The sequence below is a fragment of the Sphingomonas oligophenolica genome, from assembly GCF_006438955.1.
GTDB lineage: Bacteria > Pseudomonadota > Alphaproteobacteria > Sphingomonadales > Sphingomonadaceae > Sphingomonas > Sphingomonas oligophenolica_A.
In genome coordinates, this window is record NZ_RCZK01000014.1 from 1 (window position 1) to 90,223 (window position 90,223).

Consider the following 90,223-nt stretch of genomic DNA (forward strand, 5'->3'; position numbering starts at 1 on the left):
GTCACGTCGATCGCCGGTTCGCTCGCGGCCGGCTCCGATCCGAATACGTCCGCCGCGCCCTCCAGCAGCCGGGATCGCCACTGGTTGATGAGGTTTGGATGCACGTCATACTGCTGCGCCAACTCGGCCAGCGTCTTCTCACCCTTCACGGCAGCCAGAGCTACCTTGGCCTTAAACGCCGGGCTGTGATTCCGGCGGGGTCGCTTGCTCATCTTGCCTCCTGGGGCGGCCAACATGGCCGCGGTCAGATCGGCAATCCACTTATCCCCGCTGTTCAGATTTCCCGAGCCACCTCTGACAGGCGATCGAGCCAGCGGATCGAAATCCGCAGCCGTTGCGTTCGCCAACGAGAAAGGAGACCGAATGCCCCTCGTTCCCGACTGGCTACACCTGCTCGCGGTCGCGTCGCTCATGGTCGGCGTGACCTGCGCGATCGTCATCGCCTTGGACGAGTGGCGCCATCCGCAAAAGATGTGGATCATGAATCTGGTCTGGCCGCTCACCGCGCTGTTCGGCAGCGTGGTCTGGCTCGGTTTCTACTACAGTTTCGGGCGTAACGCGGGCGAAATGCCCGACGATCCGCCGATGCCCATCGCGGTCGCCAAGGGTGCCTCGCACTGCGGCGCAGGCTGCGCGCTCGGCGACTTGATCGTCGAATGGCTGGTCTTCGCGGTTCCGGGAATCGCGATATGGTTTGGCTGGCAATCGATATTTCACGACAAGATCATCGCGGTCTGGATCCCCGATTACCTGCTCGCCTTTCTGATCGGGATTGTCTTCCAGTATTTCACGATCGTGCCGATGCGCGACCTGTCGGTCGGCGAAGGCATCTGGGCGGCGATCAAGGCCGATACGCTGTCGATCACCAGCTGGCAGGTCGGCATGTACGGGATGATGGCGATCGGGCAGTTCGTCTGGTTCAGCCAGGCTTACGGCGGCACCGCGGCAGTCGACACCCCCGAATTCTGGTTCCTGATGCAACTCGCGATGCTCGCCGGCTTCGCGACCGCCTATCCCGTCAACTGGTGGCTGATCAGCGCAGGTTTCAAGGAAAAGATGTAGCGGGGCGGCCGCCGATGATTAGCGAAGGTTTTACCGATGTCCGGCAGGGTGACGGCTGGAGAGCGATCATGACCGAACGGCCACTCGACGAATTCATCAGGCAACAGACCCGTATTCTCGCGCTGTTTAACGGCGTGCGACCGCTGCTGAGCGGGTCGCTCGACCACGCGCGCGATCGATTGCCCGCGATGCGCCAGGAGATCGTCGGCGCGATGCAGGAATGTCAGATCTACAAACACGCGCGACTCTATGATCCGCACATCGCGAGCGGCTCGCCGCATCGGCGCGCGGTGCAGGAACTGAAGATCGGCTGCATCATGCTCGGCGAGAAATATATCGCGCATTATCGCGCCTGGGATACCGCCGCGGTCGCCGCGAACTGGCACGGCTTTCGCCTGTCGGCGCTGGCAATCATGACCGAAACCCGCAAAAGCCTCGGTGAGGAAGCCGACGCGGTCCGCGCATTGGATCTTCACCCGGTCGAGCCGATCGGGCGCAAGCGCCTGGCGGCGTGATCCGGATCGCCGATCGCCCCGGCGCGCCGCGTTAGACCAACCGACTCTGCTTCACCGCGGCCTCGATGAAGCTCGCGAACAGCGGATGCGGATCGAACGGCTTGCTCTTGAGTTCGGGGTGGAACTGGACACCGACGAACCACGGATGATCGGGGCGCTCGACAATCTCGGGCAGCATCCCGTCGGGGCTCATCCCGCTGAACACCAGTCCGCCGCGCTCGAGCGCGTCCTTGTACCCGGTGTTGACCTCGTAGCGGTGGCGATGACGTTCGGAGATATGCGTGCCGCCATAGATCGACGCGACGACGCTGTTGCCGGCCAGCGTCGCGTCATAGGCACCGAGCCGCATCGTTCCGCCCAGATCGCCCTCGGCCTCGCGCTGTTCGAGCCCGTCCTTGCCCATCCATTCGGTGATCATGCCCACGACGGGTTCGTCGGTCGGGCCGAATTCGGTCGAGCTGGCGGCGGCGATTCCGGCGAGATCGCGCGCGCCCTCGACGCACGCCATCTGCATCCCGAAGCAAATCCCGAAATAGGGAATGTCGCGGGTCCGCGCGAACTTGACCGACTTGATCTTGCCCTCCGCGCCGCGCTCGCCGAACGCGCCGGGGACCAGGATCGCGTCGCACGGTTCGAGGTGCGCGGCGATGTCGCTGTCGTCCTGCTCGAACAGTTCGGCGTCGATCCAGCGGACGTTGACCTTCACCTTGTTGGCGATCCCGCCATGAACCAGCGCCTCGTTAAGCGACTTGTACGCGTCCTGCAGCCCGACATATTTGCCGACGACGCCGACCGTCACCTCGCCTTCGGGGTTCGTCAGCCGATCGACGATCTCGGCCCAGCGCGACAGGTCGGGCGACGACGACGGCGTGATCCCGAACGCGCGCAGCACTTCCGAATCCAGCCCCTCGCCGTGATATTGCAGCGGCACTGCATAGATGCTCTTGGCGTCGAGCGCGGGGATGACAGCGCTTTCGGGGACGTTGCAGAACAGCGCGATCTTCGCGCGCTCGGATGCAGGCAACGGATGTTCGCACCGGCATACCAGCACGTCGGGTTGGACCCCCAGCGCGGCAAGTTCGCGGACCGAATGCTGCGTCGGCTTGGTCTTCAGCTCTCCCGCCGCAGCGATATAGGGGACCAGCGTGACGTGGATGCTGATCGCGTTGCCGCGGCCCTCCTCGTTCCGCAGCTGGCGAATCGCCTCGATGAAGGGGAGCGATTCGATGTCGCCGACCGTCCCGCCGATCTCGCACAGCACGAAATCGAGGTCATCGGTCTCGGCGCGCGCGAACGTCTTGATCGCGTCGGTGACGTGCGGGATCACCTGGACGGTCGCGCCCAGATAGTCACCGCGGCGCTCGCGGGTGATGATCTGCTGATAGATGCGCCCCGACGTGATGTTGTCCGACTGGCGACTCGCTACCCCGGTGAAGCGTTCGTAATGGCCAAGGTCGAGGTCGGTCTCCGCGCCATCGTCGGTGACGTACACCTCGCCGTGCTGATACGGGCTCATCGTGCCCGGATCGACGTTGAGATAGGGATCGAACTTCCTGATCCGGACCCGGTAGCCGCGCGCCTGCAGGAGCGCGGCGAGCGAGGCCGCCATCAGGCCTTTGCCCAGCGACGAGACCACGCCGCCGGTTATGAAAATGAACCGTGCCATGGGAAGAACCGCCTAGCGTGTGAGGGGGGCAAGCGGCAAGGGCGCGCGGGCGATGACCCGCGCGATTTCTCGCCGAATATAAACGATCAGCGTTGCAGCGGAACCGACGAACCGTCTGCGGGCGCGGCGCCATTGCCGGCCGCAGCGGCCGCCGCAGCGCCCTGGAACGGCGCGGCGTCGGCGGGCGCGTTGGGCACCGCGTCCTGCCGCGGCGCGGGCGCGCTGCGCACCAGCGAGGTATCAATGGTCTGCGATTTCCGACTCGCCGCGTAGAAGGCGAGGACGATCGACATGCCGACGAACAGCGCCGCGAGCGTCGCGGTGGCACGGGTCAGGAAATCCGCTGCGCCGCGCGCCGACATCAGCCCCGACGGGCTGCCGCCCATCCCGAGCCCGCCACCTTCCGATCGCTGCATCAGGATCACCGTCACCAGCGCCGCGGCGATGATGGCATGGATGGCAAGGAGGAAGGTGAACATGCGAACAGAAATCCCGATTGCACACGCCGACACCGGCGCGAAGCCGCGCACATAGGCGAGGCCCCGAAAGCGATCAACCGCAGCGCGCATCGGGCGGCTCGTGTCGAAAATGCGAAAATTCGCGCGGCAACCACGGAAACAAGCCGCATTTGCGTGCGTTATGACTGCGTAACGACACCCCCTTCGACGTCATAAATCGGAAAACCCCTATCGTGTCCAACGCCCTGGCATCGCTATCGACCTGGATGACGGCCTTGGTTGACTATGTCCGTTCGGGGGAGCCAGATCTCACCAATCGCCAGATGGCGTTGCTGCTCTTGGTCTACCTTCGCCCCGGCCCGCACACCGTCCGTGGTCTTGCCCGCGCGCTCAACGTCTCAAAGCCCGTCGTGACGCGCGCCTTGAACAGGCTGGGTGGCCTCGGCTATCTGCGCCGCCAGCGCGACGATAGCGACAAGCGCAACATTTTCGTCGCGCGCACCACCGAAGGGGCAGATTTCCTTGAAGAGTTCGGGCATTTCATCGGCGAATCCGGCGCTCCCGGTCGGCAGCAGGCCTTCGCGTAAGGCGTTCGCGTTGACGGGGCCATCGGTCGTCCTCAATCCGACGACGCACGCGGTGCGCGGCGATCTTGCCGACGTCCGCCTCGCTGAATATGTCTTCGCTCCGCATTATGCCGCACCGATGGTGTGTGTCGCCAACCGCGTCGCACCGCTCCGCGCCCAACGGGTCGGCGGCGAGATTCTCGCCGAACTGACGATTGCCGAACAGTTCGAGGTGCTTGAACTCGCCGGCGCCAACGCATGGGGAATCGCACCCGAACGCGGGCTGGTCGGCTATGTCGAACGCACCGCGCTCGATCAGGTCGCGTCGGCGGCGGCGTGACCGTTTCGGTCTTCATCGACGGTGCGGTCGGCACTACCGGCCTCGAAATTCGCGATCGGCTTGTCGGGCGCGCAGATCTGACGCTGATCACGCTCGACGAGGCCCGCCGCAAGGATAGCGCGGCGCGGCGTGACGCGTTGAACGATGCCGATATCGCTATCCTCTGCCTCCCCGACGATGCCGCGGTCGAGGCGGTCGCACTGATCGACAACCCGCACACCCGCGTCATCGACGCGTCCAGCGCGCACCGGGTCGCGGACGGCTGGACCTACGGCTTTCCCGAACTCGGGCATGACGTTGCAGGCGCGCTGCGCGTGTCGAACCCTGGCTGCTACCCCACCGGCTTCCTCGCGCTGGTCGCGCCACTGGTGCGCGCCGGGCTGATTCCTGCGGCATGGCCGCTCACCGTCAATGCGGTGTCGGGCTATTCGGGGGGCGGCAAGGCGCTGATCGAGCGGGTCGAGCGCGATGCCACCCTCGGCTTTCGGGATTACGGCTTTTCGCTCGCGCACAAGCACGTGCCCGAGATGCAGCGCCACGCCGGGCTCGCGCATCCTCCCGTCTTCGCGCCGATGGTCGCGCGCGCGTTTCGCGGCATGATCGTCGAGGTGCCGCTGCCGCTCGGCGCGATGCCCGGCAAGCCGTCGCCGCAGGCTATCCTGGGCGCGATCGAGGTCGCGTTCGCCGGCTGCGCGGTCGTCTCCGTCCACCGTGACCGGCCCGACGAGCTGCTGATCGCGGTCGACGCCGCGCCGACCGACCGGCTCGACCTCTACGTTTTCACGAACGAGGCTGGCGACCAGGCCCGCCTCGTCGCGACGCTCGACAATCTGGGCAAGGGCGCCAGCGGCGCCGCGGTCCAGAACCTCAATATCATGGCCGGGGCCGATCCGCTCACCGGCCTCGTCCTCTAAAGGAGTTCGCGATGGAGCGCACACCGGTCGGCAAGGTTCTTCTCTTCGGCGCGACGGGCGATCTCGCGCAGCGGATGCTGCTGCCCTCGCTGTTCGGGCTCCACACCGACGGGCTGCTCCCCGACGGGCTGACGATCACCGGATCGGCACGGTCCGACTTCGCCGACAAGGAATATCGCGAATTCGCGCGCAAGGCGCTTGATGAATTCCTTCCCAAGGAATTGAAGGACAAGAAGGGGATCGACGCGTTCCTCGAACGCCTGTTCTTCCAGCCGTGCGACCTGTCCGACCAGAAGACTTTCCCCGCGCTCGCGGAAAAAATCGGCGACGTCTCGGGCGGGCTCGCGATCTTTCTGTCCACCGCACCCTCGCTGTTCGAACCCGCGGTCAAGGGCCTCGAAAAGGTCGGGCTCGCCGGTCCCACCGTGCGGATCGGGCTCGAAAAACCGCTGGGCTACGACCTCGCCTCGTCGATCGAGATCAACGACACCGTCGCCGCGGCGTTCAGCGAGGACCGGATCTTCCGGATCGACCATTATCTCGGCAAGGAGACGGTCCAGAACATCCTCGCGCTGCGCTTCGGCAACACCTTCTTCGAACCGATCTGGAACGCGCAGGGGATCGACAACGTCCAGATCACGATCGCCGAGACCGTCGGGCTCGAGGATCGCGCGGGCTATTACGAGACTGCGGGCGCGCTGCGCGACATGGTCGCCAACCACATGCTCCAGTTGCTGGCGTTGATCGCGATGGAACCCCCCGCCAACTACGATCCCACCGAAATCCGCGACGAGAAATCGAAGATTTTCCGCGCGCTGCGCCACATGGCGCCCGAGGAAGTGCCCGCCAACACCGTCACCGGCCAATATGTCGAAGGCGCGGTGAAGGGCGAGGTCGTCAAGGGCTATGACGGCGAACTGGGCTATGATTCGAACGTTGAAACCTTCGTCGCGATCAAGGCGCATGTCGACAATTGGCGCTGGCAGGGCGTCCCCTTCTACCTGCGCACCGGCAAGCGCCTTCCCGTCCGTCGCAGCGAGATCGCGATCCAGTTCAAGCCCGTCCCGCATTCAATGTTTTCGGGGCGTGGCGGGCTGCTCCAGCCCAACACCCTCGTCATCCGCCTCCAGCCCGAGGAATATATCGAGCTGCTCGTGATGTCGAAACAGCCGGGGCTCGACCGCGAGGGCGTCAAGCTGCGCGAACTCCCCTTGAAACTCAGCCTCGACGCCGAATATGCGGGAACGCGGCGGCGGATCGCGTATGAACGGCTGCTGCTCGACCTGATCGAGGGCGACCAGACCTTGTTCGTCCGCCGCGATGAGGTCGAGGCGCAATGGCGGTGGATCGACGCGATCCGCGCGGGCTGGGCCGCCAACGCGACCAAGCCGAAACACTATCCCGCGGGCACCTGGGGCCCGAGCGCCGCGATCGCGCTGACCGAACGCGATGGCGTGACGTGGATGGACGACTGAATTCCATAATCGAAAGAATGACATGACCGAGATCGAATGGTGGGAATATGACGACGCGGACGAATTCGCCGCCGCCGTCGCGGGCGACATCCAGTTCGTCATCGAAAGCGCGCTCGACGCGCGCGGCTCCGCGGTGGTCGCGCTGGCGGGGGGCAAGACCCCCCTGCCCGCCTATCAGAAGCTCAGCCAGGCCAAGCTGGACTGGAAGAAGGTGACGATCGTCCCGACCGACGAACGCATCGTGCCATTGGGCGACGACCTGTCGAACGTCACCGCGCTCGCCAAGATCTTCCTGCCCAAGGGCGCGCGGGTGATGCCGATCGTGCCGGGCGCGAACGACGACTACAAGGCCGCGGGACGGTCGGCAGATGCGCTGATGCAGGATCTCCACTGGCCGCTCGATTTGTGCGTGCTCGGGATGGGCGGCGACGGGCATACCGCCTCGATCTTCCCCGGCCCCGATTTTGACGAGGCGCTCAACGGCCCCAAGGAACGCCGCGCGCTCGGCGTCATGCCCGATCCGCTGCCCCCCGAAGCCCCCGTCGCGCGCGTGTCGCTCAGCCGCCAGGGAATCGTCACCGCGCGCGCACTGATGATCGCGATCACCGGCGATGCGAAGAGGAAGGTGCTCGAACAGGCGATCGCCGAGGGCGCAGGGTCGCCGCTGCCGATCGGCCGGGTGCTGGCGGATGTGGAATTGCCGGTGGATATTCACTGGGCGGGGTGAGTTTTGTGTCCCCGCGAAGGCGGGGACCCAGACTGGGCTCCCGCCTTCGCGGGAGCACAAGACGGAGTAGGCCATGAACCCCGAAATATCCGCGGTCACCGACCGGATCATCACCCGCTCGCGCGCCAGCCGCGCCGGGTACCTCGCGTTGATCGAGCGCGAGCGCGACACCTGGATCGGGCGCCCGTCGCTCGGCTGCGCCAACCTCGCCCACGCCTATGCCGGCACCGCCGAAGACCGCGACGCGATGAAGGCCGACGGTGGCATGAACATCGGTATCGTCACCGCGTACAACGACATGCTGTCCGCCCACGCGGTCTATTACCGCTACCCCGAACTCATGAAAGTCTGGGCGCGCGAGGTCGGCGCCACCGCGCAGGTCGCGGGTGGTGTCCCCGCGATGTGCGACGGCGTGACGCAGGGCTATCCGGGGATGGAGCTGTCGCTGTTCAGCCGCGACACGATCGCGCTCAGCACCGTGATCGCGCTCAGCCACGGCACGTTCGAGGGCGCGGCGCTGCTCGGCATCTGCGACAAGATCGTCCCCGGCCTGTTGATGGGCGCGCTGCGCTTCGGACATCTGCCGATGGTGCTGATCCCCGGCGGACCGATGCCGACCGGCCTCTCCAACAAGGAAAAGGCCGCGGTCCGCGAACGCGCCGCGATCGGCAAGGCGGATCGCGAGGAATTGCTCGAGGCGGAGATCGGCGCGTATCACGGCAAGGGCACCTGCACCTTCTACGGCACCGCCAACACCAACCAGATGATGATGGAGGTGATGGGGCTCCACATGCCCGGCAGCGCCTTCGTCAATCCGGGCACCAAGCTGCGTCAGGAACTGACCCGCGCCGCGGTGCATCGGGTCGCGGGGCTCGGCTGGCGCGGTGACGATTACCGCCCGCTCGGCCACTGCGTCGACGAACGCGCGATCGTCAACGCCGCGGTCGGGCTGCTCGCGACCGGGGGGTCGACCAACCATTTGCTCCACGTCCCCGCGATCGCGCGCGCAGCCGGCATTGTTATTGACTGGGATGATTTCGACCGCCTGAGCCGCGCGGTGCCGCTGATCGCACGGGTCTATCCCAACGGCAGTGCCGACGTGAACGCGTTCGAGGCGGCGGGCGGCATGCCCTATGTCATCCGCGAACTGATCGCGAGCGGGCATCTCCACGGCGATATCCGCACGATCGGTGGTGACGACCTGAATGCCTATGCGCGCAAGCCCGTGATCGAGAACGACGCGCTCGCCTGGCAGTCGGTCGGCGACAGCGGCGACGACACGATTCTGAAGCCAACGACCGCGCCGTTTTCTCCCGACGGCGGGATGAGGATTCTCAGCGGCAATATCGGCCGCGCCTGCATCAAGGTCTCCGCGGTGGAACGCGACCGCTGGGTCATCGAAGCACCCGCGCGCGTCTTCCAGGACCAGCTCGACGTGATCGAGGCGTTCCGGCGCGGCGAACTCGACCGCGATGTCGTCGTCGTCGTCCGCTTCCAGGGGCCGCGCGCCAACGGCATGCCAGAACTTCACAAACTGACCCCGCCGCTCGGCGTGCTCCAGAACCGCGGGTACCGGGTCGCGCTGGTCACCGACGGGCGCATGTCAGGGGCGAGCGGCAAGGTGCCGTGCGCGATCCACTGCTCGCCCGAAGCGCTGCCAACCAGTGAAGGGGTGGGCGGCGCGATCGGGCGGATTCGCGATGGCGATCTGATCCGGGTCGATGCGGTGGCGGGCACGCTCGAAGCGCTGGTGGAGGTGGACGAGTGGGCGAACCGCCAGTTCGCCACCGCGCCGCCGCCCGCAACTGGCATGGGGCGTGAATTGTTCGGTCTGTTCCGCAGCGCGACTGACGAGGCCGAAAAAGGCGCGTCGGCGGTGCTGGCGGGCGCGGGGTTATAGGACGGACTGTCCTCACCCTTCCCACCAGCTGACGCTGGCGGGCCCCTTCCCTCTCCCGTCGGGAGAGGGAGGGAGGCGCGGAACGCGCCGGAAGGGTGAGGACAAGCCAAGAGGAATGACGATGGAAGTAGTAGCAGTCGACATTGGTGGCACCCACGCCCGCTTCGCGATCGCCGAGGTCGAGAACGGTCGCGTCGTCTCGCTCGGCGATCCGGTCACGCAACAGACCGCCGAACACGCCAGCCTGCAGACCGCATGGCAGGCGTTCGAGGCGACCCATGGCCAGCCGCTCCCCAAGGCCGCAGCGATTTCGGTCGCCTCGCCGATCACCGGCGACGTCATTCGCCTTACCAACAACCCGTGGATCATCCGCCCCTCGCTCATTCCCGAGCGGCTTGGCGCCGACACCTACACGATCATCAACGATTTCGGCGCGGTCGGCCATGCGGTGGCGCAATTGCCCGAAACCGATTTCGATCATCTGTGCGGCCCCGACACGCCCTTGCCCGCGCTCGGCATCACCACCGTCTGCGGCCCCGGCACGGGCCTCGGCGTCGCGCAGGTCTTCCGCACGCCCACGCGCTATCACGTCCTTTCGACCGAGGGCGGCCATGTCGATTTCGCGCCGCTCGACGCCATCGAGGACGCGTTGCTCAAGCGCCTCCGCGCCAAATTCACGCGCGTCTCGACCGAGCGCGTCGTCGCGGGGCCTGCGATCGTCGCAATCTACGAGACGCTCGCCGAGTTGGAGGGCCGCGCGGTCCCGAGCCGCGACGACCGGGCGATCTGGACCGAGGCGCTCGAAGGCACCGATTCGATCGCGCTCGCCGCGCTCGATCGCTTCTGCCTGTCGCTCGGCGCGGTCGCGGGCGATCTCGCGCTGGCGCACGGCGCGACGGGGGTCGTGATCGCGGGCGGGCTGGGCTTACGGATCAAGGACCGCCTGATCCGCTCGGGGTTCGACCAGCGGTTCATCGCCAAGGGCCGGTTTCAGTCGATGATGGGGGGAATCCCGGTCAAGCTCATCACCCACCCCCAACCCGGCCTGTTCGGCGCCGCCGCCGCTTTCGCCCAGGAACATTGCTCATGACCGATATCGCCACCATCATGCAGACCAGCGCGGTAATTCCCGTCCTCGTCATCGATGATGCCGCCACCGCCCGCCCGCTCGCCGAGGCGCTGGTCGCAGGTGGCTTGCGCGTGCTCGAGGTGACGATGCGCACCCCCGCCGCGCTCGATGCGATCCGGGCGATGAAACAGGTCGAGGGCGCGATCGTCGGCGCGGGTACGGTGGTGACGCCCGACCAGTTCGACCAGGTGATGGCGGCGGGCGCCGAATTCATCGTCTCTCCCGGGCTGTCGCAGCGGCTCGGCGAGCGGATCGTCGCGAGCGGGGTACCGTTCTTGCCCGGTGTCGCGACCGCGGGCGACATCATGCGCGGGCTCGACCTGGGGCTGACGCATTTCAAGTTCTTTCCCGCCGAAACCAGCGGCGGCCTGCCCGCGCTGAAAGCGCTCGCCGCGCCCTTCTACCAGTGCCGCTTCTGCCCCACCGGCGGGATCACCGCCGCGAGCGCGCCCGGCTGGCTCGCATTCGACCCCGTGTTGTGCGTCGGCGGCAGCTGGGTCACCGGCGGCACGATGGCCGAAATCGAAGCGAAGGCGCGGGCCGCGAGCGCGTTGCGGGATTGAAATTCCTCCCCGGCACGGGGAGGGGGACCGCGCTCGCAGAGCGTGGTGGAGGGGGAGTTCCACAATCGCCGCGCTGTTGGCCCGCCCCCTCCACCAGCCTCCGGCTGGTTCCCCTCCCCGTTAACGGGGAGGATTAAGTCGCCTACATCTCCCCCCGCGCTTTTCTAATCGCATACCATTTCTGCACATTCGCATTATGCTGCGCCAGCGTGTCCGCGAACACGTGCCCGCCCGTCCCATCCGCGACGAAATACAGCGCCTGCGACGATCCCGGGTCGAGCACCGCATCGATGCTCGCGCGCCCCGGATTGGCGATCGGACCGACCGGCAGGCCGGGGCTCGCATAGGTGTTGTAGCCGTTCTTCGCCTGCAATTCCGACCGCAAGATACGGCGCCCGAGCGGCCTCCCCTTGGTGATCGGATAGATTACCGTCGGATCGGCCTGCAATGGCATCCCGCGCTTCAGCCGGTTGCCATAGACCGCGGCGACCGTCCGCCGCTCGGACGGCTTGCCGGTTTCCTTCTCGACGATCGAGGCGAGGATGATTGCCTGTTCGGGGGTCGACACCGCGATCCCCGGCTTGCGCTTTGCCCAGGCGGCGGCGAGATACCCGCGCATCGCCTGCTGCATCCGTGCCACCACCGACGCGCGCGTATCGCCGCGCTGGAAGGCATAGCTGTCGGGCAGGATCGATCCTTCGACGGGCACCGCGACCGATCCGGTCAGTCCGTCGGCCTTCATCAGCGCATCGTGGACCATCACCGACGGATAGCCTTCGGGCACCACGACGAGCCGCTGGAGCGTCTTGCCGCCCTGGAGCAGCTTGAGGATGTCGGACTGGCTGATGTGCGCGGGCAGGCGATATTCGCCGGTCTTGATCGGCTCGCCAGACCCGAACAGCCGCGCATAGATACGGAAGCGCGTCGCGGACGGGACAGCGCCCGCCGCCGCAAGCTGCTTCGCCGCGCCGCCGAGCGTCGTGCCGTCCTTGATCTGCACCGTCAGTGTCCGGGGCGCAGGGCCGCTGCCGCCCCAACTCTGAACGACGCCGAACAGCACCGCGATCGCCGCAAGGCCGATCAGCAGAACCAGACAACCCGCCTTACGCATCCAGCAACCCTTCCGTTCGCCCTGAGCCTGTCGAAGGGCACGATCACAAAGGTCGTCCAACGCGCTTCGACAGGCTCAGCGCGAACGGAAGTTTGGGTCGTCAGACCGCCTTCATCACCAGCGACGCGTTGGTGCCGCCGAACCCGAAGCTGTTGTTGAGCACCGCCTTCACCTCGCGCTTCTTGGCGACGTGCGGCACCAGGTCGACCCCCTCGGTCCCCTCGTCGGGATTGTCGAGATTGAGCGTCGGCGGCACGATCTGGTCGCGGATCGCCAGGATGCAAAAGATGCTCTCGACCGCGCCCGCGCCGCCGAGCAGATGCCCGATCGCCGATTTGGTACTCGACATCGACGCGCCCGACAGGTCGTCGCCGAACACGCGCTTCGCCGCCGCCAGTTCGATCGTGTCGGCCATCGTCGAGGTACCGTGCGCGTTGATGTAATCGATGTCCGACGGCTCCATCCCCGCCTTGCGCAGCGCCATCCGCATCGCGAGTTCGGCACCCTTGCCCTCGGGATGTGGCGCGGTGACGTGATAGGCATCGCCCGACAGGCCGTAGCCGACGACCTCGGCATAGATTTTCGCGCCGCGCGCCTTGGCGTGCTCATATTCCTCGAGCACGACGACGCCGGCGCCCTCGCCCATCACGAAGCCGTCGCGATCCTTGTCATAGGGGCGGCTCGCCTCGGTCGGGCGATCGTTCATGCTCATGTTGAGCGCGCGCGCCTGCGCGAAACCGGCCACGCCGAGCGGGTTGATCGTGCCCTCCGCACCGCCCGCCAGCATCACGTCGGCATCGTCGTCCTTGATCATCCGCGCGGCATCGCCGATCGAATGCGCACCGGTCGAACACGCGGTGACGACCGCATGATTGGGGCCCATCAGGCCGTATTTGATCGATACCTGACCGCTGATCAGGTTGATCAGTCGGCCGTGGACGAAATGCGGGCTGACCCGGCCGGGGCCGCGCTCATGCAGGTTGATCGATTCGATCTCGATCCCCGGCAGGCCGCCGATCCCCGATCCGATCGAGACCCCGGCGCGCAGCTTGAGTTCGTCGCTCATATGCTCGAGGCCCGCGTCCTCGATCGCCTGACCCGCGGCGTCGATGCCATAGATGATGAACGGATCGACCTGGCGCTGCACCTTGTGGTCGACGCGCTTGTCGGGGTCGAAGCCGTATTCGTGGTCCTTGGGCTTCACCTCGCACGCGATCCGGCACTTCTGGTCGCTCGCGTCGAAGCGCGTGATCGGGCCTGCGCCCGATTTGCTCGCCAGGATGTTCGCCCACGCGGTCTCGACGTCCGCGCCGAGCGGCGTCACGAGCCCCAATCCGGTTACGACGACGCGCCGCATGGCCTTCTCCAACTTGTCTTCACACCAAAACGGCTCCCCGCCCGCTTAGCCCGGGGACGGGGAGCCGTTCAAATCCGCACCCGCGATGGGTTACGGGCAAAAGGCTCAGGCCTTATGCTCGTCGATATAGGTGATCGCGTCCTTGACGGTCGTGATCTTCTCGGCGGCATCGTCGGGAATCTCGACGCCGAATTCTTCTTCGAACGCCATGACGAGCTCGACGATGTCGAGGCTGTCGGCACCCAGATCGTCGATGAAGCTCGCGTCCTCGGTGACCTTGTCGGCTTCGACGCCGAGATGCTCGACGACGATCTTCTTCACGCGGTCTGCGGTCTCGCTCATGATGTTTCCCTCTCTAAGGTGGGGGGTTGGTGGTTCCTGAACGCACGTAGAACGGGGTCGCCGCCCGCGCAAGGGCAGCGGGCCAGTTCGTTGCGCGTCAGATCATTGCCATCCCGCCGTTGACGTGGATCGTCTGCCCGGTGACATACCCCGCCTCGCGGCTCGCCAGATACACCACCGCCGCGCCGATATCCTCGCCGCTGCCAAGGTCACCCGCGGGAATCTTCGTCAGCAGCGCCGCCTTCTGCGCCTCGGGCAGCCCGTCGGTCATCGCCGAGCGGATGAACCCCGGCGCGACGCAATTGACGGTCACGTTGCGGCTCGCCAGTTCCTGCGCCAACGCCTTCGACATCCCGACCAGCCCCGCCTTCGACGCGGCATAATTGACCTGCCCCGGATTGCCGGTCTGCCCGACCACCGAGGTGATCGAGATCATCCGCCCATAGCGTGCCTTCATCATCGGCTTGGCGGCCGCGCGCATCAGCCGGAACGCCGCCTCCAGATTGACGCGGATGACGGTGTCCCACTCCTCATCCTTCATCCGCATCGCCAGATTGTCGCGCGTCACCCCGGCATTGTTGACCAGGATATCGAGCCGTCCGCCCAGCGCCGCGACCGCCTGCGGCACCAGCGCGTCGACCGCCGCGGCATCCGACAGATCGCACGGCACCGCGACATGCTCGCCCCCCAGGCTATCCCGAAACGCGCCGAGTTTCTCCGCATTCGACCCCGACACCGCCAGCCGAGCCCCCTGCCCCGCCAACGCCGCCGCAATCGCGGACCCGATCCCCCCCGACGCCCCGGTAACGAGCGCGGTCATGCCTGTGAGGTCGAACATGCTATTCTCCGTTGGAATTGATTTCGCGCAGAGGCGCAGAGGACGCAGAGGGGCGATGGTTATTGACGAGCCGTCGCACGCCTTCCCTAAGCGTTTCGCCGCCGAAATTGATGAGCAGCCCGACAGGCTGTTTTGATAATCGAAGGTACGTCAGCACTTGCTTGGCGTGAACAGGCAAAAGGCGCTCGACCGATTTGATCTCCACGACCAAACGCCGATCGACCAGTAGGTCGATCTTGAAAGCATGGTCGATCGATATGCCTTCGAATTCGATCGCGATCGAACGCTGCCGCTCCACCACATAGCCCATTGCCAAAAGCCGCGCCGCCAACACCGTCTCGTAGACGCTTTCCAGCAACCCCGGCCCCAAATCCCGATGCAACCGCAGCGCCACGTCCAATACGTCGCCACTGATCGCATCGATATCCCGCATCGCAACTCCTCTGCGTTCTCTGCGCCTCTGCGCGAAAATCCCTTCTGTTTCGCGGCTTCGCGCGAAAACTACAATCTCGCGAGCAACGCCTCGATATCGTCCATCGACACTACGCTCGTCACCTCGACCTCGGGCGCGATGCGCTTGACCATCGGGCCGAGCACCTTGCCGCCGAATTCGACGAACTGCGTCACCCCCGCCGCCGCCATCGCCGCGACCGATTCGCGCCACCGCACCATGCCCGTCACCTGGGCGACCAGCGCGACGCGGATCGCGCCGGGGTTGGCGATCGGGGCCGCATCGACATTGCAATAGAGCGGCACCAGCGGCGCGGCGATATCGGCATCGAGCAGCGCGTTCTCCATCGCATCGGCGGCATCCTGCATCAGCGAACAGTGGAACGGCGCCGATACCGGCAGCAGCACCGCGCGCTTCGCGCCCAGATCCTTGGCGAGCGCGATCGCGCGCTCGATCGCGGCGCGATGCCCCGAGATGACGACCTGCGAGGGATCATTGTCGTTCGCGACCGTGCAGACGAGCTCTTCGCCACCCTCCGCCAGGATCGAATCGCGCGCCGCTCCCGCGATGACCTCCGCAGTGGCGAGGTCGGTGCCAAGCAGTGCCGCCATCGCGCCCTCACCCACCGGCACTGCCGCCTGCATCGCGCGCCCGCGCAGTTTCAGCAGCCGCGCGGTGGTGGCGAGGTCGAACGCGCCTGCCGCACACAGCGCGCTATATTCACCCAGGCTGTGCCCCGCGACGTAATCGCAGGCGTCGGCGAGCCGCACCCCGCCTTCCTTCTCGAATACCCTGAGCGTCGCGATCGCGTTCGCCATGATCGCGGGCTGTGCATTCTCGGTCAGCGTCAGCGCCTCGGCGGGGCCGTCCGCCATGATCCGATACAGCGCCTGCCCCAGCGCGTCGTCGACCTCGTCGAACACCTCGCGCGCGAGCGGCGTCGCGGCGGCGAGCGCGGTGCCCATCCCAACCGACTGGCTCCCCTGGCCGGGGAAGATGAAGGCACGCATGTTTCTCTCCTATGTTGCTGGCGGGCGTAGAAACCTCGCTCCCCCGATGCAACCTGAACGAACCGTGCGACGTTGCGACACACCGCGACCAATTACCCGGTTTCGCGACAATCGCGCGCGACAACCAGGCCCTAGATCTGGTCTCGACGCCGCAGCGTGGCGCCGGATTTTGGGAGTTAAGACAGTGAAGAAGTTCATCATGAGCGCGGTCGCCGCGACGATGGTCCTGAGCCCGCTCGCCGTGTCGGCTGCTGACGCCGCGCCGCAGCACCGCCAGACCACGACGGTGAAGTACAAGAACAACGGTCGCAAGGTCGTCACCACCCGCACCGTCCAGCGCCAGTCCCCATATCGTCAGCCCCAGGTGCTGAACAACCAGTATCGCAACTGGCGCAAGGGTGAGCGGTTCGACCGTCGCTACGCGCAGAATTACCATGTGATCGACTATCACCGCTATCGTGGGCTTCGCGCTCCGCCGCGCGGCTACCATTATGTCCGCTCGGGCAACGACGCGGTTCTGGTCGGCATTACCAGCGGCCTCATCGCCGCGGTGATCGGTGGCGCGATCCGGTAAGGATTGCATTTCACCGGAATTCCGGTAGAAGATCCTGCAGCAGGGGCGGAAGGCGCGAGCTTTCCGCCCCTTACGCTATTGATACGAGACGACAGCCGGAGGGGCATGGCATGGGGCCATGTCAGCGATCGGCCAATGAAGGACAAGGCATGGCTCTTTACGAGCACACGTTCCTTGCGCGCCAGGATCTGGCACAGGCGCAGGTGGACGCGCTGGCGGAAGCCGCGACCAAGATCATCGAGGACAACCACGGCAAGGTCGTCAAGACCGAAACCTGGGGACTGCGCAGCCTCGCGTACAAGATCGCCAAGAATCGCAAGGCGCATTACGTCATGCTCGAAATCGACGCACCGGGCACGGTCGTCGCCGAGCTCGAACGCCAGACCCAGATCAACGAGGACGTGATCCGCTACATGACCGTCAAGGTCGATGAGCTGGAAGACGGCCCGACCGTGATGATGCGCAAGCAGGAACGCGACCGCGAACGCCGCAGCGACCGTGAAGGCGGCAGCCGTGACGGTGGCCCGCGCGGCGATCGTGGCGACCGCCCCGATCGCGCGCCGCGCCGCGACCGCGATGATGGAGACAACAACTAATGGCTCGTCCGTTTTTCCGCCGCCGCAAGTCTTGCCCGTTCTCGGCCAAGGATGCCCCCCGGATCGACTATAAGGATGTCCGGTTGCTTCAGGGCTTCGTGTCCGAACGCGGCAAGATCGTCCCCTCGCGCATCACCTCGGTGAGCGCGAAGAAGCAGCGCGAACTCGCCCAGGCGATCAAGCGTGCGCGTCATCTGGGCCTGCTGCCCTACGTCGTTAAGTAAGGAGTCCGAATAATGGACGTCATTCTGCTGGAACGCGTCGAGAAGCTCGGCGCCATCGGCGACGTGGTGAAGGTCAAGGACGGTTACGCCCGCAACTTCCTGCTGCCGAACAAAAAGGCGCTTCGCTCGAACGAAGCCAACCGCAAGGTGTTTGAATCGAACCGCGCGCGGATCGAATCGGACAACGCGACCAAGCGCGCCGAAGCCGAAAAGGAAGCGGGCAGCTTCAAGGATGCCAGCATCACGCTCATCCGCCAGGCATCGAACGCCGGTCAGCTGTACGGCTCGGTCGCGGTGCGTGACCTGATCGAGGCGCTCGTCGCCGATGGTCACAAGGTCGGCAAATCCGCAATCGTGCTCAACAAGCCGATCAAGGCGATCGGGTTGTACGACGTGAAGGTCTCGCTTCACCCCGAGGTCTCGGTCAACGTCAAGGTCAACGTCGCGCGCTCGCCCGAAGAGGCCGAGATGCAGGCCGAGGGCGTCGACGTCATGGCGGCGATGTTCGAGGAAAGCCGTGATGAAAGCGGCTTCGTCGAAAGCTACGACGCCAACGCCGAACCCGGCACGATCCTCGACGCGGAAAACACCCGCGAAGACCGCGCCGAGGCCGCGGTCGATGCAGCCGAGCAGCGCGACGCGTAAGGCGTTGCGGCTAGCCACATAGAAAAAAGGCCGTCCGGAGCGATCCGGGCGGCCTTTTTCTCGTCAGTATATGACGACCGTCTTCACGGGCAGGTGATGCACGCCCCGATCACCGCCGCGAGCGGGATAAGCGCAAAGATGAGGGGGAATATCTGCTTCATGGCCATTCTCTGTTCAGCGGTGAGTTGCCGACTAGAATGCGCACGATCGGCAAAGGTCGCGGGCCGATGAACTAAAAAGTTAACGCCGGGTAAATTGCTGTCCAATCACCATCGCAGCGTTGGTCCCAGCACCGCCGCAAACACGCCGGTCACGATCAGCCCGGCCGCGATCACGCCCCACAGCCGCCCAATCACGAAGCCGCGCGGCGTTCCCGTCTCCGGCACCGCAAAGCCGATCGAGATCATCCCCGCCAGCCCCCCGAACGACGACGCGATTGCCGATGTCAACATGATTACGATACCGACCGGGTTGAACAGCCCGACGAACGCCGCCGCCGCGCCCACCGCCAGATAATAGCCGTGCGCGATCCGCCGCCGCGCACCTTGCGTCGCCGCGCCGCCGCCGATCATCTCGGTCAGTGTCGCGATGCCCTTGCGCACCACCCAGATATAAATCGCCACCCCGACGATGAATTCGCCTGCGCGCCACGCCAGCGGCATCGGCAGCGGCCCGATCCCGCCGTCCCTGCCCGGCCCCAGGTCGCCAATCCCGATCGCCCCCGAAAACACAGATACCCCGCCGCGGTCATCGCGTGGCTCAGCCAGACATACCACCACGCCAGCCGCGCCAGATCGCCACGCATCCGCCGCCACAGCTGGAATGCCACCGCCGCGCCGATCGCATCCATCGTCGCTCCCGCCAACGCGACCGCGATATTGCCGCCGCGCCCAAGTGTCATGCACTCGACATAGAACGCGCCCAGCTCGGTCACCCGCCCGCCGAGCGCGACACACGTCGCCGCATGCCCCCCGATCTCGTGCCACATCGTCGACAACGGCATCAGCAGCAGCCCGAACCCGATCACCGTGGCCAGATCGATCCTCAACCGCGTCTCGTCGCTCTTCGCACTCCCCCACGTCGGGCTCGCGTCCGCGGATCGGATCATCGATCGCTGTCCTACAGCCCGCCCATCCTATATCGTCGCGGCTGACTGTTTGACATCGTCGATGGATCGTCGCGTGGCGAATGTCGCCGCCCGCCCGCTCATTCGAAGTGGACGCCACGGCAAAACGGCGATTCCGTGTAAACTTCGTCAACGTCGCAAGCGGGAGTGACGCCGATAATCCGCCGTGGCGTGACCTTTCGTGACCTTTCCACCCGTCATCGCCGCCCGAAGAGTGCCAATAGATACGTCGCGGCGTGACCTTTCGTAAACTTCCGCGCGGCTCACCGCCGCCCGAACAGCTTCTCGATATCGCCATGCGCCAGCTTGATCCACGTCGGGCGACCATGATTGCACTGCCCCGAATGCGGGGTGACCTCCATCTCGCGGAGCAGCGCGTTCATTTCCGCGACCGACAGCACCCGCCCCGCGCGAACCGATCCGTGGCACGCCATCGTTCCCGCGACCGCATCGAGCCGCTCCTTGAGCGACAGCGCCTCGTTATAGGCGGCGAGTTCGTCGGCGAGATCGGTGACCAGCCCGGTCGGATCGGCCTGGCCGAGCAGTGCCGGGGTCGCGCGGACCAGCACCGCGCGCGCGCCGAAGCGTTCGATCTCCAGCCCGAATTCGGCGAGTTCGGCGCCTCGAGCCTCAAGCCGGTCGCACGCGGGCTCGTCGAGTTCGACCACTTCGGGGATCAACAGCGCCTGCGCCGCAACCCGCCCGCCGACCAGCGCCGCGCGCATCCGTTCGAGGACGAGGCGTTCGTGCGCGGCATGCTGGTCGACCAGGATCAGCCCGTCCTCGGTCTCGGCGACGATATAGGTCTTGGCAACCTGCCCGCGCGCGACGCCGAGCGGGTGGTCCGCCTGCGGCGCGGGCGGCGTCCAGGCAGGTTCCGCGCGCGCTTGCGGTGGAGGGGAAAAGAAGGTCGGGCGCCGATCCATTACCGCGGTGCCCTGGTGCGGAGACGGCTCGTACCGCATCGCGCTGTCGGCGGGGATCGGCTCGCTGGTCCATCGCTGGGCCAGATCGACCGGTGCATGCCGGACCACGCGCAGTCCCGCCTCGTCGAGCGCGCGGCGCAACCCCGACACGATCAGCCCGCGGACCAGTTGCGGATCGCGGAACCGCACCTCGGTCTTGGCGGGATGCACGTTGATATCCACCTCGCCCATCGGCACGTCGAGAAACAGCGCGACCACCGCGTGGCGGTCGCGCGGCAGCATTTCGGCATAGGCCCCGCGGATCGCGCCCATCAGCAGCCGGTCCTTCACCGGCCTGCCGTTGACGACCAGATACTGGTGGTCCGCGATCCCGCGATTATAGGTGGGGACGCTTGCGACCCCGCCGAGGACATATGCCCCCGAATCGATGGCGCGGTCGAAATCGATCGGCACCGCGTTGTCGGCGAACGCGCGATCGGTGAGCGCGGCGACCCGCGTCGGGCGGTCCTGCCCCCCGGCGACTTGGAGCGCCCGGCGTCCGTCATGCTCGACGCTGAACCCGATATCGGGGCGCGCCATCGCGAGGCGGCGGACCGCATCGAGACACGCGCCATATTCTGCGCGCGCCGAGCGGAGGAACTTGCGCCGCGCGGGCACCCGCGCGAACAATTGCTCGACGACGATCCGCGTCCCCGGCGGCAGCGCCGCGGGCGCGTCGCGGACGACCTCGCCGTTATCGACCGTCCGCGCCCAGCCCTCCGCACCCGCGACGCGGCTTTCGATCGTCAGCCGCGCAACGCTCGCGATCGAGGGCAGCGCCTCGCCGCGGAACCCCAACGTCGACACCGATTCGATCGCCTCGTCTGGCAGTTTCGAGGTCGCGTGGCGCTCGAGCGCCAGCGCCATGTCGGCGCGCGTCATCCCGCCACCATCGTCGGCGACCTCGATCCGCGCCAGCCCGCCTTCGCCCAGCCCCACCGCAATTCGCGTGGCGCCCGCATCGATCGAATTTTCGACGAGTTCCTTCAACGCGCTGGCGGGTCTTTCCACCACTTCACCCGCCGCGATACGGTTGACCAGATGTTCGGGGAGACGGCGTATTGACACGGAGCATCCCCTAGACCAATCGGCGTTATCCCGCGACCCGCAAACGCTCAGGAACCGAAGCTGATCTGGCTCTGCGGCGGTCCTCGCGAGATACAAGCGAATCGCTGGCCGGAGGACCGGACGGCATGACACGGAAACGACGCTCTCCCATGGCCTTCTTCAACCGCTTCTTCAAATTCATGTCGCACGACATGGCGATCGACCTCGGCACCGCGAATACCGTGGTGTATGTCCGCGGTCGCGGCATCGTGCTCAACGAACCCTCGGTCGTCGCGGTCGAGACGATCAACGGCGTCAAGCGCGTCAAGGCGGTCGGTGACGACGCCAAGCTGATGATGGGCAAGACCCCCGGCTCGATCGAGGCGATCCGCCCGCTTCGCGACGGCGTCATCGCCGACATCGATGTCGCCGAGCAGATGATCAAACACTTCATCCAGAAGGTCCACGGCCCCCGCCGCTTCGCGCGCTGGCCAGAGATCGTGATCTGCGTGCCATCGGGATCGACCAAGGTCGAACGCCGCGCGATCCGCGACGCCGCGAGCAACGCGGGTGCCTCGACGGTGTGGTTGATCGAGGAACCGATGGCGGCCGCAATCGGTGCGGACATGCCCGTGACCGAACCGATCGGCAGCATGGTCGTCGACATCGGCGGCGGCACCACTGAGGTCGCGGTGCTCTCCTTGCGGGGGCTCGCCTACACCACCAGCGTCCGCGTCGGCGGCGACAAGATGGACGAAGCGATCGTCAGCTACGTCCGCCGCAACCATAACCTGCTGATCGGCGAAGCCACCGCCGAACGCATCAAGCAGGATGTCGGCATCGCGCGGCCCCCCGCCGATGGCATCGGCAAGACGATCTTCATCAAGGGCCGCGACCTCGTCAACGGCGTCCCCAAGGAAATCCAGATCAATCAGGGCCAGATCGCCGAGGCGCTGAGCGAACCCGTTGCGACGATCGTCGAGGGCGTCCGCGTCGCGCTGGAAAATACCGCGCCCGAACTCGCCGCCGACATCGTCGACCAGGGTATCGTGCTTACCGGCGGCGGCGCGCTGCTCGAGGGGCTCGACGAGGTCCTCCGCGACGAGACCGGGCTGCCGGTAACGGTCGCCGAGGATCCGCTGACCTGCGTCGCGCTCGGCACCGGGCGCGCGCTCGAAGATCCGATGTATCGCGGGGTGTTGCAGAGCGGCTGACGCGGCGCGACGGCGGCGTTAATAGGGTTCGGTCTTTCCGTTTTACGCAGGGGTCCTCCGCCATCGGGCCATTCTGCATTTACCGAGGGAGCGGCGCATGGCAGCCCGCGACCGCCGCACCGGGTTCTCGCGGCGACGGCAATATGGAGCTTTTCTGGGCTATGTGGTCGCGGTGGCGGGCGCAGTGGTCGGTGCGGTGCTGCTCGTCATCTCGACGCTCCACCCCGCCACCTTCGCGCCGGTCAGGATGTCCGCCGCCAGCGTGACCGCGCCGGTGTCGTCGGGGCTCGACGCGGTCGCGCGGTGGTTCGGCGCGATCCCGACCGCGATCGGCAGCTATTTTCAGGTTCATGGCGAAAACGCGGCATTGCGCGCCGAACTGAAACGATCGCGCGTCGCGCTGATGCAGGCCCGCACGATCGTCTACGACAACCACCGCCTGCGCCAGTTGCTCGCGGTGCGCGACCGCGACGATACGACGGTCGTCGTGGCGCGGCTGGTGAGTTCGACCCCGTCGAGCGGTCGCCGTTTCGCGCTGCTCAACGCGGGTACGCTCCAACGCGTCGGGTCGGGGATGCCGGTGCGCGGCCCCAACGGTCTGGTCGGGCGCGTCACCGAGGTCGGGCCGATCGCCGCGCGCGTGCTGTTGCTGACCGATCCCGAAAGCGTCGTCCCAGTTCGGCGGATCGGCGATGGCATGCCCGCGATCGCCTCGGGGCGCGGCGACGGCCGCCTCGACATTCGCTCCGCCGAACGCACCAACGTCCGCTTCGGCCCGCATGACATGTTCGTGACCTCGGGTACCGGGGGTCTCTACCCACCGGGGGTCCCGGTCGCGCGGATCGACCATGCCGGAATTGATCAGGCGATCGCGATCCCCTTCGCCGCGCCCGATTCGCTCGACTTCGCGCTGGTTCAGCGGCCCTATATGCCGTTGCCGCCCCCGCCCCCCGCGCTCCGCGCCGCGCCATGAGACAGAGCGACGAAAGCCAGATCGATTTCCGCCCGTTCGCTCCGCCGCTGCCGCCGGGCCGCGCACGGGTGGTGCCATGGGCGACCGTGATGGCGGGATCACTCGTCACCATCGTCCCGGTCGTCGCCAGCTTGCCGCTCCTGCCCCCGATGGGGCTGATCATATTGCTGACGTGGCGCTTGCTCGCGCGCTTCTCGCTGCGCCCGTGGGCGGGGGCGCCGCTCGGGCTGTTCGACGACGTCGTCAGTGGCCAGCCGATCGGTGCATCGATGCTGCTCTGGTCGGTCGTGATGATCGGCATCGACTTGGTCGAACAGCGCCTGATCTTTCGCGATTTCTGGCAGGATTGGCTGATCGCGGCCGCGGCGATCATATTTTGCCTGACGGTGGGTCGACTCGTCGCACTTCCCTTGGGCGCGCACGTCGATAGCGTGCTATTGGCTCAGATCGCGATGTCGATCCTGCTCTTCCCCCTCGCCGCTAGGCTGGTTGCCTGGATCGACCGCAAGCGTGGGTCCGCGACGTGAAGGGCACCCCGCGCCCCGTCACCGAGGCGATGCAATCCTACACCTTCTCGCGCCGGGCGTGGTTGCTCGGCACCGCACAGGCGGGGTTCGGGCTCGTGCTCGCCGGGCGGATGGGCTGGATCGCGGTCGCACAGAACCGCAAATATTCGGATCTGTCGGAAAGCAATCGCGTCAACATGACGCTGATGCCGCCGCGGCGCGGGTGGCTGATCGATCGCCACGGCGTGCCGATCGCGAACAACCGCACCGACTTTCGTGTCGATATCATCCCCGATCGGCTCGTCGACCAGGATCGCGTCCTTGCTTCGCTCCAACGGCTGCTCGCACTGCCCCCCGAAGAGGTGGAACGGATCAGGCTCGATCTCAAGAACGCGGCCGGGTTCCAGCCGGTTCAGGTCGCGGAGAATGTCGACTGGGAGCATTTCGCCGCGGTCAACGTCCACCTGCCCGAATTGCCCGGCGTCGCGCCCACCCGCGGCTTTTCGCGCCACTATCCCGCGGGCGCCGCGGTCGCGCACCTGACCGGCTATGTCGGGGTGCCCAGCGCCGAGCAATATCAAAAGTCGCACAATCCGCTGCTCGTCACCCCCGGGTTCAAGATCGGCAAGGACGGGCTCGAAAAGACGCTCGAGGACAGACTGCGCGGCACCCCCGGCGCCAAACGGGTCGAGGTCACCGCGCGCGGAAAGCTTGTCGCTGAGCTCGCGACCCGCCCCGACGTTCCCGGCAGGACGCAAAAGCTGACGATCGATGCGGGGCTTCAGGAATATGCCGCGCGGCGGCTCGGCACCAATTCGGGCTCGGCGGTGGTACTCGACTGCCGCACCGGCGAGATGCTCGCGATGGTGTCGATGCCCGCCTATGATCCGAATAGCTTTTCGGACGGGATCAGCCATCTCGAATGGAACATGCTGTCGGACGACGATCACGTGCCGCTGATGAACAAGGTGACGCAGGGGCTGTATCCGCCAGGATCGACGGTCAAGCCGATGAATGGCCTCGCGCTGCTGCGCGCCGGAGTCAGCCCGTCCGAACGCGTGTTCTGTTCGGGCGCGCTGCGCGTCGGTACCGGGGTGTTCCACTGCCACAAGCGCGGGGGTCACGGGCCGCTCGATCTCAAGCACGCGATTATGCAGAGCTGCGACATCTTCTTCTACGAAATGGTCCGTCGCCTCGGCTATGATCACGTCGCGCCGGTTGCCCGTGCGGTCGGGCTGGGGCAAAAATTCGACCTGCCGTTCGCCAGCCAGCGCTATGGCACCGTCCCCGACAGCCAATGGAAGCGGCGCAAATACCATGACGACTGGACCGTCGCGGATTCGCTCAATGCTTCGATCGGCCAGGGCTATGTTCTCGCCAACCCGCTTCAGCTCGCGGTGATGGCGAGCCGGATCGGGTCGGGTCGCACGCTGCAGCCGAGCATCCTGGCCGATCAGGTCCGCGATTCTCCCCCGCTGCCGCTCCAGTCCGAACATCTCCAGACGATCCGCGAGGCGATGTGGGGCGTCGTCAACGGTGGCGGCACCGGGGGCGCGGCACGGATGCTGACCCCCGATGTCGCGCTCGCGGGAAAGACGGGCACTGCGCAAGTCCGCCGGATCACGATGACCGAACGCGCGTCCGGCGTGCTCAAGAACGGCTCGCTACCCTTCAAACTGCGCGACCACGCACTCTTCATGGGCTTCGCCCCCGCCGACAACCCGCGCTACGCGATCGGAGTCGTGCTCGAGCACAACGGTCATACCGTCCGAAACCTCGACACCCCGATGATCGCGCGCGACATCATGACCTATCTGGTCGACCGCGACCGCGCGATCGCCAGTCTGGCGGAGGTTGAGCCGACCTGGGGCGGCGACATCGCGACCCGGATGGCGGCCAGCCAGGCCAGCTACAAGGCGGCGCAATCCCCGCGCCCCGCGGCGGTCGCGACCAAGACCGATGGCGTCGTCCCCACCGACTCCGCCGCGGTCGAGGCCGCGACCGATCTTGCCAACCAGACCCAGGCCGCACTCACCGGCACCAGCGCCGCCGGCGACACCGTCGCCGAGACTGGCTCGACCGAACGGAGCGACGAGTGAACCGATCGCTCGTGCCCGAACCGCTTGCCCGTCTGCCCTGGCGGATGATCCTGCTCGTCGTCGCGATCGCCACCTTCGGCCAGGTCGTGCTCTACTCGGCGGCGGGAGGCAGCATGCAGCCCTGGGCCATGTCGCAAGGCGTGCGCTTCTACATGTTTGTCGCCGCGGCGATCATGCTGTCCTACGTCCCCGAACGCGCCTGGCGACAAGGCGCGCTGCCCGTCTACGCGGTCATCGTGGTCCTCCTCATCCTCGTCGAACTGATCGGCGCGGTCAGGGGCGGCAGCCAGCGCTGGCTGGACATGGGCATCCGCCTCCAGCCGAGCGAATTCATGAAGCCCGCAATCGTGCTCGCCTGCGCCCGCTTCTATGACCTGCTTCCCGCTGGCGAGACACGCAAATTCAGCGCGATCTGGCCCGCAGCGTTGCTCATCGGCGTGCCCGCGCTGCTGATCCTCAAACAACCCGACCTCGGGACGGCGCTGATGGTCTGCGCAGGCGGCGCGACGGTGGTGTTCCTGTCGGGCGTCCCCTTGCGCCTGTTCGTCGGCGGCGCGCTCGCGCTGGCGGTCGCGACCCCGCTCGCGGTCAATTTCCTGCTCCACGACTATCAGCGCAACCGCGTCCTTATCTTCCTCGATCCGGAAAGCGATCCGCTCGGCACCGGCTATCACATCAGCCAGTCGAAGATCGCGATCGGATCGGGCGGCATCTTCGGCAAGGGCTTCCTCCAAGGCACCCAGAGCCATCTCGACTATCTGCCCGAAGGCCATACCGACTTCGTCTTCGCGACGATGGCGGAGGAGTGGGGACTGGTCGGCGGGTGCCTGCTGATCCTCGCCTTCATCCTCGTCATCCGCTGGGGGATCAACGTCGGGCAAGCCGCGAACACCCGCTTTGCCCGGCTGACCGCGGCGGGACTCGCGACGACGATCTTCTTCTACGTCGCGATCAACCTGTCGATGGTGATGGGAATCGCCCCCGTGGTCGGCATCCCGCTTCCGCTCGTCAGCTTTGGCAGTTCCGCGCAGATGACGGTGATGCTGTGCCTCGGCATCCTGATGTCGATCGACCGCCAGAATCGCCGCACCGTCCGCTGGTGACCGCGCACCCGCCAAAAAAGGGTTTGCATCCCCCGCCACCAATGCTAACCGCCCGCTTCCCGATCCGACGAGCGCGAGACGCCCGCCGGACGACGGAATGGACGCATAGCTCAGTTGGTAGAGCAGCTGACTCTTAATCAGCGGGTCCTTGGTTCGAGCCCAAGTGCGTCCACCACTCTTTTCAGACACTTAGCCTGACGGTCGGTTGCCGCGATAAGCGGCCGGCAATCACATAGCAATCACCGCGATTGCGGCTCTCCCCTGTCGAGGTTAGGGCTGATCACGGTGGAAGCGTCGCATCGCTATCGCCGTGCGCCACGCATATGCGGGTCAGCGTCGCGTCGATGCCGTCGCGACGATACAGCGACCGAGACGAGCTCAAGCAGATCTTAGCTGGTTTTGACGGCTTTAGCCGCAAACCGGGCCATCGGTGCGTGAGCAGCTCAAGTCGCTACCGTTTGCCGTGTCGCCGATCCCAACGGATTATACCTCATCGGTTTCGTAGCCGCTTCCGATGCAAGATGCTATTCGATAGGCTCTCTTCTTGTTGATCTAGGATTGCAGTCACGACCGATTTTGTCACGGCAACGTGCGAGGGGCCGGTCAAGATAGGGGAATGAATTGACCGCCTTCCACACGACGCCTGTCAGCATTGTCGAGGATCTTCAGAATCTCCTGCGGGACCGTTACAAGTCTGGTTTTCCGGTCTTCAAGGAGCTGCTCCAGAACGCGGATGATGCGGGCGCCGAGCGTCTGATCGTCCGCGCGCACGAAGGCTTCAAGGAGGCTACAAACCCGTTGCTACGCGCACCTTCGTTGATAATCGCCAACGACGGGCTGGTGATGGCCGAGCACTTCGCCGCGATGGAGAAGGCCAGCGGCGGGAGCAAGGGGGGCGATACTGCCACGGTGGGGCGGTTCGGCCTAGGTCAGAAGGCTTTCTTTCATCTCTGTGACGCTTTCGTCGCTTTCGCTTGGATCGACGGCAAGCTGGACTTCAAGGTGATGAATCCTTGGGAGGAAATCCCGGATGCAGCTGATACGGCCAACCTTTGGGGAGAGCTTTCCCAGGACGACAGACACCTCCTCTGGTTCTCCAGTCAGGGCTTAGAGCAGCGCGGCATCGCGCTTGTCCTGCCGTTGCGGACGGACACGCTGATGCCTGGCGCCGGGCTCTGGTTGACCCCGGAGAAATGGACGCCGGAGCGCGCGCTCGCTGACATCGCCGGCGGAGAGGAACTCATGCCTGCGCTGTGCTGCCTACGAACGCTGGGTTCGATCGAATTTTCCGGGCCGGGGGCCAAAGCACGTCGGCTCGAGATTGCGACCGGGGCGTCCCGATTGTCCGGGCCGCAAGGTGGGGTAGCGGGACGATCGTTGGCAGGAAGCTGGCATTAGGCGAACGAAGCCACGGTTCGCTTCTCGGGCTGCGAAACGTGGTGTCCGAGTGGCGAAGCCGTAAACGTCAGACTAGCGGAGGATTGGCCGTCGGCCCGCAATTATCGCCAAGAGCTTGTGCCGGCCAAGGCGGAGCCGCACGGCGCAGTGATCATTTGCCGGTCGCCTTCTATGGGTCCCGAGGGTCGGCTGCGTCTGCGATCGACCGTTTATCTGCCCGTGGCGATTATCGCGGAGACCTCGCTGCCCGCCGCGATAGGCAATATCGACCTGCTGCTGCACGGTTATTTCTTCGTGTCGAGCGCGAGAACCGAGGTTCGCACTGTTGACGAACCCGGTGCGGAGGGTCGCTGGAATGCCGCACTGGAGGCGGAGGCGACGCTGTCGCAGGTCCTACCCGCGCTAGCTGCTGCGATCCCCGCGCTACCAAATGACGACGATCGTGGAGCTCTGCTTGATGCCTTAAAGAAGACCGATTGGTGGGGAAAGCATCGCGCACTCGTCTGCCAAAGTGAGGCCCTTGCCCAAGTCTGGGACGGCGGAGGCTGTGCTAAGTGGAAGCGGGTTCCAGCCGCGGCCGTCCGGCCCATTGCCAGCGCCTCGTCGACATCTCGTGAGCGCCTATCAACTGGCCTGCCGGGGCTAGCGAACTGGTGTGCTCAGACGGGGATCGTGCTGGCGCATGGACCTATCCTGGCCGCTGAGGACTGTCGCTGGAAGGATGCTGAACTTGCCGCGATCGTCCGGCTCGCAGGACCGGCTGCCTTCACCAAGCTGCGGATCGCAGAGACCATTGTGATATTCCCCTGATATTCCCCCGGTTCGGCGGACACGCAGGGTTAGCCGGTCATGCTCCGCTCGGCTTGCTCGGGGGTTAGATATCCGAGGGCCGAGTGCATGCGGTGCCGGTTATAGTAGCCCTCGATGTATCCGAACAGCGCGTGCCGCGCTTCGGCCTGTGTCGCCCATCGGCACTGATGGACGAGTTCGACCTTGAGGGTGTGAAAGAAGCTCTCCATCGGGGCATTATCGTAGCAATTGCCGGTGCGGCTCATTGAGGGCGTCGCGCCGATCGCGGCCAAGTGATCGACATAGGCGCCGGCCGNTGATATTCCCCCGGTTCGGCGGACACGCAGGGTTAGCCGGTCATGCTCCGCTCGGCTTGCTCGGGGGTTAGATATCCGAGGGCCGAGTGCATGCGGTGCCGGTTATAGTAGCCCTCGATGTATCCGAACAGCGCGTGCCGCGCTTCGGCCTGTGTCGCCCATCGGCACTGATGGACGAGTTCGACCTTGAGGGTGTGAAAGAAGCTCTCCATCGGGGCATTATCGTAGCAATTGCCGGTGCGGCTCATTGAGGGCGTCGCGCCGATCGCGGCCAAGTGATCGACATAGGCGCCGGCCGCGTATTGGGATCCGCGATCCGAGTGGCAGATGAGACCGCGGTCGGGCCGCTGCCGCTGGGCAGCCATCATCATGGCCGCGAGCGRCAGCTCGGTTCGCATGTGGTCGCGCATCGCCCATCCGACGATCTTGCGGGTTGCAAGATCAAGAACCGCGGCGAGATACAGCCACCCTTCGCCGGTTGCGATGTAGGTGATGTCGGCGAGCCAGATTGTGTTTGGCGCGGTTGCCGCGAAGTTCTGCGCCAACAGATTCGGCGCGATCGGCAGATAGTGACGACTGTCGGTAGTACACGGCCGGAACCGGCGCCCCGCCAGTGCGCGGATACGATGGCGACGCATCAGCCGTTCAACGCGACCACGGCTGCATCGATGACCTTCCGCCCGCAGGGCGGCATGCATTCTCGGCGATCCGTATCGGCCTTGATGATGCGCCTGAAGTCGGCGCACGTCGGCAAGCAATGCCAGGTTCGCCGTCGTCCGTGCGCTCGGCGCTCGGACACGCCAGTCGTAATAGCCGCTGCGCGACACGCCGAGCATGCGGCACATGACGTTCACCGGCCAGGTGGACGCATGCTGCTCGATAAAGGCGAACTTCATCGCGGCATCTCCGCAAAGATGCCGACGGCTTTATGGGATGGCCCGCCCCTCATCATCTGGCGCAATCTGGCGTTGGATTAAAAGGAGAGGACCGATGACGACGAAGACGCCGATTGCCACGCTCGGGATCGACCTAGGCAAGAACAGCTGTAGCTTGGCAGGAATGGATGCGAGCGGAACCGTGGTGTTGCGCCGACGAATGACGCGGGAGGGACTGATCAAGTTCTCCGCCGCGCTGCCGGCTTGCGTCGTGGCGATGGAGGCGTGCTGCGGTGCTCATTATCTCGGGCGCACGTTCGAAGGGCAAGGCCACACGGTGCGGTTGACTTTGTCGAAGCGCGGACGCACGACGGGCGCAAGTTCCGGATCCTCACGATCATCGACGAGGCCAGCAGGGAATGCCTGGCGCTGATCGTCGCACGTCAGTTGAAACACGAGGACGTGCTGGCGGCGCTTGCCGAGCTGTTCATCGTGCGAGGTCCGCCAGCGCATATAAGGTCGGATAATGGCAGCGAGTTCATCGCTACGGCGGTCCACCAATGGCTCGGCCAAGTCGGCGTGAAGACGCTCTACATCGCGCCGGGCTCGCCCTGGGAGAACGGCTATAACGAGAGCTTCAACGGCTCGCTGCGCGACGAGCTGCTCAACGGCGAGATCTTCTACAGCCTCGCCGAGGCACGGGTGCTGATCGAGGCGTGGCGGCGCCATTACAACACCGTCCGGCCCCATAGCAGCCTGGGCTACCGCCCGCCGGCACCCGAGGCGGCGACACCGCCATTGCCGGCCTCCGGTTCCGCTTCGCTCCACCTCCGCCCGGCAATGGCGGCGGAGACGACAATGCACTAACTATCTACCCGGACCACCCGGTGGGGGCCGCTCAGCCTTTAGGGGGCAACAACAGTAGTTATCATCGGGATCGGATTTCGGCATGGCAGTTCCTAGCGACAAGCATCTTCTGGCGTTCGGACGCCTGATCCACAACTACGCTGCCGTGGAGAGCGGTATAAAGATGGGCACCCACATCAACTCGCTGCTCGGCGCTGATCCAGCGCGAGGAGAGCATCAGGACCGGTGAGAGCGGCTTCGGAGATTTCCGGACGATCCTGCCCGAAAACGCCGTCGGTGGCCGAGCATCGTCTCGCCCAGCCGCCAGTTCGCCTCGCCGATGCGTCGACGGGCGAGCGTCGCCATCGAGCGGCGAATAAGTTTCTAGCCCGCCTCGTCGAAAGCGCCGGCCATGCCCTTGAGTCCCACCTCAGCCATGGCCGCCAGCATCTCATGCCGCTGCAGGGAAACCTCGCAGGCTGCCGTGGCAGCCGCAGTCGACACGGAGCGGATGGCGCAGCGTCAGGTCTTCGGATGTGGCGATGGCCAACGGTCGTGGCGGCTCGCGCCGACGGCGAGACTATTGAGAATGCCGTCGTCGCTGGTAATGCCGACTTGACTGGTCTTCGTCCATTCCGGCGTAGCGCCCTTGTCGTTATGATTGCGGCTCTCGGTACGAATGCCGTTTCCTGCAGTTTCTAGTCCGTACCCTGCCCCGACCCATCCGATCGCCCGAAACTAGTTGTTAACCACTTCGATCTATTTTCAAGATACCAGCCCCGGGGGTATCTTGAATGATCAATCTTGGCAGCCAAGAACTTACCATCATGGCCCGGCAAGCACGTGCAATCGATGTGTCGATCGTCATGCCGTGCCTCAATGAGGCCGAGAGCCTACCGCATTGCATCGCCAACGCGCATGACGCGCTTGCTCGGATCGAATCTGAATATGGACTGTCCGGCGAAATAATCATCGCCGACAATGGATCGATCGATGGCAGCCAAGGAATAGCGGAATCGCTCGACGCTCGCGTGGTGTCGGTCGCGTCACTCGGTTACGGCGCTGCGATCATCGGCGGCTGCTATGGCGCCGACGGCAGATATCTACTCATCGGCGACGCCGATGGCAGCTACGATTTCACCGATGGGGTGGCGATGGTCGGACGCCTGACACGCGGTGCGGACCTGTGCATGGGGTCTCGCTTTGCCGGCGGGATCGAGCCGGGAGCGATGCCTTGGAAGAACCGGTACATCGGCAATCCGCTGCTCACCGGCCTGCTCAACTTGTTGTTTCGATCGGGGGTTAACGATGCGCATTGTGGCTTGCGCGCGATCCGTCGCGAAACCTTTCTAGCACTGAATTTGTCGGGTAGCGGCATGGAATTTGCCAGCGAGATGGTCATCAAGGCCAGCTTGAAACGCGTCCGCATCGAACAGGCCCCAGCGACGCTTTCGGTCGACCTACGCAACCGGCCACCGCATCTGCGCCCGTGGCGCGACGGTTGGCGCCACCTGCGTTATCTCCTGATGCTCAGCCCGACGTGGCTGTTCGGCATTCCGGCGATCGCCGCCATGGCCGTGGCAGGCATGATCATGCTGGTCGCGCTGGCTAATCTGCTGAGCCTGCTCCCCGGTGTCGAATTTTTCGGCACGAGTTGGACGCTTGTCGCCGGCTTTCTGTTCTGCGTTGGGCATTTGTCGGGCGTGATGGCGATCGCCACCCACTTGCACGGGGTCGGTCAGGAGTATCGCGAGATGGCCCCCATATTGCGACGCTATGCTCACGTGTTGACGCTGGAAACGACGCTGATCGTCGGGATTGCGCTGCTGATCCTGTCGGGATGCGGTCTGGGCGCTGTGGCTCTGCATTGGTCCATCGATCATTTCGCGGCACTCGCAACCCCGTTGCCGTTGATAATTGCCTGTGTCGCGGGGGCGACCGGACTGCAGACGATCATGGGGGGATTCCTGCTGTCGATCATCGCCGGGCATCAGGCGCGCTTCGTCACCGCCCCGCATCCAATCGATTTTTTCGCCAATTTGTCGCCTGCGCCTCAGATGGTTCAGGCCGCGTGACGCTCCGCGTCGCTGCGATCGGCCTGGGCTGGGTCGCGCAGCATCGGCACCTGCCCGTGATGGATCGGTCGGGCCGCTTCGACGTCGTGGGCGTGGTCGACCGCCACCCCGGGGTCGCACGCGACGTCGCCAAGACGCGGCGGTATCGCTATCACGGCTGCACCGACACGCTGGCGGACATCGCCTGGCTGGACGAAGTGGATGCGGTCACGATCTCGACCGCGCCGATGGCGCATCACGGGCTCGCCGTGCAAGCGCTGGCATTGGGCAAGCACGTGTTGACCGAAAAGCCGTTTACGATGACCAGCGCGGAAGGCGCGGAGCTGATCGCCCGCGCGCAGGAAGCGGATCGCCGTCTGGCCGTTGTCCACAATTTTCAATTTGCGCGGTCGACCAAGGCGCTGTTCGCCGATCTTGCGGACGGGCGGCTGGGCGACATCACCGGCATTGATGCCGTTCAGTTCGGCAATCCCGATCGTCGGTTACCGGAATGGTGCGAGGAACTGCCGTTTGGCCTGTTCTATGACGAAAGCCCCCATCTACTTTATCTGTTGCGGGCCGTCGTCGGCGATATCGCGCTGGCGCGCGCGTTCAAGGTCGCGAGCACCCGCGGTCTCCGCACGCCGGCACGCGTCGAGGCGTGGTTTCGCGGCGGACCGAATAATTGCCCCGTACGGCTCGCCTGCAATTTTGAAAGCCCGGTCAGCGAATGGTATCTGATGGTCGGCGGCAGCCGCGGCTACGGTATTGTCGACATCTTTCGCGATATCTATGTCCGCTTGCCGAACGATGGTCTTCACGACACCGGCAAGGTTCTGCGCACCAGCGCGATCGCGACCGCTCAACATTGGCTCCAGCACGTCACCAGTGGCATCCCGCACCTGTCGGGGCGGCTCAATTATGGCAATGGCGAGCTCTTCGATCGCTTCGCGCGCGCCGTAGCAGGCGATGTCGAGGCGATGGCGCCAATCTCCGCGCAAGCTGCGCACGCCATCCTGACCCTGCAGCACGCCATCATCGATGGCGCCGAGGATCTTTACGCATGAGCAAAACCCACCTGTTTGCGACCTTCACCGGCGCCTATCCCGCCCAGCCGGCTACAGCCTACTGGCGTGCGATTGAAATTGCGGCGCTTGCTTCGCGCGAAATCCCGAACGGACGCGGTCTCGATCTTGGCTGCGGCGACGGGATCCTCACGGATATTTTGCTCGATGAAATCGGCACACGCGATCTGGTTGGAATCGATCTCGATCCGCTGGAAACCGACGCGGCGCGTCGTTTCCCCTTTTATCGTGCGATCCACACCTGTTCGGCGGATGCCATCCCGGAAGACGCGGCGACTTTCGATTTCGTCATGTCCAATTCGGTACTTGAGCACGTGCCCCCGCTGGAAGGTACAATGGCCGAGGTAGGCCGCCTGCTCAAGCGCAACGGACGGTTTTTCTTCACCGTGCCGGGCCCCGCCTTCCACGATAATCTGGCGGGCGGCCTGATGCCAGGCGTGTCGCGCGCGGCGTATTTGAAAACGTTGGACACACGGTTGGCGCATCTCCATTACCTGTCTGAAGCCGACTGGCGTGAAATGCTGGGTCGCCATGGCCTCGTGCTCGACACCTGCCTGGGTTATCTCGACCCGGCACAAACACGGCGTTGGGAGACGCTCTCTCGCTTCACGGGCGGGCTGCTGTATACGTTGTTCGGCAAAACGGCGCGGCCAATCGAGATCCAGCGCAAATTGGGCGCGCGCACCCTCCAAAACCGCCGCCGGCTGCCTCAGCCGCTTGCGGCGCTGCTTGGTCGGATCGCTCGGCTCGGCGTTCCAAGCGCCGGGACCGGCTGGACGTCGTTGAACACGGCTTCATGCATGCTGATCGAAGGCCACCGCGCCTAAAGGGCCCCTATTGTGCGTCGGGACGACTCTCCGCCCAATCGTGTCTCCACGGTGCGTTACGCCGTGGTTGCGGGCAGTTGTGCGCTCATGCACAACGGTATCGTCATCGGCGCCGCATGGGCGGGGGCGGGTTTGCTGGGCGCCACGGCACTCAGTTTCTGTCTGATGGTCGTCATCGGCTATCTGTTGATCGGTGCAATCGTCTTTCGCGCGGCACCGACACGGACCGGATTCGTACGCTATACGCTTGCCATGGCGGCCAATTTCCCCGTGGCGACATCATTACTCTTCGTTCTTGCGGTCCCGTTGCACCTGCCCGTGGCGATAGCGTCACCGGTCGTGACGTTACTGATGATGATCATCAATTTCGTGGCTGCACGGTGGGCGATCGGTGGGCGGGCAGCGATATGCGCATCCTGACGGTTTCGCATTTCTTCGCCCCCCATGGTGGCGGGATCGAACTCGTGGCCGGGCACCTCAATCGTGAACTCGTCGCGCAGGGGCATGATACGCAGTGGGCAGCCGCGCGGGAAGGCGCGCTGCCCGATCTCGGCGCCACGCGACCGGTCGGCCTTACCTGCGTCAACTGGCTGGAACGACTGACCGGACTGCCGATGCCAATTCCCACGCCAGCAGCGATCCGCCGCTTGTGGCGGGCGGTGGCGGCCAGCGACGCGGTTATCGTCCATGATGCGCTTTACGTTTCGTCGATCGTGGCGCTGATAGCCGCGCGCCGGCTTCGCAAACCGGTACTGCTGATCCAGCATATCGCGGACATTCCCTTTTCTAACCGGTTGCTGCGCAGCTTGATGGCCTTTGCCAATACATGCGTCACGCGCCCGATGCTGCGTGGTGCCGATCACGTCGTATTCATCAGCGCGACGGTGCGTGACTTGTTCGCTGATGTCCGCTTCCGTTCGGCTCCACAGCTGCTGTTCAATGGCGTCGACACCAACCTGTTCCACCCGGTGGCGCTGAAGCGGGACGAGACGATCCTGTTCGTCGGCAGATTTGTCGAAAAGAAGGGGCTTTCCGTAATCGCCGCACTTGCGCGGATGCGGCCTGACCTGCGCTTCCTTCTGGTGGGGCGCGGGCCGATCGATCCCACCAAGTGGCAGCTATCGAACGTTTCGGTGCTGCCACAACAGACCCCGGCAACGCTTGCGAACCTTTATCGTCAGGCCAGATTGCTGCTGCTGCCGAGCATCGGCGAAGGCTTTCCGCTCGTCGTTCAGGAGGCGATGGCATGCGGCCTGCGCATCCTGTGTGGCACCGACACCGCATCGGCGGATCCCGAGGCGCGGTCGTGGCTCGCACACGTCATGATCGACCTTGCCGACCCGCAGCAGACTGCAACGAGGGTGGCCGCGACGATCGATACGCTACCATGCGTCCCCCCACCGCGCGCGATGGCTGATCATGCAGCCAGCCATTACAGCTGGCCCGTCATGGTTTCCGCGATCGTCTCGGCATTGAGCAGATAGCTAAATCGGCGGTTCGCTACGCAAAGCACCGACGTGTTACTCGGTGTAGAGGGCAATGGTTCCTCGATCGACAGCAGCGCTAATTAGTCAATCGTTCGACCAACGTTGCTCTGGAACGATATGACACCCGACGGCTAGCGCCGCAGCGCGCAACGCGCGTTGATGATCGCTCGCCCGCACGGCACCTCGACCGCTGTAATAAACGGCTAGTCCGTCGATCCTCGGTGCATCGACAAAGGCGGTCGTCCGACCCCGGCAGAGCGAGGCAATGTCTGCCGGACGCAAGGCAGGTCCGAGCAGCCGGATCGGCCGGTTGCCGAGGTCAGGCGCGTTGATAACCAGATCGGCATTGCCCGGTCCCGCATCAATCACCGCGATGTCGGCTGCGATGCGTCGGATAGCATAGTCGGGCTCGGCCTGAGCGGCCACCAATTGGTGAGCCATCCAACCATGCACGGGTAGCAGCAGCAGGCTCCCGACCGTGGTCCACAGCATCGACCGACGAAGATCGACGCCCGCCGTCTCTGCCTGCCGCCAGCCGTAGCCGGCGAGCAGACAGGCGTTTCCGAGCACCGGGTGCAGGTAACGATAGCCCCAGCCATGCCCCTGCCAAGGCAGTAGAAAACCCATCACGAGGATCGGCAGGACCAGACCGATGGTCAGCGAACGCACCAGGGATTGATCTTTCCACCCGCCGACGGCACCCAGCAGCACCATCGGCAGCAGCAGCAAATGCTGCCAGGTCGCGAAGCGGATTAAGTTGACCGCCATGGTCCAAAGTGCATCGACCCCGACCAATGCCAGTATATGAGCAAGGCGGGTAGCGTAGTCGATACCCTCGCGATCGTTGCCCGCGGGCACCGGGCCGGCGTGAGCGCTCATCCAAACCGGCCATGCCATCCAGAAACCGCAGATGAGCGCATAGCCGACGCCATAGACGCAAACACGCCGCCAATTTCCTTGCCGAGCCAGACCGAGCACGAACGGCAAGGCGAAAAGTGGGTGGAACAACGGTTGATGCACCCCCGTGGCAAGGAAGCCGACGACCAAGGTGCCCGCCAGGCCAAGTCGGTCATTACGCAGGAACAGCATGAGCCAAACGAGGTTCAGCGCAAGATGCGCCGTCATCGCGTAGGCGGTCATGGCAGTGATGATGATCTGTGAAGAACAAAGATAGCAAAGCAGCGCCGCCATCTGGCTGCCCGGCGAATCCTTCCACAGTCGCCGACCGATCGATGCCAGTGCCAGCAGACCGATAACAACTAAAATGGGGGATGTGAAAACCGGGTCTGCTACCGTTGAAACTAGCGCACGCAAAGCTGCATTTACCGGCAAATAAGCCGATATCCATTCGGCATGATCGCCAATCGGGAGAATGAACAGTAAATTGAGCGCGGGAGCAATTGTCTGCCAACTGGATGGAATGGGGGCGGCCAGATGTCCGCTACCAAATATGGCGGAATCGAAGACTGCCAGCTGTTCGTCTCTGCTGAGGTCTATTCCCTGGAAAACACCGTCATAGCCCCAGGAGCAAATGACGAACAAGCAACAGGCCGCCCCGGCCAGCCACCATCCCGGTCGCCGGATTGTCGCTGGCAGGCGCAACCGCGACGGTCGGCCCCGTCCGAAGGTGACCACGGCGAGGCAGAACAGTGGAAGCAGCGCCAGGTCCTGCATATAAAACAGCGTCGGCGTCGGCTGCGGCGCGCGAATTCGGCTCATCGTCGACGGCATGACCAGCGCTACGATGACGAGGAGCAGGAGCAGCCCGATCGTGATCAGCCGGACCTTGCGCATCCGTCTGATCGCGATGACCTGGTCCGGGTGCGAGGCGATCGCCATGCGGGGCGCCTTCTTACGCGCCATGCGCGAGCGGGAACCAAGACACCGCGCGCCGCACATCCAGGCCGCACAATCCATGCAAGCGATGGCGCATCGCATAGCTGCGCACATGGTCGAGGTAATCTGCTGCCTGGGGGTTCGCGAATGTCCAGTCGGGCGGGTTGAAGGATGAAATGCCGTTGATCGTCGGGCGACCGTAATAACTGGCCAGCACCATAGCATCGACGTTCGGGCGATAGGACCACCCCCCAGTGCCGATGCCGTCCCCACCCCAGGCGCGGTCGATCGCCCGGGATTCGGCAAGGACGGGGAAGTCGGCGGATCGGGCAGACACGACGAAGAACGCGGAGCATTGCGCCGGTGGCGGGCCGACCGCCGCCAGCATGCGGAGCTGCGCGTGCCGATCAAGTGTCAGCGGGGCGTCAAGCTGAACCTCCTCGACCAGGAGCCCGGCTAAAATAAGCGTGAGCACCCAGCCCCGGCGCGGCGTGCGGTCGAGAAAAACGATCACGATGGGGATGATGCCAACCAAAGCGAACAACAGAAATCGCGAAACGACCCGCACGGCCGAAGCGCCGGGCACGTATGAGTATATATACCACCAAGCCGAGTGATCGGGCGGCCAGCGTAACGCAAGGACAGTCACCACACCAAGTGCGATGCCGACGGGCAGCATGATCCCGCTTTTCGCCCTCTCACGCCCCGCCCAGAGCAGCGCGAACAGTGTCGCCACCATCAAGCCGATCGGCAGTCCGAAGCGCGTCTCACCGCCCGGAAACGGAGCGTCGGCGCCGAGCAGCGTCGGTAACCGGCCCCAGACCAGATTGCCAGAGCCCACGTTGAACAGCGTCAGCATGTTCGGCAAATACAGGTGCGGGCCGCTCTCCCAACTGTGTCGGGCCCCGGTGGCCATGATCGGAAGATACAGCAGCAGCATTGGCAGCAGCGCAATTGCACCGACCACCAAGCAAGCTAGCAGCGCTCGCCAATGTCGCATTGCCGCCGCGCCAAACGCTTGGCGCTCGTTCGCCGGCATCAACATCAGCGCGACCGGTGCATAAATGGCGAGGAACAGTGAAAAAAACCAAACGCCATAAAAAGCGTTCAGGGCGGTGACACCGTAAAGCACCGCGAAACCGCAGCCATAGGCGAACACGGCGTAGGACCGGTCGCGATGGAGCATCCGGGCCGTGCGTACCGCGAGGAAAGAGAGCCACGGAAATAGACCGACGCTCAACAACTGGGCATGATACATGTGGAGTAGCGAGACGTTCGCGGTCGTGAATAGCACGGCGCCACTGAGTGCCAGCAACGTGCGGACATTCAGGCCGCGACGGAGCAGCACGTACATCCCGACGAATCCGATCGACTTCATCGCCACGTGCGATGCGCAGGCTGCCAAAAAGGGGTCGGCACCGGCAATTCGTGCAAGAGAGAAGGGAATGCCCGGAACGACGTACGTGTCGTTGTAGCCCAGCGTCGACGCATAGGGATAAAAATATCCGGTCACGTCCCATGCCGCCCCGGTGGTGAACACGCGGTACCAGTGGTTCAGGATCGCGACCTCGATCATGCCGTCATAATTGTCGCCGTACAGCATCTGTAATCGCGTCATCAGGGCGTCACGAAAGAATATTGCCAGGCACGTCAGCATCACCGCCCCGGCCAGGGCGCGCCGCGTCCATGCCGACGTGGGCGACCTTTGCGTGGTCCTGCAGCCTCGCTCGTACTGCTCGTTTTCTGTCGTTACGCCGACCACTTGGTTCCCCTCCGTTCTTTGGGGAACGTTAACCACGTCCACAATGTTTTTTTGGTTAAGATTGCGCAGGAGCGATGATAACGCGCCCACGTTCTCAATTTTTTACTCAAGTAAGGTTGGGACTGCCAGGTGCTTCGGCCCAATCCGGCCAACCTGACGCCGCAATCGAGCGCACAGAATTGCCGTGATTGTTAAGCTTCTACTATCAGCCACTTACTGCAACAGCGTGTTCCCTTCACCCGCTCCAGTTCTGCTTGGGCGAGCCCGCACCACCGGAGTATCATCGTACTGACCTGAACTGGCCAACTTTTGGTGGGACGGGTTGAGCGGACGCCTGCCGCTCCGCTGAAATGGACATCTTCTACCAAAGTCGACCACTACCGTTCGGTCTGTTCCGTTCCTGAAAACGTGCGGCTCCCACGAAAGCTACCACTAACGGACGATCGGCATCGCGCGGCAACGGGCATTCGATTGTATTTGCGCACATTACGAACCGCGACGTTCAATGATTGCGCACGGGCGGCGTCCCTGGTCCCGAAGAATTCGGGTGCCACAACGTCTCACCGCCGGTATGCAAGCCGACATGCAGCGGACTCGCATATAATATGGCGCGACAGGTCGTTGTTATGCCCCCGAGCGATCGGCATTTCCGCTTGGTCGCCGATAGTCCGATTCCATCTGTGATCAGCGATCCACGATTGCCCGACAACCCGATTGTCGCCTGTAACGACGCCTTTTGCGAGCTGACCGGGTATCCGGTCGAGGATGTCGTCGGGCGCAACTGCCGCTTCCTGTCAGGCCCGGCGACCGAGCCTTGGCTGACCGAGGAGATTCGTCGCGGCGTGCGTGAGCATCATCCGGTGCTGGTGGAAATCTTGAACTACAAACGCAGTGGCCAACCCTTTCGGAACGCCGTTCTGGTGGCGCCGATCTACGACGAGCAGGATGCCTTGCTGTATTTCCTCGGCTCGCAAGTCGAGATCGATGCCGGGGCTCCATCACCGTCGAGCATGCGCCGAATCCGTGCGGCCGACATGGTGAAAGCGCTATCGCGTCGGCAAGGGCAGGTTTTGAAGCTTGTCGCCGACGGGCTGCTCAACAAACAGATCGCAGCCGAACTCGGCCTCGCCGAAAAGACGATCAAGATGCATCGTGCGATCCTGATGAAGCGGCTTGAGCTTCAGACGACAGCCGATCTGATCCGCTTGGCGGTCGAGGCAGGGCTCTGACGATCAGCTCGCCGATACAGCACAAAGCCCGTATCGCCCGGAAAAGAACCGCGACCGATAAGGGGCAGGTCGGCACAGCGGCATGGCCGCAAGCCTTAACCCATTCGGTGCGCGGTCAGGCAGTCCCTCCTGCGACCGCCGCTGTGACGACACTTCGGGGGCCCGAAGATCGTCTATGGTCGAATGACCCCCGCACATCTCTCCCGGCGCGTTGGCGCTGCGGATCACTGTGACGGAGACTTAGATGGATATCGTGACACCCTTCCAGTTTTCCCTGGTCTACAACGCGTTTTCCTTCACATTCGCGACGATGGCCGCGGCGACCGCGTTTTTCTGGCTGAGCCGTTCACAAGTCGCGCCCGCCTACCGCACCGCGTTGACCATTTCGGGGCTGGTAACCGGGATCGCCGCCTATCATTATTTCCGTATCTTCGAGAGCTGGAACGCCGCTTACACGTTTAAAGACGGCATCGTGTCGGCGACCGGCTTCGCGTTCAACGATGCCTATCGTTACGTCGACTGGCTACTGACCGTACCGCTGCTACTGGTCGAGTTGATCCTGGTCATGCGCCTGTCGCGCGCAGAGACGAGCTCCAAGACGATCCGGCTCGGTTCCGCCGCGGCACTGATGATCGTCCTCGGTTATCCTGGCGAAATCGCCGGCGACATCCCGACCCGCGCCCTTTGGGGGACGCTGTCGGCGATCCCGTTCGTCTATATCGTGTGGGAGCTATTCCGGGGCCTGGGCGAATCGATCAACCAGCAGCCTGCCAATGTGCAGAATCTGGTGCGCAAGGCGCGGTTGTTGACGTTTGCGTCATGGGGCTTCTATCCGATCGTCTACATGGTACCTTATGCCGGACTGACCGGCGGGACCGTGACCACGACGATTCAGATCGGCTACACGATCGCGGATATCGTCGCGAAGGCCGGTCTTGGCATCCTCATCTTTCTCATTTCGGTTCGCAAGTCTGAAGCCGAAGCCGGAATCGATGGGTTCAAGGTGCACGCCGCCTGATCCGATCTGATGCGAGAGCTTGCCCAACCAAGGGTAATACACCGTCGCCGTGCCCCCGTTGGGCGCGGCGACGCCGTGTATCCGGCGTATTGGGTCGCAGCCGCGCTGCTGCTTGCTGCCACTGCCCTGCGGGTGCCGCTCGGGCAGCCGGCAGCGATTGCCGCGATGACTATTCTGTTCATCGGCGGCGGGCTGCCACACGGCGCGTACGATATTGCGCTCCTGCGGCGCATTGTCTCGGTTGATCGGTCGCGTCTGGCGGTAACGGTCGGCGGCTATGCAGCGATCGCGGTGCTGACCGCGATGTTGTGGATGGCGTTTCCACTGGTCGCGCTCGTCCTGTTTCTGACCGTCGCGGCAGTGCATTTCGGCGAGGACTGGCAAATGCTAGACGAGCCGTTGCTGCGCTCTGCGGCTGGCGCGGCGGTCATCGCCGCGCCCACGATCGGGCATCAGGCGGATGTGTCTATGCTGTTCGTCGAAATGAGCGACGCGCGGGCAAGCGTGATCGCGCAGATCATCACCGCCGCCGCACCGGTGACATTGCTGGTGACCGCCGTCGGCATCGCGGTGTCGTGGCGGGACGGCAGCCGCCATTGGGCGGCAGCGATGGCGCTGTGCCTGTTGCTGCTGATGATCCTGCCGCCGGTTGCCGGGTTCGCGCTGTTCTTCGTATTCCTGCACTCGCCGCGGCATCTCGCGCAGACGCGCGTGATACTCCGCGACATGACGCAGGCGCGGTGGCTCATGACCGGCGCGGCGCTGTCGGGCAGCGCGATCCTGGGTTGGTGGGTGCTGCACCGGCTGGGATCGTCGCGCATCGACCAGAACATGGTGGCGCAGGCCTTTCAGCTACTTGCATCGGTCGCAGTGCCGCACCTTTTGCTGTCGCGCTGGCTGGAAGACCGGTTGCACCGACCCGAGTCACCAAATCCGATGCCATCAAGAGTTGAGACCGCGCCGTGATGATACGCCGCACCGCGATTGTGATCGGCTCGGGCATCGGCGGCATCGCCCGCGCGATTCGTCTGCAGAGCCTCGGTTTCGACATACGCATCGTCGAGCAACTCGACGATGTCGGCGGGCGCGCCAGTGCCGATCAATCGCTCGACGAACAACTGGTAGTTCAACAGTTCCGACCCGCCCGGGCTTCACCTCACCCACCAGCTTTTCCAGCCGCTCGATACTCACATCCGCTGTCCCCAAGCGGGCATGCTAATCGGCGCGCGACAAGGTGGTCAGCCCTTGCGGAGCACCCGGCACCTCCGCAACCCCCGGCTGCCCTTGCCCCGCACGGGATAGCGGCATATCCCGTGGCCGACCGCCGCCGTCCCGGCCCGGCGACGCGAACAACCAAGGATACGACGATCATGATGAAGCAACTGGCCATGCTGGGTAGCGCATTGGTGGCGGTTGGTGGTTGCAGCGACCGTCAGTCCGCTGACGCCAACACCACCGCCGCCGCGGCCACCGCCAGCCCGATGACCGCGACCGGGCGGGTGCGCGGGGTCGTGCAGACGGTCGGCGCCGATGCGCTCGCGATCCAGACCTATGACGGCCAGTCGGTGAACGTGCCGCTCGACGCGAAGACCGGGTTCGCCTGGGTGGTCGATTCCAGCCTCGCGACGCTCAAGGATGGCGATTTCATCGGCACCGCGACCACCGGCCCCAACGACGCGTTGCGCGCGGTCGAACTCGTGATCTTCCCCGAATCGATGCGCGGCACCGGTGAGGGCCATTATGACTGGGACGTGCCCGGCGTCGTCGCCGCCGCGGGTGGCAATGCGGGCGCGTCGAGCGCGATGACCAACGGCACCGTCGAGCAGCAGAGCGCCATGACCAACGGCACTGTCACCGGCGGCGCGGGCAAGCCCGGCGAGACGACGCTGACGATCTCCTACAAGGGTGGCACGTCCAAGGTGCTCGTTCCCGTCGGCACCCCGATCGTCCGGTTCGAACCGACCGATCGCGCGATCCTCGCCAAGGGGCAGAGGGTGTTCGCGGTGACGACCCCCGACGCGCCCGGCGCCAAATTCGTCGCGGTCGGCAAGAACGGCCTGACCCCGCCGATGTGATCGCGCGGCATCGGGAGGTCCGCCCGTCGCGCCCTCCCGATCGCGCATTTCCGTCCGAAAGTCGATGATGTCCCTGCGGCTCCCCCCGTTGCTGGTCGGCGCGCTCGTCGTGCCTTCGTTCGTCCTCGCGCAGGATAAGCCGCCTACCTCTGCCCCCGTCCCGCCGCCCGACATCGTCGTGCTCGGGCGCGGGCTCGATGTGCCGCCGGGGACGACCGCCTATGGCACCGTGAGGATCGACCGCGACCGGCTGACCGGCGACGCGTCGGGGCGGATCGAGGACGTGCTGCAGGACGTCGCGGGGCTCCAGCAATTCCGCCGGTCGGACAGCCGTTCGGCCAATCCCTCGGCGCAGGGCGTCACGCTGCGCGCGCTCGGCGGCAACGCCACCAGCCGCGCGCTCGTCCTGCTCGACGGCGTGCCGCAAGCCGATCCGTTCTTCGGCTACATTCCGTTCAACGCGCTCGTGCCCGATCGGCTCGGCGGGGTGCGGGTGACCCGCGGCGGCGGCGCGGGCGCATTCGGCGCGGGCGCGGTCGCGGGCACGATCGAACTCGCCAGCGCGACCCGCGCCGATCTGCCGCTAGTCGACGGTGCCGCCTTTTACGGCAGCCGCAACAGCGAAGAGATCACCGCCGCGGTGTCCCCCGACGTCGGCACCGGTTATGTCACCGCATCGGGCCGGTTCGAACGCGGCGACGGCTTTTTCACCACCCCCGCCGACCAGCGCGGCCCCGCCGATGTCCGCGCGCGCTATCGCGATTGGTCGGGCAGCCTGCGCGGCGTCGCGGCGATCGATGCCCACACCGAACTCCAGGCGCGCGTCCTCGTCTTTCGCGACCACCGCACGCTGCGCTTCCGCGGCGCCGACAGCAGCTCGGACGGCGAGGACGCCAGCCTCCGCCTCGTCCATCACGGCGCCTGGGCGATCGACGCGCTCGGCTATGTCCAGGAGCGCAACTTCACCAATCAGGTGATCAGTTCGACCAGCTTCAAGCTCGCGCTCGATCAGCGCGACACCCCCTCGACCGGGATCGGCGGCAAGATCGAACTACGCCCGCCGGTCGGCACCGCGCACCTCATCCGCATCGGCGTCGACGCACGCCAGGCGCAGGGTGCACTCCGCGAGGACGCCTACAGCACCGTCACCGGCCGGATCACCGCGACGCGCCACGCGGGCGGCGACACCGCGACCGTCGGCGCGTTCGTCGAGGACGACTGGACGCTGGGGCGGCTGATCCTGACCGGCGGCGCGCGGGTCGATCGCTGGACGATCACCCAGGGTTTCTTCGAGGAACGCAGCCCGACCGGCGCGCTCACCACGAACAACCGCTTCGCGAACCGCGACGGCGTCGCGGGCACTGGCCGCGTCGGCGCGGTGGTCGAGGCGACCAGCGGCGTGAAGCTCCGCGCCGCCGCCTACACCGGGTTTCGCGTGCCGACGCTCAACGAACTCTACCGCCCGTTCACGGTCTTCCCGATCCTGACCCAGGCCAATGCCGCGCTGAAGCTCGAACGGCTCAAGGGCGCGGAGGTCGGGGTCGACCTCACCCCGCTGCCCGGCGTCGCGATCGGCCTGACCGCGTTCGCCAACCGGCTGGGCGATGCGATCGCCAACGTCACGCTGACCCCGGTGCTGCGCCAGCGCCGGAATGTCGACGCGATCCGCGTCCGAGGAATCGAGGCGACCGCACATATCGCGCACGGCGCGGTCGCGCTCGACGCCAGCTACGCGTTCAACGACGCGCACGTCCGCGCCTCCGGCATCGCCGCCGCGCTCGACGGCAAGATTCCCGCACAAAGCCCGCGCCACGTCGCCAGCGCCACCCTCGCCTATCGCCCCGCGACCGGCCCGACGCTGTCGGCGACACTGCGCCGCGTCGGTGCGCAGTTCGAGGACGACCTCGAGACCAACGTCCTGCCGCCTGCCACCACGCTCGAGGCGGTCGCGACGGTGCCGCTCACGCATCGCGTCGCGATCGTCGGGCGTGCGGAAAATATCTTCGACGCCACCGTCGTCACGCGCAATGCGGCGGGATCGATCGACCTCGGCACGCCGCGCACGCTATGGATCGGCGTCCGGCTGCGATAGGCACGGCGCCAAGGAGAGGGTGATGACCGACACCGCGCACGCGCAAGATTGCTATCCCGTCGGCGGCGACTGGACCGACGCGCGCGTCGATGCCGCCGCCTATGAACGGCTCTACGCCGCCGCCGCCCGCGATCCGGACACCTTCTGGCTCGATCAGGCCAAGCGGCTCGACTGGACGAGTCCCCCCACCGTCGCGGGCGACTGGTCGTTCGACGCAGACGATTTCCGCATCACCTGGTTCGCCGACGGCACGCTCAACGTCGCCGCCAATTGTCTCGACCGGCACCTCGCCGAACGTGGCGATACCGTCGCGATCATCTGGGAACCCGACGACCCCGCCGACGCCCCCAGAACCTTCACCTATCGCGAACTCCATGCCGAGGTGTGCCGCTTCGCCAACGTCCTCACAGCGCAGGGCGTCGCCAAGGGCGACCGCGTCACCATCTACCTGCCGATGATCCCCGAGGCGGCGTTCGCGCTGCTCGCCTGCGCCAGGCTCGGCGCGATCCACTCGGTCGTGTTCGGTGGCTTCTCGCCCGACGCGATCGCGGGCCGGATCGAGGATTGCGGCTCGACCCTCGTGATCACCGCCGACGAAGGTCGCCGCGGCGGCAAGCGCATTCCCCTCAAGGCCAATGTCGACGCCGCCGCTGCCAAGGCTCCCGGCCTCGCCAAGGTCATCGTCGTCAAATCGACCGGCGGCGATGTCACGATGACGCCCCGCGACGTCTGGTATCACGACGAGGCCGCCAAGGTGTCCGCCGCCTGCCCCGCCGAACCGATGGCCGCCGAGGATCCGCTGTTCATCCTCTATACCTCGGGGTCGACCGGCAAGCCCAAGGGCGTGCTCCACACCTCGGCGGGCTATCTGCTCTGGGCGAGCTACACCCACGAACTCGCGTTCGACTATCGCCCCGGCAACGTCTTCTGGTGCGCCGCCGATATCGGCTGGGTCACCGGGCACACCTATGTCCTCTACGGCCCGCTCGCGAACGGCGCGACGACGCTGATGTACGAAGGACTCCCCAACTGGCCCGACGCCAGCCGCCTCTGGCAGATCGTCGACCGGCATCGGGTCCACACGCTCTTCACCGCCCCCACCGCGCTGCGCGCGCTAATGAAGGAGGGCGACGCGTTCGTCACCGCCACCGATCGTTCGTCGCTGAAACTGCTCGGCAGCGTCGGCGAACCGATCAACCCGGAGGCGTGGCGCTGGTATTACGAGGTCGCGGGCGACGCGCGCTGCCCGATCATCGACACCTGGTGGCAGACCGAAACCGGCGGCGCCATGATCGCCCCCATCCCCGGCGCGACCGCGTTGAAGCCGGGCAGCGCCACGCGACCCTTCCCAGGCGTCTTCCCCCGTCTCGTCGATGACAAGGGCACGACGCTTGACGGCGCCGCCACCGGCAACCTCGTCATCACCCAGAGCTGGCCGGGGCAGATGCGCACGGTCTGGGGTGATCACGATCGCTTCGTCCAGACCTATTTCACGACCTATCCGGGCACCTATTTCACCGGCGACGGCTGCCGCCGCGACGCGGACGGCTATTACTGGATCACCGGCCGCGTCGACGACGTCATCAATGTCAGCGGCCACCGAATGGGCACCGCCGAGGTCGAAAGCGCGCTGGTCGCGCACGCCGCGGTCGCCGAGGCCGCGGTCGTCGGCATGCCCCACGACATCAAGGGCCAGGGCATCTACGCCTATGTCACGCTCAACAGCGGCGTCGCGACGACCGACGATCTGCGCGCCGAGCTCGTCACCTGGGTCCGCCAGGAAATCGGCCCGATCGCGACCCCCGACAAGCTCCAGTTCGCCCCCGCGCTCCCCAAGACCCGCTCGGGCAAGATCATGCGCCGCATCCTCCGCAAGATCGCCGAAGGCGACACCGCAAGCCTGGGCGACACGAGCACGCTGGCCGACCCGGCGGTAGTGGAGGATCTGGTGGCTAATCGGGTGGGGTGAGGGGTGTGTGGGGGCGGGCGTGGGACCAGTTCTGCTACGCCCTTAGTGGCCGATCGCGAACATTCGGCAATCAACCTCGCCCCGCAGCTCTAGACGTCGATCGACCGGCACCCGCGTGGGGGGGGCGGATGCCGGCTCGACCTTCCTCAACTCGACACGAGTTTTCCATTCGTGCCGTCGGGGAAAAATCCACCGCGCGTCACGCCCGCGGCGGGGTTGGCGAAGACGATGTTGTGCACTTGTTGCGGCGTGCGCCCAAAGGCGATGCTGTTCTCGTCGGCCGGTACCAGGTTCTGGCGCCCGTCCATCATCACCGGCTGGTCGCTGTCCGACCCGCCGTCGAGCGTATCGCGCACGTCCGACATCGCGGTCGAGGCGGTAATCGCGCTGCCGCCGGTGCGCACGATCACCGATCGGATCACGCCGGCGTGATAGGCCTCGGCCGCGAGGATTCCCGCCGCCGAGGTCAGGATTTTCTGGTCGTGAATCAGGTTCGCCGCCGCCTTGTACGCGGTGACGCCGACATCCTCGAACAGGAAGGCACCAAGCCAGAAGCTCGTCTCGTCGGCGAACGGATCGAACCCGGCCAGCCCCGCCGCCTGAGCGACCCCCTGGAACCCCGCGTCGAAATCTATCGTCGGGCGCTGGATCGCGTTTGCCCCCAGTGCCGAGCGCAGGAACAGCACGTGCGCCAGCTCGTTGCGGGTGATGTCTTCGATGAATCCGCGTCGGACGTTGCTGGTGAAGTTGACCTTGCGCCCGCCGCGCACCGTGCCGCCGAACGACCCGCCCGCCGCCTCATCGAGCGTCCGGCCCATCACCCCGCGCAGATAATATTCGGCTTCGAGATATTCGAGGTTCAGCGCGAAGTTGAGGATATCGTTGTCGGTCAAATTGGCCGCCGCAGCCGGGGTCGAGATCATCGCGGTGGCGGTGACGCCGGCAAGAGCGGCGAACATCGCCGCGCGCGCCGGATTGGTCGGCGCGTCTCGATCGATGACGTTGCTCATGCGCCTGCTCCCGGGGTGAGAGGGGGTTTGTCGCGGACGGTCCGTCGGACGACGCCGTTGACGCCGCGCGGGAAGAAGCCGCCGTGGTTTACGCCGCCGCCGGGTGCGCCATAGACTTGGTTGAGCACTTCGCCGACGCGGCGTGGGAACGCGCGGCCTTGCGCATCGGTATTCGAAATATGGATGCGACCGGGCTCAGTGACCGTCTCGGCATTTTCCGGCCCGTCGAGCGTGTCGCGGGCGCGGCTGATCGCATTGGCCTTTTCGATCGTCGCTGGCCCCATTTCGCCGATCTGCGCGCGGATGATCCCGGCGTGATATGCCTCGACCGCCAGGATGCCGGCGGCGTCCGCCAGCTTCATGTCGCTCGCAACACGTTTCGCCGCGCCAGCATAGGCCGACACACCGACATCCTCGAACAGGAACGCGCCGAGCACGAAGCTTTCCTCATCGGCAAACGCATCGAAATTGGCGCCGAGCCCGGCGAGTTGACCGACGGCGCGAACGCTGCGGTGAAGTCGATCGCGGGGCAGCTCATTTCGACCAGCAACTTGCCCTTGATCGCCTTGCGCAGGAAACCGACGTGATGGCGCTCGTCGTCGGCGATTTCGGCCATGAATTCGCGCACGAACGGCGTCTGGAACGTGACCTGACGCCCGCCGGTGATGGCGCCGGGCTTGGGGCCGAGCATTTCGCTGGAGAGGCCAGTGCCGGTGACGCCGCGGGCGTAATATTCCGCCTCGAGATATTCGAGGTTGAGCGCGAAATTGAGCACCGGCGCATCCGTCAGCGGACTCGGGGTCAACGCGAGTCCCAGCCCTTGCGGGACGATCCGCGCGCACCCGGCAACGCCGGCGGCGACTCCAGCGGCCATCGTCGCGCGCAGCATGTGGCGCCGATCCAAGATGGCGAGGTGTTCGAGCATTGCGGCGCCTCCGGTAATTCACGGTGAAGCGTCCGTTATTAACGACAGTTTGGTCGAGGCGATTGATTGTAATCAACACCTTATGAATTCATCGACTACACCAACAGCAGCGCCCACCGCTCCCACTACCCCCGTTGCCCCCACCCCCCAACCCGCTACAACACACCCTCCCCCTCCCGAAAGGCTCCCGATGCCCCTGCTTCGCCCCCTTCTCGCCGTGCTCATGCTCGGCAGCGCCACGCTCGCGGTCGGGCAGCGGGCGGCACCGTCCGCGCTCGTCGACGCGACCAAGGCGACCACCCGCACCCCCGCGAACGTCGCGCGCGATCGCTATCGCCATCCGGTCGAAACGCTCGCGTTCTTCGGGGTGAAGCCGACCGATACCGTCGTCGAGATCTGGCCGAGCGGGGGCTGGTACACCGAAATCCTCGCGCCCTATCTCGCCGCGCACGGCAGCTTCTATGCGGCGGGGCCGACCGCCAAGGCGCTCGCGACCGTCACCGCGAAACAGGCCGCCGCGCCCGCCGCGTATCGCACGATGCACCTCGCCACCTTCCCCGCCCCTGCCGCCAGCACCGACGCCCCCGCCGCGGTGCCCGCGGCCAGCGCCCCCCCCGCGGTGCCAGCGGGCAGCGCCGACGTCGTCCTCACCTTCCGCAACGTCCACAACTGGCGGTTCGGCAAGACCGACCAGACCCAGGCCGCGTTCGACCAGATGTTCGCGATGCTCAAACCCGGCGGCACGCTCGGGCTGGTCGAACACCGGCTCCCCGAAACCGCGGTCGGGATCGAGGAAGCGCGCAGCGGCTATATGAAGCAGTCCTCGGTGATCGGGTTCGCGACCAAGGCGGGGTTCCGGCTGGTCGGCGAGAGCAAGGTCAACGCCAACCCGCGCGACACGCATGATTACGCCAAGGGCGTGTGGACGCTGCCCCCGTCCTATATCGAGGGCGATGCCGACCGCGCGCGCTACACCGCGATCGGCGAAAGCGACCGGATGACGCTGAAATTCGTCAAGCCCGCCTGACCGCCGGGACGGCGCGCCACCCGCGCTAATTAACCACGATCGGTTCGCAGTTTCGCAACCAATTCGCCGCTAGATCGGTCGTGCATGAAACCGCGCCGTTCCTCGACCGATCCGTTCCGGCGCCGCATCGGGCGGCTCCACGCGCTGGGGCTGGTCGAGGATGACGGCGAGCGCGTCGTCGCGGCGCTCGGCACGCGGCTGCGGAGCCTCGCGTCGATCTGGCCGATCGCGATCGCGGCGCAGGCGATCGCGTTCACCGTGCTGATGACGATGACCACGCTCGCCGATCGCGCGCCGCATCCGCTCGTATCGGTGATCGCGGGCGGCACGACGCTCGCGCTGTCGGTCGCGCTGCTGGTCGCGCTCGCCGCGCCGCGCATGGCGGCGATCGCGCCGATCCATCGCAACCGGCTGGTCGTCGGAATCGTGATCCCGATCGCGGCGGGGCTGTTCATGCTGCTGGCCCAGGCCGCGGCGCTGCCGACCGGTGGGATGCGGACCACAGCGCTCGTCGCGTGCATCGGCGGGATCGGGCTCACCGCGGTCAGTATCCACCAGGTGCGCGCGGCGTCGCTGGGGTTCAGCACCGGGTTGCTCGCGGCGTTCGCGGTCGTCACCGGCGCGTGGGGCGCGATCGCGATGGGATTCGTGTTCGTCGCGTGCCTCGCAGCTGCGACGATCCGCTTCGCCCGGCTCGACCTGGTGGCCGCGCTCGACCAGGCCGACCGTGCGCATGAGGGGCAGCTCGCGATCAAGATGATCGCCGAATTCGAAACCCACGGCACCAGCTGGTTCTGGGAGGCCGATCGCCAGGGCCGGATCACCTATCTGTCCGCCAAGGTCGCCGCCGACATCGCGGGGGATGGCCAGTCCCCGGTGGGGTTGCTGCTGACCGAAGTGTTCCGGATGGACAGCGCGACGCCGGGCACCGAACGCACGCTGGCGTTCCACGTGTCGTCGCGCACCTCCTTCTCCGATTATTCGGTCTGCGCCGCGAGCGATGACCAGGCCACGCGCTGGTGGTCGATCTCGGGGCGACCGCTGATCGACGATTACGGCCGGTTCCAGGGCTTCATCGGGTCGGGCACCGATCTCACCTCGATCCGCCAATCCGAAGCCGAGATCACCCGGCTCGCGCTGTTCGACAGCCTGACCGGGCTCGCCAACCGCCAGCGGATCCGGATCAGCCTCGACAAGACGCTCAAGCAATCGGCGGGCGGCTATCGCCCGTCGTCGCTGTTCCTGATGGACCTCGATCGGTTCAAGGCGGTCAATGACACGCTCGGCCACCAGGCGGGTGACATGCTGCTCAAACAGGTCGCGCAGCGGCTCGAACGCGGGGTCGGCGATGCGGGGCTGGTCGGGCGGCTCGGCGGCGACGAATTCCAGGTGCTGCTGCCGGGAATCGACCATCGCGACGCGCTGACCACGCTCGCCAAGGATCTCATCGCCTCGATTGCGCAACCCTTTTTCATCAGCGGCGCGAGCATCACGATCGGCTGTTCGATCGGGGTCGCGATCGCGCCGCACCACGGCGAGGACGCCGAAACGCTGACCCGCAACGCCGACCTCGCGCTCTACGCCGCCAAGGCCGACGGTCGCGGCGTCCACCGCTTCTTCTCGGAAAATATGCTCGAGGGCGCCAAGACCCGCAAGCAGCTCGAAGATGACATCCGCGCCGGCATCGTCGCGGGCGAATTCTACCTCGCCTATCAGCCAGTGGTCTCGACCCGCGACGAACGCATCGTCGGTTATGAGGCGCTGATCCGCTGGAACCACCCGACCCGCGGCGCGATCTCCCCCACCGATTTCATTCCGGTCGCCGAGGAATCGGGGCTGATCGAGGCGCTCGGCGAATGGGTGTTGCGCACCGCCTGCCACGACGCCGCCGGCTGGCCGGGCGACGCGCGGGTCGCGGTCAACGTCTCGCCGATCCAGTTCGCCAACCCCGCGCTGCCCGCGATCGTCACCTCCGCGCTCGCGAATGCGGGCCTGGCTGCGCACCGGCTCGAACTCGAAATCACCGAAGGCGTGTTCCTCGACGAGACCCACTCGTCCGACCGGATGTTCAAATCGCTGAAAGGGCTGGGCGTCCGCCTCGCGCTCGACGATTTCGGCACCGGCTATTCCAGCCTCGGCTATCTGCGCTCCGCGCCGTTCGACAAGATCAAGATCGACCAGAGCTTCGTGCACGGGTCGGCGCAGCCGGGCAACCGCAACGCTGCGATCATCAAGGCGATCGTCACGCTCGCCGACACGCTGGGGATGGAAACCACCGCCGAGGGGGTCGAGATCCAGGACGAGATCGAACTCCTCCGCGGGCTCGGCTGCACCCATATCCAGGGTTATGTCTACGGCCAGGGCATCCGGTCGGCGGAGGTCCACCTTCAGCTCGGCGGCGCGTCGACCGCGCCGGTGACCGGCCACAAGGCCAGTCGCGCGCCGCGCACCCGGATGCTGCGCTCGGCGCGGCTCGCGATCGGCGGGGTTGAGGGTGATGTCCGGATCCGCAACATCTCGACCTCGGGCGCGATGATCGACGGCGTCGCGATCGACCCCAAATCGGTCGGGATCGAGGTGCTGATCGAGCTGGTCGAAGACCAGATGTTCGCCGCGCGCGTCGCCTGGGCGAAAGACGGCAAGGCGGGTCTCGCCTTCGCGCAAGGCTTCGACCTCGAACGACTCAACCAACCCACCCCCGGCCGCAAGATCCGCCGCACCGCCTGATCGCCGACCGCCGCCGGCCGATCACACGACCCGCGACGCGGCGGTCCGGCGAAATATTTGCGTTCCCCCGCCGTTCTCTTGCAATCGCGCGAACCCGCGCAAGTCCACGCGTCGCTGCGCTGCGGCATCGACCAACCGACTCGTGTGTGCGACGAACCGAGTCGCTAAAATGTCATTAACTCCCTTGCGTCCGCCGCGGGTTTGGCACAATCTCTGGTGGTTGAGTTCGGGGGCGGACCCAATCACTGGTATAAACCCGGTCGCAATCTTATATTGCGGCAAGGATCTTGTGCGCATGTTCCACAGGGGATGTGCACATTTTGTTCTCACCGCCCGCCGACTCGAATGATAGGATGCGGGATGCCCCCGATTCCTTTGGGTCCGATTCGAACGGACCCGGCACATGATCGGCGATGACGGGAGCAAGATGATGGATTTCAGGGACAGTCAGGCAAGCGACATGAGCACCGATACGATCGAAGCGACCGCCGACACGGCGCCCGCCACCAGGACCGACAGCAAGTCGATCAAGCCGCAGCCCTATCCGGTCGAGGTCGACCACAGCCGCGATGCGCTGCTCACCGATTTCGGCAAGGAGACGCTGAACGATCGCTACCTGCTCCCGGGCGAGGGCTATCAGGACCTCTTCGTCCGCGTCGCCTCGGCCTATGCCGACGATGCGGGCCATGCGCAGCGAATCTACGATTACATCTCGAAACTGTGGTTCATGCCCGCCACCCCCGTGCTGTCGAACGGCGGCACCGGGCGCGGGCTGCCGATCAGCTGCTATCTGAACTCGGTGCCCGACAGCCTCAACGGCATCGTCGATACCTGGAACGAGAATGTCTGGCTCGCCAGCCGCGGCGGGGGGATCGGCACCTATTGGGGCAACGTCCGCGGGATCGGCGAGCCGGTCGGGCTGAATGGCAAGACCAGCGGGATCATCCCGTTCGTCCGCGTCATGGATTCGCTCACCCTCGCGATCAGCCAGGGTAGCCTGCGCCGCGGCTCGGCGGCGGTCTATCTCGACGTCAGCCACCCGGAGATCGAGGAATTCCTCGAAATCAGAAAGCCTTCTGGCGATTTCAACAGAAAAGCTCTCAACCTCCACCACGGGGTCCTTATCCCCGATGCGTTCATGGAAGCGGTCCGCGCGGGCGACGAATGGATCCTGCGCAGCCCCAAGGACCAGACCGAACGTGGGCGCGTCGATGCGCGCGCGCTGTTCCAGAAGCTGGTCGAAACCCGCCTTGCGACCGGCGAACCGTACATCGTGTTCGCCGATCACGTGAATTCGAACATGCCCAAGCATCACCGCGATCTGGGCCTGAAGGTCTCGACCTCGAACCTGTGCAGCGAGATCACGCTGCCGACGGGCCGCGATCACCTCGGCAACGATCGCACCGCGGTTTGCTGCCTGTCCTCGCTCAACCTCGAGACGTGGGACGAGTGGAAGGACGAAAAGGGTTTCGTCGAGGACGTGATGCGCTTCCTCGACAACGTCCTCCAGGATTACATCGATCGCCACGAGCCCGGCATGGAGCGCGCCGCCTATAGCGCGGGCCGCGAACGCTCGGTGGGCCTCGGCGTCATGGGCTTCCACAGCTTTCTTCAGGCGCGCGGCCTCCCCTTCGAGGGCGCGATGGCGAAGAGCTGGAACATGCGGATGTTCAAGCAGATCAAGGGCCAGGTCGACGAAGCCTCGATGCAGCTCGCGATCGAGCGCGGCCCCTGCCCCGACGCCGCCGAGATGGGGGTGATGGAGCGGTTCAGCTGCAAGATGGCGATCGCGCCGACCGCGAGCATCAGCATCATCTGCGGCGGCACCTCTGCCTGCATCGAGCCGATTCCCGCCAACATCTACACCCACAAGACGCTGTCGGGCAGCTTCTCGGTCAAGAACCCGTATCTCGAAAAGCTGCTCAACGAGAAATCGAAAAACAGCGATGCGGTATGGAATTCGATCCTCGAACACGGCGGGTCCGTCCAGCATCTCGACTTCCTCGATGCCGAGGAAAAGGATTGCTACAAGACGTCGTTCGAAATCGACCAGCGCTGGCTGCTCGAACTCGCGGGCGATCGCACCCCATATATCGACCAGGCGCAATCGCTCAACCTGTTCATCCCCGCCGATGTCGAGAAATGGGATCTCCTCATGCTCCACTTCCGCGCGTGGGAACTCGGCATCAAGTCGCTCTATTACCTGCGTTCGAAGAGCGTCCAGCGCGCGGGCTTCGCGGGCGGGGTCGAGAACGACAACACGATCGACAAGCCGAAATACGAATTCCAGACGACCGACTACGACGAATGCCTCGCGTGCCAGTGAGGTGGGAAGCCTAACGCCACCTTCTGCGCCACAATCCCTCTCACCCTGTGGGAGAGGGAGGGAGCCGCGTAGTGGCGGAAGGGTGAGGGGGAATGCGGACGGCCTAACCAAACGCCAGCTGCTCCCGACCGGCACCACCACCAAAGTCCGCACGCTCCGCCACAACCGCACCGAACCCGAAGCCCGCCTCTGGCGTGCACTCCGCGAAACCTTTCCCGACACGAAGTTCCGTTTCCAGGACCCGTTCGGCCGCTACATCGCCGATTTTTGCGCGCACCGCGCGAAACTGATCATCGAAATCGACGGCGATACGCACGCTACCACCGAGATTTACGACGCAAACCGAACCCACTTCCTCAACCTCGAAGGCTATCACGTGATCCGCTTCACCAACGCCGACGTGATGCACAATCTGGACGGCGTCATCGCAGAAATCACGATCCAAGTTCCTTCTCCCCCTGTGGGAGAAGGAGGGAGCGGCGCGCAGCGCCGCGGAAGGATGAGGGGGAGTCGCGAGACCTAACGTCCCCCTCACCCTGCCGCCGCTTCGCGGCTCCCTCCCTTTCCCACAGGGGGAGAGGGAATAAAGAAAGACCCTATTCATGACGCATCTCGCCCGCCTGCTCGCCGCCACCGCTGCCCTCGCGCTCGCCACCACCCCGCTCGCCGCGCAAACCGCGCCCAGCCAGGCGCGCGAGGCGCAGTTCGATGCGCAGATCAGCACCGCGGACCAGCTCGCGTGGCTCGAACAAATGTCGTCCGCTCCCAACCAGGTCGGCAGCGCGCATGACAAGGCGAACGCCGACATGATGCTCGCGCTGTTCAAGCAATGGGGCTGGGACGCGCATATCGAGCGGTTCGACGTGCTCTATCCGACGCCCATCTCGACCACACTCGAACTCGTCGCGCCGGCCCGCACGACGCTCGGCGGGCAGGAACCCGCGGTCGCGCTCGATCCCACCTCTGGCCTCACCAAGGACGCGATCACCCCCTATGTCGCCTATCAGGGCGATGGCGACGTCACCGCGCCCGTCGTCTACGTCAATTACGGCATGCCCGACGATTACGACGCGCTCGCGCAGCGCGGGATCGACGTGAAGGGCAAGATCGTGCTGGCGCGCTACGGCGGCGGCTGGCGCGGCCTCAAGCCCAAGCTCGCGCAGGAACACGGCGCGGCGGGCGCGCTGATCTATTCGGATCCCGGCGACGACGGCTATGCCGAGGGCGAAAGCTACCCCGCGGGCGGCGCGCGCCCCGAAGGCGGGATCCAGCGCGGCTCGGTACAGGACATGACGACCTATCCCGGCGACCCGCTCACCCCCGGCGTCGGCGCGACCGCGAACGCCAAGCGCCTGACCCGCGCCGAGGCAAAGACGATCCTCAAAATCCCCGCGCTCCCGATTTCCTACGGCGACGCCGCCAAGATCATCGCCGGGCTCGAAGGCCCCGTCGTCACCGGGCGTCAGCGCGGCGGGCTCGGGCTCGCGTATCGCTGGGGCGGCACCGACGCGGTCAAGGTCCACCTCGCGGTGAAGTCCGACTGGTCGCTCAAACCCGTCTACGACGTCATCGCGACGATGCAGGGCAGCACCTACCCCGATCAGTGGGTAATCCGCGGCAACCACCATGATGCGTGGGTGTTCGGCGCGTCCGATCCGCTGACCGGCAACGTCGCGATGATGTCGGAGGCGAAGGCCTTGGGCGCGCTCGCCAAATCCGGGTGGCGCCCGCAGCGCACGATCGTCTACGCCAGCTGGGACGGCGAGGAGCCGGGGCTGATCGGCTCGACCGAATGGGCCGAGGCACACGCCGCCGAGCTCCAGAAAAAGGCGGTCGTCTATATCAACACCGACAATAACGGCCGCGGCTATCTCGGCGCGGAGGCGAGCCACGACCTCCAGCATTTCGTCAGCACCGCGGCGCGCGACGTCACCGATCCGCAGACCGGCGTCCCCGTCCTCGACCGCGCCCGCGCGCGCCTCCTCGCGCGCGAGTTCGAAGTGCCGGGCAGCATCCCCAAACGCACCTATGACGCCGCGAAAGCGGGCGGCGACCTGCCGCTCGGGCCATTGGGCTCGGGCTCCGATTATTCCGCGTTCCTCCAGCATCTCGGCATCGCCTCGATCAACCTCGGCTTCGGCGGCGAGGACGCGGCGGGGGGCAGCTATCATTCGGTCTATGACAGCTTCTACCACGTCACCCATTTCGACGACCCCGGCCTCGTCTATGGCGCCGCGCTGTCGAAGGTCGCGGGGCGGCTCGTCCTGCGCGCCGCCGACGGCCCGCGCGTTCCCGCGCGCTACACCGATTTCGCCGCCACCGTCGGCACCTATGTCGACGAGGTCATGAAGCTCGCCGCCGACCAGCGCGCCGCGGATCGCGCGCTCAAACAGCTTACCGCGGACGGCGATTTCAAATACGCCTCGAGCCCGACCGATCCCACCACCGCGCCGCCGTTCAAGGGCATCACCCCGCTGATCGACATGCTCGCGCTGCAGGACGCATCGGACCGGCTCGCGCGCTCGGCGGGCGCCGCGGACGCGATGCTCGGGCGGCTCGACGTGCTGCCCCCCGCCACCCAGGCGCGGATCACGCAGAGCCTCGCGCAGATCGACCAGCTCCTGCTCGACGACGGCGGCCTCCCCGCGCGCCCGTGGTTCCGCAACATGGTCTACGCCCCCGGCACGCTCACCGGCTACGGCGCCAAGACCCTCCCCGGGGTGCGCGAAGGCATCGAACAACGCCGCTTCGACGACGCGCGCGCCTATGTCGGCAAGACCGCCGCGGTGCTGAATGCGTACTCCGACCGGCTCGACGCCGCGGTCGCACTCGCGAAAAAGGGCGCGTGAGGAATGTCCCCACGCGCCCTTCATTATTCGTCGAATGAGCCGCTGTTATTCGGCCGTCTCGAACATGTCGACCGCGTTCGCCGCGGTCGCGGAGAGCCGCACCGTGTCGCCCTCGATTTCGGCGACCAGTCCCGCGGGCAGGTAATGATGCTTGGCACCCTGTCCGCTTTCGGTCGACGGGCTGTCGGTCTTGGTCAGCTTGATCCGCTCGCCATCGACATGATCGACGGTGCCGACATGGACGCCATCGGCGCCGATGACCTTCATATGTTCCTTGATGTTGCTATGATCGTGCATGACATGCCTCCTGTGGTTGAGTCGGGGGTGAAACGCATCACGACGGAGTTCGCTGCATGACGCTCCAGATCGCCATCATGTATGCGGTCGCCGTGGTCTTCGCCCTGACCGGCGTGGGGCTCCTCCTGTCGCTGATCCGCCCCGCTGGCCCCGCCAAAGTATATGTCTATCGCATGGTCGGCATCATGGCGCTCGCCTTCGGTCTCGTCCTCGCGCTGTCGGCGAGCGCGATGTGGCAGTGGAGCACCGAAGCATGATCCTTTCCCTTATCCCCTTCCAGTCGGAGTAACCCCCATGTCCCTTCTTCACGCCTCCAAGCAGTACAAGCCCTTCGAATACCCCTGGGCGTTCGAATTCTGGAAGCGCCAGCAACAGCTCCACTGGCTCCCCGAGGAAGTCCCCCTAGGCGAGGATTGCCGCGACTGGGCGCAGAAGCTCACCGACCACGAACGCAACCTGCTGACCCAGATCTTCCGCTTCTTCACCCAGGCCGATGTCGAGGTGCAGGATTGCTACCACGAGAAATACGGCCGCGTGTTCAAGCCGACCGAGATCAAGATGATGCTGACCTCGTTCAGCAACATGGAGACGGTCCACATCGCCGCCTACAGCCACCTGCTCGACACGATCGGGATGCCCGAAAGCGAATATGGCGCCTTCCTCGAATATGCCGAGATGAAGGAAAAGCATGATTACATGCAGAAGTTCACCGTCGACAACGACGAGGATATCGCGCGCACGCTCGCGATGTTCGGCGGCTTCACCGAGGGCGTCCAGCTCTTCGCCAGCTTCGCGATGCTGATGAACTTCCCGCGCTTCAACAAGATGAAGGGCATGGGCCAGATCGTCACCTGGTCGATCCGCGACGAGACGCTGCATTGCGAGGGCATCATCAAGATGTTCCACACCTTCTGCGCCGAGCGCCAGTGCCTGACCAAGGCGGTCAAGGACGACATCGCCGACGTCTGCCAGACGACGATCCGGCTCGAGGACAATTTCATCGACCTCGCGTTCGAGATGGGCCCGGTCAACGGCATGACGCCCAAGGAGATCAAGAAGTACATCCGCTACATCGCCGACTGGCGGATGAACCAATTGGGGTTGAAGCCGATCTATATGATCGACGAACACCCCCTCCCCTGGCTCGCCCCGATGCTCAACGGCGTCGAGCACGCCAACTTCTTCGAACAGCGCTCGACGGAGTATTCGAAGGCCGCGACCAAGGGCCAGTGGAACGACGTCTGGGACAGCTTCGACAAGCGCCAGAAGGCGAACGCGGGGAAACCCGCGGCGAACGAGGATGTGGCCGAGAGCGGGGACATGTTCTCGGCGGCTGGGGTGGCGGCGGAATAGAAGTTGGGTATTACGCTGAAAAGAGACTGTCCCTACTGCGGAACTCAACACGTTGCGTTCGAGGCCCGCAGCCAATGGACTAATCTAAAAGGAAATGATCGCGCACTGTTCTCCTGCGGACATTGCAGAGAGGCAGCAATCTTCGCATTTACATTAACTAATAAGTATAATCTTGCACAACTGCAAGGAGATGGTGCGCGTCTTGGTATAGTAGTAGACCAACAATGGCCTGAACCGCGAGCTGCTGTAGCACCGGTGGACACACCACTATCCGCCGCACGCTTTTTTGAGCAGGCCGTAAGTAGCTTAGTGTCAGGTGCTTTCGATGCTGCTGGAATGATGTATAGGAAATCACTTGAGAGTGCAACGAAGGTGCTTGACCCAGGAAGTGACAAGAAAAACCTTGCAACTAGAATAAAGTCACTGGTCAGCGTGCATGCTATAACGCCGGCACTCGGATCATGGGCCAATGAAGTTAGGTTGGGTGGAAATGAGGCTGCGCATGAGGACGACCCTTTTTCAAAAGAGGATGCCGAAGCCCTCCATAGCTTTTGCGAAAACTTCCTGACATACGCCTTTACAATGCCATCAGCGGTCGCACGTCGTGCTGCTCCGCAAAAAGGTGCAAATCAACCTGAGCCGTCCTAGCAAAGACCCCTCTATTTTTCCCCCAGAGACCCGCTCCAGCCCCACACTGACCTACTCTCCACCTCGCGCGGAAGCGGTTCGGCACGATCCTCTCCGATCCGTCGTGGCGGTTTCAAAACCGCACCGGCAAGGTCGCGCCCGAGCATGAGCGGCCCATCCGCTACGGCACGATGACGCTCGACGGCATCTGCCGCTGACAGCGCACGCTCTGCCTGAGTACTTTATATCTCCATTGATTGGCGTATAAGTTTCCGCTGCGGTCTTGCCTCGATAGCCGCATCCCCCGGAGCGAAACGCAAGATGGGCTGCTGTCCGCGGGGTTGGTGGTTATCCTGACACACAAAAACCGCCATTGATTTTCGGGTAATTTTCACCTGAAATCTTCCGATGCCCGTCGTCTCGCTCTTCTTCGGCATCGTCATCCGGATGTATTTCGACGGTCATCCTCCGCCGCACTTCCACGCCAGCTACCAGGGCTTCGAGGCGTTCGTCCGGATCGAGGATGGCGAGATCACGCGCGGCTCGCTGCCGCGCAAACCGACGCGGATCGTGCAGCAATGGGCTCTCGACCACGGACCCGAACTCATGGCAAACTGGCAACGCGGCGGCGCCCTGACGCCGCTGGAGATGATCGCCGGAGCCGACCAAGATGATTAAGCTCACCCACCTTCGACCCAACGGCGACTCGGCCTTGTCGCTCGTCTTTTCCGACGGCACCACCGCGCACTGGTCCGCCGCCGATCTGATCGCGCGCGACACCGTCATGACCCGCCCGCTTGCCGACCCCGCCTATTTCGCCCGCGCCTTTATCGAGAGCGGTGCGCTGGCATGGCCCAACGGCGTCGAACTCTCCGCCGACAGCCTCCATCAGCGCCTATCGGCCAGCGGTGCGCTGGTGCGCTCCGCCGCCTGACGCGAACTCGGAGGAATCACCGCGCCTACGGCGCACAACCGCCCCGCCTGCCAGGTTCGAGGTTGCCGGTTCACCCAGGGGACCCCTCGTCTCTCGCGAGCTGCCGTCGCCCGCCAAGCATTGCGCTGCACAGCGTGACGGCGAGCATGGCCATAGCCGCCTCCGGTCGAGCACGCAGGGAGCATCGACCCAGATCCGGGGCGTAGCCGCGCGATCTCGAACGCCTGATCCGCCGGCCATGTCATCACAGATACTGGCGGCGGCGCCGTCGGCCCTGTCGGCGGAGCGCCGCCCTCCTGCTGCTCACGCCAGCGACGCAGCATCGTCGGCATGATCCCCAGCTCTCCTGCCACCGCACCTCCCGTGAAGATCACGAAGCCCTAACCGATCACCCGCGCGCCAAGGTTGGCAGCGGTCATGACTGCGACGGTGCATGTCGTCTCCAGCGCAACCCAGCCTGCCAAATCCGCCATCGGTCTAAATGCTCAGGCGAGCATGCGCACGGACGGTTCGCGATCGTAGAAGCGCATCGCGGCGGCCTTCACGAACGCTCCGTCGATCCCCAGGATACCATCATCGGGTTCGACGCCCGCCTTATCCAGCAAGGGCTGTGCGGCCTCACTCGCACCGACAGCCTTCAAATGACCGAAGGCATTCATCACGAATTCGACCGCTGCCGATTCCTGCATCAAGGCTGCGCAGCCTTCATCCGACACGATGATCGCCACTGCGTCGAAGAGCTGGCTGGGGGTGCCCGCCAACTGGCCATCGGCCTTGCGCTGCTTGCCATTCGACAGTTTCGCGCCCCCGACCCTGGGTGCGACGATCACTGATTTGCCCTTGGTCTCGGCGATCGCGGCGATCAGCTTGTCGAGCGCAACCGCATCGGTACCATCGGCGATCAAAATACCGACCGCGCGCCCTTCGAGCGTCGGTTTCATATTTTTGTGGATCGACAGCGCGTCCGACGGATCCATATCAACGGGATCCTTCGCTGCCTTCGCCTTGGCGGGAAGATCGATGCCAAGGCCCTTGGCAACGCGTTTGGCGAGGTCTTCGTCGACGTTGCGGAGGTTGGCGACCATGCGCGGAGGCACCTGATCGAGCAGTCCGACCTTCGACAGTTCGAAGACGAAGGCTGACGCGATATGCGCCTGTTCATGAGGATCCTGCGATCGGTAAAATAGCCGCGCCTGGCTGTAATGGTCGGAAAAGCTCTCGGGGCGCACGCGCAGCTTGTCGCCCATTTCGTCTGGGCCGGTCACTGCATTGGTTGTTGAGAAGCCGTCCATGCTTTCGCGCGGGCCGCCCTCTTCCCCATGCGCGGCAAGGCTGTTGGGCTCGTAATTCGCGCGGCCGTTGGGCACATTGGTCTGCATCATCCCGTCGCGCTGGAAATTTCCAAATGGGCAGCGCGGCGCGTTGATCGGAATCTGGTGGAAATTCGTCGTGCCCAGCCGCGACTTCTGCGTGTCGAGATAGCTGAACAACCGCCCCTGAAGCAGCGGATCGTTCGAGAAATCAATTCCCGGCGGGACGTTCGACGGCAGGAATGCCGCCTGTTCGGTCTCCGCAAAGAAATTATCCACATTGCGGTTGAGCGTCATCGTGCCGATCAGCCGGACGGGAATGTCCTCCTCCGGGATCAGCTTGGTCGCATCGAGCACGTCATAAGGCTGCGCATCCGCGAACTCCTGGTCAAACACCTGGATGCCGAGGTCCCATTGCGGGAACGAGCCGGAATCGATCGCCTCGAACAGGTCGCGGCGGTGATAGTCGTTATCGGCCGCCTGAAGCTTGAGTGCCTCGTCCCAGATCGTCGACTGGACGCCGAGCCGCGGTTTCCAGTGGAACTTGACGAAGCTCGATACGCCCTCGGCATTGACGAGGCGGAACGTATGGATTCCGAACCCTTCCATCATCCGCAGCGAGCGCGGCAGCGTCCGGTCGGACATCGCCCACATCAGCATGTGCGTCGATTCAGGCGACAACGATGCCCAGTCCCAGAACGTATCGTGCGCGCTGCCAGCCTGCGGATAACCGCGATCGGCCTCCATCTTCACCGCATGGATCAGGTCGGGAAACTTGATCGCGTCCTGGATGAAGAACACAGGGATGTTGTTGCCCACGAGGTCCCAATTGCCCTCGTCCGTATAGAATTTCACCGCGAACCCGCGGACGTCACGGGGGGTGTCGACCGATCCCGATCCGCCGGCGACGGTCGAGAAGCGTGCGAATACCTCGGTCTTCTCACCATGCCTGAACACCGCCGCGCGGGTCAGATCGGAGATGTCGTCGGTTGCTTCGAAGACACCGTGTGCGCCCGATCCACGCGCGTGGACGATGCGTTCGGGGATGCGTTCATGATCGAAGTGAAAGATCTTTTCGCGCAGCACGAAATCCTCGATCAGCGTCGGACCGCGCGCGCCGCTCTTAAGGCTGTTCTGATTGTCGCTGATGGGCACGCCATGGTTGGTCGTGAGCACCCTCTCCTCGCCATCAGCGCGCTGATGCGGTTCGCCGCCATTGCCGATTGAGGGGTTAGGGGTCTTGGTCATGTCCATGTCCTGAGATTGAGGAAAAGATCGTTTCGACAGGTGAACACCCCGCGGTCTGGATCGGCACCACAGGATCAGATCCAATCGCGCTGATCTTGATCATAGCCAGGTCCGGAGATGCGTCGGACATGATCGATAGCTGCCGTTGACGGCGGTTATCTCAGCGCCCGCGCCGACAGGAAAGAACGACCCAGTGGCCGGTTCTGCGGACTATTCGTACGCGCCACCGCTGCCGCGTTGCCGCGAGGAACCGACGCTGGAGGGTGGCGGCATGTTGGGCGAAATCGGGAAAGTCGATCCGGTGATGGGCAAGGACGAGCACGCCCCCCGGCCTGATGGCGCGGGCCACGTCCCGCGCGGTGCGGCCCATGGCGAGCGGCGTCAGATAGTAGATCAGCTCGGCGACGATGGCGCCGTCATAGCGTTGACGGGGCAATCGCGCGGGTACCGCCAGCCGCATTACGCGCGTCCGACCGGCGCGTGATCCCCCTCCGCGCAACGCAACCGCCTTCTTCACCAATGCGGCGCCGCTCTCGGTGGCCTCAGTCGCGTCGAAGCGAAGCGCGCGGGGAGCGATTGCTGCACTGTTTGACCCATTGCCTGCGGCCAGTTCGAGCACGCGTCCCCAAGGCGCAGGCCCCATGGCGTGAAGGATGGCCTTGCGCTTGAGGATTTCGTCAGGACCCTCGAAGGTTTGCCATGGGTCGTCGCTATCTGCGAATTTGGCGTCGAACCCCGCGAGCGTAATCGGTCTCATTCGGCGCGCTCGACGAAGGTTTCGACCGCTCGGCTGAACGCCGCGATCTGGGCGCGTGTCATTGCGAAGCCGTTGGGATCATCCCTGATCCGCCCCGCTTGGGTCCGATAGCTGCGGATTGCGTGGCGTTTGGCGAGTCGCTCCTGCGCGCTAAGCGTCACCGCGCCCGCATGACGGATCGCGGCACCCGCGGGCCAGACGGAGTAGGCAAGGCGACGGACGCGGGCCTGCCGCGCGCCGCCAACCGCCGTCGCAACGACACGATGGTCGGGGTGATCGTCGCTGCAGGCAGGGGCAACCACGAGCAGCGGCTTAGGTGCGTGCCGAATTGCGCCTGCGATCAGGCGGTTTGCGCTCCGCGTTTCTTGGACCAGTCGTCCGTCGGGCAAACCCAAAAAGGTGACTGCGCCCCGGAAAATACCGAGCTGACGCACGGCGCGAAATGTTTCCTGCTGTCGTTCGCGAATCAGCCGATGCCGCGGCCAGGTCGGACTGGCGGTGTGCGATGCGCCACCGTCGGTCACGACCAGTATGCGCACCTTAACGCCGCGGCGTCGCATGCGCGTTATCAGCGCATACGCGCCGATCGTCTCGTCGTCGGGATGCGGCGCGATCACGAGCAGGCAGCGGGGTGTGCCGATCCGAAGCTTCACAGCGATGGTCGAATGAGACCGCTTGCGACGGCGGCACCCACGCACATCCGCTGCGCGTCGGGTCCGGGCTGGCGCAGATACATCGACAGATCGGTGATCGTCGCTGACAAGGGGTGGTCAACGAACAGCGCCTGGACGCCGACCGCCTCCTGCGCGAGCGTCAATGCCAGTCCGCCCGCCTCGTACACCGCCGCTCGCGCGGCCGACACCATCGGTAATCTGGCGTCCTCGTCGGTGTACCATGTGGCGGCAGCAGCCCGGATCGCACCGGCAGCAGCCTCTGCAGCGGCAAAGAGCGCCGCCAGTCTGCCCGCCTGATGGGGATCATCCGCGCGGCCCGCCGTAACAAGGTGATCGCGCGTGCGGTCGACCAGCGCCGCGATGCCCCCCGCCTGCACCGCGGCGAACCGTAGCGCGCCACCGCTAAACCACGGCTCGCGGACGTAGTCGCCGGGCGTTCCGATGACATCGGCGGCGTCGATCCGCGCGCCATCCCAGCGGACGATATGCGTCGCGGATCGCTGCATCCCGATGACCGACCAGAAATTCCGGTCGATCGCCGGTCGCGCCTTTCCAAGATCGACCAGGATGAGTTGGCGACCACCCTTGACGTCGACGCTGACCAGCGCGTGCGATAGAATACCGGCACCCGATGCGAAGCTCTTGCCGCCGGTCAGGCATGACTGGTCCAGCGTCAGCGGCTCGTCGCGGAGATCGGCATTCCACACGCCGAACGCGGCACCGGCACTGGCCGCGGCCGCGGCCGCCAACACCTGACCACTATCGCCATAGCGGGACACGATCTGCAACGCGTCGACATGGCCTTCGAACAATCGCCCGAGCGGCAGGTCCTGCCGCCCCGTCTCGTACAGCAGGCGCAGCAGCGCAAGGAGTGCGGTAGCATCGTCCGGATCGCGGAGCGAAGCGAGCTGACGCGTACGTTGGGCGATGATGGTGCGCAGATCGATCATGCCGCCGCGCGTCCGCACGCGATCCGCGCGATCTCGTCCTCGGCAACGACTAAGGGAACCGTCCGCATCCCCGCAGGCGGTTCGGGTACGATGCGCATCGCCAAGGCTTCGGCGTTGGGGCAATCGCGCGCGACACCAACGACATGGTCGCGCGTGAGGCCAAGTGCGACGGCAACACGCTCAAGTTGAATTTCCTGGTACGCTGCCCGCACCAGCGCATGCATCCGATATTGCCACGCGACATCCTGGGGGTGGGCCACCGACACTGCGCCGACATCGCCGGCCTCAAGCATGCGAAGCATATTCGCCATGCCGCCCCGAGCGCGCCCATCACGACGATCGGACGTAAGCATCACGCACGCTGCGTCACGCCTGACGCGCAGGCCAGCGCGCGAAGCGTCATCAGACAATCGCGCGTCCTCGCCGTTTTCGACAGGCGAGAACCCGCCGAGCCGTCGATAGGCGCTCGCCCAGATGCCCATATTCGCACCCGTGGTCTGATGATGCGTCACCAACGCCTCCCACGGCACGGGATCGAGTCGTCGTCGCAACGCGTGCAGCGAGTCATAATATCGTTCGATTCGCTCTTGGAGCTGGTGTGGACGGCGGCCTGTACGGATCACCTTGCCGATGACGATGTCCGCATGGTCGAGGCCTGCGGCCATCGCCTCCAGCCAAGATGACGTCGGCGTACTGTCCGCGTCGGTGGTGAGCAGGATACCGTCAGCGCCCGCGAGCGCCGCCAATCCCATCGTCATCGCCTGGTGGCGCGCCCGTCCGGCGTTGGTTGTCGAAGCGTCGGTCTTGGCGATCAGTATGCGATGGGAAGAACTGGCAGCATATGCGTTCACGAGCATGGCACTGTCGTCGGTACAGCTATCGAGTAACAGGCATATCGAAATAGCCCGTTCGGGACGGACATCGAGATGCTCGAGCGCGGAAAAGAGCCTCTTCAGCTCCGCAGCTTCGTTTCTCGCCGGAATGCAGATCGCGATGGGGACCAGCGCCGATACCTTTCATGCGCTTCGATATTCGTCGCCGACCGCGTTGGCTTTGAGCGATATCAGTTCAAACGCGGCGCGTAATGATTGGCCGCATAGCGCGGCAATCTTTTAGTGGGTGATGCCGGAGTATCGACAAATAAATATTGAAAAGTCAAAGACGCTCGCCACATGCTGCGATGCAGCATAACGCGTCGTTGCGGGCGTACCCTTACTCGACGGAGCCATCATGCGCCATCTGAACGACACGATCGAACGCCTCCGGAACGCTCCGCGCGGTTTCGAGCCTGAACCCGGCGACGCTCGGACATCGAATTGGATGTCGTTGGAAAACGATTTTTCCAATCCCGGAAATCTGAAATCGTGGTTCTACGTCCCGGATGCGAAGGGTCCACTGCCACTCGTCGTTGTCCTGCATGGCTGTACGCAGTCCGCGCTTGGCTATGATCGCGGCACGGGTTGGTCGGCTTTGGCCGAGAAACACCACTTCGCGGTGCTCTTTCCCGAACAGCAACGCGCCAATAACCCGAACCTGTGTTTCAACTGGTTCTCGCCGGATGATACGCGCCGCGGCTCGGGCGAGGTCATGTCGGTCCGCAACATGGTCGCTGCGATGATCGATCGGTACGGCATCGACTCTGCACGCGTTTTCGTCACGGGCTTATCGGCGGGCGGGGCAATGGCGGCGTCGTTACTCGCCAGCTATCCCGACGTCTTCGCGGGGGGCGCGATCATCGCGGGACTGCCCGCCGGCGCTGCAAGCACGATGGCCCAAGCGTTTGATCGTATGCGTGGTCATGGCCACCTTGATGCGACGCGCTCGGCCGACCATGTGCGCCAGTCGTCCGATCACCGCGGACCGTGGCCGATGGTGTCCGTCTGGCACGGGAGCGCCGATGCGACCGTCGCGTCGAGCAATGCCGAGGCGATATTGGCGCAGTGGCAAAACGTCCATGGCGTTGCCGCGAAGCCAGACCGCGAACAGAAAATCGACGGCGCGTGTCATCGGCAATGGCAGGACGGTGACGGCCGCATTGTGATCGAGGATTTCAGGATCCCCGGCATGGGACACGGGACACCAATCGCAACGGCGGGGAAAACGGCGGGTGGATCGCCCGCTCCGTATATCCTCGATGTGGGCATTTCGTCGGCTTGGCACAGCGCAGACCAATGGGGTCTACTCGACCCCGAGTTGGCAGGCGTAGAGCACGCTGTTCAACATCCTGACGTGCCGCGTTCCGACGCTACGAAATCAACAAGCTGGCGTGAGCCTCACGCCGGAATTCAGCATACTATTGAGACCGCTTTACGATCGGCGGGGCTGATGTGAGGAAGTCGTTATACGATTGGGTAAGGTTGGTGACTGGGCGCGTCAGCGTATCGCATAAAGTCCCGTGACCGCGGAGACTTCTCGATGCGCACAACCGTTATGCTTTGCAGCACGATCGGTTGATGGGTTGGGCGAATCCTGGTCATTCCTCCGATCATCAAGGTGTGAGGCCAGCGAGCGTCTTGAGCCGGCGAGCGAAGTTATAGGCGGCAATGAAGTCATCGAGATGCGTCCGTAGCTGGTCGTGGCTCTCGTAGTGGAAGCGCGTGACGGTCGCCTCCTTGGTGGTGCGGATTCTCCGCTCGTCCTCGCTATTGGTCTAGGGGTGGTTCGGCTTGGTCAGCCGATGCTCGATGTCGTTCGCCTCGCAGATCATGTCGAAGCGCAACAGGCAGTCGTCCAGCGTTAACAGCGTGTGTCTTCGGAACGCGACAACCGTCGCCTCTTCAGCCTCGGTCAACGTAGGAGCAATAGGCCTTCGGTCTTGCCTCCAGATCATCGACCGTCGCGCACTTGCGCCACTTCGCCACCGTCTTCGGGTTGATGCCCAGCTCCCGGCTCAGCGCCGTGAGCGAATCTTGCGATCGCTATATTTCTGATCGGACGGTGTGCGTGGTCGTGGCGCTCCCATGACGAACTTGTCCCATATGGCCTCCTTCCATCCCAACGAAAGGATCGCACCATCAAACCGTGGGATCACACAGCCAGCTGTACTAGCGCTGACGCCACCTACCGCGCGATTCCCCCCGCCGCGAGCACCGCGAGCGTCACCAGGTCGCCCGCGGTCGATGTCATCGGCGCGATCTGCACCGGTTTCTCCATCCCGATCAGCATCGGCCCGATCATGTCGTCGCCGCCGAGTTCGCGCAGCAATTTGGCCGAGATGTTCGCGCTCTGCAGCCCCGGCATGATCAGGATGTTGGCGGGGCCGGACAGCCGCGCGAACGGATAATTGGCAAGCTGGCGCGGATTCAGCGCGACATCGGGCGCCATCTCGCCCTCATATTCGAACCCCACCTGGCGTCGATCGAGCTCGCTCACCGCGTCGCGCATGCTTTCGAGCCATTTGCCCGCGGGGTTACCGAAGGTCGAATAGCTCAGGAACGCGACGCGCGGTTCGTGCCCCATCCGGCGCGCGACCTGCGCGGTCTGTTCGGCGATGTCGGCAAGCTCGGATGCGATCGGGCGCTCGTTGACCGTGGTATCGGCGATGAAGACGGTGTGGCTTTTCCCGACCAGGACATGAATGCCGAACGGGGTGCGTCCGGTTTCGGGGTCGATCACGCGGCGGATTTCGCGGATCGTCTGCGCATAGGTCCGGGTGATGCCGGTGATCATCACGTCGGCCTCCCCCAATTGCAGCATCACCGCGCCGAAGATGTTGCGATCCTGGTTGATCATCCGTTCGCAATCGCGGCGCAGATAGCCGCGCCGCTGGAGACGCCCGTAAAGGAAATCGACCATCTTGGGCACGAGCGTCGAGGTCCGACTGTTGTGGAGTTCGTAGCTCTGCGGGTCGACGACGCCGAGCGCGCGCAGACGATCGGGCACGTCGTCACGACCCACGAGGACGGGGGTGCCGTAACCCCCTTCGCGAAACTGGATCGCGGCGCGCAGCACCACTTCCTCCTCGCCCTCCGCGAACAACACCCGCTTGGGCCTCGCCCGCGCGCCCTCATAGGCCAGCGTCAGCACCGACGTGGTCGGGTTGAGCCGGCCGCGCAGGTGCTGGCGGTACGCCTCGAGATCGAGGATCGGCTTGGTCGCGAGGCCGGTGTCCATCGCCGCCTTGGCAACCGCGATCGAGACATTTTCCATCAACCGCGGATCGAACGGCGCGGGGATGATATACTCGGGGCCGAAATGATGGCTGACACCATAGGCCTCCGCGACCTCTTCGGGCACGCGTTCGCGCGCCAGTTCGGCGATCGCATTGGCGGCGGCAATCTTCATCGCATCGTTGATCCCCGTCGCGCGCACGTCGAGCGCGCCGCGAAAAATGAACGGGAAGCCGAGCACATTGTTGACCTGGTTCGGGTAATCCGAACGCCCGGTCGCGATGATCGCGTCGGGGCGGACGGTCTTGGCCTCCTCGGGCAGGATTTCGGGCACTGGGTTCGCCATTGCGAAGATGATCGGCGCCTTCGCCATCTCGATCACCATGTCGCCCTTGAGCGCGCCCGCCGCCGACAGGCCGAGGAACACGTCTGCGCCGACCAGCGCTTCGGTGAGCGTGCGCGCCTCGGTCACCGCGGCGTGCGCGGATTGCCATTGGTTGACGTCGTCGCGGCCCTGATAGATCACACCGGTGCGATCGCACATGATGACGTGGTCGCCGCGCACCCCCATCGCCTTCATCAGCTCGGTGCACGCGATCGCCGCCGCGCCCGCACCGTTGACGACGACCTTGATCTCACCGAGCTTGCGTCCCGTCAGCAAACATGCGTTGATGAGTCCGGCCGCGCAGATGATCGCGGTGCCGTGCTGATCGTCGTGAAAGACCGGGATATTCATCCGCTCGCGCAGCGTCTGCTCGATGATGAAACATTCGGGGGCCTTGATATCCTCCAGGTTGATGCCGCCAAAGGTCGGCTCCATCAGCTCGACCGCGTCGATGAAGCGGTCGACATCCTCGGTTTTCAGCTCGATATCGATCGCATCGACGTCGGCGAAGCGCTTGAAGAGGACCGCCTTGCCTTCCATCACCGGCTTCGACGCCAGCGCGCCGAGATTGCCCATCCCCAGAATCGCGGTGCCGTTGCTGATCACCGCGACGAGATTGCCCTTGGCGGTGTAATCATAGGCGGTGGCGGGATCATCCGCGATCGCCTGGACCGGGACCGCGACGCCGGGCGAATAAGCGAGCGCCAGATCGCGCTGGGTCGCCATCGGCTTGGTGGCGACGATCTCGATCTTGCCGGGGCGCCCTTCCGAATGGAACAGCAGCGCCTCGCGATCGGAGAATTGAGTATCGGCCATAAGCTATCGTCCCGGCGAGTTCGTGATCAGCCTTAGGCAAGCGCGCCGCCGATGGGAACCGTCCCCGGCGTCGGACGCTTGGCAGGCTCACCCATCGCAAGGCAGGCCGACCATGAACATCACCGGTAACACCATCCTCATCACCGGCGGCGGCACCGGTATCGGCCGCGGCCTGGCCGAGGCGCTTCACGCCGAGGGCAACACCATCGTCATCGCTGGCCGCCGCCGCGCTCCGCTCGAGGACGTATGCGCCGCCAACGACGCGATGGCGTGGATCGAACTCGATGTCGCGGACCCGGCTGATATCGCGCGCGTGGCCGAAAAGCTCGCCGCCGATCATCCCGCGCTCAACGTCGTCGTCCACAATGCCGGGATCATGAAGGCGGAGGACATGACCGCCGACCCCTATGACCTTGCGCAGGCGGAAGCGACGATCGCGACCAACCTGCTCGGCCCGATCCGCCTCACCACCGCGCTGCTCCCGCAATTCAAAGCGCAGGAATCCGCAACGATCATCACCGTCTCCTCAGGGCTCGCCAGCGTCCCGCTCGTTTACACCCCGACCTATGGCGCGACCAAGGCGGCGATCCACAGCTGGTCGCAATCGTTGCGCAGCCAGTTCGACGGGACCGGAATCGATGTGATCGAGCTGGTCCCGCCGCAAGTCGCGACCGATCTGATGCCGGGCCAAGTTGACGACCCCGGCGCGATGCCGCTCGACGCCTTCATCGCCGAGGTGATCGCATTGCTGAAGGCCAACCCTCGCGGCCCCGAGATTCTGGTCGACAAGGTCAAGCTGCTCCGCAACGCCGAGGCGGAGGGCCGCTATGACAAGACCTACGCGATGCTCAATGCGAACCACCGGCTGGCGAAATAACTCCGTTCCCCGGCGAAGGCGGGGGAACGGTGGCACTTGAACGCACGTCTACGCCGCGTATCAGACGACATGGCCGCCGACGCCCCTGCACCCGCCCCCACCCCGATGATGGCGCAATATCTCGCGCTCAAGGCGGAGGCGGACGATTGCCTGCTGTTCTATCGGATGGGCGATTTTTTCGAGATGTTCTTCGAGGATGCGCGGATCGCTGCCCAAGTGCTCGACATCGCGCTGACCGCGCGCGGCGAGCATGAAGGCACCAAGATCCCGATGTGCGGCGTCCCCGTCCACGCCGCGACCGGCTATCTCCAGCGGCTGATCAAAGCAGGGCATCGCGTCGCCATCGCCGAACAGACCGAAAGCCCCGCCGCCGCCAAGGCACGGATGGGGTCGAAGGCGCTCGTCAACCGCGCGATCGTCCGCGTCGTCACCGCGGGTACGCTGACCGAGGAGGCCTTGCTCGACGCGCGCGCCGATAATTGGTGCGTAGCGATCGGGGAAGCCGTAGGCGGCGTCGCGCTCGCCGCGGCGGACGTGTCGACTGGCCGCTTCGTGGTGATCGACTGCACCGCCAATGCGCTTGGTGCCGAACTTGCCCGACTCGGCGCAGCGGAGGTCGTCGCGTCGTACGCGAGCGGCCATGCCGACGCGGCGACCACCTTGCGCCCCCGCCACGATTTCGACAGCGGCGCGGGCGAGGCACGCCTCAAACGCCTCTACGGCGTCGCGACGCTCGACGGCTTCGGTGAATTCACCCGTGCAGGGCTGGCCGCGGCGGGCGGACTCGTCGCGTATCTCGAACACAACGCCAAGGGCGCTCTCCCTTTCCTGCGCCCCCCGCACCTCACCCGCGCGGCGGAGACGATGGCGATCGACGCCGCGACCCGCGAGAGTTTGGAACTGGCCCAGACCGCGGGCGGCCAGCGTAAGGGCAGCCTCCTTGATTGCATCGACCGCACCGTCACTGGCGCGGGCGCGCGCGCGCTGGCGGCGGACATCGGGGCGCCGCTGATGGACCGCGCCGCCATCGAGGCACGGCTCGACCTCATCCACCATTTCCACGCCGATGACGCGGCGCGCGAACGCCTCCGCGGCGCGCTGCGCGCGCTACCCGACATCGGCCGCGCGATCGGGCGCCTCGCCGCGGGCCGCGGCTCCCCACGCGATCTTGGACAATTGCGTGATGGCCTCGACGGTGCCTGGCTACTCCGGGAGCGACTCGCCAACGAGGAACAGACCGGCCTCCTCGCCGATCTCCTCCCCCGTCTCACGGGCCATGGCGAACTCATCGACCTCCTCAAACGCGCCCTGGTCCCCTCCCCTCCAATCGAAGCCTCGGACGGCGGCTATATCACCGCAGGCTACGACGCCGCGCTCGACGACCTGCGCGACGCGGGCGTGGGCGGTCGCCGCGCGATCGCCGCACTCGAGGCGGAGTTCAGGGCGTCGACCGGCACCCCCGGGTTGAAGATCCGCCACAACAACGTCCTCGGCTATCACGTCGAGGTTCCCGCGCGCGCAGCCGACGCGCTGATGAAGCCCGACAGCGGCTTCACCCACCGCCAGACGCTTGCGGGCGTCGTCCGCTTCAATACCCCCGCGCTCCACGACGTCGCCGCGAAGGTCGCGCAATCCGGCGCGCACGCGCTGGCGGCGGAGGCCGCTCACCTCGAGGATCTCACCGCCGCCGCGCTTGGCAGCCGCGATGCGATCGCCGCCACCGCCGACGCGCTCGCCCGGCTCGACGTCGCCGCCGCGCTAGCGACCTGCGCGATCGAGGGCAATTGGGCGCGCCCGCACCTCGTCGACCACCCCTGTTTCGAGATCGCAGGCGGGCGCCACCCGGTGGTCGAGGCCGCCGTCGCCAAATCGGGCGACCGCTTCGTCGCCAACGATTGCGCGCTCTCCGAAACCTCGCGGCTGTGGCTCGTCACCGGCCCCAACATGGGCGGAAAATCCACCTTCCTGCGGCAGAACGCGCTGATCGCGGTCCTCGCGCAAGCGGGCAGCTACGTCCCCGCGACCAGCGCCACTCTGGGCCTCGTCGATTGCCTGTTCAGCCGCGTCGGCGCGTCGGACAATTTGGCGCGCGGGCGCTCCACTTTCATGGTCGAGATGGTCGAAACCGCCGCGATCCTGGCGCAGGCGACCCCCAACAGCTTCGTCATCCTCGACGAGGTCGGGCGCGGGACCAGCACCTATGACGGGCTCGCGATCGCCTGGGCGGTGGTCGAGGCGATCCACGACCACAACCGCTGCCGCTGCCTGTTCGCGACGCATTATCACGAACTGACCCGCCTCGCCGAACGCTGCGACGCGCTCACCCTCCACCACGTCCGCGCGCGCGAATGGAAGGGCGATCTCGTCCTGCTCCACGAACTCGCCGACGGCCCCGCCGATCGCAGCTACGGCATCGCGGTCGCGCGGCTGGCGGGAATGGCCCCCGCGACGGTAGCGCGCGCCAAATCGGTGCTCGCGAAATTGGAGGCAGGGCGCGCGAAAACCGGCGGCCTCGCGGCAGGCCTCGACGACCTCCCCCTCTTCGCCGCCGCGCAGGAAGCGGAGGAGCAGCAATGCGACCCGATCCGGCGCGAGGTGGAGGGGCTCGACATCGACGCGCTCACCCCGCGCGAGGCGCTGGATACGCTTTACCGGCTGAAGGTTATTGCTCGAGACGGCGGCGACTAGCTTGATGTCTGGATGGCGGATATCCGCCTTGCGCTGCGCCTTACGCGCTTCGTATGTTCGCATGATCAAACATTCGCGATTTACAAAAGCAGGGCGAAATATCGATGACCGCAATGATTGAACGAGTATTGCCTGTCACTTGCAACGCGATCACCGCTCTCCGGCGGAACGTTGTCCTTATTACTGTCGCCGCTGGTCCACTGTTAGCGATCGCTACTTGGTCAGGAGTCGCCAGCGCCCAGGTGCCGCCTGCTCCCATCGCACCCGGAGTGGCCAGCGCGCAGCGGATGCTGCTGGCGTGGATCCCGGGCGAGATTCGGTGCGACGGCCACGTGGTGACGGCAACACCGACGCGACGACCATGGACGACCCTGACGTGGCCGACCCAAACCACTCTCAACCCCGTTACCTACAGTTTCGACATCGATGCCGCCGGTCGGACGACCGACATCAAACGGAACGCGCCAAGTCCCTCCCTCTTCGACAACGACGATATCGGCCCCTCGCTCGCCGCCACGCCCTTCCCATCCGGTCAACCACAGCGTGCTTGCACGGTGACGTATCTAGCGCGCCAGACCACCATTGCCGCCACGCCAATATCCGACCTGATCTCCTATTCGATCACGCCGCTCTCGGGTGCGCTACCGCCGGATGGCTGGGCGCGGATCGGCGGCACCGGCGGATGCGCCGATGCGCCGCGTCCCGATCCATTGGTGCGCGCCTATCCGGCTTTCGACACGCTGCCGGCTACGCCGGGGGTGAAGGATTGGTCGTTGGTCGGCTATGATCTCGACCCCCGCGGTCATCCGATTGATGTTCATCCGGTCGAAGGCACGGGCAATGCGGAACTCACCGCCGCGGCGGTGAAGGCGGTCGCGGCTTCGCGGTTCACCGATGGTGCCCGCCGCGGATGCCTGTACCCCTATTGGCGGGCGCCCGCGACGCTGGTCGCACCAGCGATGCCCCACGCCGCCGCATTCCGTCCTGACGGCGCGACCTGTCCGGAGGGACACGACTGGGTAACCCGGCCGACGTTACGGTATCCGGATCCCTATCGCCGTCGCTCGGTCGAGGGTTGGGCGATTCTGGTGTACGATGTCGCGCCGTGGGGGGCGGTCGGCAACATCCGGGTCGTCGCAGCCCAACCGGCCGAGGATTTCGGGACTGCAGCTGTCAACGTTCTCCAGGGCGCGAAGATGCCCGACGGTCAGGGGCTGGTCGGTTGCGTCGAGCGCATTCGGTTCAAGATGCCCTCCGTCGCTGGTAACGGCCAGCCGAAATGATATCTCACCGAAGGCGTTGACGCCCGCAGGTTCCTGCGAACGGCACTCTGTCGCAATCAGCCCAGCCCGTTGATTTCGCGCAGAATGCTTGCCCACATTTTACCCGCGCTTAAGTATGCCGCGTCCATGGTGGGGTGATGTTGCAAGCCACGGCCGATCGGTTGGATCCGGAACCCGAACCGCTGTTCGCGCAAGCGCGCGGCGCGATCATCTGGCGGTCGGGCGCGCAGATCGTCGGGCAGCTCATCACCTGGGCCGCGACGTTCCTCGTCATCCGGATTCTCGATCCCGAGGATTACGGGCTCTTCGCGATGACCCAGGTCGTGTTGGCGTTCCTCAACATGCTCAACGGCGCCGGGCTGACTCGGGGCCTCATCCAGCAACGCGTCGCGGACGAACGCTCGATCCGCCAGCTTTACGGCATGCTGATCGTGCTGAACTTCTCGCTCGGCGCGCTGCAGTTCGCGCTGGCGCCGCTCGCCGCCGCCTATTTTCGGCAGCCGATCGTCGCGGATCTGCTGCGGGTGCAGGCGTTCCTGTATTTCACCACGCCGTTCGTCGCCTTTCCCTATGCGCTGCTCGCGCGCTCGATCGATTTCAAGCATCAGGCCCGGGTATACCTTGCGTCCTCGGTCGCCGGCGCGCTGACCGCGCTGGCGGGCGCGTATGGTGGCCTCGGGGTGTGGGCGCTCGTCGCCGCGCCGATCGCGTTGTTCACAACGCGCGCGGTCGGGATGACGGTCGCCTCGCGGCATCGCTACCGCCCGCTGTTCGATTTCCGCGGCGCTGGAACGCTCGCCAAGTTCGGCGCGATGATGGCGACGGGGCAGCTCTTCTGGCTGTTGCAAAGCCAGGCCGATGTCTTCGTCGGCGGGCGGGCGTTCGATCCGGAGACGCTGGGGCTTTACACGACCGGCCTGTTCCTGACGCAGATCATCGTGTCGAAATTCGTGCCCGCAATCAACGACGTGGTCTTTTCGATTTACGCGCGAATGCAGGACGATCTGGCGGGCGTCGCGCTGGGCTTCCTGCGCTCGGCGCGGATGGTGATGCTGATTGCCATGCCGTTCTACATCGGGCTCGCCGCGGTCGCCGAGCCGCTCGTCGCGACCGTGCTCGGCCCGAAATGGCTCGCCGCCGCGCCGCTCGTGCGGCTACTCGCACTGGCGATGCCCGCGATGACGATGCAGGTGCTCTTCAGCCCGGTCTGCGACGCGCTCGGGCGCCCCGGGATCGGCCTCAGAACCGGGATCATCGGCGCGGTCATCATGCCCGTCAGTTTCGTGATCGGGATCTACTGGGGCGTCACCGGGCTCGCCGCGTCGTGGCTGGTCGGTTATCCGCTCTATCTCGCGATCACCGCGGCGCTGGCGCTGCCCGTCATCGGGGTGTCGGCGCGAATGCTCATCGGCGCGATCATGCCCGTCCTGATCGCCGCGCTCGCGATGGGCCTGGCGGTGGTGACCGTCAATGGATGGTTGCCAGTGCAGGCCCCGCAGGTCCGCGTCGCGATCCTCGTCGCGTTGGGAGTGGCGGTCTATCTGGGCTGGCTAGGCGTGTTTTACCGCAGCATCCTGCGCGAGGCGATTGACCTCGCGCGCGGGCGTCAGCGCGTGCCGGTCACCAGCGCGGCCTGATACCCGGGTGCGGGTTCGAACGACGCCAGCGACCAGCCGGGCTGCGCGTCGATCAAGGTGGCGGGCTCACCCGGCGCGACCGACACCGCAAAGGCGTCGAGCGGATACGACAGCCCCAGCCCGAGCGCCTTCACATACGCCTCCTTGCGGGTCCAGCAGTTGAAGAAGCCCTCGACCCACTGCGCCTCGGTCAGGTTGGCCAGCGCGGTTGTCTCCGGCGGCGCAAACAGCCGCGCCGCCACCGCGCGGCAGGCCAAATCGGGATTGCGCCATTCGAGGTCGCAACCCACCGCGGCATCGACCGCGACCGCACACAGCGCCTGCCCATGCGAATGCGAGACGCTGAAATGAAGCCCGGGATGATCGAGCAGGAACGGCTTGCCGCGCGCGTCGATCGCGATGCGCACCGCCCGGGGCGCTTCGCCGACGCTTTGCGCAAGCCGCTCGCGAAGCTGACCACGCCGCGCCACGAAACGGTCGCGGTCGCGGTCGTGCCGGAACCGCGCCGCCCTCGCGCGTTCGTCGACATCGAGCCACTCATGGCAGCAGGCAAGCACGTCGTGCGATAGATCGAGATCGAACAGCCCGACCTCGATCCGTCCGACCTCGCTTACAGCATCGACCCGGTGCCAGCCGCGCATGTCACGCGGCCAGCGCGGCGGGCCTGTCGGCGAGCGCCCAGTCGATCGCCGCGCGCAGCCGCGCCGCATAAACCGCGACGTGCGGCAAATCGACCATCGTGCCGTGCGATCCGGGAATGTCGTAGGTTTCGAGCGGACCGGTCACATGGGCCGCCCAGCCGGGCCGCGAATCGAGCACGTCGAGCCGCTCGGCCGGTTGGAACAGCGCGACCGCGCCGTCATAGCCGCCCGGCGTATAGCGATATGCCGCCTGCTCGAGCGCTTCGATGTTGCGGCGATATTCGGCATTGTCGGTCACGACCTCCGCGATCCCGACATCCTCGAGCACCCCGCGCGCGCGATCGAACGCATAGCTCAGCCGCTTGCCCGCCGACAGCTGCGCCCAGACCTTCAGATGATAGCGCGCCTTGCTTAGCCGCATCGCCATCGGCGTGATCGCGAGGAACGCGACCGGGCTCATCGAATGACCCAGCGCCAGCAGTGGCACCTCGTCGCCCGCCGCGCGCAATTGCCGCGCGACTTCGTATGCCAAGATGCCGTTGGTGCACCACCCGCCGATCAGATACGGCCCGCGCGGCTGGCGCTCGCGGATCACCGCGACGACCGCGGCGGCGATGGCTTCGAACGTCAGGTCGGGACCGAGCATCGGCTCGATGATCGGCCCCAGCGGCAGGCCCAGCACCGGGCGATCGGTGCCCAGCGCCTCGGCGAGCGGGCGCACCGCAATACCCCCGTCGATCCACAACAGCGGCATTCCGTCGCCCTCGGGCTGGAGCGGGATGAACTCGGCCAGGTCGGCGCTGCCGCCCGCGTCGATCCGCGCGGCCAGTTCGCGCAGCGCCGCGGCGCGGAAGAATTCGGCCATTCCGATACGGCGGCCCCATTGCTGCTCGATCCGCACCAGTAGCCGCGCGACCAGCAGCGAATGGCCGCCGAGATCGAAGAAGCTGTCGTCGCGCCCGACGTCGCCGACGCGCAGCAGGTCGCACCAGATCGCGGCGAGCCGTTTCTCGGTTTCCCCCTGCGCACCCTCGACGGGTGCGGCGGCATCGCTACCCGGTTTGGGCAGCGCCTTGCGATCGACCTTTCCATTCGGCGTCATCGGCAGCGCGCCAAGCGTCTCGATATGCGACGGAATCATGTAATCGGGCAGCGTCAGCGCCAGATGCTGGCGGAGGTCGGCGCGCTCGGGCCGCGCATCGAAGTGCGGCACGATATAAGCCGCAAGCGCGCGTTCGCCCGAGGCATCGGGCCAGCTGCGTACTGCCGCGGCGGCAATAGCGGGGTGGCTCGCAAACGCCCCCTCGATCTCCTCGACTGCGACGCGATAGCCGCGGATCTTTTCGTCGCTGTCGACGCGCCCAAGGCACAGGATCGTCCCATCCGCGCGATACCGCGCCAAGTCGCCGGTCCGGTAGAGTCGCATTCCCGGAGCCGCACGCGTCTCGACGAACCGCTCCGCGGTCAGGTCGGGGCGGTGGCGATAGCCTTCGGCAACGCCGGCGCCCCCGATGAACAATTCGCCGATCACCCCGATCGGCGCGGTGTTGCCATAGGCGTCGAGGATGTGGATGTGGGTGTTGGCGATCGGGCGGCCGATCGGCACCGGGCCGTCGCCGGGCGTGACCCGTTCGATGGTCGACCAGATCGTCGTCTCGGTCGGCCCGTACATGTTCCAGACGTCGCCCGCCCTCGCGAGCAATGCATCGGCCAGATCGCGCGGAAACGCTTCGCCGCCGCACAGGATGTGCAAGTCGGGATCGCCGCGCCAGCCCGCCTCGATCAGCGCGCGCCAGGTCGCGGGGGTGGCCTGCATGACGCTGGGTTTGGTCGTGTCGATCAGCTCGGCCAGCGCGCGCGGATCGACCGCGATGCTGCGCGGCGCGATGATCAATTCGCCCCCGCTAATCAGCGGCAGGAACAGTTCGAGCGCGGCGATGTCGAACGAGAGCGTGGTCACCGCGAGCAGCGCATCGTCCGCGCCGAACCCGGGTCGATCACGCATCGACTCGAGCAGGTTCATCAGCGCGCCGTGGCTGATCTCGACGCCCTTGGGATTGCCTGTCGAGCCCGACGTGTAGAGCACATAGGCGAGATCGCCGGGGTCGGTTTTGACCGCGAGAACGTCGCCGTGCTCCGCCGATATATCGTCGATCAGGATACGCGGCAGCGGGCACCCCGGCAGCACATCCGCCAGCCGCCCGTCGCCGAGCAACGCGGCGCATCCGGCATCGCGCACGATATAGTCGAGCCGCGCCGCCGGAAAATCGGGATCGAGCGGCAGATACGCCCCCCCTGCCCGGTGCACCCCGATCAACGCCGCAACCATGTCCGGCGAACGATCGAGGCAGATCCCAATCAGGTCGCCGCGACCGAGACCGGCACTTGGCAGCGCGACCGCAATAGCGTCCGCGCGGGTATCCAGTTCGCGATAGCTCACGCTTCGATCGCCGAAGCGGATCGCGACCGCATCCGGTCGTGCCACCGCCTGCGCACGCACCGCGTCGGGCAGCATCGCCGCCGCCGGAGTCGCCGCAGTCGCATTCCAGTCGACCAGCAACTGCCGCGACTCCGCTTCGCCGAGCAGCGGCAGGTCGCGGATCAGGCAATTGCTATCCTCGGCAACCGCTGCGAGGATGTTTAGCCAATGCCCGATCATCCGCCGGATCGTCTCGGGATCGTAGAGTTCGGTGCTGTAGAGAAAGCGCCCGATCATCCCGTCGGGCCGCTCGTCGAGTTCGAGATACAGGTCGAATTTCGCGCCGCCGACGACGACGTCCATCTGGGTAAGATCCCAGCCGTCGGCGAAGGGCTCGACCGGCGGCTCGATCGAGAACAGGCAGTTGAACAACGGGTGCGTACCGGGATCGCGCTTGACGTCGAGCGCGCGAACCACCTCGTCGAACGGCGCTTCGCTCGCGCCCAACGCGCCGAGCACCGACTCGCGCACCTCCAGCAGGAAATCACGGAACGGCACGTCGCCGCGCGGTTTCGCGCGCAGCGCGATCGTGTTGAGGAAATAGCCGACGACCTGTTCGAGCTCGGGGCGGCGGCGCAGATCGGTCACCCCGCCGACGACGATATCCTCCTCACCCGAATAGCGATGCAGCAGCGCGTGATAGGCAGCAAGTTGCACCATGTAGAGCGTCACGCCCTCGCGCCGCGCGACGCGCTTCAGCGCCTCGGTCAGGTCGTGTGAGAGGAGGAACGTCTCCATCGACCCCGCATGCGTCGGCCGCGCCGGCTTGGCGCGATCTCCGGCAATCTCGAGCTTGGGCGGTGCATCGGCGAGCGTCTTCAGCCAGTAATCGACCTGACGCCGGATCGGCGGGCTGGCGAGATGCGCCTGCTGCCACACCGCATAATCGCCATATTGGAGCGTGGGCGCGGGCAGCGGCGACGGCTCGCCCTTCGCGAACGCCTCGTAGAGCGCGGCAAGCTCGGGCACGACCACGCGATAGATCGATACCCCATCGAAAATGATATGGTGAAGCGTGAAGTAGAGCCGGTGGTTATCGTCGGCGAGCTTGACGATCCGCGCGCGAAACAGCGGCGCTTCGGACAGGTCGATCGCGCGCTTCGCGTCGTCGCTGCCGATTTTTAGCGCGGCGGCGTCGCGCTCGGCCTCGGGTAAATCGCTGACATCATCATAGGGTAGCTCGAGATCGCTATGCTCGCGCACGCGCTGGACGAGCTCGCCGTCCTGCTCGACGAACGCGGTGCGCCACGCCTCGTGGCGACGCAGGATTTCGTTGACCGCGCGTGCCATGGCATCGCGATCGAAGCTGCCGAACCGGTGAATCGTGATCGATTCGTTATACAGCGGCATGTCGGGCGCCATGATGGCGTGGAGCCACACCTGCCGCTGATCGGCTGACAGCGGAATCGCAGCGCCGGTGCCGCGCGGCGTAACCGGTGCGGGCTTGTCCGCCGACTCGCCACGCCCGCGCAACATTTTTTCGAGCAGCAGCCGCTTCGAATCCGATAGCGCGACGGGCGCGTTCACGCAGCGGCCTTCGCTGCGCGAAACGCGATCGGCAGCGCCTTCAGCCCACGCAGCCCCGAATTGGTCCGCCATTCGAGGTCGTCGCTCGTCACGCGGAGATCGTCGAGCTTGGCCAGCAACGCGGTAAACGCGATCCGCGCCTCCATCCGCGCGAGCGCCGCGCCGAAGCAGAAATGCGCCGCCCAACCAAATGCGAGATGGCGGTTGTCGGTGCGGGTCAGATCGAGCGTGTCGGGATCGGGGAAGCGGTCAGGATCGCGGTTGCCCGCCGCCATCACCGCCATTACCGCCTCGCCCTTGCGGATCAGCTTGCCGCCGATCTCGGTATCCGCGGGACAGATCCGCGCGGTATGCTGGCTCGGCGTTTCAAAGCGCAGCAATTCCTCGACCGCACTGCCGATGATCTCGGGATGGTCGCGCAACTGGGCGAGCTTGTCGGGCTGGCGGATCAGCGTCAGCAGGCCGTTGCCGATCAGGTTGGTGGTTGTTTCCTGCCCGCCGACCATCGTGACGATCGTGTTGGCGATCACCTCGTCCTCGTCGAGCCGCTGCCCGTCGACCTCGGCGTCCATCAGCGACCGGATCAGCCCTTCGTGCGGGTTGCGTTCCTGCTCGCGGATCGCGTCGCGGAAATAGCCGCTCATGTCGGCGACGCAGGTCAGCACCTCGCGGATACGATCGGGGTTGTGCTGAAAATTGCCGAGCATTTCGGCGAAGGTCGCCGACCACGCTTTCAGCATCCGATGGTCGTCGAGGGGCACGCCGAGCAGCCCCGCGGTGACGATCGCGGGATAGGGTTCGGCGAAATCGGCGATCAGCTCCATCTCGCCGCGCGGCGCGGATTCGTCGATCAGCCGGTGCGCGATATCGTGGATCTTGCCTTCCATCGCCTCAACCCGGCGCGGCGTGAACGCGCTCATGCACAGCTTGCGCAACCGGGTGTGTGCGGGTGCGTCGAGGAAAAGCATCTGCTTCGCCATCACATCGGCCACCGGGCCGAGCGAGGGCAGCCCGAGCGCCTCCATTTTCTTGGGATCGGGGGTGCGATCGGCGCTGAATTCCTTCAACACGACATGGACGTCGTCGTACCGCGTGACGACCCAGGTGTGCATGAACGGATCCCACATCACCGGCGCTTCCTCGCGCAGCCGCTGATAGAAGGGAAACGGATCGGCATGGACCGCCGGATCGAGCAGCTGAAACAGGCTCAGGCTCGGATCGAACGGCGCCGATGGTGCGATCGGCTGGGTCAGCGGGGCGTTCATGGCGGGCAGCTCCTATTCGGCGGCGCGCGCGTGCGCTTCGTCGTCGCTCATCGCGTCGATCAGCGCCATCACGAGTTCCTCGATCCTCAGCGCGAGTTGGCGGATCGTCGGCGCCTGGAACAGATCGCGCAGCGTCAGTTCGATGCCGAACGCCTCACCGGCGCGCAGCACCACCTGCGTGCCGAGCAGCGAATGCCCGCCGAGCAGGAAGAAATTGTCGTCGACGCCGACCTTGCCGCGGCCCAGCACATCCTCGAGAATCGAGACGAGCCGTTCCTCGACCGGCGTCTGCGCGGCCGCGAAATCGGCCGAATCGAGCGCGTTGCCGTCCGCCGGTTCGGGCAAGGCGGCCTTGTCGAGCTTGCCGTTGGCGGTCAGCGGCAGCGTGTCCATCCGCACGAACGCGCTCGGGATCATATAATCGGGCAGGGTCTCGCCGAGGAACGCGCGCAGCTCTTCCGCCGAAACCGCGTCTGCCACGACAACATAGGCAACCAGCATGTCGCCGCCATCGCCGGCGGGTGCAGCGACCACCGCGCCCGATCGCACCGCCGGATGCCCGCGCAACACGCTGGCGGTTTCCTCGGGCTCGACGCGATAGCCGCGCACCTTGACCTGGTCGTCGACCCGGCCGTTGAAGGTGATCTGTCCATCGGCGCGCCACGCGCCCAGATCGCCAGTGCGATACAGGCGTTCGCCACCAATGGTGACGAAGCGCTCGGCGGTCATGTCGGACATATGACGATAGCCGCGTGCGACCGACGGCCCACCGATGAAGATTTCGCCCTGCTCGCCCGGCGCGACGGGGGCGCCATCGCTGTCGAGGATATGGATTGTGGTCGCGCCGATCGGACGCCCGATCGGCGGCAGGCCCGTGTCCGCCGTCTCGGACGCGACGATCGCCGACGTCGCGACGACGGTGCATTCGGTCGGGCCATAATTGTTGACCAGTTCGAACGGCAGGCCCGCACGTGGACGCCCGAGCAGACGATCGGCACCGGTGAGCACATACCGCAGCCGCGTGCCCTCCGCCCAATCGTCGCGGATCAAATCCTGCGCGAGCGCGGTGGGGACGAACGCCACGGTGACGCCCTGCACGATCAGCCACGCCTTCAGCCGCACGTCGGAGGTGCGCACCTCGTCCGGCGCCAGCACGACCGACGCCCCCGCGCACAGATAGGGCCAGACTTCCCACACCGAAGCATCAAAGCCGAGTCCCGCGAGGTGGCTGCCGCGATCCCCGGCGGTCACCGCGAAAGCATCGTTATGCCACTCGATCAGGTGCGCGAGATTGGCATGGGTCACTTCGACGCCCTTGGGCCGCCCCGTCGTGCCCGAGGTATAAATCACATAGGCCAGCGCATCGGGCGACACCGACGTCGCCACTGTATCAGCGTGCTCGCCCGACAGCGCGGGCGCAGTCCAATCGAGCGCCAGCACCGGGGTATCGACGCCCGCCAGTCGTCCGGCGACCTCGTCGCGCCCTACCACCACCGCGCAGGCAGCATCCTCGACGATCATCCGCAACCGCCCATCGGGCCACGCCGGATCGAGCGGCAGATACGCCCCGCCCGCCTTCCACGCCCCGAGCGCCACGGTCAGCTGGTCGAACGACCGCTCCATACAGATACCGACCAGGCTCTCAGGCCCCACCCCCAGCGTCCGCAACCACGCCGCCACCCGGTTCGCGCCCGCATCGAGGTCGGCATAGCTCAGCGCGCCGCATGGCGCGATCAGCGCGGGCGCCTCGGGCCGCGACCGCGCCTGACCGGCGATGACATCGGACGCGACGAACCGGGGAGTTGGACCGCTGGAGACGAGCGGCGCCGCTGGTGGCACGACGCGCGATTCGGATAACGCGGACGGATCGGAATAGTTGGTAGCCATACGTCTATTGAACCACCTATTCGTTTGGTTTCCCTTAAAACCACCAATTTTGGCGTCACCGTGATCGGCGTCGGCGTTGGTCAACAACCGGATCAGGCCGCCAGGGTCAGCCGGTTGCGACCACCGTGTTTGGACCGATAGAGCGCTTCGTCCGCCGCCTTCAGCACCGCCGCGGCGGAGTGCCCCGCGACGATCGGCGCCAGTCCCGCGCTCACCGTGGCGAACACGCGCTGCCCCGTCACGTCTTGGATCATGCGCTGCTCGAACCGCGCCCTGACGCGTTCGCAGACCACTGTCGCTTGATCGAGCGTCGCGTCGAGCAGGACGACGAATTCCTCACCGCCGAACCGCGCGACGATATCGTTGCCGCGCACCGTCGATCGCAACACGTCGGCGAACTCGGTGATGACCAGGTCGCCGATCGCGTGGCCGAACCGGTCGTTGACGGTCTTGAAATGGTCGAGGTCGAAAATCGTGACGCAGCCGGGTCGCTCGTTTGCACCGACCTGCTCGACCACGTCGCCGAGCGCCAGATCGAACGCGCGCCGGTTCTTGAGTCCGGTCAACGCGTCGGTCGTCGCCATTTGCTGCAATTCCTGCTGCGCGGCGACGCGCTCGCTGATCTCGTGGATAATGCTGACCACCCCGGTCGGGCGATCCTCCTCATCGACGGTCGCGCGCGTGTGGGTTTCGAACCACCCTAATTCGCCGCCTTCGCGCATGGCACGATACTGGACGATGAAGGTTTCGCTCGGGCACGCAAGCGCGCGGCGATGTGCGGTCACGACCGCGTCGACGTCATCCGCCATCACCAGGTCATGCGGCTTGCGCCCCACCAGTTGTTCGGGGGCGTAGCCGCCGACCCGGCTGATTGACGGCGATACGTAGATGATCGTCCCATCCACCTCGAGCCGCATGATGATGTCGCTGGTGCGGTCGAGGATGAGTTGCTGCAGCGCGCTGGTTGCTTGCAGCGAGACGAGCATCTGCCGACGCCGCTTCAACTCCGCCGCCGCGGGCAGCACGATCAGCACCGCGGTCGCCAGATAGAATTGCAGGAACTGCGCGCGCGCGCCGTCGCCGCCGACGATCAGGCTGATCGGCCCCAGGTCCTTGATCGTCAGCGCGGTCCCGATCGTCGCTACGATCGCGGTCGATACAACCGCGCCCATCCTGCCGAGCCGAAACACTGCGATCATCATCGGCAGGAAGGGCAGGAATAACAACGGCAGCTTGGTCTGGACGAACACGAAGCCGGTCACGCCCGTCAGGATCACCAGCAGCACCATCGCTTCGCCCACGCCCCGCCGTCCCGCCTCGCGCGCCATGCTGATCGGCTCGCCACGAAACGCCAGGATCAGCAGCGGCGCGAAGGTGATCGTGCCCAGGCCATGGCCAGTGAACCAGTTCACCCAGTTTGACCAAAAACCCGTCCCGGTCGCCGCCACGGCACAGGCCGCGCCGCCCAGTGCGCTGATTGCGGGGATCGCGATGCCCGCGACGACGATGAAGGTGCCGACTTCGGCAAGCGATCCAAAACTGCCGATCGTCGGGAACCGCCGCTTGAGGCACCAGGCACCCGCCGCGGCCTCGGCCAGGTTGATCGTGGCCAGCGGCAACGCCGCGCCCGTTCCCAGGCCGAACGCCATCGTCGCCACGACGCTCGCCACGCCGCAGCACAGCAGCGGTGGCCCCCAGCGCGCCGTCGGCAGCAAGATGAGTCGCGCCAGCAAAAGCGCGGTCGATACCCAGACAAAGGCGACCCCGCCGTCGAACCGCGTGAACCGGATCGTGAACGCCGCCAGCGCAAAATACAGAACACCCATCAGCGCCGCAGCGAGCCAGCCGCGGGCAATCGTCGATCGAAAAGGTAGTAGCGCCATCGGGACGCGGTAATCGAGATTACTTAACGGATCATACAATTCGCGCGGCTGGCAATCGGGGAAACGGACGGTCCGCCTGTGTCGCCCGGCGCGCCACCAGCCGTCGACCGCCGCGCGCTAAGCGACGCCAGCGACGGATAATCGGCCTGGTCGTCGTGGGCGGTGGTGGAGCCGAGGTCTGATCTTCCCTCGGTTTGACGGACACCGATGATAGGCTCTGCGGAGCCAGGAGGTGTACGATGGCGATGACGACGAAGCGTCGGTTTACGGACGAGTTCRGGCGCGAGGCGGTCGCGCTGTGGGAGACGAGCGGTCGGATGCAGACCGAGGTGGCAGCTGAGCTGGGAATCATGCCCACGATGCTGCGTCGCTGGCAGCGTAAGCAGCAGGAGGGCAGCGCTCCGCCAACAGGCCGGGCGGCGAAGCCGCCAGTATCTGTGATGACGTCGCCGGCGGATCAGGCGTCTGAGATCGCGCGGCTACGCCGGGATCTGGATCGGGCGCGAATGGAGCGCGACATATTAAAAACGTATGGCCCGCCCCGTCTGCAAGGGTGATTTTTTGACAGCTTGCTGGT

76 protein-coding genes, 1 tRNA gene and 7 pseudogenes are annotated in these 90,223 nt (G+C 65.4%); 52 read left to right on the plus strand and 32 right to left on the minus strand.

All coding sequences use genetic code 11. The features are described 5' to 3' along the window. A partial coding sequence (locus tag EAH84_RS13440; protein ID WP_140869304.1) for a transposase occupies positions 1 to 212 on the minus strand: 212 nt, incomplete at its 3' end. A gap of 151 nt (positions 213 to 363) precedes the next feature. Between EAH84_RS13440 and EAH84_RS13445 the strand changes: the two genes are divergently transcribed. Further along, positions 364 to 1,062 carry a DUF4396 domain-containing protein gene (locus EAH84_RS13445; RefSeq protein ID WP_140872527.1) on the plus strand — a complete coding sequence of 233 codons (699 nt, stop codon included), beginning with the start codon at positions 364 to 366 and terminating at the stop codon, positions 1,060 to 1,062. A gap of 68 nt (positions 1,063 to 1,130) precedes the next feature. Further along, on the plus strand, positions 1,131 to 1,577 hold the full coding sequence (locus EAH84_RS13450) for a hypothetical protein (protein ID WP_140872528.1): 447 nt from the start codon (positions 1,131 to 1,133) through the stop codon (positions 1,575 to 1,577). 31 nt (positions 1,578 to 1,608) lie between these two features. Here the strand turns inward: EAH84_RS13450 and EAH84_RS13455 are convergent, their stop codons facing one another. Both EAH84_RS13455 and secG read right to left on the minus strand, forming a co-directional pair. Next, on the minus strand, positions 1,609 to 3,243 hold the full coding sequence (locus EAH84_RS13455; protein WP_140872529.1) for a CTP synthase: 1,635 nt from the start codon (positions 3,241 to 3,243) through the stop codon (positions 1,609 to 1,611). Between the two features lie 86 nt (positions 3,244 to 3,329). Further along, the gene (secG, locus tag EAH84_RS13460; protein WP_140872591.1) at positions 3,330 to 3,722 is read right to left on the minus strand and encodes a preprotein translocase subunit SecG; all 393 of its coding nucleotides are present in this window, start codon (positions 3,720 to 3,722) and stop codon (positions 3,330 to 3,332) included. Between the two features lie 245 nt (positions 3,723 to 3,967). Between secG and EAH84_RS13465 the strand changes: the two genes are divergently transcribed. The 8 genes from EAH84_RS13465 to eda all read left to right on the plus strand — a co-directional run bounded on the left by EAH84_RS13465 (position 3,968) and on the right by eda (position 11,315). Further along, complete coding sequence (locus EAH84_RS13465; RefSeq protein WP_140872592.1) at positions 3,968 to 4,288, plus strand: MarR family transcriptional regulator; 321 nt, start codon at positions 3,968 to 3,970, stop codon at positions 4,286 to 4,288. A 10-nt stretch (positions 4,289 to 4,298) separates the two neighbouring features. Continuing rightward, the gene (locus EAH84_RS13470; protein ID WP_241656607.1) at positions 4,299 to 4,607 is read left to right on the plus strand and encodes an SH3 domain-containing protein; all 309 of its coding nucleotides are present in this window, start codon (positions 4,299 to 4,301) and stop codon (positions 4,605 to 4,607) included. Then, a complete protein-coding gene (argC, locus tag EAH84_RS13475) occupies positions 4,604 to 5,521 on the plus strand; it encodes an N-acetyl-gamma-glutamyl-phosphate reductase (protein ID WP_140872530.1) in 918 nt (305 codons plus the stop codon). The genes EAH84_RS13470 and argC overlap by 4 nt, the downstream gene beginning before the upstream one ends. Positions 5,522 to 5,532: 11 nt before the next feature. Then, positions 5,533 to 6,996: a glucose-6-phosphate dehydrogenase gene (zwf, locus tag EAH84_RS13480; RefSeq protein WP_140872531.1), complete on the plus strand. Its 1,464-nt coding sequence runs from the start codon at positions 5,533 to 5,535 to the stop codon at positions 6,994 to 6,996. A gap of 22 nt (positions 6,997 to 7,018) precedes the next feature. Then, entirely contained in the window at positions 7,019 to 7,723 is a 705-nt protein-coding gene (gene pgl / locus EAH84_RS13485; protein WP_140872532.1) for a 6-phosphogluconolactonase, read from the plus strand. 73 nt (positions 7,724 to 7,796) lie between these two features. Continuing rightward, a complete protein-coding gene (gene edd / locus EAH84_RS13490) occupies positions 7,797 to 9,623 on the plus strand; it encodes a phosphogluconate dehydratase (RefSeq protein WP_140872533.1) in 1,827 nt (608 codons plus the stop codon). A 121-nt stretch (positions 9,624 to 9,744) separates the two neighbouring features. Beyond that, on the plus strand, positions 9,745 to 10,713 hold the full coding sequence (gene glk, locus EAH84_RS13495) for a glucokinase (RefSeq protein ID WP_140872534.1): 969 nt from the start codon (positions 9,745 to 9,747) through the stop codon (positions 10,711 to 10,713). Further along, positions 10,710 to 11,315, plus strand: coding sequence for a bifunctional 4-hydroxy-2-oxoglutarate aldolase/2-dehydro-3-deoxy-phosphogluconate aldolase (eda, locus tag EAH84_RS13500; RefSeq protein WP_140872535.1), 606 nt, complete (start codon positions 10,710 to 10,712; stop codon positions 11,313 to 11,315). The genes glk and eda overlap by 4 nt, the downstream gene beginning before the upstream one ends. Before the next feature lie 142 nt (positions 11,316 to 11,457). Here the strand turns inward: eda and mltG are convergent, their stop codons facing one another. The 6 genes from mltG to fabD form a co-directional block, all read right to left on the minus strand. Further along, complete coding sequence (gene mltG, locus EAH84_RS13505) at positions 11,458 to 12,426, minus strand: endolytic transglycosylase MltG (RefSeq protein WP_140872536.1); 969 nt, start codon at positions 12,424 to 12,426, stop codon at positions 11,458 to 11,460. Between the two features lie 100 nt (positions 12,427 to 12,526). Then, positions 12,527 to 13,783, minus strand: a complete 1,257-nt coding sequence (gene fabF, locus EAH84_RS13510; RefSeq protein ID WP_140872537.1) for a beta-ketoacyl-ACP synthase II — start codon at positions 13,781 to 13,783, stop codon at positions 12,527 to 12,529. Between the two features lie 105 nt (positions 13,784 to 13,888). Next, complete coding sequence (locus tag EAH84_RS13515) at positions 13,889 to 14,125, minus strand: acyl carrier protein (RefSeq protein ID WP_017979028.1); 237 nt, start codon at positions 14,123 to 14,125, stop codon at positions 13,889 to 13,891. Positions 14,126 to 14,222: 97 nt separating this feature from the next. Further along, entirely contained in the window at positions 14,223 to 14,963 is a 741-nt protein-coding gene (gene fabG / locus EAH84_RS13520; protein WP_140872538.1) for a 3-oxoacyl-[acyl-carrier-protein] reductase, read from the minus strand. A 1-nt stretch (position 14,964) separates the two neighbouring features. Continuing rightward, entirely contained in the window at positions 14,965 to 15,396 is a 432-nt protein-coding gene (locus tag EAH84_RS13525) for a GxxExxY protein (protein WP_140872539.1), read from the minus strand. Positions 15,397 to 15,464: 68 nt separating this feature from the next. Further along, on the minus strand, positions 15,465 to 16,424 hold the full coding sequence (gene fabD / locus EAH84_RS13530) for an ACP S-malonyltransferase (RefSeq protein ID WP_140872540.1): 960 nt from the start codon (positions 16,422 to 16,424) through the stop codon (positions 15,465 to 15,467). A gap of 184 nt (positions 16,425 to 16,608) precedes the next feature. On the opposite strand from fabD, the gene EAH84_RS13535 reads away from it, so the two are divergent. From EAH84_RS13535 to rplI, 4 genes are all read left to right on the plus strand, one after another. After that, a complete protein-coding gene (locus EAH84_RS13535) occupies positions 16,609 to 16,998 on the plus strand; it encodes an RcnB family protein (protein ID WP_241656608.1) in 390 nt (129 codons plus the stop codon). 149 nt (positions 16,999 to 17,147) lie between these two features. Beyond that, on the plus strand, positions 17,148 to 17,594 hold the full coding sequence (gene rpsF / locus EAH84_RS13540) for a 30S ribosomal protein S6 (protein ID WP_140872541.1): 447 nt from the start codon (positions 17,148 to 17,150) through the stop codon (positions 17,592 to 17,594). Next, on the plus strand, positions 17,594 to 17,818 hold the full coding sequence (gene rpsR / locus EAH84_RS13545) for a 30S ribosomal protein S18 (protein ID WP_007403456.1): 225 nt from the start codon (positions 17,594 to 17,596) through the stop codon (positions 17,816 to 17,818). The genes rpsF and rpsR overlap by 1 nt, the downstream gene beginning before the upstream one ends. A 12-nt stretch (positions 17,819 to 17,830) precedes the next feature. Then, the gene (gene rplI, locus EAH84_RS13550; protein WP_140872542.1) at positions 17,831 to 18,463 is read left to right on the plus strand and encodes a 50S ribosomal protein L9; all 633 of its coding nucleotides are present in this window, start codon (positions 17,831 to 17,833) and stop codon (positions 18,461 to 18,463) included. 266 nt (positions 18,464 to 18,729) lie between these two features. Here the strand turns inward: rplI and EAH84_RS13560 are convergent, their stop codons facing one another. From EAH84_RS13560 to mutL, 3 genes are all read right to left on the minus strand, one after another. Next, a complete protein-coding gene (locus EAH84_RS13560) occupies positions 18,730 to 19,065 on the minus strand; it encodes a hypothetical protein (RefSeq protein WP_161978399.1) in 336 nt (111 codons plus the stop codon). Beyond that, positions 19,041 to 19,571 (minus strand): hypothetical protein, encoded by a 531-nt coding sequence (locus tag EAH84_RS13565; protein WP_140872545.1) that lies wholly within the window; start codon positions 19,569 to 19,571, stop codon positions 19,041 to 19,043. Before EAH84_RS13565 ends, EAH84_RS13560 begins: the two co-directional genes overlap by 25 nt. A 281-nt stretch (positions 19,572 to 19,852) precedes the next feature. Next, a complete protein-coding gene (mutL, locus tag EAH84_RS13570; protein WP_140872546.1) occupies positions 19,853 to 21,622 on the minus strand; it encodes a DNA mismatch repair endonuclease MutL in 1,770 nt (589 codons plus the stop codon). Positions 21,623 to 21,771: 149 nt separating this feature from the next. On the opposite strand from mutL, the gene EAH84_RS13575 reads away from it, so the two are divergent. The 8 genes from EAH84_RS13575 (at position 21,772) to EAH84_RS13610 (ending at position 29,704) form a co-directional block, all read left to right on the plus strand. Next, entirely contained in the window at positions 21,772 to 22,815 is a 1,044-nt protein-coding gene (locus EAH84_RS13575; RefSeq protein ID WP_140872547.1) for a rod shape-determining protein, read from the plus strand. A gap of 97 nt (positions 22,816 to 22,912) precedes the next feature. Then, the gene (mreC, locus tag EAH84_RS13580) at positions 22,913 to 23,788 is read left to right on the plus strand and encodes a rod shape-determining protein MreC (RefSeq protein WP_140872548.1); all 876 of its coding nucleotides are present in this window, start codon (positions 22,913 to 22,915) and stop codon (positions 23,786 to 23,788) included. Then, entirely contained in the window at positions 23,785 to 24,315 is a 531-nt protein-coding gene (gene mreD / locus EAH84_RS13585; protein ID WP_140872549.1) for a rod shape-determining protein MreD, read from the plus strand. The genes mreC and mreD overlap by 4 nt, the downstream gene beginning before the upstream one ends. 29 nt (positions 24,316 to 24,344) lie before the next feature. Beyond that, a complete protein-coding gene (gene mrdA, locus EAH84_RS13590; protein ID WP_194150410.1) occupies positions 24,345 to 26,393 on the plus strand; it encodes a penicillin-binding protein 2 in 2,049 nt (682 codons plus the stop codon). 44 nt (positions 26,394 to 26,437) lie between these two features. Further along, positions 26,438 to 27,496 (plus strand): rod shape-determining protein RodA, encoded by a 1,059-nt coding sequence (gene rodA / locus EAH84_RS13595; protein WP_194150411.1) that lies wholly within the window; start codon positions 26,438 to 26,440, stop codon positions 27,494 to 27,496. A gap of 99 nt (positions 27,497 to 27,595) precedes the next feature. Next, positions 27,596 to 27,671 (plus strand) — tRNA-Lys (locus EAH84_RS13600). Between the two features lie 446 nt (positions 27,672 to 28,117). Further along, the gene (locus EAH84_RS13605) at positions 28,118 to 28,894 is read left to right on the plus strand and encodes a sacsin N-terminal ATP-binding-like domain-containing protein (protein ID WP_140872552.1); all 777 of its coding nucleotides are present in this window, start codon (positions 28,118 to 28,120) and stop codon (positions 28,892 to 28,894) included. Between the two features lie 219 nt (positions 28,895 to 29,113). Further along, a complete protein-coding gene (locus EAH84_RS13610) occupies positions 29,114 to 29,704 on the plus strand; it encodes a hypothetical protein (protein ID WP_140872553.1) in 591 nt (196 codons plus the stop codon). 29 nt (positions 29,705 to 29,733) lie between these two features. Here the strand turns inward: EAH84_RS13610 and EAH84_RS13615 are convergent. Both EAH84_RS13615 and EAH84_RS13620 read right to left on the minus strand, forming a co-directional pair. Next, positions 29,734 to 29,970: pseudogene (locus EAH84_RS13615) on the minus strand (IS3 family transposase); the annotation flags it as partial. Between the two features lie 62 nt (positions 29,971 to 30,032). Then, positions 30,033 to 30,926 (minus strand): annotated as a pseudogene (locus EAH84_RS13620) (IS3 family transposase); the annotation flags it as partial. 64 nt (positions 30,927 to 30,990) lie between these two features. On the opposite strand from EAH84_RS13620, the pseudogene EAH84_RS13625 reads away from it, so the two are divergent. From EAH84_RS13625 to EAH84_RS13660, 7 genes and pseudogenes are all read left to right on the plus strand, one after another. Further along, positions 30,991 to 31,221 (plus strand): annotated as a pseudogene (locus EAH84_RS13625) (IS110-like element ISMmg1 family transposase); the annotation flags it as partial. Next, positions 31,215 to 31,742, plus strand: a pseudogene (locus tag EAH84_RS13630) (integrase core domain-containing protein); the annotation flags it as partial. The pseudogenes EAH84_RS13625 and EAH84_RS13630, both read left to right, overlap by 7 nt. 806 nt (positions 31,743 to 32,548) lie before the next feature. Further along, positions 32,549 to 33,796 carry a glycosyltransferase family 2 protein gene (locus EAH84_RS16235; RefSeq protein WP_206663971.1) on the plus strand — a complete coding sequence of 416 codons (1,248 nt, stop codon included), beginning with the start codon at positions 32,549 to 32,551 and terminating at the stop codon, positions 33,794 to 33,796. Beyond that, a complete protein-coding gene (locus tag EAH84_RS13645; RefSeq protein ID WP_206663972.1) occupies positions 33,793 to 34,842 on the plus strand; it encodes a Gfo/Idh/MocA family protein in 1,050 nt (349 codons plus the stop codon). The genes EAH84_RS16235 and EAH84_RS13645 overlap by 4 nt, the downstream gene beginning before the upstream one ends. Continuing rightward, a complete protein-coding gene (locus EAH84_RS13650; protein ID WP_140872556.1) occupies positions 34,839 to 35,687 on the plus strand; it encodes a class I SAM-dependent methyltransferase in 849 nt (282 codons plus the stop codon). The genes EAH84_RS13645 and EAH84_RS13650 overlap by 4 nt, the downstream gene beginning before the upstream one ends. A gap of 87 nt (positions 35,688 to 35,774) precedes the next feature. Further along, positions 35,775 to 36,107, plus strand: coding sequence for a GtrA family protein (locus tag EAH84_RS16645; protein ID WP_140872557.1), 333 nt, complete (start codon positions 35,775 to 35,777; stop codon positions 36,105 to 36,107). Next, complete coding sequence (locus EAH84_RS13660) at positions 36,095 to 37,171, plus strand: glycosyltransferase family 4 protein (protein WP_140872558.1); 1,077 nt, start codon at positions 36,095 to 36,097, stop codon at positions 37,169 to 37,171. The genes EAH84_RS16645 and EAH84_RS13660 overlap by 13 nt, the downstream gene beginning before the upstream one ends. 87 nt (positions 37,172 to 37,258) lie before the next feature. Here EAH84_RS13660 and EAH84_RS13665 read toward each other — a convergent pair whose 3' ends face one another. Next, complete coding sequence (locus EAH84_RS13665) at positions 37,259 to 39,013, minus strand: hypothetical protein (RefSeq protein ID WP_140872559.1); 1,755 nt, start codon at positions 39,011 to 39,013, stop codon at positions 37,259 to 37,261. Positions 39,014 to 39,026: 13 nt separating this feature from the next. After that, positions 39,027 to 40,667 carry a hypothetical protein gene (locus EAH84_RS13670; RefSeq protein ID WP_140872560.1) on the minus strand — a complete coding sequence of 547 codons (1,641 nt, stop codon included), beginning with the start codon at positions 40,665 to 40,667 and terminating at the stop codon, positions 39,027 to 39,029. A gap of 710 nt (positions 40,668 to 41,377) precedes the next feature. Here EAH84_RS13670 and EAH84_RS13675 point away from each other — a divergent pair. The 7 genes and pseudogenes from EAH84_RS13675 to acs all read left to right on the plus strand — a co-directional run bounded on the left by EAH84_RS13675 (position 41,378) and on the right by acs (position 49,155). Further along, the gene (locus EAH84_RS13675; RefSeq protein ID WP_140872561.1) at positions 41,378 to 42,001 is read left to right on the plus strand and encodes a LuxR C-terminal-related transcriptional regulator; all 624 of its coding nucleotides are present in this window, start codon (positions 41,378 to 41,380) and stop codon (positions 41,999 to 42,001) included. Between the two features lie 244 nt (positions 42,002 to 42,245). Then, complete coding sequence (locus EAH84_RS13680; protein ID WP_140872562.1) at positions 42,246 to 43,019, plus strand: bacteriorhodopsin-like; 774 nt, start codon at positions 42,246 to 42,248, stop codon at positions 43,017 to 43,019. A gap of 165 nt (positions 43,020 to 43,184) precedes the next feature. Continuing rightward, entirely contained in the window at positions 43,185 to 43,985 is an 801-nt protein-coding gene (locus EAH84_RS13685; RefSeq protein WP_241656610.1) for a Brp/Blh family beta-carotene 15,15'-dioxygenase, read from the plus strand. Next, positions 43,985 to 44,113 (plus strand): annotated as a pseudogene (locus tag EAH84_RS16240) (NAD(P)-binding protein); the annotation flags it as partial. The gene EAH84_RS13685 and the pseudogene EAH84_RS16240, both read left to right, overlap by 1 nt. A 219-nt stretch (positions 44,114 to 44,332) precedes the next feature. Beyond that, positions 44,333 to 45,094 carry a hypothetical protein gene (locus tag EAH84_RS16245; protein WP_241656613.1) on the plus strand — a complete coding sequence of 254 codons (762 nt, stop codon included), beginning with the start codon at positions 44,333 to 44,335 and terminating at the stop codon, positions 45,092 to 45,094. Between the two features lie 64 nt (positions 45,095 to 45,158). After that, positions 45,159 to 47,186, plus strand: a complete 2,028-nt coding sequence (locus EAH84_RS13695; protein ID WP_140872565.1) for a TonB-dependent receptor — start codon at positions 45,159 to 45,161, stop codon at positions 47,184 to 47,186. A gap of 22 nt (positions 47,187 to 47,208) precedes the next feature. Further along, positions 47,209 to 49,155: an acetate--CoA ligase gene (gene acs, locus EAH84_RS13700; protein WP_140872566.1), complete on the plus strand. Its 1,947-nt coding sequence runs from the start codon at positions 47,209 to 47,211 to the stop codon at positions 49,153 to 49,155. A 146-nt stretch (positions 49,156 to 49,301) separates the two neighbouring features. Here acs and EAH84_RS13705 read toward each other — a convergent pair whose 3' ends face one another. Genes EAH84_RS13705 through EAH84_RS13715 form a run of 3 tightly spaced genes read right to left on the minus strand, consistent with a single transcriptional unit; the run spans position 49,302 to position 51,090 of the window. Continuing rightward, a complete protein-coding gene (locus tag EAH84_RS13705) occupies positions 49,302 to 50,165 on the minus strand; it encodes a ferritin-like domain-containing protein (protein WP_206663973.1) in 864 nt (287 codons plus the stop codon). Beyond that, positions 50,162 to 50,602 (minus strand): ferritin-like domain-containing protein, encoded by a 441-nt coding sequence (locus EAH84_RS13710; RefSeq protein WP_161978402.1) that lies wholly within the window; start codon positions 50,600 to 50,602, stop codon positions 50,162 to 50,164. Before EAH84_RS13710 ends, EAH84_RS13705 begins: the two co-directional genes overlap by 4 nt. Continuing rightward, a complete protein-coding gene (locus EAH84_RS13715; protein WP_140872567.1) occupies positions 50,524 to 51,090 on the minus strand; it encodes a ferritin-like domain-containing protein in 567 nt (188 codons plus the stop codon). Before EAH84_RS13715 ends, EAH84_RS13710 begins: the two co-directional genes overlap by 79 nt. 190 nt (positions 51,091 to 51,280) lie before the next feature. Here EAH84_RS13715 and EAH84_RS13720 point away from each other — a divergent pair, with 190 nt between their 5' ends. The 5 genes from EAH84_RS13720 (at position 51,281) to EAH84_RS13740 (ending at position 60,019) form a co-directional block, all read left to right on the plus strand. Further along, positions 51,281 to 52,117 (plus strand): class I SAM-dependent methyltransferase, encoded by an 837-nt coding sequence (locus EAH84_RS13720; protein ID WP_425326464.1) that lies wholly within the window; start codon positions 51,281 to 51,283, stop codon positions 52,115 to 52,117. 84 nt (positions 52,118 to 52,201) lie between these two features. Then, positions 52,202 to 54,844, plus strand: coding sequence for an EAL domain-containing protein (locus EAH84_RS13725; protein WP_140872568.1), 2,643 nt, complete (start codon positions 52,202 to 52,204; stop codon positions 54,842 to 54,844). Between the two features lie 430 nt (positions 54,845 to 55,274). Further along, positions 55,275 to 57,170, plus strand: coding sequence for a ribonucleoside-diphosphate reductase subunit alpha (locus tag EAH84_RS13730; RefSeq protein ID WP_140872598.1), 1,896 nt, complete (start codon positions 55,275 to 55,277; stop codon positions 57,168 to 57,170). An 82-nt stretch (positions 57,171 to 57,252) separates the two neighbouring features. Continuing rightward, positions 57,253 to 57,693, plus strand: a complete 441-nt coding sequence (locus tag EAH84_RS13735) for an endonuclease domain-containing protein (RefSeq protein WP_140872569.1) — start codon at positions 57,253 to 57,255, stop codon at positions 57,691 to 57,693. Positions 57,694 to 57,772: 79 nt separating this feature from the next. Next, complete coding sequence (locus EAH84_RS13740) at positions 57,773 to 60,019, plus strand: transferrin receptor-like dimerization domain-containing protein (RefSeq protein ID WP_140872570.1); 2,247 nt, start codon at positions 57,773 to 57,775, stop codon at positions 60,017 to 60,019. Between the two features lie 45 nt (positions 60,020 to 60,064). Here the strand turns inward: EAH84_RS13740 and EAH84_RS13745 are convergent, their stop codons facing one another. Then, entirely contained in the window at positions 60,065 to 60,316 is a 252-nt protein-coding gene (locus EAH84_RS13745; protein WP_140872571.1) for a DUF2171 domain-containing protein, read from the minus strand. A gap of 56 nt (positions 60,317 to 60,372) precedes the next feature. On the opposite strand from EAH84_RS13745, the gene EAH84_RS13750 reads away from it, so the two are divergent. The 5 genes from EAH84_RS13750 to EAH84_RS13775 all read left to right on the plus strand — a co-directional run bounded on the left by EAH84_RS13750 (position 60,373) and on the right by EAH84_RS13775 (position 63,230). Continuing rightward, on the plus strand, positions 60,373 to 60,573 hold the full coding sequence (locus EAH84_RS13750) for a hypothetical protein (RefSeq protein WP_140872572.1): 201 nt from the start codon (positions 60,373 to 60,375) through the stop codon (positions 60,571 to 60,573). A 37-nt stretch (positions 60,574 to 60,610) separates the two neighbouring features. Then, positions 60,611 to 61,669, plus strand: a complete 1,059-nt coding sequence (locus EAH84_RS13755) for a ribonucleotide-diphosphate reductase subunit beta (protein ID WP_140872573.1) — start codon at positions 60,611 to 60,613, stop codon at positions 61,667 to 61,669. Between the two features lie 3 nt (positions 61,670 to 61,672). Further along, positions 61,673 to 62,317 carry a DUF4145 domain-containing protein gene (locus EAH84_RS13760; protein ID WP_140872574.1) on the plus strand — a complete coding sequence of 215 codons (645 nt, stop codon included), beginning with the start codon at positions 61,673 to 61,675 and terminating at the stop codon, positions 62,315 to 62,317. Positions 62,318 to 62,704: 387 nt separating this feature from the next. Further along, positions 62,705 to 62,974 carry a DUF4160 domain-containing protein gene (locus EAH84_RS13770; protein WP_140872575.1) on the plus strand — a complete coding sequence of 90 codons (270 nt, stop codon included), beginning with the start codon at positions 62,705 to 62,707 and terminating at the stop codon, positions 62,972 to 62,974. Then, positions 62,967 to 63,230 carry a DUF2442 domain-containing protein gene (locus tag EAH84_RS13775; RefSeq protein WP_140872576.1) on the plus strand — a complete coding sequence of 88 codons (264 nt, stop codon included), beginning with the start codon at positions 62,967 to 62,969 and terminating at the stop codon, positions 63,228 to 63,230. The genes EAH84_RS13770 and EAH84_RS13775 overlap by 8 nt, the downstream gene beginning before the upstream one ends. Positions 63,231 to 63,715: 485 nt before the next feature. On the opposite strand, the gene EAH84_RS13785 is transcribed toward EAH84_RS13775, so the two are convergent. The 5 genes from EAH84_RS13785 to EAH84_RS13805 all read right to left on the minus strand — a co-directional run bounded on the left by EAH84_RS13785 (position 63,716) and on the right by EAH84_RS13805 (position 69,173). Then, positions 63,716 to 65,788: a catalase gene (locus EAH84_RS13785; RefSeq protein WP_140872577.1), complete on the minus strand. Its 2,073-nt coding sequence runs from the start codon at positions 65,786 to 65,788 to the stop codon at positions 63,716 to 63,718. Positions 65,789 to 65,948: 160 nt separating this feature from the next. Further along, positions 65,949 to 66,407 carry a class I SAM-dependent methyltransferase gene (locus tag EAH84_RS13790; protein WP_241656611.1) on the minus strand — a complete coding sequence of 153 codons (459 nt, stop codon included), beginning with the start codon at positions 66,405 to 66,407 and terminating at the stop codon, positions 65,949 to 65,951. A gap of 134 nt (positions 66,408 to 66,541) precedes the next feature. Continuing rightward, positions 66,542 to 67,243: a PIG-L family deacetylase gene (locus EAH84_RS16565; RefSeq protein ID WP_338326042.1), complete on the minus strand. Its 702-nt coding sequence runs from the start codon at positions 67,241 to 67,243 to the stop codon at positions 66,542 to 66,544. Continuing rightward, the gene (locus EAH84_RS13800) at positions 67,195 to 68,169 is read right to left on the minus strand and encodes an acyl-CoA dehydrogenase (RefSeq protein WP_140872580.1); all 975 of its coding nucleotides are present in this window, start codon (positions 68,167 to 68,169) and stop codon (positions 67,195 to 67,197) included. The genes EAH84_RS16565 and EAH84_RS13800 overlap by 49 nt, the downstream gene beginning before the upstream one ends. After that, positions 68,166 to 69,173: a glycosyltransferase gene (locus EAH84_RS13805; protein WP_140872581.1), complete on the minus strand. Its 1,008-nt coding sequence runs from the start codon at positions 69,171 to 69,173 to the stop codon at positions 68,166 to 68,168. The genes EAH84_RS13800 and EAH84_RS13805 overlap by 4 nt, the downstream gene beginning before the upstream one ends. A 226-nt stretch (positions 69,174 to 69,399) precedes the next feature. Between EAH84_RS13805 and EAH84_RS13810 the strand changes: the two genes are divergently transcribed. Next, a complete protein-coding gene (locus EAH84_RS13810; RefSeq protein ID WP_140872582.1) occupies positions 69,400 to 70,500 on the plus strand; it encodes an extracellular catalytic domain type 1 short-chain-length polyhydroxyalkanoate depolymerase in 1,101 nt (366 codons plus the stop codon). A 160-nt stretch (positions 70,501 to 70,660) separates the two neighbouring features. Here EAH84_RS13810 and EAH84_RS13815 read toward each other — a convergent pair. Beyond that, positions 70,661 to 71,147, minus strand: a pseudogene (locus tag EAH84_RS13815) (integrase core domain-containing protein); the annotation flags it as partial. Positions 71,148 to 71,229: 82 nt separating this feature from the next. Then, a complete protein-coding gene (locus EAH84_RS13820) occupies positions 71,230 to 73,479 on the minus strand; it encodes an NADP-dependent malic enzyme (protein ID WP_140872583.1) in 2,250 nt (749 codons plus the stop codon). A gap of 112 nt (positions 73,480 to 73,591) precedes the next feature. Between EAH84_RS13820 and EAH84_RS13825 the strand changes: the two genes are divergently transcribed. From EAH84_RS13825 to EAH84_RS13840, 4 genes are all read left to right on the plus strand, one after another. After that, positions 73,592 to 74,356 carry an SDR family oxidoreductase gene (locus EAH84_RS13825; RefSeq protein ID WP_140872584.1) on the plus strand — a complete coding sequence of 255 codons (765 nt, stop codon included), beginning with the start codon at positions 73,592 to 73,594 and terminating at the stop codon, positions 74,354 to 74,356. Between the two features lie 105 nt (positions 74,357 to 74,461). Next, positions 74,462 to 77,044, plus strand: a complete 2,583-nt coding sequence (mutS, locus tag EAH84_RS13830) for a DNA mismatch repair protein MutS (RefSeq protein WP_140872599.1) — start codon at positions 74,462 to 74,464, stop codon at positions 77,042 to 77,044. Positions 77,045 to 77,313: 269 nt separating this feature from the next. Beyond that, positions 77,314 to 78,327, plus strand: coding sequence for an energy transducer TonB (locus EAH84_RS13835; RefSeq protein WP_241656612.1), 1,014 nt, complete (start codon positions 77,314 to 77,316; stop codon positions 78,325 to 78,327). A gap of 137 nt (positions 78,328 to 78,464) precedes the next feature. Next, entirely contained in the window at positions 78,465 to 79,964 is a 1,500-nt protein-coding gene (locus tag EAH84_RS13840; RefSeq protein WP_194150409.1) for a lipopolysaccharide biosynthesis protein, read from the plus strand. Here EAH84_RS13840 and EAH84_RS13845 read toward each other — a convergent pair. The 5 genes from EAH84_RS13845 to EAH84_RS13865 form a co-directional block, all read right to left on the minus strand. Further along, positions 79,934 to 80,605, minus strand: a complete 672-nt coding sequence (locus tag EAH84_RS13845; RefSeq protein WP_161978403.1) for a 4'-phosphopantetheinyl transferase family protein — start codon at positions 80,603 to 80,605, stop codon at positions 79,934 to 79,936. The genes EAH84_RS13840 and EAH84_RS13845 overlap by 31 nt on opposite strands. A gap of 1 nt (position 80,606) precedes the next feature. Then, on the minus strand, positions 80,607 to 84,611 hold the full coding sequence (locus tag EAH84_RS13850; protein WP_161978404.1) for a non-ribosomal peptide synthetase: 4,005 nt from the start codon (positions 84,609 to 84,611) through the stop codon (positions 80,607 to 80,609). Continuing rightward, positions 84,608 to 85,876, minus strand: coding sequence for a cytochrome P450 (locus EAH84_RS13855; RefSeq protein WP_140872587.1), 1,269 nt, complete (start codon positions 85,874 to 85,876; stop codon positions 84,608 to 84,610). The genes EAH84_RS13850 and EAH84_RS13855 overlap by 4 nt, the downstream gene beginning before the upstream one ends. Positions 85,877 to 85,888: 12 nt before the next feature. Continuing rightward, positions 85,889 to 87,763: a non-ribosomal peptide synthetase gene (locus EAH84_RS13860; protein WP_140872588.1), complete on the minus strand. Its 1,875-nt coding sequence runs from the start codon at positions 87,761 to 87,763 to the stop codon at positions 85,889 to 85,891. 92 nt (positions 87,764 to 87,855) lie between these two features. Then, on the minus strand, positions 87,856 to 89,646 hold the full coding sequence (locus tag EAH84_RS13865; protein ID WP_140872589.1) for a GGDEF domain-containing protein: 1,791 nt from the start codon (positions 89,644 to 89,646) through the stop codon (positions 87,856 to 87,858). 245 nt (positions 89,647 to 89,891) lie between these two features. On the opposite strand from EAH84_RS13865, the pseudogene EAH84_RS13870 reads away from it, so the two are divergent. Next, a pseudogene (locus tag EAH84_RS13870) lies at positions 89,892 to 90,080 on the plus strand (transposase); the annotation flags it as partial. Positions 90,081 to 90,223 lie beyond the last annotated feature (143 nt).

Bases quoted from the DNA above. Each gene is read 5' to 3' on its own strand.
- EAH84_RS13445 (WP_140872527.1), top strand. From the start codon at position 364: ATGCCCCTCGTTCCCGACTGGCTACACCTGCTCGCGGTCGCGTCGCTC.
- EAH84_RS13450 (WP_140872528.1), top strand. From the start codon at position 1,131: ATGACCGAACGGCCACTCGACGAATTCATCAGGCAACAGACCCGTATT.
- EAH84_RS13455 (WP_140872529.1), bottom strand. From the start codon at position 3,243: ATGGCACGGTTCATTTTCATAACCGGCGGCGTGGTCTCGTCGCTGGGC.
- secG (WP_140872591.1), bottom strand. From the start codon at position 3,722: ATGTTCACCTTCCTCCTTGCCATCCATGCCATCATCGCCGCGGCGCTG.
- EAH84_RS13465 (WP_140872592.1), top strand. From the start codon at position 3,968: ATGACGGCCTTGGTTGACTATGTCCGTTCGGGGGAGCCAGATCTCACC.
- zwf (WP_140872531.1), top strand. From the start codon at position 5,533: ATGGAGCGCACACCGGTCGGCAAGGTTCTTCTCTTCGGCGCGACGGGC.
- pgl (WP_140872532.1), top strand. From the start codon at position 7,019: ATGACCGAGATCGAATGGTGGGAATATGACGACGCGGACGAATTCGCC.
- edd (WP_140872533.1), top strand. From the start codon at position 7,797: ATGAACCCCGAAATATCCGCGGTCACCGACCGGATCATCACCCGCTCG.
- glk (WP_140872534.1), top strand. From the start codon at position 9,745: ATGGAAGTAGTAGCAGTCGACATTGGTGGCACCCACGCCCGCTTCGCG.
- eda (WP_140872535.1), top strand. From the start codon at position 10,710: ATGACCGATATCGCCACCATCATGCAGACCAGCGCGGTAATTCCCGTC.
- mltG (WP_140872536.1), bottom strand. From the start codon at position 12,426: ATGCGTAAGGCGGGTTGTCTGGTTCTGCTGATCGGCCTTGCGGCGATC.
- fabF (WP_140872537.1), bottom strand. From the start codon at position 13,783: ATGCGGCGCGTCGTCGTAACCGGATTGGGGCTCGTGACGCCGCTCGGC.
- EAH84_RS13515 (WP_017979028.1), bottom strand. From the start codon at position 14,125: ATGAGCGAGACCGCAGACCGCGTGAAGAAGATCGTCGTCGAGCATCTC.
- fabG (WP_140872538.1), bottom strand. From the start codon at position 14,963: ATGTTCGACCTCACAGGCATGACCGCGCTCGTTACCGGGGCGTCGGGG.
- EAH84_RS13525 (WP_140872539.1), bottom strand. From the start codon at position 15,396: ATGCGGGATATCGATGCGATCAGTGGCGACGTATTGGACGTGGCGCTG.
- fabD (WP_140872540.1), bottom strand. From the start codon at position 16,424: ATGCGTGCCTTCATCTTCCCCGGCCAGGGGAGCCAGTCGGTTGGGATG.
- rpsF (WP_140872541.1), top strand. From the start codon at position 17,148: ATGGCTCTTTACGAGCACACGTTCCTTGCGCGCCAGGATCTGGCACAG.
- rpsR (WP_007403456.1), top strand. From the start codon at position 17,594: ATGGCTCGTCCGTTTTTCCGCCGCCGCAAGTCTTGCCCGTTCTCGGCC.
- rplI (WP_140872542.1), top strand. From the start codon at position 17,831: ATGGACGTCATTCTGCTGGAACGCGTCGAGAAGCTCGGCGCCATCGGC.
- EAH84_RS13565 (WP_140872545.1), bottom strand. From the start codon at position 19,571: ATGATCCGATCCGCGGACGCGAGCCCGACGTGGGGGAGTGCGAAGAGC.
- EAH84_RS13575 (WP_140872547.1), top strand. From the start codon at position 21,772: ATGGCCTTCTTCAACCGCTTCTTCAAATTCATGTCGCACGACATGGCG.
- mreC (WP_140872548.1), top strand. From the start codon at position 22,913: ATGGCAGCCCGCGACCGCCGCACCGGGTTCTCGCGGCGACGGCAATAT.
- mreD (WP_140872549.1), top strand. From the start codon at position 23,785: ATGAGACAGAGCGACGAAAGCCAGATCGATTTCCGCCCGTTCGCTCCG.
- mrdA (WP_194150410.1), top strand. From the start codon at position 24,345: ATGCAATCCTACACCTTCTCGCGCCGGGCGTGGTTGCTCGGCACCGCA.
- rodA (WP_194150411.1), top strand. From the start codon at position 26,438: ATGATCCTGCTCGTCGTCGCGATCGCCACCTTCGGCCAGGTCGTGCTC.
- EAH84_RS16235 (WP_206663971.1), top strand. From the start codon at position 32,549: ATGGCCCGGCAAGCACGTGCAATCGATGTGTCGATCGTCATGCCGTGC.
- EAH84_RS13650 (WP_140872556.1), top strand. From the start codon at position 34,839: ATGAGCAAAACCCACCTGTTTGCGACCTTCACCGGCGCCTATCCCGCC.
- EAH84_RS16645 (WP_140872557.1), top strand. From the start codon at position 35,775: ATGCACAACGGTATCGTCATCGGCGCCGCATGGGCGGGGGCGGGTTTG.
- EAH84_RS13660 (WP_140872558.1), top strand. From the start codon at position 36,095: ATGCGCATCCTGACGGTTTCGCATTTCTTCGCCCCCCATGGTGGCGGG.
- EAH84_RS13665 (WP_140872559.1), bottom strand. From the start codon at position 39,013: ATGGCGATCGCCTCGCACCCGGACCAGGTCATCGCGATCAGACGGATG.
- EAH84_RS13670 (WP_140872560.1), bottom strand. From the start codon at position 40,667: ATGCTGACGTGCCTGGCAATATTCTTTCGTGACGCCCTGATGACGCGA.
- EAH84_RS13675 (WP_140872561.1), top strand. From the start codon at position 41,378: ATGGCGCGACAGGTCGTTGTTATGCCCCCGAGCGATCGGCATTTCCGC.
- EAH84_RS13680 (WP_140872562.1), top strand. From the start codon at position 42,246: ATGGATATCGTGACACCCTTCCAGTTTTCCCTGGTCTACAACGCGTTT.
- EAH84_RS13685 (WP_241656610.1), top strand. From the start codon at position 43,185: ATGACTATTCTGTTCATCGGCGGCGGGCTGCCACACGGCGCGTACGAT.
- EAH84_RS13695 (WP_140872565.1), top strand. From the start codon at position 45,159: ATGATGTCCCTGCGGCTCCCCCCGTTGCTGGTCGGCGCGCTCGTCGTG.
- acs (WP_140872566.1), top strand. From the start codon at position 47,209: ATGACCGACACCGCGCACGCGCAAGATTGCTATCCCGTCGGCGGCGAC.
- EAH84_RS13705 (WP_206663973.1), bottom strand. From the start codon at position 50,165: ATGAGCAACGTCATCGATCGAGACGCGCCGACCAATCCGGCGCGCGCG.
- EAH84_RS13715 (WP_140872567.1), bottom strand. From the start codon at position 51,090: ATGCTCGAACACCTCGCCATCTTGGATCGGCGCCACATGCTGCGCGCG.
- EAH84_RS13720 (WP_425326464.1), top strand. From the start codon at position 51,281: ATGCCCCTGCTTCGCCCCCTTCTCGCCGTGCTCATGCTCGGCAGCGCC.
- EAH84_RS13725 (WP_140872568.1), top strand. From the start codon at position 52,202: ATGAAACCGCGCCGTTCCTCGACCGATCCGTTCCGGCGCCGCATCGGG.
- EAH84_RS13730 (WP_140872598.1), top strand. From the start codon at position 55,275: ATGGATTTCAGGGACAGTCAGGCAAGCGACATGAGCACCGATACGATC.
- EAH84_RS13740 (WP_140872570.1), top strand. From the start codon at position 57,773: ATGACGCATCTCGCCCGCCTGCTCGCCGCCACCGCTGCCCTCGCGCTC.
- EAH84_RS13745 (WP_140872571.1), bottom strand. From the start codon at position 60,316: ATGCACGATCATAGCAACATCAAGGAACATATGAAGGTCATCGGCGCC.
- EAH84_RS13750 (WP_140872572.1), top strand. From the start codon at position 60,373: ATGACGCTCCAGATCGCCATCATGTATGCGGTCGCCGTGGTCTTCGCC.
- EAH84_RS13755 (WP_140872573.1), top strand. From the start codon at position 60,611: ATGTCCCTTCTTCACGCCTCCAAGCAGTACAAGCCCTTCGAATACCCC.
- EAH84_RS13770 (WP_140872575.1), top strand. From the start codon at position 62,705: ATGCCCGTCGTCTCGCTCTTCTTCGGCATCGTCATCCGGATGTATTTC.
- EAH84_RS13775 (WP_140872576.1), top strand. From the start codon at position 62,967: ATGATTAAGCTCACCCACCTTCGACCCAACGGCGACTCGGCCTTGTCG.
- EAH84_RS13785 (WP_140872577.1), bottom strand. From the start codon at position 65,788: ATGACCAAGACCCCTAACCCCTCAATCGGCAATGGCGGCGAACCGCAT.
- EAH84_RS13800 (WP_140872580.1), bottom strand. From the start codon at position 68,169: ATGATCGATCTGCGCACCATCATCGCCCAACGTACGCGTCAGCTCGCT.
- EAH84_RS13810 (WP_140872582.1), top strand. From the start codon at position 69,400: ATGCGCCATCTGAACGACACGATCGAACGCCTCCGGAACGCTCCGCGC.
- EAH84_RS13820 (WP_140872583.1), bottom strand. From the start codon at position 73,479: ATGGCCGATACTCAATTCTCCGATCGCGAGGCGCTGCTGTTCCATTCG.
- EAH84_RS13825 (WP_140872584.1), top strand. From the start codon at position 73,592: ATGAACATCACCGGTAACACCATCCTCATCACCGGCGGCGGCACCGGT.
- mutS (WP_140872599.1), top strand. From the start codon at position 74,462: ATGATGGCGCAATATCTCGCGCTCAAGGCGGAGGCGGACGATTGCCTG.
- EAH84_RS13840 (WP_194150409.1), top strand. From the start codon at position 78,465: ATGTTGCAAGCCACGGCCGATCGGTTGGATCCGGAACCCGAACCGCTG.
- EAH84_RS13845 (WP_161978403.1), bottom strand. From the start codon at position 80,605: ATGCGCGGCTGGCACCGGGTCGATGCTGTAAGCGAGGTCGGACGGATC.
- EAH84_RS13855 (WP_140872587.1), bottom strand. From the start codon at position 85,876: ATGAACGCCCCGCTGACCCAGCCGATCGCACCATCGGCGCCGTTCGAT.
- EAH84_RS13860 (WP_140872588.1), bottom strand. From the start codon at position 87,763: ATGGCTACCAACTATTCCGATCCGTCCGCGTTATCCGAATCGCGCGTC.
- EAH84_RS13865 (WP_140872589.1), bottom strand. From the start codon at position 89,646: ATGGCGCTACTACCTTTTCGATCGACGATTGCCCGCGGCTGGCTCGCT.